Origin of the sequence: Pleomorphomonas sp. PLEO (assembly GCF_041320595.1) — a bacterium.
In the GTDB taxonomy this organism is placed as follows: domain Bacteria; phylum Pseudomonadota; class Alphaproteobacteria; order Rhizobiales; family Pleomorphomonadaceae; genus Pleomorphomonas.
This window is the reverse complement of record NZ_CP166625.1, coordinates 1,185,172-1,300,514: the sequence shown is the minus strand read 5'-3', so window position 1 is coordinate 1,300,514 and position 115,343 is coordinate 1,185,172. Positions and strand designations below refer to the sequence as shown.

97 protein-coding genes, 2 tRNA genes, 1 pseudogene, 1 CRISPR repeat array and 2 riboswitches (2 of these 103 only partly in view) are annotated in these 115,343 nt (G+C 63.5%); of the genes and pseudogenes, 49 read left to right on the top strand and 51 right to left on the bottom strand.

Annotation, left to right across the window (positions count from 1 at the left end):
• Positions 1-4,112 carry the 5' portion of a glutamate synthase large subunit gene (gene gltB, locus AB6N07_RS05710; RefSeq protein WP_370676842.1) on the bottom strand. 613 nt of this gene lie to the left of the window's left edge, so only the first 4,112 of its 4,725 coding nucleotides appear in the window; its start codon is at positions 4,110-4,112; its stop codon lies beyond the left edge, outside the window.
• A gap of 524 nt (positions 4,113-4,636) precedes the next feature.
• Here gltB and AB6N07_RS05705 point away from each other — a divergent pair.
• The gene (locus AB6N07_RS05705; RefSeq protein ID WP_370676841.1) at positions 4,637-5,749 is read left to right on the top strand and encodes a low specificity L-threonine aldolase; all 1,113 of its coding nucleotides are present in this window, start codon (positions 4,637-4,639) and stop codon (positions 5,747-5,749) included.
• Positions 5,750-5,864: 115 nt separating this feature from the next.
• Here AB6N07_RS05705 and AB6N07_RS05700 read toward each other — a convergent pair whose 3' ends face one another.
• The gene (locus AB6N07_RS05700; RefSeq protein WP_370676840.1) at positions 5,865-6,326 is read right to left on the bottom strand and encodes an Hsp20 family protein; all 462 of its coding nucleotides are present in this window, start codon (positions 6,324-6,326) and stop codon (positions 5,865-5,867) included.
• Between the two features lie 254 nt (positions 6,327-6,580).
• On the opposite strand from AB6N07_RS05700, the gene AB6N07_RS05695 reads away from it, so the two are divergent.
• Entirely contained in the window at positions 6,581-7,528 is a 948-nt protein-coding gene (locus AB6N07_RS05695; RefSeq protein WP_370676839.1) for an alpha/beta fold hydrolase, read from the top strand.
• 3 nt (positions 7,529-7,531) lie between these two features.
• On the opposite strand, the gene hisN is transcribed toward AB6N07_RS05695, so the two are convergent.
• Both hisN and AB6N07_RS05685 read right to left on the bottom strand, forming a co-directional pair.
• Positions 7,532-8,311, bottom strand: coding sequence for a histidinol-phosphatase (hisN, locus tag AB6N07_RS05690; RefSeq protein ID WP_370676838.1), 780 nt, complete (start codon positions 8,309-8,311; stop codon positions 7,532-7,534).
• A gap of 448 nt (positions 8,312-8,759) precedes the next feature.
• On the bottom strand, positions 8,760-9,656 hold the full coding sequence (locus AB6N07_RS05685; protein WP_370676837.1) for an N-formylglutamate amidohydrolase: 897 nt from the start codon (positions 9,654-9,656) through the stop codon (positions 8,760-8,762).
• A 370-nt stretch (positions 9,657-10,026) separates the two neighbouring features.
• Between AB6N07_RS05685 and cpdR the strand changes: the two genes are divergently transcribed.
• The 9 genes from cpdR (at position 10,027) to cas2 (ending at position 18,925) form a co-directional block, all read left to right on the top strand.
• Positions 10,027-10,389, top strand: a complete 363-nt coding sequence (cpdR, locus tag AB6N07_RS05680) for a cell cycle two-component system response regulator CpdR (protein ID WP_026783912.1) — start codon at positions 10,027-10,029, stop codon at positions 10,387-10,389.
• Between the two features lie 153 nt (positions 10,390-10,542).
• A tRNA-Val gene (locus AB6N07_RS05675) sits at positions 10,543-10,617 on the top strand.
• 399 nt (positions 10,618-11,016) lie between these two features.
• Positions 11,017-13,203: a CRISPR-associated helicase Cas3' gene (gene cas3, locus AB6N07_RS05670; RefSeq protein WP_370676836.1), complete on the top strand. Its 2,187-nt coding sequence runs from the start codon at positions 11,017-11,019 to the stop codon at positions 13,201-13,203.
• Positions 13,204-13,505: 302 nt separating this feature from the next.
• Positions 13,506-14,204 carry a type I-C CRISPR-associated protein Cas5c gene (gene cas5c / locus AB6N07_RS05665; protein WP_370676835.1) on the top strand — a complete coding sequence of 233 codons (699 nt, stop codon included), beginning with the start codon at positions 13,506-13,508 and terminating at the stop codon, positions 14,202-14,204.
• Positions 14,201-15,970 (top strand): type I-C CRISPR-associated protein Cas8c/Csd1, encoded by a 1,770-nt coding sequence (cas8c, locus tag AB6N07_RS05660; protein ID WP_370676834.1) that lies wholly within the window; start codon positions 14,201-14,203, stop codon positions 15,968-15,970. Before cas5c ends, cas8c begins: the two co-directional genes overlap by 4 nt.
• Positions 15,967-16,920 carry a type I-C CRISPR-associated protein Cas7/Csd2 gene (gene cas7c, locus AB6N07_RS05655; protein ID WP_370676833.1) on the top strand — a complete coding sequence of 318 codons (954 nt, stop codon included), beginning with the start codon at positions 15,967-15,969 and terminating at the stop codon, positions 16,918-16,920. The genes cas8c and cas7c overlap by 4 nt, the downstream gene beginning before the upstream one ends.
• Positions 16,920-17,594 carry a CRISPR-associated protein Cas4 gene (gene cas4, locus AB6N07_RS05650; protein ID WP_370676832.1) on the top strand — a complete coding sequence of 225 codons (675 nt, stop codon included), beginning with the start codon at positions 16,920-16,922 and terminating at the stop codon, positions 17,592-17,594. Before cas7c ends, cas4 begins: the two co-directional genes overlap by 1 nt.
• On the top strand, positions 17,591-18,625 hold the full coding sequence (gene cas1c, locus AB6N07_RS05645) for a type I-C CRISPR-associated endonuclease Cas1c (RefSeq protein WP_370676831.1): 1,035 nt from the start codon (positions 17,591-17,593) through the stop codon (positions 18,623-18,625). The genes cas4 and cas1c overlap by 4 nt, the downstream gene beginning before the upstream one ends.
• Positions 18,626-18,634: 9 nt before the next feature.
• A complete protein-coding gene (cas2, locus tag AB6N07_RS05640; protein WP_370676830.1) occupies positions 18,635-18,925 on the top strand; it encodes a CRISPR-associated endonuclease Cas2 in 291 nt (96 codons plus the stop codon).
• A gap of 191 nt (positions 18,926-19,116) precedes the next feature.
• A CRISPR array of direct repeats spans positions 19,117-25,644; the repeat unit is 32 nt; unit sequence GTCGCCCCTCACGCAGGGGCGCGGATCGAAAC.
• A 162-nt stretch (positions 25,645-25,806) separates the two neighbouring features.
• Here cas2 and AB6N07_RS05635 read toward each other — a convergent pair.
• The 21 genes and pseudogenes from AB6N07_RS05635 to AB6N07_RS05535 form a co-directional block, all read right to left on the bottom strand.
• A pseudogene (locus AB6N07_RS05635) lies at positions 25,807-26,322 on the bottom strand (recombinase family protein); the annotation flags it as partial.
• A gap of 141 nt (positions 26,323-26,463) precedes the next feature.
• Positions 26,464-27,462, bottom strand: a complete 999-nt coding sequence (gene moaA / locus AB6N07_RS05630; RefSeq protein WP_370676829.1) for a GTP 3',8-cyclase MoaA — start codon at positions 27,460-27,462, stop codon at positions 26,464-26,466.
• Between the two features lie 56 nt (positions 27,463-27,518).
• Entirely contained in the window at positions 27,519-29,543 is a 2,025-nt protein-coding gene (locus tag AB6N07_RS05625) for a molybdopterin biosynthesis protein (protein ID WP_370676828.1), read from the bottom strand.
• Positions 29,544-29,558: 15 nt separating this feature from the next.
• Positions 29,559-30,713: a hypothetical protein gene (locus AB6N07_RS05620; RefSeq protein ID WP_370676827.1), complete on the bottom strand. Its 1,155-nt coding sequence runs from the start codon at positions 30,711-30,713 to the stop codon at positions 29,559-29,561.
• A 48-nt stretch (positions 30,714-30,761) separates the two neighbouring features.
• Complete coding sequence (locus AB6N07_RS05615) at positions 30,762-31,598, bottom strand: substrate-binding domain-containing protein (RefSeq protein WP_370676826.1); 837 nt, start codon at positions 31,596-31,598, stop codon at positions 30,762-30,764.
• A gap of 38 nt (positions 31,599-31,636) precedes the next feature.
• Entirely contained in the window at positions 31,637-32,365 is a 729-nt protein-coding gene (locus AB6N07_RS05610; RefSeq protein ID WP_370676825.1) for an ATP-binding cassette domain-containing protein, read from the bottom strand.
• Complete coding sequence (locus AB6N07_RS05605; RefSeq protein WP_370676824.1) at positions 32,365-33,075, bottom strand: ABC transporter permease; 711 nt, start codon at positions 33,073-33,075, stop codon at positions 32,365-32,367. The genes AB6N07_RS05610 and AB6N07_RS05605 overlap by 1 nt, the downstream gene beginning before the upstream one ends.
• A gap of 528 nt (positions 33,076-33,603) precedes the next feature.
• On the bottom strand, positions 33,604-35,340 hold the full coding sequence (locus AB6N07_RS05600) for a GAF domain-containing protein (protein ID WP_370676823.1): 1,737 nt from the start codon (positions 35,338-35,340) through the stop codon (positions 33,604-33,606).
• A 71-nt stretch (positions 35,341-35,411) separates the two neighbouring features.
• Entirely contained in the window at positions 35,412-36,665 is a 1,254-nt protein-coding gene (gene glp / locus AB6N07_RS05595) for a gephyrin-like molybdotransferase Glp (RefSeq protein WP_370676822.1), read from the bottom strand.
• A gap of 18 nt (positions 36,666-36,683) precedes the next feature.
• The gene (locus AB6N07_RS05590) at positions 36,684-38,171 is read right to left on the bottom strand and encodes a heterodisulfide reductase-related iron-sulfur binding cluster (protein WP_370676821.1); all 1,488 of its coding nucleotides are present in this window, start codon (positions 38,169-38,171) and stop codon (positions 36,684-36,686) included.
• Positions 38,168-38,527 carry a hypothetical protein gene (locus tag AB6N07_RS05585; RefSeq protein ID WP_370676820.1) on the bottom strand — a complete coding sequence of 120 codons (360 nt, stop codon included), beginning with the start codon at positions 38,525-38,527 and terminating at the stop codon, positions 38,168-38,170. Before AB6N07_RS05585 ends, AB6N07_RS05590 begins: the two co-directional genes overlap by 4 nt.
• A 10-nt stretch (positions 38,528-38,537) precedes the next feature.
• Positions 38,538-39,308 (bottom strand): ThiF family adenylyltransferase, encoded by a 771-nt coding sequence (locus AB6N07_RS05580; protein ID WP_370678193.1) that lies wholly within the window; start codon positions 39,306-39,308, stop codon positions 38,538-38,540.
• A gap of 140 nt (positions 39,309-39,448) precedes the next feature.
• Positions 39,449-39,673 carry a MoaD/ThiS family protein gene (locus tag AB6N07_RS05575; RefSeq protein ID WP_370676819.1) on the bottom strand — a complete coding sequence of 75 codons (225 nt, stop codon included), beginning with the start codon at positions 39,671-39,673 and terminating at the stop codon, positions 39,449-39,451.
• A gap of 12 nt (positions 39,674-39,685) precedes the next feature.
• Positions 39,686-41,419, bottom strand: coding sequence for an aldehyde ferredoxin oxidoreductase C-terminal domain-containing protein (locus tag AB6N07_RS05570; protein ID WP_370676818.1), 1,734 nt, complete (start codon positions 41,417-41,419; stop codon positions 39,686-39,688).
• Positions 41,420-41,748: 329 nt separating this feature from the next.
• On the bottom strand, positions 41,749-42,117 hold the full coding sequence (locus AB6N07_RS05565; protein ID WP_370676817.1) for a winged helix-turn-helix domain-containing protein: 369 nt from the start codon (positions 42,115-42,117) through the stop codon (positions 41,749-41,751).
• Positions 42,118-42,379: 262 nt separating this feature from the next.
• On the bottom strand, positions 42,380-42,844 hold the full coding sequence (locus tag AB6N07_RS05560; RefSeq protein ID WP_370676816.1) for a hypothetical protein: 465 nt from the start codon (positions 42,842-42,844) through the stop codon (positions 42,380-42,382).
• 101 nt (positions 42,845-42,945) lie between these two features.
• Positions 42,946-43,179: a hypothetical protein gene (locus AB6N07_RS05555; protein WP_370676815.1), complete on the bottom strand. Its 234-nt coding sequence runs from the start codon at positions 43,177-43,179 to the stop codon at positions 42,946-42,948.
• 499 nt (positions 43,180-43,678) lie between these two features.
• Positions 43,679-44,614 (bottom strand): hypothetical protein, encoded by a 936-nt coding sequence (locus AB6N07_RS05550; protein WP_370676814.1) that lies wholly within the window; start codon positions 44,612-44,614, stop codon positions 43,679-43,681.
• 173 nt (positions 44,615-44,787) lie between these two features.
• Complete coding sequence (locus tag AB6N07_RS05545; RefSeq protein WP_370676813.1) at positions 44,788-45,033, bottom strand: hypothetical protein; 246 nt, start codon at positions 45,031-45,033, stop codon at positions 44,788-44,790.
• On the bottom strand, positions 45,030-45,317 hold the full coding sequence (locus AB6N07_RS05540; RefSeq protein WP_370676812.1) for a hypothetical protein: 288 nt from the start codon (positions 45,315-45,317) through the stop codon (positions 45,030-45,032). Before AB6N07_RS05540 ends, AB6N07_RS05545 begins: the two co-directional genes overlap by 4 nt.
• Positions 45,318-45,678: 361 nt before the next feature.
• The gene (locus tag AB6N07_RS05535) at positions 45,679-45,882 is read right to left on the bottom strand and encodes an Arc family DNA-binding protein (RefSeq protein ID WP_370676811.1); all 204 of its coding nucleotides are present in this window, start codon (positions 45,880-45,882) and stop codon (positions 45,679-45,681) included.
• A 113-nt stretch (positions 45,883-45,995) separates the two neighbouring features.
• Here AB6N07_RS05535 and AB6N07_RS05530 point away from each other — a divergent pair, with 113 nt between their 5' ends.
• Positions 45,996-46,370, top strand: coding sequence for an Arc family DNA-binding protein (locus AB6N07_RS05530; RefSeq protein WP_370676810.1), 375 nt, complete (start codon positions 45,996-45,998; stop codon positions 46,368-46,370).
• Positions 46,371-46,399: 29 nt separating this feature from the next.
• Here the strand turns inward: AB6N07_RS05530 and AB6N07_RS05525 are convergent, their stop codons facing one another.
• Positions 46,400-47,653, bottom strand: a complete 1,254-nt coding sequence (locus AB6N07_RS05525) for a tyrosine-type recombinase/integrase (RefSeq protein ID WP_370676809.1) — start codon at positions 47,651-47,653, stop codon at positions 46,400-46,402.
• A gap of 397 nt (positions 47,654-48,050) precedes the next feature.
• On the bottom strand, positions 48,051-48,659 hold the full coding sequence (locus AB6N07_RS05520; protein WP_370676808.1) for a trimeric intracellular cation channel family protein: 609 nt from the start codon (positions 48,657-48,659) through the stop codon (positions 48,051-48,053).
• Between the two features lie 183 nt (positions 48,660-48,842).
• On the opposite strand from AB6N07_RS05520, the gene AB6N07_RS05515 reads away from it, so the two are divergent.
• The gene (locus tag AB6N07_RS05515; RefSeq protein ID WP_370676807.1) at positions 48,843-50,105 is read left to right on the top strand and encodes a cellulase family glycosylhydrolase; all 1,263 of its coding nucleotides are present in this window, start codon (positions 48,843-48,845) and stop codon (positions 50,103-50,105) included.
• On the opposite strand, the gene AB6N07_RS05510 is transcribed toward AB6N07_RS05515, so the two are convergent.
• The 5 genes from AB6N07_RS05510 to AB6N07_RS05490 form a co-directional block, all read right to left on the bottom strand.
• A complete protein-coding gene (locus AB6N07_RS05510) occupies positions 50,106-51,290 on the bottom strand; it encodes a sugar MFS transporter (protein WP_370676806.1) in 1,185 nt (394 codons plus the stop codon).
• Positions 51,291-51,470: 180 nt separating this feature from the next.
• Positions 51,471-52,100, bottom strand: a complete 630-nt coding sequence (locus tag AB6N07_RS05505; protein WP_370676805.1) for an anaerobic ribonucleoside-triphosphate reductase activating protein — start codon at positions 52,098-52,100, stop codon at positions 51,471-51,473.
• Positions 52,087-52,284: an anaerobic ribonucleoside-triphosphate reductase gene (gene nrdD / locus AB6N07_RS05500; RefSeq protein ID WP_370676804.1), complete on the bottom strand. Its 198-nt coding sequence runs from the start codon at positions 52,282-52,284 to the stop codon at positions 52,087-52,089. The genes AB6N07_RS05505 and nrdD overlap by 14 nt, the downstream gene beginning before the upstream one ends.
• A gap of 23 nt (positions 52,285-52,307) precedes the next feature.
• Positions 52,308-54,326: a ribonucleoside triphosphate reductase gene (locus AB6N07_RS05495; protein ID WP_370676803.1), complete on the bottom strand. Its 2,019-nt coding sequence runs from the start codon at positions 54,324-54,326 to the stop codon at positions 52,308-52,310.
• A 112-nt stretch (positions 54,327-54,438) separates the two neighbouring features.
• A riboswitch (cobalamin riboswitch) is annotated at positions 54,439-54,641 on the bottom strand.
• A gap of 315 nt (positions 54,642-54,956) precedes the next feature.
• Positions 54,957-55,547 carry a TetR family transcriptional regulator C-terminal domain-containing protein gene (locus AB6N07_RS05490; RefSeq protein ID WP_370678192.1) on the bottom strand — a complete coding sequence of 197 codons (591 nt, stop codon included), beginning with the start codon at positions 55,545-55,547 and terminating at the stop codon, positions 54,957-54,959.
• Positions 55,548-55,755: 208 nt separating this feature from the next.
• On the opposite strand from AB6N07_RS05490, the gene AB6N07_RS05485 reads away from it, so the two are divergent.
• Positions 55,756-55,983: a hypothetical protein gene (locus AB6N07_RS05485; protein WP_370676802.1), complete on the top strand. Its 228-nt coding sequence runs from the start codon at positions 55,756-55,758 to the stop codon at positions 55,981-55,983.
• 161 nt (positions 55,984-56,144) lie between these two features.
• Here AB6N07_RS05485 and AB6N07_RS05480 read toward each other — a convergent pair whose 3' ends face one another.
• Positions 56,145-56,399 carry a DUF2312 domain-containing protein gene (locus AB6N07_RS05480; RefSeq protein WP_051228978.1) on the bottom strand — a complete coding sequence of 85 codons (255 nt, stop codon included), beginning with the start codon at positions 56,397-56,399 and terminating at the stop codon, positions 56,145-56,147.
• A 116-nt stretch (positions 56,400-56,515) separates the two neighbouring features.
• Positions 56,516-57,313, bottom strand: a complete 798-nt coding sequence (locus AB6N07_RS05475; protein WP_370676801.1) for an N-formylglutamate amidohydrolase — start codon at positions 57,311-57,313, stop codon at positions 56,516-56,518.
• A gap of 124 nt (positions 57,314-57,437) precedes the next feature.
• Here AB6N07_RS05475 and AB6N07_RS05470 point away from each other — a divergent pair, with 124 nt between their 5' ends.
• The 4 genes from AB6N07_RS05470 to AB6N07_RS05455 all read left to right on the top strand — a co-directional run bounded on the left by AB6N07_RS05470 (position 57,438) and on the right by AB6N07_RS05455 (position 61,930).
• Positions 57,438-58,331, top strand: a complete 894-nt coding sequence (locus AB6N07_RS05470) for a DMT family transporter (protein ID WP_370676800.1) — start codon at positions 57,438-57,440, stop codon at positions 58,329-58,331.
• Between the two features lie 197 nt (positions 58,332-58,528).
• Positions 58,529-58,990 carry a DUF1036 domain-containing protein gene (locus AB6N07_RS05465; RefSeq protein WP_370676799.1) on the top strand — a complete coding sequence of 154 codons (462 nt, stop codon included), beginning with the start codon at positions 58,529-58,531 and terminating at the stop codon, positions 58,988-58,990.
• Positions 58,987-60,423, top strand: a complete 1,437-nt coding sequence (pyk, locus tag AB6N07_RS05460) for a pyruvate kinase (protein WP_370676798.1) — start codon at positions 58,987-58,989, stop codon at positions 60,421-60,423. Before AB6N07_RS05465 ends, pyk begins: the two co-directional genes overlap by 4 nt.
• A 280-nt stretch (positions 60,424-60,703) precedes the next feature.
• Positions 60,704-61,930 (top strand): MFS transporter, encoded by a 1,227-nt coding sequence (locus tag AB6N07_RS05455; protein WP_370676797.1) that lies wholly within the window; start codon positions 60,704-60,706, stop codon positions 61,928-61,930.
• Positions 61,931-62,023: 93 nt separating this feature from the next.
• On the opposite strand, the gene AB6N07_RS05450 is transcribed toward AB6N07_RS05455, so the two are convergent.
• The 3 genes from AB6N07_RS05450 to AB6N07_RS05440 form a co-directional block, all read right to left on the bottom strand.
• Positions 62,024-62,695 carry a tetratricopeptide repeat protein gene (locus AB6N07_RS05450; protein WP_370676796.1) on the bottom strand — a complete coding sequence of 224 codons (672 nt, stop codon included), beginning with the start codon at positions 62,693-62,695 and terminating at the stop codon, positions 62,024-62,026.
• A 14-nt stretch (positions 62,696-62,709) separates the two neighbouring features.
• On the bottom strand, positions 62,710-62,835 hold the full coding sequence (gene ykgO / locus AB6N07_RS05445; RefSeq protein ID WP_026783921.1) for a type B 50S ribosomal protein L36: 126 nt from the start codon (positions 62,833-62,835) through the stop codon (positions 62,710-62,712).
• Positions 62,836-63,071: 236 nt separating this feature from the next.
• Positions 63,072-63,503 carry a low affinity iron permease family protein gene (locus AB6N07_RS05440; protein ID WP_370676795.1) on the bottom strand — a complete coding sequence of 144 codons (432 nt, stop codon included), beginning with the start codon at positions 63,501-63,503 and terminating at the stop codon, positions 63,072-63,074.
• A gap of 223 nt (positions 63,504-63,726) precedes the next feature.
• Here AB6N07_RS05440 and AB6N07_RS05435 point away from each other — a divergent pair, with 223 nt between their 5' ends.
• Positions 63,727-64,656 carry an endonuclease/exonuclease/phosphatase family protein gene (locus tag AB6N07_RS05435; protein ID WP_370676794.1) on the top strand — a complete coding sequence of 310 codons (930 nt, stop codon included), beginning with the start codon at positions 63,727-63,729 and terminating at the stop codon, positions 64,654-64,656.
• Here the strand turns inward: AB6N07_RS05435 and AB6N07_RS05430 are convergent.
• On the bottom strand, positions 64,561-65,499 hold the full coding sequence (locus tag AB6N07_RS05430) for an ornithine cyclodeaminase family protein (RefSeq protein WP_370676793.1): 939 nt from the start codon (positions 65,497-65,499) through the stop codon (positions 64,561-64,563). The two genes, AB6N07_RS05435 and AB6N07_RS05430, sit on opposite strands and share 96 nt — an antisense overlap.
• Before the next feature lie 374 nt (positions 65,500-65,873).
• On the opposite strand from AB6N07_RS05430, the gene AB6N07_RS05425 reads away from it, so the two are divergent.
• On the top strand, positions 65,874-66,914 hold the full coding sequence (locus AB6N07_RS05425; RefSeq protein ID WP_370676792.1) for a class 1 fructose-bisphosphatase: 1,041 nt from the start codon (positions 65,874-65,876) through the stop codon (positions 66,912-66,914).
• A gap of 6 nt (positions 66,915-66,920) precedes the next feature.
• On the opposite strand, the gene AB6N07_RS05420 is transcribed toward AB6N07_RS05425, so the two are convergent.
• Positions 66,921-68,051, bottom strand: coding sequence for a LysR family transcriptional regulator (locus AB6N07_RS05420; protein WP_370676791.1), 1,131 nt, complete (start codon positions 68,049-68,051; stop codon positions 66,921-66,923).
• 169 nt (positions 68,052-68,220) lie between these two features.
• Here AB6N07_RS05420 and AB6N07_RS05415 point away from each other — a divergent pair, with 169 nt between their 5' ends.
• The 9 genes from AB6N07_RS05415 (at position 68,221) to AB6N07_RS05375 (ending at position 79,146) form a co-directional block, all read left to right on the top strand.
• The gene (locus AB6N07_RS05415; protein ID WP_370676790.1) at positions 68,221-69,831 is read left to right on the top strand and encodes an aromatic amino acid lyase; all 1,611 of its coding nucleotides are present in this window, start codon (positions 68,221-68,223) and stop codon (positions 69,829-69,831) included.
• A gap of 78 nt (positions 69,832-69,909) precedes the next feature.
• A complete protein-coding gene (locus AB6N07_RS05410) occupies positions 69,910-70,818 on the top strand; it encodes an ABC transporter substrate-binding protein (protein ID WP_370676789.1) in 909 nt (302 codons plus the stop codon).
• 57 nt (positions 70,819-70,875) lie between these two features.
• A complete protein-coding gene (locus tag AB6N07_RS05405; protein WP_370676788.1) occupies positions 70,876-72,060 on the top strand; it encodes an ABC transporter permease in 1,185 nt (394 codons plus the stop codon).
• Positions 72,057-72,995, top strand: a complete 939-nt coding sequence (locus AB6N07_RS05400) for an ABC transporter ATP-binding protein (protein ID WP_370676787.1) — start codon at positions 72,057-72,059, stop codon at positions 72,993-72,995. The genes AB6N07_RS05405 and AB6N07_RS05400 overlap by 4 nt, the downstream gene beginning before the upstream one ends.
• Positions 72,992-73,759, top strand: a complete 768-nt coding sequence (locus AB6N07_RS05395) for an ABC transporter permease (RefSeq protein WP_370676786.1) — start codon at positions 72,992-72,994, stop codon at positions 73,757-73,759. The genes AB6N07_RS05400 and AB6N07_RS05395 overlap by 4 nt, the downstream gene beginning before the upstream one ends.
• A gap of 3 nt (positions 73,760-73,762) precedes the next feature.
• Positions 73,763-75,136, top strand: coding sequence for a dihydroorotase family protein (locus AB6N07_RS05390; RefSeq protein ID WP_370676785.1), 1,374 nt, complete (start codon positions 73,763-73,765; stop codon positions 75,134-75,136).
• The gene (locus AB6N07_RS05385) at positions 75,133-76,386 is read left to right on the top strand and encodes a Zn-dependent hydrolase (RefSeq protein WP_370676784.1); all 1,254 of its coding nucleotides are present in this window, start codon (positions 75,133-75,135) and stop codon (positions 76,384-76,386) included. The genes AB6N07_RS05390 and AB6N07_RS05385 overlap by 4 nt, the downstream gene beginning before the upstream one ends.
• A gap of 4 nt (positions 76,387-76,390) precedes the next feature.
• On the top strand, positions 76,391-77,488 hold the full coding sequence (locus AB6N07_RS05380; RefSeq protein ID WP_370676783.1) for a DUF917 domain-containing protein: 1,098 nt from the start codon (positions 76,391-76,393) through the stop codon (positions 77,486-77,488).
• Positions 77,489-77,502: 14 nt separating this feature from the next.
• On the top strand, positions 77,503-79,146 hold the full coding sequence (locus AB6N07_RS05375) for a urocanate hydratase (protein WP_370676782.1): 1,644 nt from the start codon (positions 77,503-77,505) through the stop codon (positions 79,144-79,146).
• Between the two features lie 9 nt (positions 79,147-79,155).
• Here AB6N07_RS05375 and AB6N07_RS05370 read toward each other — a convergent pair whose 3' ends face one another.
• Positions 79,156-79,893 (bottom strand): FadR/GntR family transcriptional regulator, encoded by a 738-nt coding sequence (locus AB6N07_RS05370; RefSeq protein WP_370676781.1) that lies wholly within the window; start codon positions 79,891-79,893, stop codon positions 79,156-79,158.
• A gap of 342 nt (positions 79,894-80,235) precedes the next feature.
• On the opposite strand from AB6N07_RS05370, the gene AB6N07_RS05365 reads away from it, so the two are divergent.
• The 5 genes from AB6N07_RS05365 (at position 80,236) to AB6N07_RS05345 (ending at position 86,259) form a co-directional block, all read left to right on the top strand.
• Complete coding sequence (locus AB6N07_RS05365) at positions 80,236-81,324, top strand: ABC transporter ATP-binding protein (RefSeq protein WP_370676780.1); 1,089 nt, start codon at positions 80,236-80,238, stop codon at positions 81,322-81,324.
• 11 nt (positions 81,325-81,335) lie between these two features.
• Positions 81,336-82,265, top strand: a complete 930-nt coding sequence (locus AB6N07_RS05360; protein WP_370676779.1) for a carbohydrate ABC transporter permease — start codon at positions 81,336-81,338, stop codon at positions 82,263-82,265.
• Positions 82,266-82,268: 3 nt separating this feature from the next.
• Complete coding sequence (locus AB6N07_RS05355; protein ID WP_370676778.1) at positions 82,269-83,114, top strand: carbohydrate ABC transporter permease; 846 nt, start codon at positions 82,269-82,271, stop codon at positions 83,112-83,114.
• Between the two features lie 97 nt (positions 83,115-83,211).
• Positions 83,212-84,531, top strand: a complete 1,320-nt coding sequence (locus AB6N07_RS05350) for an extracellular solute-binding protein (RefSeq protein WP_370676777.1) — start codon at positions 83,212-83,214, stop codon at positions 84,529-84,531.
• 213 nt (positions 84,532-84,744) lie between these two features.
• Positions 84,745-86,259, top strand: coding sequence for an alpha-N-arabinofuranosidase (locus AB6N07_RS05345; RefSeq protein ID WP_370676776.1), 1,515 nt, complete (start codon positions 84,745-84,747; stop codon positions 86,257-86,259).
• A gap of 383 nt (positions 86,260-86,642) precedes the next feature.
• Here the strand turns inward: AB6N07_RS05345 and AB6N07_RS05340 are convergent, their stop codons facing one another.
• The 3 genes from AB6N07_RS05340 to AB6N07_RS05330 form a co-directional block, all read right to left on the bottom strand.
• A complete protein-coding gene (locus AB6N07_RS05340) occupies positions 86,643-87,539 on the bottom strand; it encodes a hypothetical protein (RefSeq protein ID WP_370676775.1) in 897 nt (298 codons plus the stop codon).
• A gap of 754 nt (positions 87,540-88,293) precedes the next feature.
• Positions 88,294-88,989, bottom strand: coding sequence for a TIGR02281 family clan AA aspartic protease (locus tag AB6N07_RS05335; RefSeq protein WP_370676774.1), 696 nt, complete (start codon positions 88,987-88,989; stop codon positions 88,294-88,296).
• 565 nt (positions 88,990-89,554) lie between these two features.
• Positions 89,555-89,630, bottom strand: a tRNA-Glu gene (locus AB6N07_RS05330).
• Between the two features lie 202 nt (positions 89,631-89,832).
• Positions 89,833-89,947, top strand: a riboswitch (TPP riboswitch).
• Positions 89,948-90,039: 92 nt separating this feature from the next.
• Between AB6N07_RS05330 and AB6N07_RS05325 the strand changes: the two genes are divergently transcribed.
• Positions 90,040-90,813: an ABC transporter permease gene (locus tag AB6N07_RS05325; protein ID WP_370676773.1), complete on the top strand. Its 774-nt coding sequence runs from the start codon at positions 90,040-90,042 to the stop codon at positions 90,811-90,813.
• 20 nt (positions 90,814-90,833) lie between these two features.
• Positions 90,834-91,769, top strand: coding sequence for an ABC transporter substrate-binding protein (locus tag AB6N07_RS05320; RefSeq protein ID WP_370676772.1), 936 nt, complete (start codon positions 90,834-90,836; stop codon positions 91,767-91,769).
• Between the two features lie 76 nt (positions 91,770-91,845).
• On the opposite strand, the gene AB6N07_RS05315 is transcribed toward AB6N07_RS05320, so the two are convergent.
• Positions 91,846-92,448 carry a peroxiredoxin-like family protein gene (locus tag AB6N07_RS05315; protein ID WP_370676771.1) on the bottom strand — a complete coding sequence of 201 codons (603 nt, stop codon included), beginning with the start codon at positions 92,446-92,448 and terminating at the stop codon, positions 91,846-91,848.
• Positions 92,449-92,625: 177 nt separating this feature from the next.
• Positions 92,626-93,951, bottom strand: coding sequence for an Nramp family divalent metal transporter (locus AB6N07_RS05310; protein ID WP_370676770.1), 1,326 nt, complete (start codon positions 93,949-93,951; stop codon positions 92,626-92,628).
• A gap of 233 nt (positions 93,952-94,184) precedes the next feature.
• Here AB6N07_RS05310 and mntR point away from each other — a divergent pair, with 233 nt between their 5' ends.
• Both mntR and AB6N07_RS05300 read left to right on the top strand, forming a co-directional pair.
• The gene (gene mntR / locus AB6N07_RS05305; protein WP_370676769.1) at positions 94,185-94,640 is read left to right on the top strand and encodes a manganese-binding transcriptional regulator MntR; all 456 of its coding nucleotides are present in this window, start codon (positions 94,185-94,187) and stop codon (positions 94,638-94,640) included.
• A 279-nt stretch (positions 94,641-94,919) separates the two neighbouring features.
• Positions 94,920-96,308, top strand: a complete 1,389-nt coding sequence (locus tag AB6N07_RS05300; RefSeq protein WP_370676768.1) for an MATE family efflux transporter — start codon at positions 94,920-94,922, stop codon at positions 96,306-96,308.
• A gap of 63 nt (positions 96,309-96,371) precedes the next feature.
• Here AB6N07_RS05300 and AB6N07_RS05295 read toward each other — a convergent pair whose 3' ends face one another.
• From AB6N07_RS05295 to AB6N07_RS05280, 4 genes are all read right to left on the bottom strand, one after another.
• On the bottom strand, positions 96,372-97,766 hold the full coding sequence (locus tag AB6N07_RS05295) for an NAD(P)(+) transhydrogenase (Re/Si-specific) subunit beta (protein WP_370676767.1): 1,395 nt from the start codon (positions 97,764-97,766) through the stop codon (positions 96,372-96,374).
• Positions 97,767-97,776: 10 nt separating this feature from the next.
• Positions 97,777-98,256, bottom strand: coding sequence for a proton-translocating transhydrogenase family protein (locus AB6N07_RS05290; RefSeq protein WP_370676766.1), 480 nt, complete (start codon positions 98,254-98,256; stop codon positions 97,777-97,779).
• 16 nt (positions 98,257-98,272) lie between these two features.
• Positions 98,273-99,406: a Re/Si-specific NAD(P)(+) transhydrogenase subunit alpha gene (locus AB6N07_RS05285; RefSeq protein ID WP_370676765.1), complete on the bottom strand. Its 1,134-nt coding sequence runs from the start codon at positions 99,404-99,406 to the stop codon at positions 98,273-98,275.
• A 300-nt stretch (positions 99,407-99,706) separates the two neighbouring features.
• Positions 99,707-101,560 (bottom strand): M3 family oligoendopeptidase, encoded by a 1,854-nt coding sequence (locus AB6N07_RS05280; protein WP_370676764.1) that lies wholly within the window; start codon positions 101,558-101,560, stop codon positions 99,707-99,709.
• A gap of 182 nt (positions 101,561-101,742) precedes the next feature.
• Between AB6N07_RS05280 and AB6N07_RS05275 the strand changes: the two genes are divergently transcribed.
• The 3 genes from AB6N07_RS05275 (at position 101,743) to AB6N07_RS05265 (ending at position 107,262) form a co-directional block, all read left to right on the top strand.
• Positions 101,743-103,290 carry a sigma-54-dependent transcriptional regulator gene (locus AB6N07_RS05275; protein WP_370676763.1) on the top strand — a complete coding sequence of 516 codons (1,548 nt, stop codon included), beginning with the start codon at positions 101,743-101,745 and terminating at the stop codon, positions 103,288-103,290.
• A 114-nt stretch (positions 103,291-103,404) separates the two neighbouring features.
• Positions 103,405-105,237, top strand: a complete 1,833-nt coding sequence (locus AB6N07_RS05270) for a L,D-transpeptidase family protein (protein ID WP_370676762.1) — start codon at positions 103,405-103,407, stop codon at positions 105,235-105,237.
• Between the two features lie 306 nt (positions 105,238-105,543).
• Positions 105,544-107,262 (top strand): DUF882 domain-containing protein, encoded by a 1,719-nt coding sequence (locus AB6N07_RS05265; protein ID WP_370676761.1) that lies wholly within the window; start codon positions 105,544-105,546, stop codon positions 107,260-107,262.
• 93 nt (positions 107,263-107,355) lie between these two features.
• Here the strand turns inward: AB6N07_RS05265 and AB6N07_RS05260 are convergent, their stop codons facing one another.
• Entirely contained in the window at positions 107,356-108,117 is a 762-nt protein-coding gene (locus tag AB6N07_RS05260) for a metallophosphoesterase family protein (RefSeq protein WP_370676760.1), read from the bottom strand.
• A gap of 299 nt (positions 108,118-108,416) precedes the next feature.
• Here AB6N07_RS05260 and AB6N07_RS05255 point away from each other — a divergent pair, with 299 nt between their 5' ends.
• Entirely contained in the window at positions 108,417-109,085 is a 669-nt protein-coding gene (locus AB6N07_RS05255; RefSeq protein WP_370676759.1) for a hypothetical protein, read from the top strand.
• Positions 109,086-109,453: 368 nt separating this feature from the next.
• Here AB6N07_RS05255 and AB6N07_RS05250 read toward each other — a convergent pair whose 3' ends face one another.
• Positions 109,454-110,194 carry a DUF2927 domain-containing protein gene (locus AB6N07_RS05250; protein WP_370676758.1) on the bottom strand — a complete coding sequence of 247 codons (741 nt, stop codon included), beginning with the start codon at positions 110,192-110,194 and terminating at the stop codon, positions 109,454-109,456.
• A gap of 440 nt (positions 110,195-110,634) precedes the next feature.
• On the opposite strand from AB6N07_RS05250, the gene ruvB reads away from it, so the two are divergent.
• From ruvB to tolB, 7 genes are all read left to right on the top strand, one after another.
• A complete protein-coding gene (gene ruvB / locus AB6N07_RS05245) occupies positions 110,635-111,681 on the top strand; it encodes a Holliday junction branch migration DNA helicase RuvB (RefSeq protein ID WP_370676757.1) in 1,047 nt (348 codons plus the stop codon).
• A gap of 1 nt (position 111,682) precedes the next feature.
• Entirely contained in the window at positions 111,683-112,204 is a 522-nt protein-coding gene (locus AB6N07_RS05240; RefSeq protein ID WP_370676756.1) for an isochorismatase family protein, read from the top strand.
• On the top strand, positions 112,201-112,611 hold the full coding sequence (locus tag AB6N07_RS05235; RefSeq protein ID WP_370676755.1) for a YbgC/FadM family acyl-CoA thioesterase: 411 nt from the start codon (positions 112,201-112,203) through the stop codon (positions 112,609-112,611). The genes AB6N07_RS05240 and AB6N07_RS05235 overlap by 4 nt, the downstream gene beginning before the upstream one ends.
• A 262-nt stretch (positions 112,612-112,873) precedes the next feature.
• Complete coding sequence (tolQ, locus tag AB6N07_RS05230; protein WP_370676754.1) at positions 112,874-113,587, top strand: protein TolQ; 714 nt, start codon at positions 112,874-112,876, stop codon at positions 113,585-113,587.
• 3 nt (positions 113,588-113,590) lie between these two features.
• The gene (gene tolR, locus AB6N07_RS05225) at positions 113,591-114,064 is read left to right on the top strand and encodes a protein TolR (RefSeq protein ID WP_370676753.1); all 474 of its coding nucleotides are present in this window, start codon (positions 113,591-113,593) and stop codon (positions 114,062-114,064) included.
• Between the two features lie 3 nt (positions 114,065-114,067).
• Positions 114,068-115,108 (top strand): hypothetical protein, encoded by a 1,041-nt coding sequence (locus AB6N07_RS05220; protein WP_370676752.1) that lies wholly within the window; start codon positions 114,068-114,070, stop codon positions 115,106-115,108.
• 86 nt (positions 115,109-115,194) lie between these two features.
• Positions 115,195-115,343 carry the 5' end (the start) of a Tol-Pal system beta propeller repeat protein TolB gene (gene tolB, locus AB6N07_RS05215; RefSeq protein ID WP_370676751.1) on the top strand. The gene runs 1,168 nt beyond the window's last position, so only the first 149 of its 1,317 coding nucleotides appear in the window; the start codon lies at positions 115,195-115,197; the stop codon falls past the right edge of the window.

Below are 115,343 nucleotides of genomic sequence, written 5' to 3'. Positions count from 1 at the left end.
TCGTTGCCGTCGCCGATCAGGTCGAGCGTCAGGCCATGGGCACCCCAGGCGCCGAACGACTGGCCGGCGGTGCCGGTCAGCGTCACGCGGATGGTGTCGTCCGGCAGGCCGACGTGGCCATAGCGCTTGGCGATCTCGCCGGAGAGCATGGCGCCCACCGAGCGATTGACGTTGATGACCGCCGTCTCGATTTTCACCGGCTTGCCGCCTTCGAGCGCCGGCATCGCCTCGGCGATCAGCTTCCGGTCGAGGATGTCATCGATCGGATGCTTCTGCGAGGTGGTGTGACGCATCTCGGACGGATCCGCCTTCGGCAGGTAGAACAGGCGCGAGAAATCGAGGCCCTTGGCCTTCCAGTGCTCGATACCCGCCTGCTTGTCGAGAATGTCGGTGCGGCCGGTCAGCTCCTCGAGCTTGCGGAAGCCGAGCGCGGCGAGATAGCGGCGCACTTCCTCGGCGACGAAGAAGAAGTAGTTGATGACGTGTTCCGGCTGGCCGACGAAACGCTTCCTCAGCACCGGATCCTGGGTGGCGATGCCAACCGGGCAGGTGTTGAGATGGCACTTGCGCATCATCAGGCATCCGCTCGCGATCAGCGGCGCGGTGGCAAAGCCGAAGCCGTCGGCACCGAGCAGCGCGCCGACAATCACGTCACGGCCGGTGCGGACACCGCCATCGACCTGAAGTTCGACACGCGAACGAAGGCCGTTGATCACCAGCGTCTGCTGCGTCTCGGCAAGACCGATCTCCCACGGCGAACCCGCGTGCTTGATGGAGGTCAGCGGCGAAGCACCGGTGCCGCCTTCGAAGCCAGAGATGGTGATGTGATCGGCGCGTGCCTTGGCGACGCCGGCGGCAACTGTACCGACGCCGACTTCCGAGACCAGCTTCACCGACACTTCGCCGGTCGGGTTGACGTTCTTCAAGTCGAAGATCAGCTGCGCCAGATCCTCGATCGAGTAGATGTCATGGTGCGGCGGCGGCGAGATGAGCTGCACGCCGGGGGTCGCGTGGCGCACCTTGCCGATGACGGCGTCGACCTTGTGGCCGGGCAGCTGGCCGCCCTCGCCGGGCTTTGCACCCTGCGCCATCTTGATCTGCATCTGGTCGGAGTTGACCAGATATTCGGTGGTGACGCCGAACCGGCCCGAGGCGACCTGCTTGATCGCAGAACGCATGCTGTCGCCCGACGGCAGCGGCTGGAAGCGATCGGTTTCCTCGCCGCCCTCGCCGGTGTTCGAGCGTCCGCCGATCCGGTTCATGGCAATGGCGAGGTTGGTATGCGCCTCGCGGCTGATCGAACCGTAGCTCATGGCGCCGGTGGCGAACTTCCGGACGATATCCTTTGCCGGCTCAACTTCGTCGAGCGGCACCGGCGTCCGGCCGATCTCCTCGGCCGAGCGGATGCGGAACAGGCCGCGAATGGTCATTGCCTGCTCGGCCTGGGCGTTGATCGCCTCGGAGAATTCCTTCTGGAACTGCTCGAAGGAATTGGCGCGCACGGCGTGCTGCAGGCCGGCGATGACGCCCGCCGTCCAGACGTGCGCTTCGCCACGCATGCGCTGAGCATACTCGCCCCCCACTTCCAGCATGGTGGCGAGCGTCGGGTCGCCACCGAAGGCACGAGCGTGGCGGGCCACCGTTTCCTTGGCGATTTCATCGAGACCAACACCCTCGATGCGGGTCGCCGTGCCGAAGAAATACTTCTGCACGAAGCGCGACGACAGGCCGACGGCGTCGAAGATCTGGGCGCCGCAGTAGGACTGATAGGTCGAGATGCCCATCTTCGACATGATCTTCAGCAGACCCTTGCCGATCGACTTGGTGTAGCTATAGACGACCTTGTGCTCGTCCAGCCCCTTGGGCAGCTTGTCCTTCATGGCGATCAGCGTATCGAAGGCGAGATACGGGTTGATCGCCTCGGCGCCGTAGCCGGCAAGGCAGGCGAAGTGATGCACCTCGCGCGGCTCGCCCGATTCCACCACCAGACCGGCCTGGGTGCGGAGCCCCTTGCGGATGAGGTGATGGTGCACGGCCGCCGTGGCCAGCAGCGCCGGAATGCCGATGCGCTCGGCACCGACCATGCGGTCGGAGAGGATGATGATGTTGTAGACCTGACCAGCCGCCGACATGCGCACCGCCGCCTCGGCCTGGATGCAGATGGCCTCGAGGGCCGGCCGCATGCCGGAGGGACCGTTGGCCGCCGGATAGGTGATGTCGATGGTGATGGTCTTGAAGCCGGAGCCCTCGACGTTCTCGATCGACCGGATCTTCTCCAGGTCCTCGTTAGCCAGGATTGGCTGCCGCACCTCGAGGCGCTTCTGCGCGTCATCGCCGCCGCGATCGAACAAGTTCGGACGCGGGCCGATGAACGACACCAGGCTCATGACCAGCTCTTCGCGGATCGGGTCGATCGGCGGGTTGGTCACCTGGGCGAAGTTCTGCTTGAAGTAGGTGTAGAGCAGCTTCGACTTGGACGACAGCACCGAGATCGGCGTGTCGGTGCCCATCGAACCGGTTGCCTCCTGGCCGGTGATGGCCATTGGCGCCATCAGCACCTTGAGGTCTTCCTGGCTGTAGCCAAAGGCCTGCTGCAGGTCGAGGATGTTCTCGGCCGACTTGGGCGCACGGGCGCGCACCGCCGGCAGGTCCTCGAGAACCAGCTGGGTGTCGTGGATCAACTCGGCATAGGGCTGCGCCGTCGAGATCGTCTTCTTGATCTCGTCGTCGGAGATGATGCGGCCCTCGACAAGGTCGATCAGCAGCATCTTGCCCGGCTGCAGGCGCCACTTCTGGACAATCTTCTCTTCCGGAATCGGCAAGGTGCCACTCTCGGAGGCCAGGATCACCCGATCATCGTCGGTGACGACATAGCGAGCCGGACGCAGACCGTTGCGGTCGAGCGTCGCGCCGATCTGCCGACCGTCGGTGAAGGCAACGGCCGCCGGTCCGTCCCACGGCTCCATGATCGCAGCGTGATATTCATAGAAAGCCTTGCGCTCGGCATCCATGCTCTCGTTGCCGGCCCAAGCCTCGGGGATGAGCGTCATGACCGCGTGCGGCAGCGAGTAGCCGCCGCGCAGCAGGAACTCCAGCGCGTTGTCGAAGCAGGCGGTATCCGACTGGCCCTCGTAGGAGATCGGCCAGATCTTCTCGATATCCTCGCCGAACACCTTGGACGTGGTGGTCGCCTGGCGGGCGTACATCCAGTTGACGTTGCCGCGCAGCGTGTTGATCTCGCCGTTGTGGGCGACCATGCGGTAAGGATGGGCCAGCTTCCACGACGGGAAGGTGTTGGTGGAGAAGCGCTGGTGGACGAGCGCCAGCGCCGACTCAAACCGGACGTCCGACAGGTCGGGGTAGTAGCGCTTGACCTGATAGCTCAGGAACATACCCTTGTAGACGACGGTGCGCGAGGAGAACGACACCACATAGAAGGAATCCTGATCGCGCTTGGTGGCGCCATTCCAGTCGGCTTCGTAGACGTCGCCCGACAACACCTTGCGGGCGATGTAGAGCTTGCGCTCCAGCGCTTCCTGATCGGACGTTCCCGGCAGCATGACGAACAGCTGCCGATGCACCGGCTCGGTGGCCCTGACGCCATCGGACAAAGCTGAGTTATCGACCGGCACCGCGCGCCAGCCGAGGATGGCGAGTCCCTGGGCCTTGACCGACCGTTCGACGATCTCGAGGGCGCGGGTCCGCTCGGCCTCGTCCTGCGGCAGGAAGAACTGACCGACGCCATAGCGGCCGGCGTCCGGCAGCTCGAAGCCAAGCTTCGGACACTCTTCGGCGAAAAAGCGATGCGGGATCTGCACCAGAATGCCGGCGCCATCGCCCATCAACGGGTCGGCGCCGACGGCGCCGCGATGCTCGAGGTTCTCGAGCACGTAAAGGGCATCCGTCACGGTCTGGTGGCTCTTGCGGCCCTTGATGTCGGCGACGAAGCCGACGCCGCAGGCGTCATGCTCGTGCTGGGCGCTGTAGAGGCCCTCCGCCCCGGCTTTCGCACGAATAGCGGCGATATCATCGACCGGCGTGCGCGTGGCGCTCGTTGCGGCATTCGGCGCGGCAGGCACGAGGTGCGGCATCGATTCGTCGAGCGTCTTCATGGCGAAGTCCTCATCAGTATACCGGCGGACTATGGCCCGCCGAAGGGTGTCTCTTTCCGGACGCTTCCGCGCGAGGAGCGGGGTATTCCTTATATACCCGCTTATGACCCCGCTGTGGACCGTCCGTCCACTTAGGCGATGCCGTTCCAGCGCAGCGGCCGGACGACGCGACAGCGACAGCCGTCGTCCTCATCCCGTCAAACCGGAACAAGGAGACAGCTTCGATAGCCGTTTCGCCAGATGATCCCGAAGCTCACTCCTCCCCCGGAACCCTCCGTTTCGCGCTTTGCACTGGTTACCTCGGCGAGGCAAGCAAAAACCGCGACCCGTGGATCGGGAAAATGCACTGGTCGTCCTTTCCTCCGAAAAGCCGACCCGAGCCCCCGGATCTGCCCACTTGGAACCAAACTATCGCGGCCCCGAATGTGCGATGCGTTATTTGCATAACCTTGCGGTCCCGTCAACCATCCTGACCCATTATTTTGGGGGCGAAATCCGGATTGACGCCGGCATGAACGGCCTGCATGGGTGGTGCGCAAACTCGGCGGCTGTCGCCCGAGACTGAGAAGGCTAAACTCGGCTCCATGTACTTTGCCAGCGACAACTGGGCCGGCGCTTCGGCGCAAGTGGCCAATGCCCTCCTCAATGCCGGAAACGGCTCCGTTCCCGCCTATGGCGCCGACGACCAGACGCGCGTCGCCGTCGACTGGTTCTCGGAGGTGTTCGAGCACGACGTCTCCGTTTTCTTCGTCGCCACCGGCACGGCCGCCAATTCGCTGTCGCTCGCCTCGGTGATGAAGCCGGCCGGCATCGTGCTCTGCCATGACGTGGCGCATATCGCCTGCGACGAAGCCGGTGCGCCGGAGTTCCTATCGGGCGGCCGCCTCGTTACCATTCCCGGCGACCGCGGCAAATTGACGCCCGACGCGCTGGAAGCGGCGATCGGCCGCTATTTCCCCGCCGCCGTCCATCACGGTCGCCCGGTTGCCGTCTCCCTCAGCCAGTCGACCGAATGGGGCACCGTCTACACGGTGGAGGAAGTCACCGCGCTCGCCGCCGTCGCCCACGCCTATGGCCTGAAGGTCCATATGGATGGCGCCCGCCTTGCCAACGCGCTTGCCTTCCTCGGCTGCCAGCCGGCCGACATCACCTGGAAGGCCGGCGTCGACGTGTTGTCCTTCGGCGGCACCAAGAACGGCTGCTGGTGCGCCGAGGCCGTCGTCTTCTTCAACACCAAGAAGGCCGAGGATTTCGGCTATATCAGGAAGCGGGCCGGCCAGCTGTTTTCCAAGAGCCGTTTCGTCGCCGCCCAGTTCCAGGGCTATTTCGACCGTGGCCACTGGCTGGACAATGCCTTCCACGCCAACACCATGGCCAAGCGCCTCGCCACCGGCATCAGCCAACTCTCCACCGGTCGCATTCTCTGGGAGCCAGAAGCCAACGAAGTGTTCGCCATCTGGCCGAAGCCGGTCAGTGCCCGCCTCAAGGCGGCCGGCGCCCAGTTCTACGAGTGGAATCCCGAAGGCCTCGGCGACAGCGAGAAACCGGGCGCGGACGAGGATCTCGTCCGCCTCGTCACCTCGTTTGCCACCGCCGCGCACGAGGTCGACCACTTCCTGAAGGCGCTCGGCAAGTAGGACGGCCTGATTCGAAAAGCCAATATGCAAAAGGGCGTCCCTTACGGGGCGCCCTTCGTCATTGGATAGAGCGGCGAGCGAAGCGATCTCCGCTCGCCGGTGTCATCAGATCACATCAGTTGAGGGTCGTTTCAATCTGCGGGGCCTCGCCCTTGCCGATCGGAATCGTCCGCGCCCGCTTGCTCTCGGGAATATCGCGCACGAGATCGACGTGCAGGAGGCCGTGCTCCAGCGAGGCGCCCTTCACCTCGACATGATCGGCAAGCTGGAAGCGTCGCTCGAAGGCGCGGGCAGCGATGCCGCGATAAAGCATCTCATGGCCGCTGCCTTCGGTCTCGGGCTTCTTCTCGCCCTTGACCGTCAGGACGCCCTCGCGGGCCTCGATCGTCAGCTCGTCTTCGGAAAAGCCGGCGACGGCGATGGTGATGCGATAGTCATTCTCGCCGGTACGCTCGATGTTGTAGGGCGGATAGGACTGGGCCGACGCGTCGCTGGTCGACACCTGGTCGAGCAGCGTGAACAGGCGATCGAAGCCGATGGTCGAGCGATAGAGCGGGGAAAGGTCGAAATTACGCATGATGTCCTCCAGTTGAGCGACAGTCTTGGATTGGCCGACCGGCTTTCTGTTCCCCTCTGCGAGGCGAAACGTCCGGTCGCCGCGAACCCCATCAAGGGCGTCCGCGTTCCTTGATTTGGGGCGGCAAAAACGCTTTTCAAGAGGGGGACGACACCGCTTCAGCCCCTGCCGGCGATGGCGCGCGCCGCTTCCCTCGTGCTAGAAACGGCGCGGCGGCGACTGCCTGAATGGCAAGTGGCCGCCGGGGAGCGCTCATGGATCTTCTCGATCTCGCCGACAATCCGATCCCTGCCGGCTGCCGGCAGGAAATGATCTCCACCTCCGACGGCGTTCGCCTGCGCACCGCCCGCTGGCCGGCGCTGCCGGGCGGAGTGAAGGGCACCGTCTGCCTGTTCCCCGGCTGGTCCGAGACCATCGAGAAATATTTTCACGTCGTCGAGCGCCTGAGACAACGCGGTTTTGCCGTGGCGATCCTGGAGTGGCGCGGCCAGGGTGGATCGACCCGGCTTGCCGGTGACCCCGGCAAGGGCCATGTCCGATCGTTCCGGCACTACCTGCGCGATATCGAGGCCTTTCGCCGCCGCGTCGTCCTGCCAGACTGCCCGCCGCCCTATTTTGCCCTGGGACATTCGATGGGTGGCGGCATTCTGCTGTCGGCCGGCCGCTTTCTCGCTCCCACCTTCGACCGGCTGGTGCTGACGGCGCCGATGCTCGGCCTTACCAACAGGGCGACCGTGCCGGGCTTCCGCCGGCTGCTGCTGCGCTTCGCCGTCTATTGCGGCGCCGGCCCCAGCTACATTCCCGGCCAGCGCCGCCGTGCAAGCAAGGCGAGAACGTTCGAGCACAGCCCGCTGACATCCGATCCCGACCGCTACCGCGTCAACGAGGCGATCTACACCGCCCAGCCGATCTACCGGCTGGCCGCGCCGACGCTCGGCTGGGTATCGGCTGCGACACGCATGTTCGATCGTCTCGCCGCGCCGGATCTCGCCGACAACACGCCGGCGCCGGTGATGCTGGTCAATTCAGGTGCCGACACGGTAGTGAGTCGCCTCGCCATCGAGACCATGGCGCGCCGCCTGCGCAACCCGGCCTACGTGCTGATCCACGGCGCTCGCCATGAGGTGCTGATGGAACGCGAGGTCTACGCCGCCCAGTTCTGGGCGGCCTTTGACGCCTTCATTCCAGGCTCGTCGGAATAGACTTCAGCTCAGCAGTTTCAGCACCTGCTCGTGCAGGCGCGGGTCGCCGCTCGCGACCACGCGGCCACCGTCGATGGGGCTGCCACCGGTCCAGGATGTGACGACGCCGCCGGCGCCCTCGATCACCGGGATCAGTGCCGTGATGTCGTAAGGCTGAAGCCCCGCCTCGATGACGAGGTCGGCCTGCCCGGCCGCCACCATGCAATAGGCGTAACAATCGGCGCTGTAGCGGGCGAGCCTCGCCTGCCGCTCGACGGCCAGATAGGTCGCGCGATCGGAGTCGTTGAAGGCGTGGAGCGAAGTGGTGAACAGCGTTGCCTGTGAAATGTCGCCGCAAGGCCGCGTCCGAAGCGAGCGCTCGCCACCGGGGCCGCTATAGCTGGCCGAGGTACCGTCACCATAAAAGCGCTCGCCGGTGAAAGGCTGCGCCATCATGCCCTGAACCGCTCGGCCACCCGACCTCAGACCGATCAGCGTGCCCCACAGCGGAATGCCGGCGATGAACGAGCGCGTGCCATCAACCGGATCGAGCACCCAGACATTTTCCCGATCGAGCCCGGCATTACCGAATTCCTCGCCCAGAATGCCGTGGTCGGGATAAGCAGCGCCAATCAGCTCCCGCATCGCCATCTCGCCGGCCTTGTCGGCGATCGTTACCGGATCGAAGGCGCCCTCGAGCTTGTTCTCAACGGCGAGCGCGGTACGGAAATGCGGTATGATCGCCGCCGAGGCCGCATCGGCCAACCGGTCGAAGAAGGCTTTGGAGATGGGTGTGATCTGCATGTCTGATATGTTCCCACATAACATGAAGACAAAGCGCAACGTTGCAACTGTGCCTTGACGACTGGTTCATCCCGTTGTTTTTATTTTTGGATTCGAAGAAATCCAGATTTTCCTTCCATGACCGCGTCGATTGCTGGCGGCGTCATCCCCCACTAAAACGCGAACCAAGTGTTAACCTTCTACCGCGAGGGGTTGACCAATACGACGAAAGTCGGCATTTTAGTGGGGTACAGCGCAGGTTTCTGTGCTGTCCGCCCTCCTTGGGCGTTTCCTCCCTAAGACTTGGGCCGCCGCGTTCGCGACGGCCCCTTTTCTTTTGAAGCCTATCTCGGGCTGCAAGGCCGCGCCAGAGGCGCAATTTCCGAAACGTTTCAAAGACTGTTGGTTGTCACTGGGCGGCAAAGCGACCGGGAGCCCATCATTCAGTCGCGAAACGGCCGGGAGCCAATCACTCAGCCGCGAAGCGGCCAGGGGAAGGACAGACCACCTCGAGCGGCAGCCGCAACAAGCCGTCGATGAAGTCGGCGAGTTCGGCGGTAAGGCGGACAAAGCCGGAATGCGGATCGAGCGTTCGCTCGTCCATATACAGCGAGCGGTTGATCTCGATCTGCAGGGCGTGCAGCCCCTTGGCCGGCCGGCCATAATGTTCGGTGATGAAACCGCCGGCATAAGGCCGATTGATCGCCACCTTATAGCCGAGCGCGGTGAGCGCCCCGGCGGCGTGGTCGGTCAGCGCCCGCGATGCCGAGGTACCGTGACGATCGCCGAGCACGAAATCGGACCGCCCCTTGGCGTCCTGCCCCCTTACTGACGACGGCATCGAGTGGCAATCGATCAGCACGGCCCGGCCGAAGCGCACGTGTGTCTGGGCAAGGAGGCGCGTGAGCGCGGCATGGTAGGGCTTGTAGAGCGTCTCGATCCGGTCGAGCGCCGCCTCTATCGGCATCGGTCCGGCGTAGATTTCCTCGCTCTCGGAAATGACGCGCGGCACCGTGCCGAGACCGCCGGCAACCCGGATGGAGCGAACATTGGCAAAAGCCGGCAGTCGCCCATCGAACATGCGCGGATCGAGCTCGTAGGGTTCGCGATTGACGTCGAGATAGGCGCGCGGAAAATGCGCTCGCAACAGCGGTACGCCGGCCGTGACGACATGCATGAACAGCTTGTCCACATGCGCGTCTTCCGACAGACGGATGCGGCGCCGGTCGAGCCGGCTGGCGGCGAGGAAGTCTTCCGGATAGGCAGTGCCGGAATGCGGTGAGTTGAAGACGAAAGGATGAGTCTGCTCCACGGGGGACAGAATCTCGAAGGGCGGTTCCGAGAGGAAATCGGTGACGACGCGCATCCTTCTCCAGTCCGTAGAGCCTAGCTGCCAACCCGCTGATGGCCGGAAAACAGGGCTTCTGCACTCCTGATTCTGGAATCTGCCCTGTTTTGCCGAACCTGTCCATTGCTAAGGTGGCTGAGCCGCCTCGGCGCCCCTGTCCTCATCGCCCGCCAAGGGTGGGCAGGAAGCCCGCCGACGCCCTCTTGGACAATCCAAAAGTCAAATGCGCTCCACTACGGGGTTTGAACGCACCCCCGAAAAGTTCTACACAGGGGAAATAGCCCGAAAACCGGAGCCGCTAACCACAAGTTTACCCTGACGGTGCTCTTGTGAGATAGTTGGATTATCGTGCGGCCCGACGCCGCTTCTCATCTGACCGGAACCGCAAATGAACCGTATTCTCCTGGCCGAAGACGACAACGACATGCGCCGTTTCCTGGCCAAGGCGCTCGCCAATGCCGGCTACGACGTCGTCTCCTACGACAATGGCCGGAGCGCCTACGAGCGACTGCGCGAAGAACCCTTCACGCTGCTCTTGACCGATATCGTCATGCCGGAAATGGACGGCATCGAGCTGGCTCGCCGGGCGACCGAACTCGATCCCGACCTCAAGATCATGTTCATCACCGGCTTTGCCGCCGTGGCTCTCAATCCCGACAGTCAGGCCCCCAAGGATGCAAAGGTGCTGTCCAAGCCCTTCCATCTCAAGGATCTCGTGCGCGAGGTGGAGAAGATGCTGGCGGCCGCCTGAGGGCGAGCGCGGATTTTCAACGGGAATCGATTTCTAAATCAAGGGTTTGAAGGGGAATTCGGAAAAGCGTCTTTAGCCCCTTGCATGGGGAAGGAAAGGACGCTATATCCCCGCCCACGCCGCCGATAAGGCGGCCCCGCAAAAACGGAAAACGGGCGTGTAGCTCAGCGGGAGAGCACTACGTTGACATCGTAGGGGTCACAGGTTCGATCCCTGTCACGCCCACCATTCCTTCCAAGGGCTTAGCGAGAAATCGCTGAGCCCTTTGCTTTTTGGTGTCACCAAAGAGTCACCAGTGAACCAGCGATGGGTAAGCCTTGAGCCTTAGCTTCCGGCGAGGTTTCGGCGGCACTGGCAATTAGTACTTTTTACAGGGATTGTGGTCGGTTCGCTCGTAAGGGCTCCGACCGACTTGGAACTTGACGCTTGAGGTAAACCCAAGCGGCTCACTTCGGCCTTCCATATAGGCACGCACTCGAGTGCGTTTACCAAAAGTCTGGTGTGGAACCGACTGAATCAGTTTTAAGCTCGTTGACGGCAATTGAGGGCGCGCTCAGATTGCTCGCGGGGGTTTAAATGCATTACGCGCATTCCACCGGCGATTCGTGTCGCGGTGATTGGCAAACCTTGCCGGACCACCTCGAAGCTGTGGCCGGTCTGGCCGCACTGATGGCGGCGTCGTTCGGCATGCAGGGCGCCGCCCGCCTGTCCGGACACTACCACGATATTGGCAAGGCAACCGAGGGGTTCGATCGCAGGCTGAGGGGCGGGCCATCCGTCGAGCATTCGCTGGCCGGTGCCTATCTCGTCCGCAAGCGCAACTGGGTCGGCCCAGAGAAGCTGATGGCCGACCTCGTCGCCTACGCCGTCGCCGGACATCACGCCGGCCTTCCCGATTGGACCGGCGACGGTAGCTCGCTGCATGCGCGTCTGGCCGAGTTCGATCCCGATGGTCTCGATCCGGCGTGGACGAGCTATCTGCCCAACGATGTCGATACCGTCGGCCTCGTCAAGAAGCTGAAGCAGACCGACCAGCCCGGCTTCTCGTTTGCCATGCTTGGCCGCATGCTGTTCTCCTGCCTCGCCGACGCCGACTTCCAGGACACCGAGCAATTCTACGCCCGGGTCGAGGGGCTGACCATCGACCGCGCATGGCGGCGCCTTGCCGACCTGCTGCCCGGCTTCATCTCCGGTTTTGACGCCTACATGACGAACAAGACCACGGCCGCGGCCGACAACCCGGTCAATCGCCTGCGTGCCGAGGTGCTCGCCCATGTTCGCGCGAAGGCCAGCGATCCGCTGGGCCTGTTCACGCTGACGGTGCCAACCGGCGGCGGCAAGACGCTGACCTCGCTCGCCTTTGCGCTGGAGCACGCCCGCGCCCACGGGCTCGACCGCATCATCTACGCCATCCCCTTCACGTCGGTGATCGACCAAACAGCCGATATTTTCCGAGACGTGCTGGGCGACGAACATGTGCTCGAGCATCACTCGGCGCTCGACGAGGAGGAGCTTAGGTCGCGCGCCGACCGCGACAAGCTGAAGCTGGCGCGCGAGAACTGGGACGCGCCCGTCGTCGTCACCACCAACGTCCAGCTGTTTGAAAGCCTCTTTTCCCATCGACCCTCGCGCTGCCGCAAGCTGCACAACATCGCTCGCTCGGTGATCGTGCTTGACGAGGCACAGACACTGCCGCGCCCCTTCCTGATACCGATCATGCGGGCGATCAACGAACTGGCGAACAACTACGGCACCTCGGTGGTGCTCTGTACAGCGACGCAGCCGGCGCTTGGCAAGAAGCATTTCCCTAAGCACGGCCTGCCGCTCGCCGACCGCGAGCTGGCGCCAGATCCGGAGGGCCTCAGCCGTCAGCTGCGCCGCGTCCGCCTGGAACTTACCGGCGAGATGGACAATGACGCCCTCGTCTCAGCGCTCGCCGACCGACCGCAAGCGCTGGTGATCGCCAACAGCCGTGCTCACGTGCTCGATCTCTTCAAGCAGGCATGCGAAGCTGGTCTCGACGGCATTATCCACCTGACGACCCGGCAATACGCCGTACATCGTCGCCGCATCCTCGCCGATGTCCGGCATCGCTTGAAGCATGATCTGCCCTGTCGGCTGATCGCCACATCGTTGGTCGAGGCCGGCGTCGATCTCGATTTTCCCTGCGCCTTCCGCGCCGAAGCGGGGCTGGATCAGTTGGCGCAGGCGGCGGGGCGCGTCAACCGCGAAGGCCGGCGCGATCCTGACAAGAGTATAGTCACGGTTTTCAAACCGGTCGGCTACACGACGCCGCGGGAGATCGAGGGACTGATCGGCGATTTCGAGCGCATCAAGGGCAAGCATGGCGATCTGTTCTCGCCCGCAGCCATCACCGACTATTTCGAGGAGGTGTTCTGGCGAGTAGGGGATGACCTCGACCGCGAGTGCATCCTCGAAAAGCTCCGCCTCGATGGCGCCCTCGGCACGACTAGCTTTGCCTATCGCACTATCGGCGAGAATTTCCGGATGATCGACAGCGGTCTGTTGCCGGTAATCGTGGCAAGTGAGCCGGAAGCAGCGAAGGTCCTGGACAAGCTTGGCTTGAAGGACGTCCCGTCTGGCGCTCTCGCCCGTGCCTTACAGGGCTTCGTCGTTCAGGTGCCGCCCAAGGCGCGGGCGCGACTGATGGCCCTCGGCCACGTGCGGCTCGAACAGGAGGGGCTGCGTGGCGACCAGTTCGCCGTGCTGCAAACGCCCGATCTCTACACGGATGGCGTTGGACTGCTGTGGGACGACGCGGAGTATTTGGCGACAGAAAGCCAGATCTGGTAAAACTGTTTGTGAATCACATTACTATGAACCTTGACGAAGAAGGGATCTTATCCCATCTCTTGGTGGTGCCGAGGTGCACACCGGAGTTGAGCAATGAAGCCCTGGAAATCCGACGACTGGCGCTGGGATTTTGTGTCGAAGCTTCTGGCGCTAGCCATCAAGGTTGTTATTGATCTGTTGTCCTGATGGACACTTGTCGCCCCTCACGCAGGGGCGCGGATCGAAACATAGTTATGTGTTTCACGCTCTAGCTGAAAAACCTCCGGGGATTCTCCCCGGAGGCTATTTCGAGGAGTGAAAGCATGCCCTATGGCATCCGACTGAAGGTTTCTGGCGACCGGGCCTGCTTCACGCGCCCCGAGATGAAGGTGGAGCGCGTCTCTTATGACGTGATGACGCCGTCGGCGGCGCGCGGCATTCTCGAAGCCATCCATTGGAAGCCGGCAATCCGCTGGATCATCGACGAAATTCGCGTGCTGAAACCGATCCGTTTTCAGTCGATCCGCCGCAACGAGGTTGGCCACAAGGCGCCAGCCGGCAAGATCAAGACGGCGATGAACCGGGGTAGCCTCGAAGACTTCCAACTTCTGGTCGACGAGGACCGTCAGCAGCGGGCCGCCACAGTGCTGGTCGACGTCGCCTATGTCATCTCGGCCCATTTCGAACTGACGACGCGGGCTGGCGACGACGACAACGAAGGCAAGCACCTCGACACTTTCAACCGCCGCGCCGCCCGCGGCCAGTGCTTCCATCAACCCTGTCTCGGCACGCGCGAGTTCCCCGCCGCCTTCGATCTGCTGTCGCCGGATGGCCCGTTCCCCGACGTCGACCCGCCCGATCGGACGTCCGATCTCGGGTTCGGCCAACCGCGCGATCTCGGCTTCATGCTCTACGACATCGACCATGCCGCACCCGGCCGACCCTCGCTGTTCTTCCGCGCCGAGCTAAGGGATGGCGTCGTCAAAGTGCCACACCCGACATCGTCGGAGGTGAAGCGATGAGCATCCTCTCGTCTCTCGTCCACGCCTACAATGGACTGGAGGGCGCTCCGCCCTTTGGTTTTTCGTCGGAGAAGATCAGCTTCCTGATTGCGCTCGACGAAGCCGGTGTACCGGTCGGTTTGCCGCACGATCTGCGTGGCGAAGACAAGAAGCGCACGCCGCGACAGCTGTTCGTGCCGCAGGCGATCAAGCGTACGGCCGGCATTGCCCCCAACTTCCTTTGGGACAAAAGCTCTTATGTGCTCGGCGTCACAGCCGGTGAGGGCAAGCGAACCACCGACGAGCATGCGGCCTTCGTCGACCGCCACATAGTCGACCTCGGAGGGGCCGATGACCCCGGTCTTGTCGCTCTCGTCGGCTTCCTGAAGACATGGACGCCCGAGCGCTTCGTCGAACTCGGCTGGCCCCAGGAGATGAAGGATCAGAACGTCGTCTTCGCGCTCGAAAGCGAGCGACGCAGGGACATCCGCATCCATGACCGGCCGGCGGCGCGAGCGCTATGGGCGCGCCTGTCGGCCTCCGGCGACAAGTCGGAGGCGATCTGTCTGGTGTCAGGCGACCGGGCGCCGGTCGCGCGTCTCCATCCGGCTATCAAGGGCGTCTGGGGCGCGCAGTCGTCGGGAGCGTCTATCGTTTCCTTCAATCTCGACGCCTTCACGTCCTATGGTCACGAGCAGGGCGACAACGCACAGGTCTCGGAGGCCGCCGCCTTCGCCTACACCACCGTGCTCAACCGCTTCCTCGAAAGGGACAGCGGCCACCGCATCCAGATCGGCGACGCCTCTACTGTCTTCTGGGCCGACGCCTCCGAGGCCGACAAGGAGCGTGAAGCTGAAAACATATTTGCCGGCCTGTTCGAAGGCAGCGCCCCGGAAGAGGCGACGATCGACGAGAAGGCTCAGGCTGCCCTTGTCGGCACGAGGCTCGCCCAGATCAAGGCCGGCGAACCGTTGTCAAAGGTGGCGCCCGAACTTGCCGACGGCGTCCGTTTCTACGTGCTCGGCCTTGCACCCAACGCCGCCCGCCTGTCGATCCGCTTCTACTACGACAAGGACTTCGGAACGCTGGCCGAGAACTACCGCCGCTATGTCGAGGACATGCGGCTTGAGCCGCCGCCGCGTGATGGCTCGCCACCGCTCTGGCGCTATCTCGTTGAAACCGCCGTGCTCGGCAAGCGCGAGAACGTGCCGCCCAATCTTGCCGGCGAGTGGATGCGCTCGATCCTTGCCGGCACGCCCTATCCGCTGACGCTGCTGTCCAACGTGCTGATGCGGCTGAGGTCCGATCAGGACGTCAACACGCTGCGCGTCTCCATGCTCAAAGCCATCATCGTGAGAAATTTCTCCAGGGAGGATACACCTGTGGCCCTGCAACCCGACTACCCCAACAAGGGATACCGGCTCGGACGGCTGTTTGCTGTCTACGAACGCATCCAGACCGATGCCCTTGGCGGCAAGGTGAATGCCACCGTCAAGGACAAGTTCTACGGCGCCGCCTCTGCCCAGCCGCGCAAGGTGTTCTCGCTGTTGGAGCGTGGCTCGGCCAATCACCTCAGCAAACTTGGCAAGCAGTCGCCCGGCCGAAAGGTCAATCTCGAGAAGTTGGTCGGCGAGATCATGGGAGCGATGGACCCGGCAGCTGATCCATTCCCCGCTTCGCTGTCCGCCGAGGATCAGGCGCTGTTCGGCCTCGGCTACTACCACCAGCGCAACGACTTTTTCAAATCCCACAAGGACGACACCGCCTCGGAGGAAACCGCGAAATGACCGCCATCGCCAATCGCTATGATTTCGTTCTGCTGTTCGACGTCATTCGCGGCAACCCCAACGGTGACCCGGACGCCGGCAACATGCCGCGCATCGACCCGGAGACCAACCACGGCCTCGTTTCCGACGTCAGCCTGAAACGTAAAATCCGCAACTATGTCGACTTCGCGCACGCTGGCGAGGACGGGTTGCACATCTACGTCGAGGACGGCTCCATCCTCAACGACAAGCACCGACAGGCCTACCGCGCCCTGCGCCCGAGCGACGCCAAGGTCGACAAGGACGCCAAGCTAAACCCCAAGGACGACGCCGAGGCGAAGAAGCTGACCGACTTCATGTGCCGCAATTTCTTCGACGTGCGAACCTTCGGCGCCGTCATGAGCACCGGCGTCAACTGTGGCCAGGTGCGAGGCCCGGCGCAGCTCACCTTCGCCCAGTCAATCGAGCCGATCGTGCCGCAGGAAATCTCCATCACCCGGATGGCGGCCACCAACGAGGCCGAGAAGAAGCAGAAGGCCGAGGGCGACGACAGTGTCGACCGCACCGACAACCGCACCATGGGGCGCAAACATATCGTGCCCTACGGCCTTTATCGCGCCCATGGCTTCATTTCCGCCAAGCTCGCTGAGCGCACCGGCTTCGGCGAGGCCGATCTTGCTTTGTTGTTCAAAGCGCTCGAGGAGATGTTCGAGCACGACCACTCTGCGGCGCGCGGCGAGATGGCCAGCCGCAAGCTGATCGTGTTCAAGCATGCGCTGCCGCTCGGCAACGCGCCCGCCCACGCCCTGTTCGAGCGGGTAAAGGTCGGCCGCAACATCGACGGCGCCTCCCGTGATGTGAAGGACCCGCGGATCAACAACGCACCACCGGCCCGCGCCTTCTCCGACTACATCGTCGAGATCGATCGTGCCGGCCTGCCGGACGGCGTCGAGATCATCGAGCGGTTGTGATGGCACCGGCCCTGCCGGAGGTGGCGATTGCACCTGAGCGGGAGCCGATCCCGCTCTCGGCACTGCAGCACGCCGCCTATTGCCTCCGGCAGGCGGCGCTGATCCACCTCGAAAGGCTCTGGGAGGAGAACCGCTTCACGGCCGAGGGGCATGTGCTGCACGTCGCCGTCGACAAGCCCGGCAGCCGGCGGGTGAAGGGCCTCAGGCGCGTCACCAACCTGCAGCTTGCCTCGCCGCGGCTTGGCATTGCCGGTGTTGCCGATTTGGTGGAGTTCACGCCCGACGGTGCCGGCGGCGAGATTGCCTTCCCGGTCGAGCTCAAGCGCGGCAAACCCAAACTGCACCGGGCCGACGACATCCAGCTTTGTGCCCAGGGGCTCTGCCTTGAGGACATGCTGGGCCAGCCTGTACGGGCTGGTGCCCTTTTCTACGCCGAGACGCGTCGCCGAGTGGAGGTGCCTTTCGACGAGGGCCTGCGGTCGCTGACGCTCGCCACCATCGCCGAACTCTCCGCCGTCTTCGCCTCCGGCCGCACCCCACCACCGACGTCTCAACGCAGTCGCTGCAAGGCCTGTTCGCTCGCCGATCTCTGTCGTCCGGCCGCCGTGCGGCGTTCGGCGGCGGCCTTCCGGCGGCGCATGGTCGACGCCGACATTGCCGGGGATGCCCCATGAAGAAGCTGCTCAATTCCGTCTACGTCACCACCGAAGGGGCGAGCCTCCGCAAGGACGGCGAGAACGTTGTGGCTTTCGTCGACGGAGAAGAAAAAGCCAGGGTGCCCCTGCACATGCTGGCCTCGCTGGTGGTGTTCGGCGCCATCAGCGTCTCGCCTGCCCTGATCGGCGCCTGCGCCTCGGCCGGAATCGTCGTCGTGCTGCTTGATCGCAACGGCCGTTTCGAGGCGCGCATCGAGGGGCCGGTTTCCGGCAACGTGCTGCTGCGCCGAGCACAGTACCTTGCGTCCGACACCCCGACGGAAATCGTCCGCTCGCTGGTGGTCGGCAAGGTGGCCAATCAGCGAGCCGTGCTGCAGCGGGCTCTTCGGGACTATGGCGGGGAATATCCCGTCACCGACGCAGAAGCCATCGGCCGCGTCGTCGAGCGCCTCGCCCGTATTCTCGCCCGCGCTGAGCGATCCGACGGCGGCGTCGACGAACTGCGCGGCTCGGAAGGAGAGGCGGCCAACCTCTACTTCTCCGTCTTCGATCTTCTGATCCGCAGCCCCGACGCCGAGCTGCGCTGGTCCGGTCGCTCCCGCCGGCCACCGCTCGATCCGATCAACGCGCTGCTGTCCTTCCTCTACACGCTGCTCACCCACGATTGCCGGGCGGCGGCAGAGGCTGTCGGCCTCGACCCCGCCGTCGGATTTCTGCATCGCGACCGACCGGGCCGGCCATCGCTCGCCCTCGATCTCATGGAGGAACTCCGGCCGGTATTGGCCGACCGGCTGGCGCTGTCGCTCGTCAACCGCCGCCAGCTTCGGGCCGGCGACTTCGAGCGCCAGGATAGCGGCGCCGTGTTTCTCCGGGACGATGCGCGCAAAACCGTTCTGACCGCTTGGCAGGAACGCAAGAAAGACGAACGGCAGCACCCCTTCCTCGACGAGAAGGCGCCGCTCGGCCTTGTGCCTTACATCCAAGCCCAAATGCTGGCCCGTCACCTCCGTGGCGACCTTGATGCCTATCCGCCATGGTTCTGGAAATAGGAGGTGGCCGTGCTGGTTCTTGTCACCTACGATGTCAACACCATCGAGCCAGGAGGCAAGGCGCGTCTCCGCTCGGTCGCCAAGGCATGCCGCGACTATGGCCAGCGCGTGCAGTTTTCGGTCTTCGAGATCGAGGTTGATCCGGCACAGTGGACGCAGCTCAAGGCGAGGCTCGAGGCGATCATCAAGCCGGAGACCGACAGCCTGCGCTACTACTACCTCGGTGCCAACTGGCAGCGCCGGATCGAGCATGTCGGCGCAAAGCCGGCGGTGGACCTTGGCGGCACGCTGATTGTCTGACGGGGAAAAGCAGCGCGAACGTCAAGCGATGCAGAGAAGGCGGCGAGGTTCGCACCAAGGCCAGTTCATTGAAATCGTGAATATCTATGAGACCGGCAGAGTCTATGAGCGGCTCGACCGATGTTGGTCGCTCCCCTTTCGCGCAGCCGTCGGACTTCTCCTTTTCGAACCAATGCAGTAGGAGATAAGCAGTCGCCCCTCACGCAGGGGCGCGGATCGAAACTCCTGGCCAGAGGCCATGCTGCCGGATGCGCCGGAGTCGCCCCTCACGCAGGGGCGCGGATCGAAACCGGAGCACATTGAACGCGTTGCCGAGTGGGAAGGTCGCCCCTCACGCAGGGGCGCGGATCGAAACAGCGAGTATGAGGAGATCAGCTGAGATGACCGCGCGTCGCCCCTCACGCAGGGGCGCGGATCGAAACACCGCCGAGCAGGAAGCTGACGCGGCGATCGACGGTCGCCCCTCACGCAGGGGCGCGGATCGAAACTCGTGACAACAGATGTCCAGGATCTGGCGGCGTTGTCGCCCCTCACGCAGGGGCGCGGATCGAAACGCTACGAGCTGCGGCGCGAGGCCGATGGCCTTAAGTCGCCCCTCACGCAGGGGCGCGGATCGAAACTACAAATTCGACTTTGGCTCGGTGGCTGACCGCATGTCGCCCCTCACGCAGGGGCGCGGATCGAAACCAAGTTTGGGGCTTCAGCCGCCGGTCCATCGGGAGTCGCCCCTCACGCAGGGGCGCGGATCGAAACTCGCGTTGATCCATGACCTACCTCGTGAACACCGGTCGCCCCTCACGCAGGGGCGCGGATCGAAACTCGCATGCTTTGGCACGGTGGAAACTCCGCAAAGGTCGCCCCTCACGCAGGGGCGCGGATCGAAACCTCGAGTTGCAGCGCCGTGTGGAAGTGCCCCATCGTCGCCCCTCACGCAGGGGCGCGGATCGAAACCGGCTTATCGGCCAGCACGATCGCCCCGGCGCCGGTCGCCCCTCACGCAGGGGCGCGGATCGAAACACCAACTGAGAAGTCGGTTGCACCATCGGCGATGGTCGCCCCTCACGCAGGGGCGCGGATCGAAACTCCAGGAGGCCAGACCAATGAGCCGATGGAGTCCGGTCGCCCCTCACGCAGGGGCGCGGATCGAAACGCCATGTCGCCCGAAGTGCTGACCGAGGCGTTCGGTCGCCCCTCACGCAGGGGCGCGGATCGAAACATCGACCATAGTACCCAACCGCCCAAGGCGATCAAGTCGCCCCTCACGCAGGGGCGCGGATCGAAACCCTTATTCCCGCGTGCGCGCGAAATAGATTGGACAGTCGCCCCTCACGCAGGGGCGCGGATCGAAACCCCGATTACGGCAGGGCCATCCCCAAGGAATGGGCGTCGCCCCTCACGCAGGGGCGCGGATCGAAACCTGCCCACCACCCCGCCGGTCGGCGGCGCCGACAGGTCGCCCCTCACGCAGGGGCGCGGATCGAAACCGTTTTCGATGCCGAAAGCACTGCGCGACCTTGGAGGTCGCCCCTCACGCAGGGGCGCGGATCGAAACCTCAATATCACCCGCAAGCATGTTGCCGCCGGCCGCGTCGCCCCTCACGCAGGGGCGCGGATCGAAACCCGTACCAGCTCGGTCGGTGGGCCACCGGCTACGGTCGCCCCTCACGCAGGGGCGCGGATCGAAACGCTTTTTCCAGCGCCGTGTTGGCCTGATCCGTGCGTCGCCCCTCACGCAGGGGCGCGGATCGAAACGAGGAATTGCGCGACGCTCTGCCGAAACGCGAACAGTCGCCCCTCACGCAGGGGCGCGGATCGAAACTAGCCAGTCCATGCAGAAGCAGGTTGATCGGCTCGTCGCCCCTCACGCAGGGGCGCGGATCGAAACATGCAATCCGCAATGAGTTTGGCCCAACTTGGCTTGTCGCCCCTCACGCAGGGGCGCGGATCGAAACATGTTCTCGACTCCTGTTGATGACGCTTAGGGTTGTCGCCCCTCACGCAGGGGCGCGGATCGAAACAGACCCTCGATGCTTTGATGAATGCGGGCACGAGAGTCGCCCCTCACGCAGGGGCGCGGATCGAAACAGCCACTCGCCGATCCGCGCCACGTCATGCCCCAACGTCGCCCCTCACGCAGGGGCGCGGATCGAAACGCTGCTCGGCACGTCCCACAAGATCCGCATCGTCGGTCGCCCCTCACGCAGGGGCGCGGATCGAAACTTCAGCAGGAAGGCGACCCGGACGTGGTCACGCTCGTCGCCCCTCACGCAGGGGCGCGGATCGAAACCAGCCGATGCCCGTTCCACCGGCCCCGCCGGACGTCGCCCCTCACGCAGGGGCGCGGATCGAAACGGCCATAGCCGCGATGGCTGCGTCCGCCTCGGGGTCGCCCCTCACGCAGGGGCGCGGATCGAAACTTGCGAAATCCTCGCCGGCCGGAGCCGATGTCGAGTCGCCCCTCACGCAGGGGCGCGGATCGAAACCCTAGAGCAATAGCGCCATGCGTAGGGCAAGGGCGTCGCCCCTCACGCAGGGGCGCGGATCGAAACGTTATGTAAAAAGCGGTCAGTGTCGCTATTGCACTGTCGCCCCTCACGCAGGGGCGCGGATCGAAACACCAGCGCCCCGACAGTGGTCATTGTGCCGTCACGTCGCCCCTCACGCAGGGGCGCGGATCGAAACCATCCTTGGCGGCACGATGGCTTTCCTTCTGGGTCGCCCCTCACGCAGGGGCGCGGATCGAAACGTCCAACCGTCTACGTGACGGGCGAGCCTGACACGTCGCCCCTCACGCAGGGGCGCGGATCGAAACCAAGAAGACGGACCAATATCGCCGGGATTGAATAAGTCGCCCCTCACGCAGGGGCGCGGATCGAAACCATCGTTAAACCCATAGACCCGCCTCACAAGGGCGGTCGCCCCTCACGCAGGGGCGCGGATCGAAACTTCAGAAGCCGGTGGTCACCGACGACAATATGCCGTCGCCCCTCACGCAGGGGCGCGGATCGAAACGGTGATAAAGATGTCGAGCACGGCCACCGATACATGTCGCCCCTCACGCAGGGGCGCGGATCGAAACCGTCCAGTGGCCGGCACGTGCCCAAGAAGAGCGAGGTCGCCCCTCACGCAGGGGCGCGGATCGAAACCTCAATAGCAAAGACACCGACACGCTGACGGAGGTCGCCCCTCACGCAGGGGCGCGGATCGAAACTGATATTGGCCATCCAGTCGTTCCGATCCACGCCGTCGCCCCTCACGCAGGGGCGCGGATCGAAACATCCTTACCGTCATCGCCTGTCTCTAGAGGCCCGGTCGCCCCTCACGCAGGGGCGCGGATCGAAACATCAAGCTGGCGCAGTCCGATCATCAGATCGGTCGTCGCCCCTCACGCAGGGGCGCGGATCGAAACGATCAACCCGAACAGTGTCTCCGCTTCCGCGCCAGGTCGCCCCTCACGCAGGGGCGCGGATCGAAACATGTATGCCCACCCGACCGAGGACAACGCCCGCCGGTCGCCCCTCACGCAGGGGCGCGGATCGAAACCTTTGATTGGCGGCATCGAGCACAACGACTTGCGTCGCCCCTCACGCAGGGGCGCGGATCGAAACTGTGCCCGGCCGAGCAGCTTGCCGCCGAGGCACCGGGTCGCCCCTCACGCAGGGGCGCGGATCGAAACCCGGCATGGATAATGGCCCAGGCCCAAGGCTGGCGGTCGCCCCTCACGCAGGGGCGCGGATCGAAACTCCGCCGCGGCGCTCTCAAGGATCGCGTGCCACGCGTCGCCCCTCACGCAGGGGCGCGGATCGAAACGCTGACGTCGCGCCCCGTTGGGCTCGCGACCTTGTCGCCCCTCACGCAGGGGCGCGGATCGAAACGTCCATCACCTCGCCGCCATCCACCGTCGTGGTCGTCGCCCCTCACGCAGGGGCGCGGATCGAAACAGGTGCAGGATCTCGCGGACAGGCAGCGGCTTGAGTCGCCCCTCACGCAGGGGCGCGGATCGAAACATTTGTGGAGCAACGAAAATGCTGCCCTCGCAGTTGTCGCCCCTCACGCAGGGGCGCGGATCGAAACGAAGCAAACACCGGGTCGCCGGTGACAGTGCGCTTGTCGCCCCTCACGCAGGGGCGCGGATCGAAACTGGCCAGCAATAGAGGCGGCCATCGAAGCCGCTGTCGCCCCTCACGCAGGGGCGCGGATCGAAACAGCCACTCGCCGATCCGCGCCACGTCATGCCCCAGTCGCCCCTCACGCAGGGGCGCGGATCGAAACAACTTTGGCCTCATCGGCGTCAATGTCAGTTTAGGTCGCCCCTCACGCAGGGGCGCGGATCGAAACTCACTGCCGGCTGGTCGGTTTTGTCCAGCAAGCTGGTCGCCCCTCACGCAGGGGCGCGGATCGAAACTCTATCGCCGACGCGGCCACCGGCGGTGGCGCTGGTCGCCCCTCACGCAGGGGCGCGGATCGAAACCGATAAGGTCTTCGTCGTCGACCAGATGGACGCCAGTCGCCCCTCACGCAGGGGCGCGGATCGAAACGAGGTCGACCCGGCGATTTCCTTCAGCCCCATGAAGTCGCCCCTCACGCAGGGGCGCGGATCGAAACTCGTAGAGCTCGTGGCTGCCAGCGATATCGGCCTGTCGCCCCTCACGCAGGGGCGCGGATCGAAACAGCGCAAGACCGATCAGTTGTCGCCGGCCAACCTGTCGCCCCTCACGCAGGGGCGCGGATCGAAACACAAGATCGTCGAGGACCGTCTGGCCGAGCTTGGAGTCGCCCCTCACGCAGGGGCGCGGATCGAAACTGCCGACAGCCGCCGACCCGCTGGCTGGCTGGGAGGTCGCCCCTCACGCAGGGGCGCGGATCGAAACAAAGCAACCTTCTGGGATATGGAACACCCCAGGCTCGTCGCCCCTCACGCAGGGGCGCGGATCGAAACGTCAACCAACCCGGCCAGGAAATCTACATCTCGCCGTCGCCCCTCACGCAGGGGCGCGGATCGAAACGTCAAGGTCAACCCCGTCGCTGGCGTCAGACCGCCGTCGCCCCTCACGCAGGGGCGCGGATCGAAACATCGCCTCGACGGTGACATAGTCGAGCGACCGCAGGTCGCCCCTCACGCAGGGGCGCGGATCGAAACATCGCATCACCCCATCAGCTCGACAGTGACCTTGTCGCCCCTCACGCAGGGGCGCGGATCGAAACCACCACGGCGGCCATCCGATGCTTCGGCGCCATGGTCGCCCCTCACGCAGGGGCGCGGATCGAAACCAATCCGCGTTGGTTGGCAGCTTGTAATACCCGCAGTCGCCCCTCACGCAGGGGCGCGGATCGAAACAGTGACGGTGCTCGCCGTTGTCGCCCGGATGGCGGTCGCCCCTCACGCAGGGGCGCGGATCGAAACGGACATCAGCACCGCAACGGCTTTGGGCCGGCCTGTCGCCCCTCACGCAGGGGCGCGGATCGAAACACCTTTTGATCAAGCAGGAGAAACTCCGAGGAGAGTCGCCCCTCACGCAGGGGCGCGGATCGAAACCGTCGATCTCGACGACGACATGGAGCAATCCCGTGTCGCCCCTCACGCAGGGGCGCGGATCGAAACGCCGACAACGCAGCCGCCTATATGGAAGACTACCTGTCGCCCCTCACGCAGGGGCGCGGATCGAAACTGGTGCTACGCTTGCGCCTGATGATCCGGTAATGTCGCCCCTCACGCAGGGGCGCGGATCGAAACACCTACTCTATCGATGGCGGTAGTGCAGTGACGGGTCGCCCCTCACGCAGGGGCGCGGATCGAAACTTCTCCGACCAGTCGAGCGCCTCGCCGCGCGTCGTCGCCCCTCACGCAGGGGCGCGGATCGAAACTCGCGATAGTCGAGCATGGTGCGATAGGCGCAATGTCGCCCCTCACGCAGGGGCGCGGATCGAAACGACCTCGGCGCCGGCAAGACAGTCTATGGCCTCCGTCGCCCCTCACGCAGGGGCGCGGATCGAAACTTCTACCAGACCATCCGCGCCTTCCCCGGCGACCGTCGCCCCTCACGCAGGGGCGCGGATCGAAACGCCATTTCCAACGGAATTCCGTTCATCCGCGCCGTCGCCCCTCACGCAGGGGCGCGGATCGAAACAAGCGCCTTGGGGTCCGCCCCCGGCGAGGATTTGTCGCCCCTCACGCAGGGGCGCGGATCGAAACCCGTTCAGGCTACGCCCATAGCCCAAAAGCAGGCGTCGCCCCTCACGCAGGGGCGCGGATCGAAACTCTATCGTGTTCGGGGCATCGACGGCCTCCGGCGGTCGCCCCTCACGCAGGGGCGCGGATCGAAACAGCCACTTTGATCCGCGCTGGTCGATGATCGAGAGTCGCCCCTCACGCAGGGGCGCGGATCGAAACCATTGGCTGCGGAGGTCGAAGTGACCCGCGTCCTGTCGCCCCTCACGCAGGGGCGCGGATCGAAACTTCTCCGGCAGGCCTTGTTGCTTGGCGCCGAGCGTCGCCCCTCACGCAGGGGCGCGGATCGAAACTTCGGATCAGGCACGCAGCCGAAGCCGAACGGCGGTCGCCCCTCACGCAGGGGCGCGGATCGAAACGAACCAAACCCCATGAACGAGCGAACGACAAGCCGTCGCCCCTCACGCAGGGGCGCGGATCGAAACCTCTATTTCTCGCTTGGACAAGCGCATCTAATGGTCGCCCCTCACGGCGTATACCTGCCGGGCGTATCGAAGACTACCGGGCTGCCAATGCACTCCGTGGTGCATGAAATCCAGCGTCGGCATTTCCATGTTCGGACCACCGTCCCACCAAGGCCTGAAGATCACCGCGATTTCCCATAAGCGTACCCTTGCAGGGCGTAGCTTCGATCTCACCGGAAGGCGGTACACTATTTCTGCGAGGATGCAGAACAGTGTTGCAATAATCCTGCTTGAACCACTGTACGAACAACGGATGGCAAAAATGGAGATCCTTTCGCGCTGACATGGCGACGGCGAGGTAGTTCAGTCGACACATCACGAAGTGACATCCGCTTTCCCTTTCTGGGTTTGCGGTGCAAATTTTGGGCAAGAGTGACGACGTCTGGCTGCAATGCGCCTTGAGACTGCCGGCCGTCACACTTTTTGCCAGCGGCGTGTCTACGCTCACGCGCCACTTTGAGCCGTTTGCTGACAAGGCGAGATTTTTCCAGCGGTGCGACGGCGGCGGCAATCTGCCGCATCGCCACCTTGTACGGGTCTGTCGTGTTCGTCAGATCGTCTCCCGTAGCGGTCAGAACGGTTACGTCTCTACCAATCAGAAGCAGAATATCAAGATATTGAGTAAGCAGATCGCGTGCAAAACGCGACGCGTCCTCGACGAAGACCGCTCTCACTCCGTTGGTCTCGATGCGGTCGAGCAACGCGGCGAAGCCCGGTCAGCTTTCAATTGGATCGGCACTGGAAACAGCCGCGTCAAAATATAATCGTCGACGAGATCATACCCGTTACGCTCGGCAAAAGCACGAATGGCTTCACGTTAGAGTATCGCTGTAGGAGTTTAGGCCTCACCCTCCCAATGCTGACATCAGCCGCTTCAGGGCCGGCTCCCGGACGGGAGCAGAGCCGAATTCATGGGATCTCGGCTTGGCTGTGATAGCCAAGCGGATGGCGTCTTCCAGGTCGGCGGCTCGCCCTTCCTGGCGAATGATCGAACGCAGGTCGGTGAATTCGTCGTGGCCGAGACAGGTGTAGAGCGCTCCGGTCGCGCTCAGACGCAGGCGATTGCACCCCTCGCAGAAGCAGTTGCTGAGCGCGGTGATGAAGCCGATCCGCCCTCCGGTTTCCTCGATACGAGCATAATGGGCCGGACCGCCCGTCGTCTCCTCGGTATCCGCCAATGTCCAGCGGCGCGCGATCAGGCTTCGCAGGTCGCCGAGCGGCAGATAGTGGTCGGCGCAGTTGGACTTGACCTCACCGAGCGGCATGGTCTCGATGAACGAGATGTCCAGCCCGAGATCCTGGGCGAACTGGACGAGGGTTTCGGCATCGCGCTCGATGTAACCCTTCTGGGCCACAGCGTTGAGCTTGATGGACAGACCGGCGGCGCGGGCAGCTTCGATGCCCCTCAGCACCGCTTCGACATCGCCGCCGCTGGTGATCTCTGCGAACCGCACGGGATCGAGGGTGTCGAGCGAAACGTTCACCCGCCGAACACCGTAATCGGCGAGCCCCTGGGCGTATTTGGCCAGCAGAATGCCGTTGGTCGTCACGCAGAGCTCATCCAGCGCGCCACTCTTCAGATGCCGCGACAACCCCTCGAAAAGATGCATGAAGCCCTTGCGCACCAGCGGCTCACCGCCGGTAATCCTGACCTTCCTGATGCCACAGGCGACAAAAGCGGACGTCAGAAACTCCAACTCCTCGATGCTGAGGACATCCTGGCGCGGAGAGAACTGTACCTCACCCGCCATGCAGTAATTGCAGCGGAGGTTACAGCGATCCGTTACGGACACCCTGAGATAGGTGATTGCTCGTCCGAAGCCATCAACGAGTCTGGGCGACATGTTTCACTCTCTAAAAATCCCTTCTGAGCACAGCTTGCGCGACCGCAAGGCTTGGCTCAGCCGGGCTGGGATGGTTCGGCGGCGCCACTTCCAATACGGAAACCAAGGCGCTTCAGGTCCTCGATCACGCTTGGATCGGCGAGCAACTCTCTGAAGCGCCGCACGGCAGGCCGTTCGAAGCGCGCGGCCGGAATGACGAAGTCGTAGAGCTCTTCCTGAAGCGGCAGGAAACCAAGCCCGTAGAAGCTGGCCATGGTCTCGATGGCCACCCCCCAGTCGGCACGCTTCTGCGCCACAGCCACGGCAACCGCATTATGCGACCGTGTCTGGTGGCTGTGACCGGCGGGTTTGGCAGTCCCGAGCAGGCGATCGATCAGAACGCGCGTGCCGCTGCCCACGTTACGGTTGACCATCAGGCAGCTCGGATCTGCGAGTATTTCGGCCACTGCTGCATTCGGTGTCATGCCTTCGAAGCGCGGATCGCCCTTGCGGAACACAACACCCTGCAATCGGCCATAACCTTTGCAAAGACGGAGATCCGCAGTCAGATAGGGCTCGTTATAAACACCGCTGACCGGGTCCATGAGATGGACACCGGCGATATCGCACTCACCGCGCTTGGCCGCCGTAAGCCCGCCGTTGCTGCCGACGGACAGGACCTTGGCCGAAAATCCTTCCCGAGCCAGGCGACCGACCAGATAGTCGAGGCCGACACAGTGGCTGCCGATGATGGTGAGATCGGCGACCGATTTGCCCGAACCGACGAGCGCCACCTCGACAGACGTTCCGGCCTGCGCCATGTCGCTGTCGTCGGCAATGGAGAAGAAGCCGTCAGCCAGCGAGAACGAGGTGACCGCTCCCGAGCTCTTGCCCATCGGATAGGCGGCAAGCCCACCCCCAGGCTTTTCCGCCAGCGATACCAGGACGTAATCGGTGCGCCCCGGATCGGAGGCCGTGCGGACGGCAAGTTCCGCCTTCGCCGTCTCGCGCCGGAGCGCTGGCAAGCCTGAGAAGGCACGCAGCACCGGCGCGACGAACTCATGGAAGGTGAACGTCGCGGCAGTCGGAAAACCTGGCAGGATCACCACCGGCTTGCCAGCCGTCACGGCCAGGCACAGCGGTTTTCCCGGCTTGATCGACACACCGTGCACCACGATGCCGGGATCGCTGAAACGAGCCACGGCGTGGTAGCAAAAATCTCCCGCCCCCTTGGACGTGCCGCCGGAAAGAAGAATGACATCGGCATCGCGAACCGCTCTGTCGACGGCCGCTTCGATCAGGGATTGGTCGTCAACGATGATCCCGAGACTCATGGCCTCACAGCCAAGCTCCTCGACCGCCGCCGCGAGCATCGGACCGTTGCTGTCGTAGACCTTGCCGGGCAGCATCGGCTGACCGGGAGCGATCAGTTCGTCGCCCGTAGAGAGAATGGCCACCTTCGGGCGGCGGAAGACGGGTACTTCGGCAATGCCGATGGCCGCGAGCATGGCGATTTCGCGCGAGCCAAGCTCAAGGCCGCGCCGCAGAACCGTTTCGCCCGCGGCAATGTCGGAGCCAGCCACGGAGATCATCGAGCCGGGAACCAGGGCCTGCACTACTTCAACGAAGCTGTCGCCGCCGTCTTCGACCACCTCGGTATGCTCGACCATGACCACCGCATCGGCCCCGCGCGGAACCATGCCGCCCGTGGCGATAACGGTTGCCGTACCGGCCTCCACGGTCGTCGCAGGCGTGACCCCCGGCGTCAGCAGCTCGGCATTCAGTTTGAGACGCACCGGCGCATCGGCGGCCGCCCGTTCGAGATCGGAGGCGCGCACCGCGAAACCATCGACATTCGAACGGTCGAAGCAGGGAACATCGACAGCGGCGGCCAGGTCCTCGGCCAGGATGCGCCCCCGCGCGCTGCTGATCGCTACCGTTTCCAGGCCAAGCGGCCCAAGCTTGAGATGGGCGCGAAAACGCTCTTCAGCCTCGGCGCGGGAGGCAACCGCCAGAAACTGCCCCTGACGCGCCGCCTTGCCGATCTCAGCGGTCGTGGCGGCTTCGGAAGAGCTGGCTCGCGATTTGTTGGAGTCTGTCATGGCTCGGTCCTCAATTCAGCTCTTGAGAGGATGGATGGTGATGCTGTCGCCGGATGCGACCCCCTCTGATGCGGCCGGGATCAGCGCAAAGGCTTGCGCGCGACCCAGGACCGACACGGGGCATGCGGCGGGAATGGGAACCGGTGTTACCCTGCCATCGCCTTCGTAAAGAAGTGGCACCCAGTCCGCCGTACCGACCGGCGAGGCGATCTTGCGGCTCAGCGCGCGGGGCTCGCTACCATAGGCGAGCCGCGAAGGCAGGGAGCTCCATCGCCGCACCAAGCGCGCGACGAGGAGCTCATAAGCCACCCAGGCTGATAGCGGATCTCCGGGAAGCAGCAGGAGAGGAACGCCGCCGAGATGACCGAAACCGACACTGTTGCAGGGGCGAAGGGCTAGACCATGGTGATCGAGGGAGCCGTGTTGGCAGATCAGGCCTTCGGCAACGTCGTCATCACCCCAGCCGCTTCGGCCGACAACGACGACAAGGTCGGCATCGGAACACCGCTCCAAACACAGAGCCGTTGAAGAGCTCGCAATTTCCGAGGCGAGAGCACCGTCGCGCCCGATCAATTGAACGAGCGTGGCGCCGGACGTATCAGCTCCACCTTTGCTCCCAAAGGAAATCACCGCGATCTTGGACTGCCCTTTGAGCGTGACCGCGGCGCACCCAGCTTCGCGGAGCAGCATGATGTCGGCCGGTGTTATGCGCGCCCCAGCCGAAAGGAGGCGACTTCCAGAGGCCGCCGCTTGTCCGGCCCGGACGACGCCATTGCCGCGCGGCACTGCCGAAGCGACCTCGATCGCCCCCTCGCTCCGTTCAACGCAGTCGACGGGAAGAACGGTATCAAACCTAGCAGGGATCGGCCTCCCGGAAACAACCGCGACAGCTCGCCCGGCCTCATCCCCGTCACTGAGACCAAGAGAAAGGTGGATGAGGTTATAGTCGCTGGCACCGAGAATATCGTCGGCGCGAACGGCAAAGCCATCGACGACCGATATGGACGTTGCCGGAAGGTCGGCTTCGCTCTGGACATCGCACGCGAGGACGCGACCGACAACCTCGGGGCCGACAGCAGCCTTTTCCTGAGAAACCGCAAGGGCCTGACTATCAAGCCAAGCCCAAGCCGCTTCCAGGGCGACCCGGCGAACAGGCGATGTCCGACACATCACAAAGCCCTCTCACCCGATTGCCCTGGCCGTCCACGGAGACGCCTATCAGGCATTGGGATCACTGGCGTTCGGAAAGAACAGCTGCTTGTCACCGATGTGATATCCGGCGATCACGGCCTGCCCTTCGGGCGACACGAGCCAATCGACAAAGGCCTGGCCGTCATCCACCTTGACCGTTGGGATCTTCGCCGGGTTGACCAGCATGACGCCGTATTGGTTGAACAGCTTCTTGTCGCCCTCGACGACGACGCCGAGGTCACCCTTGTTGGCGAAGGCGATCCAGGTGCCGCGATCCGACAGCGTGTAGGCAGCCATGGCGTTCGCCGTATTGAGCGTGGCGCCCATGCCCTGTCCGATCTCGCGGTACCACTCGCCCCGGACAGCCTGCAGGTCGACACCTGCCGTCTTCCACAGGTTCAACTCGGCGGTATTGGTGCCGGACTTGTCTCCACGCGAGACGAAGGGCGCCTTCTTGTCGGCGATCGTCTTGAAGGCGGCGGCGACATCCTTGGTACCGTTGATGCCAGCCGGATCGCTCTTGGGGCCGACGACGACGAAGTCATTGTACATCACCGGGTAGCGCTTCACGCCAAAGCCATCGGCGAGGAACTTCAACTCCTGTGCCTTGGCATGCACGAACACCACATCGGCATCACCCCGGCGCCCGGTATCGAGCGCCTGGCCGGTACCCTGGGCAATCACCTTCACGGTGATCCCGGTCTTGGCCGTGAAGGCGGGCAGCAGAACGTTGAAGAGCCCTGAGTCCTGGGTCGAGGTTGTGGAGGCGACGGTGATGAACCGATCCTCGGCCTGAACCGATGACAACATGCCGATGGCGACCAGAGCGGACGCGGCAGCAGTGACGAAAGTACGACGTAGCATTTGAAATTCCTCCAGTTTCGAGGGGCCTTGCCGCGGCTTCACCAGAACAGGCGATGCTCAAGGAAAGCCTGCGCTTCAGCGCTTTTGGGTGAGGTGAAGAAGTGTTCGGCGTCGTTTTCTTCGACAATCCGACCGTTGTGAAAGAAGAAGATCACGTCGGCGAAGCGCCGCGCGAGGCCCAGGTCGTGGGTGGTCAGCACAAGCGTGACACCGCGTTCGTGCAGAACATCCAGCATGTCCTCGATTTGGCGACTGGCCGTCGGATCGAGCGACGATGTCGGCTCATCGAGATAAAGCAGATCGGGATTGAGGCTGGCGGCCCGGGCAATGGCAAGTCGCTGCTGCTCTCCGCCCGACAGCACGCGGGCCGGACTGTCGGCGAGATCGGAAAGCCCGAACTGCGCCATCGCCTCATCCGCGATGCGCCGCCGCACACGCCAACCGACGCCAGCCATGGCGAGCGCATGGGTGAAATTGGCGCGAACCGAACGGCGCAGCATCACAGGCTTTTGGAAGACCATCGCCTGTTTGCGCCGGATCTCGGCAGCAGACGCCGGGAATGTGAAGTCGACACTACCCGAAGTCGGCCGAATAAGTCCGTGGCAAACCTTGAGAAACAGCGACTTTCCGGCGCCGTTGGGGCCAAGAATGACGTTGCGTCGCCTGTTCTGAATGCGCGCACTAGGTATGTCGAGGAGAAGCCGCCCATCGATTTCCAGACGGAGATCCCGCACGATCAGGGGCAGCAGGGAAGTCGTATCGCGCATCAGCTTTTCCCGGAAAAGCGCGCGCCAACGCGCGATATGCCGAAGGCGAGGCCGTTGATTGCCAGCGTTAGGCTCATGAGGACGACACCGAGGGCCATGGCCAAGGGAAGATCGCCCTTCGATGTTTCAAGGGCGATCGAAGTCGTCATTGTGCGCGTAAAGCCGGCAATGTTGCCGCCAACGATCAGGATGGCGCCGACTTCGGCGCTGGCGCGTCCGAGCCCGGCCAGCATCGTGGTCACCAGCGAAAACCGGGCATCCCATAACAGAGTGGGGATGGAACTCAGACGCCCCGCTCCGAGCGAGGTCAGATGGTCCTGATATTCGACCCACAGGTCTTCGATCGTCTGTCGGGTGAGTGCCACGATGATCGGCAACACCAGAACGAACTGCGCGATCATCATCGCCTTCGGCGTGAACAGCAGGCCCAGGCCGCCAAGCGGACCGGAGCGCGACAATAACAGGAAGATCGCAAGACCCGCGACAACGGGTGGGAAACCCATCAGCGTATTGACCAGAACGATGACCACAGTCCGCCCACGAAAGCGCACCAAAGCCAAACCAGCGCCGAGAGGCAGCCCAACGAGCCCCGCGCAGATGACCGCGGTGATCGTGACCTCAAGCGAGAGGAGAATAATACTTAGAAAAGGCCCGCCATTTCCGGCGAGAAGCTGCAGAATCGAAGAAATAAGCGTCACGTCCTGCTGCATACCGCATTCCACGTAGTATTATGGTCGACCTATGGTTTTGAACCAGTGGCGATCCAATTATTCTTTCTGCGCATCGTCTGGGACTTTTGGAACATCGACCTTCGGACAGCTTATAGAGATCATGTTTAACTTGTTAATTTTGTCTTGAATTTCAAGGGCCTCAAGTTCGAAGCCGACCAAGTTCCAAGATGTCTTTCTTGCTGTCGCCGAACACCTCGTCGCCAAAGTCCTCATATTGTCAGTGCGGTTTCAGCGACGGTGGGGGCTTTCCCCGAGTCAAAGCGACTGGCAGTATTCCGCCCGATGAGCCACTGAAACGATTGACTCTGGCTACATTAACTTGGGCGAAAAGGCTGTCACTTAGGCGACAGGCGTCGGGCGGCAAGGTTTCTCCCTAGCCCAGTGGTCCAAATGGATAAGAAGCTTGGCTGGCGGCGACATGTCACGCGCCGTTCGCGCAACATGGATTACGCCAACGAAAGCGCTTGCCTGGTCGTCCCGGTTAGAAAGCGGCCGCAATGCTGGAAATCAAGCCGAGCTTTCCAGCTCCACGCGGAGACGGTCGATATTCGGTATTATTAGGGTACGGGGCGAAGGACGGTACACCTCACCGCAACGGATGAGTTCGGCCAGAACGGTTGAAACGGACTGACGGGCAGCGCCGATCGCCGTGGCGAGCTCTTCACCGCTCGGCGCCCCTTCGATGACAGTACCGGTTTGCGTCTCGCACCCTTCGTGATCGGCGAGCGTGCAAATATGGCGAATGACCCGGTGACGTACGCTACGGAAAGCCATATCGCCAACCATGGCCAACGACTGACCAAGCAGCCGCTCGATGACCGGCATCACGCAGCTACCGAATTCGGGATATTTCCGCAGGAGCTTTTGGAACAATGTTCGCGGAATAACGATGACGTCGCCATCCGCGCAAACTTCGACGGCGAGATCGGCACCCAGGGGTATGGCATCGCCGATCGCCAGTCTGAACAGGGTTAGTTCCCGACCCTCATGCGATGCAAAACAGCGATACCGGCCCGAAGCGAAGACCAGAATGGCCTCTCCGCACGCGTCCACTAGATTGGCGCCGTAAAGAAGCTGGCCGGCTTTCATTTTGCGGAATCTGAGCGTGCCTCGTTCCTGCATCTTCGAAATGATCAGATGCGGGCGCGTTTCCTGCTCGGGTTCATCCGCGTCGGCTCCGCGGTTCGAGCTGGCGAACGAAGACGAATGCGTGAGGGGCGCCGATTTCGCTGGTAGCTGCAGGCTCGCGAAAAACTCTCTGCCATCAGTCGAGCGAAGATTGCTTTTGCCGGACAGCGCCATCCGTTCAACGGTGTCGTATCCAGTGGTGAAAAGCTCTTCAAATCGCACCATCCCAACCATCGGCCAATCGTGCCCGATCAGCTCCAGCGCAGCGCGGTTGGCGCCGACCAAGCGATCGTCGTCGAAAGCGAGAAGACCGTCGCGAATACCACCGAAAAGGTGTTCGCTGGAATGGAACCGAAGTTTCAGGTGCCGCGGAAAGCGCTGCTCGAACAGGCGACGTTCGATTTCGAGCGCGGAACGCCTGAGCAGCAGTGGCAGATAGTCATGAGGTACCGACAGTGATGTCGAGACGTCCAGCACGCCAGCCAGCGCACCCGACGGATCGAGAATGGGCACCGCCGAGCAGCTAATGGACGTATTGAGGCAGAAAAGATGCTCGGCGCCAGTGATGGTGAGAGCTGTTCTTTCCAGCGCCACCGTCCCGATGGCGTTCGTCCCGATCGCCTCTTCCGACCAATCGAACCCCTCGTTGAGCCCTAGCCGATCCGCCTCAAGGGAAAACGACCCATTGCCCTGGCGGGCCAGCACAATACCGGAAGGATCGGTCAGAATGACCACACCCCATTGGGCGCTTAACTCCTCTCCGAGCGATGCCATCTCATCGAGAGCGGACATGATCAGGTCGTTGTTGCGCTCCTTCAGGGATTTGATCCCCGATTCTGCGAGCCGGTCACGCTGCTTGTTCAGCGTTGGAGAGGCAAAACCGAACTGACTGCTTCGCTGCCAGGATCGAACCAGGGGCGACGGCACCCCTTCAGGCACAGCCCCGGTTGTCAGGAAGTGTGATCGTACCGCAAGAATCTGGCCGTCGTGTGCCCCATGGCGCCGGCTGGCAGCCTGATGGTGCGGCCTGAATCGCGGATGACATGGCCCGCACTCGGTGGCGTCTTCGAAGGGAGACCCACACTCGCCGCCATAGTTTCTGATTGGCAGATTCATCTCGACCAACCTCTAAATCGCAACGTTTGCTTCGACGTCCGAACCAAACCAAAGGACTCTCATGGCAGCCATCAAATGAGTTGGCTGTAGGCGTAGAACGAAATTGGATCGCCGCGCCTGACTTCCGTACAGGACTCCGGCAACTCCACCATCCCGTCTGTCCGAGTCAGGGACGTGAGCACGCCCGCGCCATCGACAGGGTATTTTTGGGCGACGGTCCGGCCGTCGGACTGCTCCAACGACACCCGGACATACTCACGCCGGCCGGCTTTTTTCCGGTAGTCGAAGCCGGAGAAGACGGTCATGGCCGACAGAGGCGTCGGCTTGCCTCCCGAGAGCGCGACCACCAGTGGCCGAAGCACGTGGGCGAAGGTGACGAAAACGGCGACAGGGTTGCCCGGGAGGCCAATCAAGGGCGTTCCATTGATGATCCCCATGGCGAGCGGCCGCCCCGGCTTGATCCCGAGCCTCCAGAACACCATGGAACCGCCGGCCGCGATCGCCGCTCGGACATGGTCCTCCTCGCCGGTCGAAACGCCGCCCGAGGTAACGATGAGATCATGCGTATGGCTGGCAGCATCAAGACGCTGGACCGTGACGTCGCGGTTGTCGGGCAGGATGCCGAGATCGGACACTTCGCATCCGGCTCGCTTCAGCATCACCTGCAACGAAAATCGGTTTGAATCGTAGATCGCCGCCGCGCCGAGCGCCTGCCCTGGATCGCGTAACTCGTTGCCGGTCGAGAAGACCGCCACACGTGGACGCCTGCGAACCTTTAGGGACGTGACGCCAAGGGCTGCAAGAAGAGCTATGTCGCGCGGTTCCAGCCTCTTCCCGGCGGGGACGGCAACGCTGCCGGCAGCTATATCCTCACCCCGAGGGCGACGGTTTGCCCCCTTTCTGAGACCAGGCGGCAATTCGACGCGTCCATCATCGTCGAGAGCAACGTCTTCCTGCATGAATACCGTGTCGGTACCAGGCGGCATGGGAGCCCCCGTGAAGATCCGCACGGCCGTCTTGGCGGCGAGGGTCTCCGAGGCAGGTTCGCCTGCCGCAACCCTGGCGCTGATCGGCAGCACAGTTGGTCCACCTGCCAGCAAGTCGGCATAAGCCACGGCGTAGCCATCGACCGCGGAATTGTCGAAAGCCGGCAGATCGATCGGGGCCATCACGTCAGAAGCCGAAAAGCGTCCGTCGGCATCTATCAGCCCGACGCTTTCCGTCTCGCCGATCGGCGGAATCCTGGCGGCAACCAAATCGAGGGCCTCCTCGACCGGCATCAGATCACCTCCGAAGGCGAAGGCATCAGAACTCAACTGCACCATAAACTTGCCTCCAGCCTTTCACGGACTTCCGCGCTCTTGGCCAATCTCACTCAAAGGGAATCTGACCTTTTCGGCTCGATAGGCCTCGGCCAGCAACTCAACTGGATGCGAAACCGGCTTTTCCTGCATCTGCATGAATTGCAGCCGACAGGCCAGGCACTCGGTCACAATCCTGTCCGGGGCCGCTTCCCCAACCCTGTCGATCAAGCCGCGCCCCATCGCCAGGGAAGCGGCATGAAAGTCCTTTTTGAATCCCATGATGCCACCAAGCCCACAGCAATCCATCGGCTGCCCCACTGGCGAAACATCGGCCTTGGGCGCCTCGTTGAGCAGATCGAGCCATGGGCGTCCCATGTTCTGCTCCCTGAGGTGGCAGGGCGGGAAATAGGAGAGCTTTTCGGATGTTACCATGGGGGGAAGATGCAGTCCGCCCTCGCGATGAAGCACCCCGAGATATTCTCCGAGCTCGAAGACGTGAGCGGCGACCTTGATGCGCTGGTGGGCATCCCAAGCTGCGAAATAGCCGACGTCGCCCCGATCGGTCTCGGCATGCAGCCCGAGATTATAGTTGACCACCCAGGGGGCGAGAAACTCCCGAGCGACACTGCTCGTGCGTCCCGACGGAGCGGATACTTCGGCGGCAAGCTGCTTTGCGATCGCCCCGGTATCGCCTTCAAGATCGACTCCAAGAGCGCGGATGCGGTCGCGGAAGGCAGGCGAGAACTGGGCATCGCGGGCCAGCACCGACTTGAACATGAACGAACAGGTCGGACATGCCGTGACGATGTCATAGCCGTCTTCCACGCATTGCTGCAGCACCGGCAGATTGGCCGAGACGAGATCAAGCGTGAACGGCTTGTCGCCTTCGAGGTAGGTCGGCATGCCGCAGCACTTCTGCTCCGGCACATAGACGGAGATGCCGTTTCTCTCCAGGACCTCAATGGTCGCCTTGGCGACATCGGGGAACATGTAACGCGCCGTGCAGCCAACGAAGTAGGTAACCTTACGCCCTTCCGTTTGCTTCGGGCGATCGAGGCCGCGCCGGGCAATCCAGCGCCCCAGGCGATCGCGCGGGAACGACGGCATCTTCCGATCCGCGTGGACGCCGACCAGCCGACGGGCCAGCTTGCCCAGCCGCGGGCTTCTCATGACGGCGTTGACCAGCGAGGGAAAGGTGCCGCAGACCCGCCCGACCAATTGGACATTCTCGATGAAGCGACTGGCCAGCGGCAACCCATCGCGCTCGACGAAGGCATCCTTGGCCCGGCGAATATCGCTCTGAACCGGGCGGCAGGGGCATTGCCCGCAGGCATTGCAGAGGTCGATCAGCTCTGCCAGATCCAGACCTGATACTGGCTTGCCACCGGCCTTAGCGCGGTCGGCGAGGTTAAACAGCCTTGGGAAATACTGGCACGGCGCATCCTCCATCAACTCGCGACATTGCTCGCAGTTGACACAGATGGTCATGGCTGACCGCGCAAGGCTTTCCGGTCTGTCGAGGGTCATTGGCTGTTGCCCTCGTCGCCATCGTCTTTTTCCGCAACTGCCGGAAAAGAAAGGCCAAACGGTTGAGCAGGCTTGGTCTGACCATGAATGCCAAGCAAAAGGCGATGCGGCCCCGGTACTCCCGGGGGAACAAGGGTGACCCGATCGCCGGGATGGATGACGGCATCCTCCACGGCAATGGCCGACCGATTGACGATCAGGGCCTCCACCTTGGCACTTTCGATCGCGAGGAAATGGAGCAGTTCCTCACCCGTCATGTCCTCTGGCAGATCGACAAGCCTCGGGATGGGCCAGCCGCGTTCGCTGAACAGCGTCCGCAATCCCATGAAGGCGATGAGTTCGATTTGCCCGGTCATCCGCCGCCCCTCAAGTTTGCCCGAAGACAGGCGACATCGGATTTCGGTAGTAGTCGACGAGATCGAAGCCCATGTCGCGGATGTCGACCATCAGCAACCGGCCGATGAGCGGTTGGCCGACGCCGGTGATCAGCTTCAGCACCTCGCAAGCGGCAAGCGTGCCCAGCACACCGACGACGCTGCCGAGAATGCCAACCTCGGAGCAGGTCAGCGCGGCCGTGTCCGGCTCCCGGGGCATCAGGCAGCGCCAGCTCGGGTTGAGTTGCCCACTCGCATCGGTTTCGTAAGGAAGCAGCGTCGTCAGGGAGCCGTAGAATTCGAGCACCCCCGCCGTGACGAGCGGCTTGCGGCAGGCATAGGCCGTATCGGCCACCAGGAAGCGGGTCGGAAAGTTGTCGGTCCCGTCGACCACGATGTCATAGGCCTTCACCAGTTCCTGGATGTTATGGGCATCCAGACGGAACGGATGAAGTTCGACATTGACATGGGGATTGATGGCGGCAACGCGCTCGCTGGCGCTCTCGACCTTGAGTTTGCCGACGTTGGCCGTTGAATGCACCACCTGGCGCTGCAGGTTGGAGAGGCTGACCTTGTCGTCGTCGACGAGCCCGAGCGTGCCAACACCAGCAGCGGCCAGATACTCGATCACAGGCGAACCAAGCCCGCCCGCACCGACGCACAGAACCCGGGTAGCCTTCAGCTTGTTCTGACCAGGACCGCCGATGTCCCGAAGCAGGATGTGTCGGCTGTAGCGCTGGAGTTCCACATTCGAAAGCAAAATTCCCTCCGTCCTGCCGACTTCAAAAACGGCTGAGGAGGCCCGTGCGGATGGGCCTCCTCTACGTTGGTTCCGATGCTCGACAGCAAGGTCCGCGTTGGGGGCGCAGGCTTGCCGACTGACAGACCCCTAGGAGGCGAGGCCTATCCTCCTCCAAGGAGAGGAAAGAGCGCCAGAACGTCGCCCTCATCAAGCACGCGGTCGAGTTCGGCCGCGCGCCCATGAATGAAGATCATGCCGATCAGGCCATGCTCGATTTCAAGTTCCGTCGCCACGTCGGCAACGGTGGTTCCCGGCGGATACTGCCGCCGGGCCTCCTTGAAGCGGTTTTCGCGAAACGTCGCGAAGAGTTTGACCGTGACCCACATGATCATCTCGACTTAGAAGTTCCAGAAGCTCGCCAGTTCCTTCTGGTCCATGTCCCACTTGACGTTGTGCGGTGCGATGGCCTCCAGCTCGAAGAACTCGGGCAGGCGGTCCTGCTCCGGCCCGATGCCGGCCGCGAGGTTGAACTCATGCTCTAGCTTGAGCACGGTCTTGCCGAGCCCGACGACGTCGTCCATCGTCAGCCTGCCGCCAAACCGGGCGTTCAGCATATCCACCGCCGCCGGCAGACACTCGGCAATGTCGAGCGCCGGGAAGGCGATGAACAGGCAGAGGCCGGTCGAATCGATGGCCGCCGTGGCGATCTGAAGATTACGCGATAGCTCAACCTGCCCCTCGTTGGACAGCGGATCGACCTTGCCACCGACGTTGAGCACGTTGGCCGTCACCGCGTAGCCGGCGGTGTGGTCGGCCCCTTGCGTCGTCGTGGCATAGGTGACGCCGATGCCTTTGACCGCACGCGGATCGTAAGCAGGGATCGCCTGGTTTTTGACGACGGGAACGCGCGCAACGCCATAGGTCTTGCCAACATGCCCAGTACCACCGCCAAGGATGCGGCCGAGCGGCGTCGCCTTGCCGATCTCCTCGCGCAGCATGCGCAGCACTTCCGTGCCATCACCGAACTTGAGGACACCAGCCTCCATGGCAACGCCGAACATCACCGGGGTCTCGATGCTGTCGACGCCGAGATCATCCATGACGTTGTCGCACTCGGCGATCAGATCGAGGTTGTCGATCAGGCAGTCGGCGCCATAGGCCCAGATCGTCTCGTATTCGAAACCGGAGGTGAGGTACTTGCCATCCTTGTCGTTGTAGACCTGCGAACACTGGATCACGCAGCCGAGCGAGCAACCGTGCGTCGGTTCGCCGCCACGGGCGACGATGGTGTCGTACATGTGCTCGCCCGAGATCATGTCATGATGCTCGCACTGGCCCGACGTGAAGTTGCGGGTCGGCAGGCCGCCGATCTCGTGCAGGATGTTGACCAGCACGGCGGTGCCATAGGTCGGCAGACCCTGGCCGGAAACCGGATGATCCTTGAGGGCCTTGGTGAACACCATGTTGGCGGCCTTGAAGGCGGCCGAGTCGACCAACGAAACCGGGCGCGTGCCCTCCTGATCGATGGTGATGAACTTGATGCGTTTCGAACCCATGACCGCGCCGAGACCACCGCGGCCGAAGCTGCGCAGCTTGCCTTCGGGGTCACGGGTCGAGATGTTCGAGATCATCATCAGATTTTCACCGGCCGAGCCGATGGTGATGACGCCCTTGTCTTCTCCATAACGATTGGCGACCGACTCCAGCACGGCGAAATTGTTCATGCCGACCGTTTCGGCTTCCGGCTCGATCACCGCACCCGAAGAGCTGATGCGGATCTGGTACCACGTATTGGTCTGAGCGGGCTGACCCTCAATGATGATCGCCTTGATGTCGAGGCGACCGAGCATGCGGCCGCAGGTGCCACCGGCGTTGCTTTCCTTGATCGTGCCGGTCAGCGGGCTCTTGGCACCAGCCGACATGCGACCTGCGTTGCCAGCGGCCGTGCCGGACAGAAGTCCTGGAGCGAACACGAGCTTGTTGCTCGGGCCGAGCGGATGGCAGGTCGGCGGCACTTCGGCGGCAACGACCGTTGATGTCAACGCGCGACCGCCGAGACCAGCCCACGCGGCCGGCGCTTCATCGATGCGGACCGAAAGATCCGTCATGTTGATGCGAATGACTTTAGGCATGGCTCTTCCTCCAACTGCCGATCCGGAGGTCCCCAAATGCCTCGTGATTTCGGCCTTGCCAAAACGATGGTTGGCGGCGTGACGCTCACGCTCGCCTGAACCATCCATGCCGAAAGTCTTCGCTCCAAGCAAATCGGAGAAAATACGCACCTATACTATTATGTTTTGGCCGACATAATTGAATTCGTGACGGGCAGATAATATTTAATACAAATATTTCTACGTAATTTGCTTGGTAATCGGCCATCTGGACGCAATATAGGCCTAACGACGGAATTATAACCTCACAAACATAATTGAGAGCAACGCTTCAGGCGTCGATTTGATCTTTAGTCTAGATCGTTGTCGGGGTCGACTTCCAATGCCGGTACCAGGATGGCAACGTCGAGCGCGGCGAGATGAGGAGCGGCGGCTTCGTCGATCAAATGCCCGATGAGGCGATAGCGACGAACAATCTCCGCACCAAGCTCGGTCAGCGATGCGCCGCCCGTACTGCCGGTGTGCCCAACGACCACGGGCTGACCGAAAGCCTTGTTCATGTGGTCGATGAGCTCCCAGGCGCGGCGGTAGGTCATCTCCTGCTCGCGCGCGGCGGCTGATATCGAGCCGACGCGGGCAACCGCCTCCAGAAGCGAGACCTTGCCGGGGCCGATGCGCGTTTCGCTGTCCACCCGCAACTGGAACCGAAGCTCGATCATGACAACCTCTGCCATCGCGGCCGATTTGAACCCGACAGCAGCTTACGCCGCATCGGATAAGGAACCCTGAGCAGCCCGCCCTGACACCTGGGTGCTCGCCTCATCTGAACAGGCTTTTTGCCGGCTGCGATGTCAGATGCCTGACAGGCGGGTTCGTATCCTTTGCTAGCAAACCGAAAGGGTCTACGAAACGCTACGAAGGCTGCTCATGCCTTGGTGCCAAATCGGGGTCCAATCGGATCACAATCAGTCAACAACCCATTCACAAAACGACTCCGTACCCCCATTGAGAAAGAGGGCCCCCGCCGTCTCTCAAGCGTAAGTACCATTCTGGTTGGACGATGAAGAACAACAACAACATAAACCTGGCACCCGCCAAGAAGCACATAGCCCGATCAACTGGGGAGCGAATTACCCGCAAGCGGGATTCAGGCCAGAAGGACCCAATAACCTTGACTCCTCGCTTAAGCACCAGCGTAAAGACGTTGCGGACGCGCCAGGCGCCGTCTTCGTCCTCCGAACCGAAGATCGCCCCGACGATGTCATGGAACAGTTCACTAACCGCTTTCGCCATGGAGAGCGTGCTCGGTACGTCGAGCAGGCGGATCTTTTTGAAGACTGCACCGGCTCGCTCCGCCTCGGCATGGTCGATCGGCAAATCAGGTGTCAGGTAAACACCATGCCGAAGTCTTATCTCTCTGTCCGTACATAAGAAATTCCCCAGCATCAGTTGGCCAATTGCCCCCAGCTTGTGGTTTCGTGCACGGTTCTCGCGAGGGGGGGCGCCTCATCCTTCTTGCCGATCGGCTGTGCCTTCGGGGCCTTGCCTCACGCCGATTTCGGCACGCAGGCATCATGGCGCTCGAAGTGTTTGACGTATTTGTCGATGGTCGAGACGTTGCGGGCTTCGGTCTCGGTCATCAGTACCGTGAAGAGCTTTGCCTCTACCCGGAAGCGGACTTCCGCCCTCGGCTTCCGCTCCCGAAAATAATGTTTGTGCAAAGTCGGAGGAGTGATCGAAGGCGCCGCAGCGATCTGCTCGACCGACCAGTCGAACGCCATCAACTACATGACAAATCTACGCTTTTCGTCGGAGAGCATATGGACGGACCGGCCGCGCTTGCCGAACCCCTCGGGGATCGGGTCGCCAAGCAGGTCAAAATCCAGTGCCATGAGAAAAAAATCTCCGCGTGAGATCTATGCCGGTTGGGAGGGTGGAGACCCCTCAGAGTTTGACCCCGCCCCCATGCGTGTTCCGGCCGCGCCGTTCACCGAGGCGGTTCAGCGCAACACCGAGGCCGGTGGTGCCAGCGATGGCGCTGGTGAGGACGGCGGGTTCTTCGTCCGTGGGAGTGCCGACTGAGCGACGTTCGAAAGTCGTGAAGGGCCAAATCATGATGGCCTGATGTTACGATAAAATCGCCTGAACGGAAGTCAGTCGCGGCCAGCCTCCAGTTTCCGTTCACTTACTCCGGCTTTCTCGTCTTTTCTGGCATTGTATTGAGTTATCTTTGGCGACGAAAACCCGCCATTCTGCCGCGAACAAAGCTGTTGATAACCATCAGGTGACGTCGTCTGGTGGGAGTTCGCTCGGGAAATACCGCCCTCGCCGAAAGCCCTGACCCGGCATGCACTGCCAGGACGGACGCACGCGCCGCGTCTTCAACCAGTGCCTTTCCCAAGCCCTGCCGGCCTCGGTGCCGTACTCGACGAAGACCAGTTGTGAAACACTCGGTTCTCTCTGCCAGTCCCCACGGCGCAGCCAAAGATAGAGCCGGCTATCGTCCTGAAGTCCGGACTGGTCGAGCCGCCTTCGCCGACGCTCTGCCGCTTCGATGATGGCGACCGGGTCAACGCCGCCATCCAGCGTCTTGTTGAACCTTCGTCGCGCTCGGTCCTCGTAGGCACCGCCTCCCCAGAGGGACCACAGCCGATCGAATAGCACACCGCGTTTTCCGTCGTCAGCTGTGAGCGGACTATAGGTTATTCTTTCTTTTCCTCTTTTGGACTCGCAAAGCTCTGCAATGGTTGGGACCTCGTTTTGCAAGAGTTGACCTTTTGCATCCCTTGCACAGCTCTGCGAGGGTTCAACGACACTCAGCCCTTGCATAACTCTGCGAGGGTTTACATCCTCGCCTTCGACTTCAACCCTCGCATAGCTTCGCAAGGGTTCGCCCGCATCTGGCGAGGAATTCCTGACAGTCTGATAGGAGGCAAATTTGTCTCTTTTTGCATCGTCAACTTCCGCCGCTTGGCGGATATCTTCCGCTTCAGGAAAGCGAAGAGGCGGCGGCAAAACCAGGGTGAAGGTATTCGCCCGCCGGCCGCTAGAACGAATAATCTTCAGCCAACCGGCTGTCTCCAGGCGTTTGACGGACCGGATGGCGGTGGCTTCACTACAGGCCGACTTATCACCTATTAGGCGGTAGGAAATGAAGCATGCTGCTGCGCCGACGTGGACGGCAAATCCGATCGTCGTGGCGACATGGCGGTCCATTAGTGACAACGCTCGACATGTACGAACGGAATCGAACCAGAACTGGCGTTGTGGGGCGGTAACCAAGCCTACCCCCCTCAGGGTGCTGGTGATGATGGCGAACGAGCGCAAGCGAGCACACCGCCGGCAACGATGGCCGGCGGCATGATTTGGTCAGCTTGTGAAAGCGGGCGTCAGGAATCGCTAGCGGCAAGCGCCTTTCGCTCAGAGGTCGACCGGCAAGGCGGCGAGATGCGTTCCGCTGCCCAGGCGTCAAGGTCATCGGTGCCGTAGAACGGGAATCGCCCCATGTACGTCATGACCGGTCCCCCGCCGTTCGTCGCCAGTTTGGCAAGCGTCGCTGTGGCGATTACAACGCCATGCTTTTCCTTCAGGTAGATCGGCGCCTCAAAGCGCCTGAGCAAGGTGCGATCGCTCATCTCATGCGTTCCCCATACGGACGAAGGGCGCTTGCGAGGTGTTCGCGGGCACCGTCTATTTCACTGATGAAACCCTCGGCAATATTGATAACGTCAGCTATCGCCGCCCGGTCGGGACTTTCCCCGAACCGCTCGGCGAGCGCGCTCATTGCGCGCAGCATGCCGTCCATCCTGCATAGTGGAGTTTCCATGCCCTCGGCGACATGATGCAGTTCGCGCAGGGTGGTGACAGGGAGAAGGGGTAGGGAGTCGGTGGTTGGCGGAACCTGAGAAAGGGGCATCATCGGTTTCCCCCCAATTCACATGCGGCTTCATAAGAGCTGGACCAGCGAGACTTGAGCGCATCGAATATTTCGATGGCATCCTGAGCCAGATAGGAAAGCGCTGCGCATTGCTCTTCCGAAAGCGTCTCGCTTGGGCCGCGCGAGACCATCGCATCGAAGGTTACCAGGAACGCCTCTACTCGGTTCAGCGGGTTTTCCATCTGCGATAGATGTGATCGAAGGTTCGTCCACTCCCCGACGCAAGAGGCCCTATGGGTGCCTTCCTCTGTTATTCGCTTCAACTCGCGGAGACCCGCAAGTATGTCTTCCCAAGTTGGTTTCGTTGCGGTCGGATCGGCCACTGTGGTATCAGTCCGTGGGTTCACCGGCTTTCTCCCTGCAGGGAATTGCTGTGGCCAGGGCGCGGTGAGGTTGCAGCCTCTTCCGCGCCCAATTTTTTCATGGCCGATCGGATGCACCGAACGACTTCGGAGTTCTGCGAACTCACGTTTTTTTTCGCTTCGTCTTCGATGAAGGCTTTTAAGCCCTCAGGAATGCGAATTTTCATCTGAACGAGTTGGCTCATAATCTCCTCGATTAACCAACGATGAACCACCATGGTCCATTATTGGGTACCACCGTGGTTCATTGCGGTCAACACCACGGTGGTGCATAACCACAGCCAATCGGGAGTAACAAATGGCCCGCGATGACCCGCAACTGAAAATCAGACTTCCAATCGAAATGAAGGAGGCAATTGAGGAGGCTGCTACACGCAACGGGCGGTCTATCAATGCCGAAATCATTTCTCGACTAATGATCACCCTTGAAAAAGGCGACCCTTATGAGAAGCTCGATGGGTTCCAAGAGGAGATACTCGGGAAAATAAGTAAATATAACGAAATAATCGACGAGCAGTTTGAGGTAAGAAAGAAACTAGAGGATACTATTGACGCGATGACGGAGAAGATGGGCTATCTGACTAAAGTTGCAAACTCAGAAACCATGAAGGAGATTATTGATTTCATCGCAAAAAAAGAAAATATAGAGCCGAACAACGATGAAGAAAAGTAGGGCGCATTTCCGTAAATCGTATCAACAGATCATTCTTGCTGTCTCATCTGCTTGGAAATTTCCTCCGCCACCTTGTTTGCTGCTGCGATTAGCACCGAGTCGAGCCGATGCGTATATCGGCTGGTGATGCCGCTGCCGGCGTGCCCGAGCATGGCGCCGATGGTGCTGTCGGTGAAACCGAGGTCCGCGCCGACGCTGGCGAACGAATGCCGCAGAACATGCGGCGTCACGCCCACAAGACCGGCGTCGACGAACAACTTGCGATATGCGCGTTTCATGCCGGCGAACGGCCGACCCTGTAGCCGCTCCGCCGGGAACACATAGGGATGCCCTTCCTTCGGCTTGATCGAACGCAATACGTCCTTTGCCGCCTCGCTGAGCGGCCGGACGGAGCGGCCCGTCTTGGTATCCTCAAGGCGGAGCAACGAGTCCTCGAAATCGACCTCTGACCACTTGAGATTTTCGACCTCGCCGAGCCGGCACCCGGTGAGCGCCAGTAGCCGCAACTCGGCAACTGGTTGCCATGCCTCGAAAGGATTGGCCGTCGTCTCGTCGAACACCGTGCCAAGGGCTTTGAACTCGTCAGCCGTCAGGCGCCGCTCTCGCTTGTTGGTCGCAGGCTTCTTAACCCCGGCCGCTGGGCTAATCTCCATCACACCCTGAGAAACCGCCCATGACAGGATGGCGCCGAGGGTTTGCGTGCACCGTGAGGCGGCACCAGGTCCGCCCGGCCGGCGGATGCGTCCACGCAGGTTGCCAGACTTCTCCGGCTTGGCCTTAGCCGTCTTGCCGGCGGTCACCGAACCGACGAACTTCTGAATATCGGATCGCTTCAAGTCGATAATGAGCCGCTTGCCGAGCAGCGGCTTGATATGCGCCTCCACCATGGATCGGTCGAGCGTTAGCGTCGACGCCTTCTTAGGGCGCCCTGCCCGGCCGATGACAAGCCCCTTATCAGCCGCGACGAAGTAATCCTCGCAGAGCTGCGACACCGTCAGCGATGTTCGCCGGCTCCGACGCTCTTCAGCGGGGTCTTCACCCTTCACCACATCGCCCAGTGTCACCATAGCGAGTTTGCGGGCTTCCTCGCAGGTGATCTTGCCATGAGGGCCAATCGTCATCCGCTTTCGCGATCCATCGCGGTTGCGATAGTCGATGTAATAGACCCGCTTACCAGAGGGGAATACGCGGACACCAAAGCCGGGAAGGTCGCTGCACCACACGAAATATGGCTTGTCTTTTGGCTCGGCCTTCTCGACGATTGTCTTGGTCAATCTCGCCATCGGTGACCCCTACTGAGCGTTTAGTGTCACCATAGAGTCACCACAAAATCGGAAACGAGGGAATAGCCTCGAAATCGCCATCCAACGATTTCACCATCTTTCGTTAGCAAAATCATACACCTAGCCAACTTGCGGAAAGTTCGGCAAAAGTCGCGAAATGCCTAGTCCAAAATTTGACATCGTAGGGGTCACAGGTTCGATCCCTGTCACGCCCACCATCCGGTTTCCGGACGACTGAAAAAATGGCGCTTCGGCGCCTTTTTTTTTATTTTGAACTTGAAGCGAAGCGAGTGAAGCGCTGACCGCGCGGCAATGCCATATGGCATGAGCGCACCCGCCCCTCCCCGGCATCCATGCCAGATGAGGAGGCATTCCACCCTTATGGACGTGGCAGCGTTCAGGAGCCGCCGGCCGGCGGCGGCAGGTTCCAGTCCCAGCGCATGGCGGCGAGCCTCAACAGAATGGACAGCCCGCCGCCGGCGACGGCCACCAGCACGGATGGCAGGTGATAGTAGTCGCCGACCGACACCATCAGGGCGCCAATCAGCGCCGCCAGGGCGTAGATCTCCTTGTGCAGCACCATCGGCGTCTGCGCCGCCAGGATGTCGCGGCCAATGCCGCCGCCGATGGCGGTGATCATGCCGACGACCGCGGCCATCAGCGGCGACAGGCCGGCCTCCATCGCCTTGCGCGTGCCGACAACCACATAAAGCCCCAGGCCCAGCGCGTCGAACACGGCCACCGGCGCGGCAAGACGGGCGATCTGATTGTGGGCGAAGATGCAGCAGAAGCCGGCGGCGCAAGAGATTGCGAAATAATGCCAGGTAACGAAAGCCACTGGCGGCACGGCGCCGATCACCACGTCACGCATGATGCCGCCGAAGGTGGCGGCAACGAAAGCCAGGAAGACGATTCCGAACGGATCGAGCCGCCGCTCCACGGCGCGGGTTCCACCACTGAGGGCGAAGGCGAAACAGCCGACGAAGTCGACCAGGGTGAGGAACATGACGGGTCTACCGATATTGCCGGGCGAGCGAATGCTCGCGCCGGGATTTAATTCTGATTGCCTTCTCTCACGTTGGCACGCCTGACGGAAGACCGTCCCCTTCCGTACGGGTGCATTGCGCCAACGGCCCGAGCCCTGCATGATCGGGCACCGCCGGTTCGGTCCGGCCGGAGGAGACCGCCCATGCCCCGCCTCCATCGCGTCCTTAGCCTCGCGATGCTCTGCCTTGCCGCTTGCGTTTCCCTTGCCATGGCGGCGCCTCAACTCAAGCGCGGCATCAACTTCGAGGTCTGGCAAACCTGGATCGGACGCGACGGTTTCCTGGCGCCCGGCTTCGACCGGGAAAACTTCCCCGACTGGATGGCGCGCATCGATGACCGCCAGTTGGCTCGCCTGAAGGCCGAGGGCTTCGATTTCGTCCGTCTCGATATCGATTCCGCCGCCATGCTCTGGGCGGGCGATGACGGCGCCGGGCCGCTGATCGACCACGTCGTAACGGCAACGGCGCGTCTTCAGGCGCTGGGTTTCGCGGTGATCGTCGACCTGCACCTCCTGCCCGCCGACGAGGAGCGCCCCGAAGGCCTTGAAGACGTGCTCGGCACCAACGATCACCCGCCGGTGCTGTGGGACCGCTATCTCGGCCTCGTCACCCGCGTCGCCGCCCGCCTCGCCGTCTTGCCGCCGGACCTCACCCTCCTTGAGCCGATCAACGAACCCAACCAGGACTGGAACTCCCATTTCGCCCTGACAGATCGCTGGCCGGATCAGCTCGCCGCGCTGAGGGCCGCTGCCCGCGCCGCCGCGCCAACGCTGACCCTGGTGCTGACCGGTGGACGATCGGGCCTTATCGACGGGCTCATTCGCCTCGATCCAGCCCCCTTCGCTGACGACCCCAACATCGTCTGGACGTTCCACTATTACGAGCCGATGGCCGTCAGCCACGCCGGCCGGCCATGGCTCGACGATGCTTCGCGCTATCTGACGCATTTGCCCTACCCGGCCGCGCTCATTGACGATGCCACCGGCAAGGCACTGGCCCGCGACGCCCGGCAGCGCATCGCTAAAGCCGTCACCGCCCCCAAGCAGCGAAAGGCACTCAACGCGGCGGTTGGCAAGACACTTGCTGATTACCGAGCCTCCGATGCCGGCCCGGCGACCATCGCCACCGATTTCCAGCGGATAAGCGACTGGGCGGCTGAGAATAACATTCCGGCCGATCGCATCCTGCTCGGCGAGTTCGGTGTCTATCAGGACGGTGCCGACCCGGCTGCGCGGATCGCTCTCATCGAGGCGACGCGTGCCGCCGCCGAACGCCAGGGGTTCGCCTGGGCGATCTTCACCGCCGGCCTGACGAGCGCGGACAAGGCTTTTTCAGTGATGGGCGACGGCAAGGCCCTTACCCTCGAACCGAAGGTGAAGGCGGCGCTCGGCCTCGCCAACAGATAGTCAGCGGCGGACGACCCGCTCGCCGAGGAAAAGGAAGACCGCGGCCGCGACAGTCAGGATCGGCAGTGCCGACATCGCCATCCAGAGCCCGGCATGGTCGGCCAACGCACCGATCGCCCAGGGGATGACCAGGATGGAAAGGCCGCTGGCCAGCGAGGCGCGCGCCGTTGCCAGCTCACCGAACGGACCGGCGGTGACGATGGCCTTGGTCAGCGTCAGCGGATATTGCAGCGCGCAACCAAGGCCGACGGCGAACAGGCCAATCACCGAAAACGTCAGGCTCGGCGAGCCCCAGAACAGGAAAAAGGCCGGCACCGTGAGAACCGCCGACAGGTAGAGCGCCCGGGCCGCCGTTATCCGCGTCAGCACGAAAGCCGACGACAGCCGGCCGACCAGCATGCCGAGCGAGAAGGCGCCGGCGGTAATCGCTGCCGAAGCGATCGGCACGCCCTTGACGCGGGTGAGGAATTCCGTCGCCCACACCAGTACCGACTGCTCGACACCCACGAAGGCGATGATCGTCAGCCAATAGAACCAATAGGCCAAAGGCAGACGGCCGCCACGCGCTCCGTCCACGGCGGCCGGTGGTGTTTCCGCCGCCGGCATCGGCACGCCACGCATGAAGAGGAGCAGCAGGCCAGCCAGCACAACGCCGAACAGCAGCGCCGTCCGCCAGCCGAGGCCGATGGCGACGAACAGCCCCACCGCCATCGCCGCCGTCAGCGAGGCGACGTAGGAGACGCCGTTGGCCTCACCGATCGCCACCGAGCGATTGGCGCCGTGCCAATCGGCCAGCAGCGTCGGCACGACGATCAAGATAAGGCAGCCGACCGCCCCCATCACGAAGCAGCCGAGGATGCTGACCACCGGATTGGGCGCAAGGATGATGGCGAGCGCCCCGAGCGCCATACCAGCCAAGCCGACCATCACCGACCACAGTCGGCCGTACTTGCGCGTCAGTCGTTCACCGATGAGGCCCGAGACGATCAGCCCGGCCGCCACGGCGGCTGGATGCAGCGTCACCACCCGGTAGCTAAGGTTGAACTCGTCCTTCAGGAAGGGGATGATGTTGCCCTGAATATTCAGAAAAAAGGTGAACTGGGCGAGCGCCAGATAGGCGGCCCAAGTCAGCCGGTCGCGCCGAATGGGCGTCGGTACGGACGGGGTGCGCGAAGGGACGGTCATGGAGATCCACATGAAGAAGGCGCCCTCCGCCACCGGTGACCGGCGGTCGGCTTGACGCCTCCTTTGAAACGATACAGAAAACTAGGCTGGCGTTGGCGGGCTGTCAAGCGGACAGCGGCACGCCGCGCAGCCGTCCGCGCCACGCCGAGCCAGCTCGCTTCCAACTCGGCGCGCGCCCGATCAATAGGCGACCAGCAGTTCCGCGTCCTGGCAGCCCTTGCTCCGGAATGGCTGCCGCCGTGTCGGCGCCAGACCCAGCATGGCAAGATCAGCATCGAGGTGAGCGAGATCGGCTTCGGCAAGCAGCGACGGATGCACGGTGGTTCGAACCTCAAAGGCGACGCCGCTTCCCGCCAACGCAAGGAGGCTTTCGCGCGCCCGCGTCCCGCTTCCCACCACTCCCGTGACGCGCTCATAGTCGGCAAACGGCGCCTTGACGTCGAAACCGACCCAGTCGAGGTACGGCAAAAGGCGCGCAAAGCGATCGGGATAGGGGCCGGCCGTATGCAGGCCGACCCGGAAACCCAGCGCTCTCACGGCGGCGACGGCTTCCGGCAGCATCTTCTGCAAAGTTGGCTCGCCTCCCGAAAACACCACGGCGTCAAGGAGACCTCGCCGTTTCTCAAGAACCGACAAGACCGCCTGCCAGTCCGGCCCGGCACCACGGCCGGGCGGGATCAGGTCGACGTTGTGACAATAGCGGCAGGCGAGCGGACAGCCTTGGCAGAATACCGTGGCAACCAGTTCGCCCGGCCAGTCACAGGTCGACAGAGGCGAAAATCCGCCGACCGCCAGATTATCGACGGGCATCGGCAAGGCTCTTGCCTTCCGCGAACGCGGTCCGTTCGGCGAATTCGCTTTTCTTGCCCTTGTTGAAGGACGAGACGGGGCGGTGATAGCCCATCACTCGCGTCCAGATTTCGCAGGGCTGGCGCTCGTCGTTGGACAGAAGGGCGGCGGCATCGTTCTTGATGGCAGAAAGCGGCTTGTTCATCTGAAGTCTCCTTCGCAAATCGTTCACTCGGCAGCGGCCTGCTTCTGGGCAAGCCTCTCGGCATCGCAGATCGGACAGAATTCATGCTCTCCAGCGAGATAGCCGTGCTTTGGGCAGATGGAGAAAGTTGGCGTCACCGTGACGTAGGGCAGGCGGAAATTTTCGAGAGCTCGCCGGACGAGCTTCTTGCAGGCCTCGGCTGACGACACGCGCTCGCCGAGATAGAGATGGAGCACGGTGCCGCCGGTGTAGCGCATCTGAAGCGGCTCCTGGCGGCGCAGCGCCTCGAAGGCGTCGTCCGTAAAGCCGACCGGCAACTGGCTGGAATTGGTGTAGTAGGGCGCATCCGGCGTGCCTGCCTGTAGAATGCTCGGAAAGCGTTTCTTGTCCTCGCGGGCGAAGCGGTAGGTCGTGCCTTCCGCCGGTGTGGCTTCGAGATTGTAAAGGTGCCCCGTCTCCTCCTGAAAGGCGACGATGCGGCTGCGGACATGGTCGAGCAGACGGATGGCGAAGGCCTCGCCCCACTCCGTCGTGATGTCCTCGGTATCGCCGGTGAAGTTGCGGATCAGTTCGTTGACCCCGTTGACGCCAAGCGTCGAGAAATGATTCCGGAGCGTGCCGAGATAGCGCTTCGTATAGGGAAAGAGGCCGTCGTCCATCAGCCGCTCAATGGTCTTGCGCTTGATCTCCAGGCTGGTGCGGCCGATGGCCAGGAGTTCGTCCAGGTGGCGCAACAGTCCGGTCTCATCACCCTTATGGAGGTAGCCTAGACGGGCGCAGTTCACCGTGACGACGCCCAACGATCCCGTCTGCTCGGCCGAACCGAACAGACCATTGCCGCGCTTCAGAAGCTCCCGAAGATCGAGCCGCAACCGACAACACATCGAGCGGACCATGTTCGGCGTCAGCTCGGAATTGAGGAAGTTCTGGAAGTAGGGCAACCCATATTTGGCCGTCATCTCGAACAGGCGCGTGGCGTTGTCGCTCTCCCAGGGGAAGTCGGGCGTGATATTGTAGGTCGGAATCGGGAAGGTGAAGACGCGTCCCTTGGCATCGCCAGCCGTCATCACCTCCATGTAGGCGCGGTTGATGATGTCCATCTCCGCCTGCAGATCGCCATAGCGGAAGTCCATCTCGGCGCCGCCGATGACCGGCACCTGATCTTTCAGGTCATCCGGGCATACCCAATCGAATGTGAGGTTGGTGAACGGCGTCTGCGTACCCCAACGCGAGGGGACGTTGAGATTGTAGATCAGTTCCTGGATCGATTGCCGCACCTCTTCATAAGTCAGCTGATCCTTGCGGACGAAGGGAGCCATGTAGGTGTCGAACGAGGAGAAGGCTTGGGCGCCAGCCCACTCGTTTTGCAGCGTGCCGAGAAAATTGACGATCTGGCCGACGGCGCTCGAGAGATGCTTGGGCGGCCCCGCCTCCACCTTGCCCGGCACGCCATTGAGGCCTTCGGTGAGCAGCATGCGGAGCGACCAGCCGGCGCAATAACCCGAGAGCATGTCGAGGTCGTGGATGTGGATGTCGCCGTCGCGATGCGCCTTGCCGACTTCCGGCGGGTAGACGTGGCTGAGCCAGTAGTTGGCCGTCACCTTGCCGGAGACATTGAGGATGAGACCGCCCAGCGAATAGCCCTGGTTGGCATTGGCATTCACCCGCCAGTCGGCGCGTTCGAGATACTCGTCGATCGAGGACACCACGTCGACGACAGTGTTGGCGTCGCGGCGAAGGCGCGCCCGCTGCTCGCGATAGACGATGTAGGCGCGCGCCGTCGCAAAGTGGTTGGCCGAGATCAGTACCTGCTCGACGACGTCCTGGATCTCCTCGATCGACGGCATACGCTCGGCGAAGCGGTGGGCGATCACCTTCACTGCCTGCATCGCGAGGAGCTGGGCCTCGGCGCTGGAAAACTCGCCACTTGCGGCACCGGCGCGCTCGACGGCGGAACGAATCTTGTCGGCATCGAAGGGGGCGAGCGCGCCCGATCGCTTGAGGACGCTGAGAGGCGGCTTGACTGGAGATATTTCCGACATCGTTCCCTTGCACCGAATTCAGGGCAGAGAACGGAAGGAACGCAATCGACAACGGCGGAGACGGACTCCGGCCGTGCGTCGACGACGATCCACCGGTGCACCCCGCCCGAGGACAAATCAACTCGGCTGGGGCAGGTCTCCTGGCTCACGGGTCATCGCAACCGTTCCGTCTTCCCAGTACCCTAGGGCACCAGTGACTTCCGTGGAACGGGCACTCGCCGCTGACAGTTGCGGGGGCAGCGCCGGACTCGCACCGGCTTCCCTCTTGGCTCCAGATGTTGTGGCATCTGAAGAACCTCAGCTCAACAACTAGTATTTCGTGCCTCACGAGTCGGGTCAATGAAAGACGCTCGCGGTGAGCGGTTCTACCTATACGGCCTGTGAACGGATTGTGGATCGCTGGCCGAGCGCGCCCATTCGACGGGCTGACCCAGCCGGCCCCGCACATGCAAAAAGGCGCCTGCCACCCACCGATCATCGGTCGTTGGCGCGGCGCCTTCTTTGAAACGATACAGAAAACTAAGCTGGTCACACGTACAAGGGTACGGAACATATCTGCTCGCGCCCTAAGTCCGGATTTGCCCCCCAAAAAACACGAAGACTCCCGGCGAACACCATATCCGCAGCAGCCTATGGCTTGCCGCGGAAAACCGTGTCAAAGGCGATCCGTTTGAAGCGATCGAGCGGCTCCGGGCTGCGCTCGACTTTCATACGCAGGATCGCCCCTTCCCATGAGGTCAGCAGGAACTCGGCCAAGTCCTTGGCCGGGAACTGGGTGTCGATCTCTTTTGCTCTCTGCCCTTCTTCGATGCAGCGCTCGAACGGCTCCAGCCACTCCCGGTAAATCGCGGCCAGCCGCTCGCGCAGCACCTCGCTTGCCTGCGACACCTCGATGCTGAAATCACCGATCAGGCAGCCGCGCAGATAGCCGTCGGCGGCCAGGCGATCGGTAATGATATCGAGATAGCGGAACAATCGCTCGCGCGGCGTCAGTGTGTGGTCGTTGAGCGCCTCTCCGACCAGCTTTCGCGTGTGCGAGAAATAGTAGTCGAGCACCTCTCCGGCGAAGGCTTCCTTGGAGCGGAAGTGATTGGTGAAGGAGCCCTGGGGCACACCGGCGTCGGCGACCACGTCGCGCACGCCAGCCGCATGGTATCCCTTGCGGAACATCACCCGCAGACCCGCTTCAATGATGTCGTTCTTGTTCGATGGTCTCGGCATAGCTTGAAAATACGTACGTTCGTATTGATGGTCAAGTATACCAATTGAGCGTTGCGGGAGACTGCCCCGACACTCAGCGGCCGTGACGCCTGCTCCGCCCATGGCAGGGTCTCCACAAACAGAGCACGGCTTTTTGCCGGCGAGCCAGGCGACGTCTGGCAATTTAGGCAGAGCCCACGCGGCTCTGCGCGCGAGCCGCTATCCCAAGATGCTGTTCGTCGGCGATCCAGGAGCCCTCGTCTCGCCGGATTTCGCCAAACGCTTTGCAGCCAATCTCGAGAATTGCGAAGTCGTGCCGGTCGGCGCTGGCGCCCATTATCTCCAGGAAGATCATCCCGAAACGATCGCGTCCGGCGTGAGCCGCCTGATCGTCGCAACCACCCAACAGGCGTGCCGGGACCTAGAGAGTACCGGCCGAAACCTGAAACAGGCATAATTGGGCGATTGATTGAATTACGACCCCAAGCACGGTGGGCTTGCTGAGCCCACCGTATTCTCTGGAACCACGCGATGCCGGAATGGCCGGCCCTCGCTGCGCCGCATCTTCCACCACGAGACGACCCGCCGTAACGGACCATGTGGCGGCGCGGCCGCGCCTCAGACCATGCCGAGGGCGTTCATGTAGAGTTCGAGGATGGCTTCCGCCTCCTGGCGCTCATCCGGATCCTGCTTGCGCAGTTTTAGGATGGCCCTGACCGCTTTGACGTCGTAGCCGCGGCCCTTGAGCTCGGCCATCACGTCCTTGATGTCGTCCTGGAGCGCGGCCTTTTCTTCCTCGAGCCGCTCGACGCGTTCGATGAACTGCCGGAGTTCACCCGCCGCGACGCCGCCCTGCGATTCTGCCGATTCCATGCTCATGGGATATCTGTCCTGCCGATCTTGTCATTGGGTCCGGGCGGGGCTGCCGCCCGTGAGGCCGGCATGAAGTCCGAACTTCATGGGCCCGTCAACCATTTTCAAGCGTCCATTCACACGCCTGGCTCGTCGGCGCGCGATCGGTAAAAGACGGCGTCGCGCATCGCCGGCCGGCCCGCCAGCGGCGCGACCACCTCGAAAATCGTCTTCGCCCAGTGGTTTGCACCCGCCTCGTCGGCGATGTGATCCTGTCGCACCTCGATGAGAAGATGGGCAAGGCCGCGCGCCGTGCCGTGGTGATAGAGCGTATCATTCTTGAGCGCACCATCGTAGGGCTCGTTGTCGCCCACCTTGAGGCCGCGCGCCCGGAAGGCGTCGAGCGACGGAGTGACCATGCGGTCGTCGCTGTCCCAGAGAATCGCCATGTCCCAGGGGCGAGGAACGCCCTTCCAAGCCGGCGTGAAGGAATGGATGGACAGGATCACCGGCGGTACGCCAGTGCCGATCATCCGGTCGACCAGCTCGGCAATCGCCCGGTGATAAGGCCGGTGGAAGCGCTCGATACGTCGCTGCCGTTCGGCGGCGTCGACGCCGGCATTGCCTGGTACGATCGCCCCGTCGGAAAGCCGCATCACCAGCGTCGGGTCGTCCTCGCCGCGATTGGCGTCGATCAGCAGGCGCGAAAAGCGGGTCAAAAGGGCCGGCGCGCCGGTGAAGGCGGCGAGGCGACGGACAAGCCATTCGGTACCGATGTCATAGGCGATATGGCGCTCGAATTCTGCCGCCGGCAGGCCGAGATCGCCATAGGGCGGGGGGACCCGGTTGGACGCGTGGTCGGCGATGATCAGAAGGCCGCCAGCTTCGTTACCGGGCAGAAAAACGAAAGGGGAGTCGTCCGTCGGGTCCTGCATGGCTAACGATCCTAAATGCTGATATCGGTCGGATAAAGTCGAGATCCGTCCACTGGCCCACCGATCGTTCGACCGTTGCACATTCGCCGCGGTCCGCCCGGAGGCCGCCCCTCCAGGTCCGTTCATGTCCGCTGCCAGATCGCTGCCGCTATCCGCCCGCCCCGGTGAGGTTGTGGCCTTCCTCGCCCTCTGCCTGGGCGCCGTCGCCATGGGCATATCGCCGATCTTCGTCCGCATCGCCGACGTCGGCCCGTTCGCCAGCGCCTTCTGGCGCGTCGCCCTGGCAGTGCCGGTGCTGGCCATCTGGGCGGTGAGCGAGGGCGGCAGGGGCGCGCTTCTGGCCGCCTTCCGTTCGAGGGCCATCTGGCTCGCCGGTTTCTTCTTCGCCATCGACCTGTTCTTCTGGCACCTTTCGATCCTCCACACCTCGATCGCCAACGCCACCTTCCTGTCGTCGATGGCGCCGATCTGGGTGTTGCTGTTCTCCGGCCTGTTCATCGGCGAAAAGGTCGGCCGGCGCGAGGCCGGCGGCGTCATCGTCTGCATCCTCGGCGGCGCCGTGCTGCTCGGTGGCTCCTACACGCTCGATTCCACCAAGCTGATCGGCGATATCTACGGCATCGGCACCTCCTTCGGCTTCGGCACCTACTTCCTCGCCATCCGCGCCGCCCGCCGTGAGCACAGCACTGGCACCGTCACTTTCGGCGCCACCACGGTGACGGCGCTCTGCCTCGGCATCATCGCCTTTACCTTCGAGCAGAAGCTGCTGCCGTCCTCGCTGGCCGGCGCGGCGACGCTCGCCGCCCTCGCCTATGTCAGCCATATCGGAGGGCAAGGGTTGCTTGCTTTCGCCCTCGGCTATCTTTCCGCCGCCTTCTCGTCGTTGGTCATTTTCATGGAAGTGATCGCCGCCGCCCTCCTCGCCTTCCTGGTGTTCGGCGAGGCGATCGGCTGGAGCCAGGCGGCCGGCGGTCTGATGATCCTGGGGGGCATCTGGATCGCCCGGCCGCGATCGTGACAGACGCCCTCGGACACGACCAAAGACTGGAGCGTAAGCCCTTGAGGATGCGTGTTAATGCTGGAGCCAGACCGGACACGGCGGAACAGTGCGGGAGCTTGCGTAATTATACGTTGACATTTTGCCGTAGGTCACGCGATAAGGCGGGGCATTCTCCGATGAGCACCGGACAAGGATCGTTGGCGAGCGGAAAACCGATGGCGGCAGATAGGGGACCGGTACGACGGACGCGGCCGGCGATTTTTGCCGCGGCGCTGTCCTTTATCGCCCTCGCCGCGGCGACACCCGCCAAGGCCGATCTCAGGCTCTGCAACAAGACCGACGGTACCATTTCCGTGGCGATCGGCTACAAGGCCGCGGACGGCTGGCGCTCCGAAGGCTGGTGGAATATCGGCGGATCGAAATGCGGAACGCTGCTGACCGGTGCTCTCGCCTCGCGCTATTACTACCTCTACGCCGTCGACAGTCAGCATGGTGGCGAGTGGGGCGGCAAGGCGTTCATGTGCACGAGACGCAAGATGTTTACCATCGGTGGCGTCGAGAACTGTGTCGCCCGAGGCTATGAGCGGACGGGCTTTTTCGAGGTCGACACCGCCGAACAACGCAGCTGGACCGTACACCTCTACCAGCCGACCCAAAAAGGAAACGGGGCGAAATGAGACGAAACCGCAAGGTCAAGATTCTTGCAACTTTGGGCCCCTCCTCCTCCGACAAGGACATGATTGCCCGGCTGCATGAGGCGGGTGCGGATTGTTTCCGCATCAACATGAGCCACACCAATCACGAAAAGCTGCGCTACTACGTTTCGACCATCCGTGAGGTCGAGGCCGAAGCTGGGCGTCCTATCGGCATCCTCGCCGACCTGCAGGGCCCCAAGCTGCGCGTCGGCACCTTCGCCAACGGTCCCGTGTTCCTGGAGATCGGCGCGAAATTCGCCTTCCATCGCGAGAAGTTCGACGGCGACGTCACCGGCGTGACGCTGCCGCATCCGGAAATCATCGACGCCCTCGAGCCTGGCCATCGCTTGTTGATCGACGACGGCCGTCTCCGGCTGCGCATCGTCGAAAATGACCGCAAGCTGGCGATCGCCGTTGTGGAAGTCGGCGGCAAGATCTCCGACCGCAAGGGCGTCAGCCTGCCCGACACCGTTCTCACCTCGGGCGCCCTGACCGAGAAGGACCGCGCCGATCTCACCGCCGCGCTCGAAGCCGACGTCGACTGGATCGCGCTGTCCTTCGTGCAAGGGCCGGAAGACCTCATGGAAGTGCATGAGATCGTCGACGGCAAGTGCGGCGTCATGGCCAAGATCGAGAAGCCGCAGGCCGTCAAGCGCTTCAACGAGATCCTCGAACTGTCCGACGCCATCATGGTGGCGCGTGGCGATCTCGGCGTCGAGTTGCCGCTCGAGCAGGTACCGAGCGTGCAGAAGAGCATCACCCGCACCACGCGCAAGGCCGGCAAGCCGGTGGTCGTCGCCACCCAGATGCTGGAATCGATGATCCAGTCGCCGGTGCCAACCCGCGCCGAGGTGTCCGACATCGCCAACGCCGTCTTCGAAGGCGCCGACGCGGTGATGCTGTCCGCCGAATCGGCGGCCGGCGCCTACCCGGTCGAGGCGGTTCAGACCATGAGCCACGTCGCCGAGGAAGTGGAGAATTCCGAGCACTTCCATTCGATCCTGGCCGGTCAGCGCGGCGAGCCGGATGCAACGCCGGCCGACGCCATTTCCGCCTCCGCCCGCCAGATCGCCGAAACGCTGGGCATCGCCGCCCTCGTCTGCTTCACCGCCTCCGGCGCCACCGGCCTGCGCGCCGCTCGCGAGCGGCCGTCGACGCCGATCCTTGCGCTGTCGCCCAACCGCTCGATGGCCCGCCGTCTGGCACTGGTCTGGGGCATCCACTCGGTGGTGACCGACGACGCTCGCTCGCTCAACGATCTGGTGCAGCGTGCCAGCCGCATCTCGGCCGAGGAAGGCTTCACCAAGCCTGGCGATCGCATCATCATCACCGCCGGCGTGCCCTTCGGCACGGCGGGCGTGACCAACCTCCTGCGCATCGCCAGCATCGGCGCCGACGGCAAGTCGGGCATCTAGTGGCTCGACTCCGACGCTTGTGTTCGCTCGATGCCATCGAGCAAGTGTCGGAGTCAAAGCCATTGTTTCTATTGCAGCTTCTGAGTTTGACATTCGATCCGGAGAGTGATGCTCGACCGGATTCGAATGTCAAATTCGCGGCGCGAATGTCCTCGACATATTGTTGACGCTGCGACTGCCGTGACCAGATTGTCGGGCGGCAGATCCTTGCAAGCGGCGGATTTCGCCGACGGTTCACTCCGCGGATTTCCCTGAGCAGACTGGGATGGGAAACCTCTCTATGAACCTCTGGAAAATCCGCGATTATATTTTTCTGCTTTCGGCACAATCGACGTCGACATTGGTTGGCGCCGGCATGAATGTCGTCTTCCCGCTGGCAATCCTTGAATTCACGGGATCGTTGGCGACCGCCGGCATTGTCGGCGTGCTGAGATCCGCGCCTTACCTCGTCCTGAGCTTGCCATTGGGAGCGTTGGTTGATCGCTGGAACCGCCGTTACATTATGATGGCGTGTCAGCTCGGACGTTTGATCGCCTTTTTTGGTCTCGCCCTGACGGCCTATTACGGCGCCCTCAATCAGTGGCACATTTACTTTGTCTGCCAGATAGACGGCATCTTGTTCGTGTTCTTCAACATCGCGGAAGCTGCGGTTCTTTCATGTGTCGTGCCCAGTGCATTGTTACCTCACGCGTCCAGCACCAACGAAGCAGGCTTCGGCACCGCGATGATTCTGGGGCCTCCCGCTGCCACGATCGTCTACCAATTTTGGGGGATCGGCGGCACGCTCTTGGCAGGCGCTCTTTGCTACCTCGCGTCTTTCTTTCTGCTGACGATCATCAAGACGGGGCTGAACCCCGCCCGTCTGCCAACGCGTCAAACTCTGATCGAGGAAATAACGGAGGGCATTCGGTGGCTTATCGGTGCCCGCCTCGTTCTTCTGCTTGCCTGCATCATGGGAGGCCTCAACCTCATCAATGCCGCGATGCCGCTCATCGCGATCACGCTGGGGCAAACGCTGGGGGCCAGCAATGCGTCGATTGGAACAACGGTCGCTTGCGGAGGCGTTGGAAGCGTTCTGGGGTCGCTTTGCGGTCCGCGCTGGTTGCGCCTGCACGGATTCGGGCGAGGCGTGGCCTTCACCACTTGGCTGCACGCCGCGGCCTTCGGCGCGCTGATCTTCGTGCCGAGCTTGCCATTGCTCGGCTTGGTCTATGGTCTCATTATTGGCTTCTACTCCCTGTATGCGGTGATGCAGTTCGCCTACCGCATCAAGTCCGTGCCGGAGCGACTTCAAGGGCGTGTCAACAGTGCCTGTCGGTTGATAGCCTTTTCGCTTTATCCGCTCGGTTCGGCACTAGCCGGAGTTCTCTCCCAGTACTGGGGCGCGCAGGCTTCGGTCATGTCTTTCACGGCGGTCGCAGTCCTGCTGGCCTGCATACTCTCGCTGAGTCCATTTCTCATGCCGACGTGGCGTGAGGGCTGTGTTCGGGGAAGCTCTGCGAAGTGATCCCTGTTGGGAAGCGCGCCGAGAACGCACGGGCGACTCAAATTCCCCTCTAGACAAGGGCGGCCGGTTGAGACGGCGGCTTTTTTCCTAGCCTCAGATATCCCGGCCGTGGCTGCCGGCGACGATGGCCTCGATCGCCTCGTTGAGGCCGTCGAACTGTGGATCGACCACCTGCAGGCGTTTGAGCACCGAAAGCGCCCGATCGTGCTCATCGAGATCCTCGAGCAGCACAGCCAGCTCTTTCATTGCCAGGAAATGGCGCGGCTCGATGCGCAGCACGGTCTGGAAGTCGCCGAGCGCCTGCGACACCTGGCCGGACAGAAGATGCAAGGTGCCGCGCCGATAATAGGCTTCGGCGAAGGTCGGCCGCCGTACCGTCAGTTCGTCGAGAATGTCGAGCGCCGCGGCGGCATCGCCGCCGACCACCGCTTTTTCCGTCCAAGACAGGAGAAGATCGGCGGTGGCGCTGCCGCTCGCCGCCCAGCGCTGGCGAATCTCGCCTTCAAGGCTGGCCGCTTCGGTCCGGTCCTTGGCGGCGGAAAGGCGCGCAAACAGGCCATCGAGCTCACCGGCCTTATCGGCAGGGACGACCGTCATCAACCGCTCGCGCCCGCTTGAGACAGGCGGCGGCAAACCGTCACCGGCGGCAACCGGTCCAACGGCGATCAACAGCAACAATGCGAAGGGCACAAAAACACGCATACCCGGGAAGGTACCTTCCCGGGCAGCGATCGTCGAGTGCATCCTGACGCCAAGGCAGGCCATCGGCCCGCCCTTCCTCAGCCCTGACGGGCCTTGTAGCGCGGATTCTTCTTGTTGATGATGTAGATGCGGCCCTTGCGACGGACCATCCGATTGTTGCGGTCGCGGGTCATCAGGGCCCGGAGAGAGTTCTTGATCTTCATTTGGTCCATCCTTGCCGACATGCCACCACGGCGTCTGCGCCTCACGACGCGCCGCCGACGGGGCGAAGCCCGACGTCGTCAATCCCGATGCCAGAAGGGCCGAGGCCCCCTTGCCCGAATTCGGGCGGACCATACGTATCGACCTCGCCGATGTCAATTGCACGATGACCGACTTTTCGGGGAGAGACGGCTGATTCTGCGGCGGTGGGAAAGACGCCGGACCGATGGCATGCCGGCTAACGGGAATCCGTCTTCTGCTCGGTCATATTATCAAGCGCCTCCGCCCTGTTGGCGACGTCTTCCAGTGCCTCGGCTTTCTCGGCCAGGTTCTGGCTGACTTGGCGTATTTCGTCCTCGTCGAGCTTCTCGATACCGACGAACTTGTTCTGGGCCTCCGAGGTGAGGATCAGTTCGTCGATCTTCGCCTGCAGCGCCTTGCCGTCGCGGTTCTGGGAGTTCTGGAGGACGAACACCATCAGGAAGGTGATAATGGTGGTCGACGTGTTGATGACGAGCTGCCAAGTCTCGGAAAAGGCGAAGAACGGGCCGGAAATCGCCCAGACCGCGACCAAGCCCACGGCAATGGCGAAGGTTGCCGGCCGGCCAGACAGCTCCGAGATCGTGGAGGCAAATTTCGAGAACAGACGCGACGCAGCGGAACCGCTCATGGTCACCTCGTGTTGCGAACGTCGCGCTCCATTAAAGCGGAGGGACGGCACGGACGCCATGACAACCACCTCGACGGGTAGCGGTTCCGTGCACCGGCCAGCGGCATTATCGCAGCCCCTGCCCTTTTCTCGCCGCCATTCCGCTGTTATCGCATAGGGACCGGGGCCGGCGCCCAGATTCCCGAAGTCGATTCCCGAAGCCGGACGACGAGGCTCGAACACCATGCCTGGGCAGTTTGCCAGCCTTTCCCGACTGCTTGATGGCGTCGGCCGCTTCATACGGCTCGGCCAGCCTCCGGATGCCGCCGCCGCTTCGACAGCCTGCGATGGCTGCGATCTCGTGCGTGTCGCCAGCTACAACATCCATAAGGCCATCGGCAACGACGGTACCTACGATCCCGCCCGCACCATAGCGGTGATCGCCGAGATCGACGCCGACATCATCGCCCTGCAGGAAGCCGACCGCCGGTTGGGCGACCGCAAGGGCCGGCTCAACCTCGCCACACTGGAAAAGGAAACCGGCCTGACGCTGGTGCCGGTCGCCGCCCGACCGATGAGCCACGGCTGGCACGGCAACGCCCTGTTCTACCGGCGTGGCACCGTGCTCCGCGCCGAGCGCATTCACCTGCCGCATGCCGAACCGCGCGGCGCGGTGCTGGCCGAATTCGACATCGGCGGCCGCCACCTGCGCGTCGTCGCCGCCCATCTCGGCCTGTTGAGCCGTACCCGCCGCTTGCAGATGGAGCGCCTGCGCTCCCATCTCGAGGCGCGCGAGCCGATGCCGACGCTGCTCTGCGGAGATTTCAACGAATGGCGACCCGGCCGAACCAATTCGCCGCTCGAGCGGCTGTCGCCGCTGTTCCAGACGAGTAACGCCGTGCCGAGCTTTCCCTCGCGCCGGCCGGTGTTTCCGCTTGATCGCATCTTCGGCTGGCCCGACGGGCTGGTCGCCGATTTCGCCGTTCACGACAGCCCGGTCGCCCGCCGGGCGTCCGACCACCTGCCGGTCAAGGCAGTCATCGACCTAAAGTCGGCCGGCAGGCTGTTCGGCGAAACGTCAATCCTGCCGCCGCGCCGCCAGAGCGACACGAGCGGCGGCGAGATCCTCGACGGCGAGGCCGACCGACTTGAACACCGTTATATCGGCCGCTGAACGACGCCCTTCGACCCGGTCGCCGCAAAGATCATAGAGCGTGCCGGCGATTTCCTTCAGCGCCCCCGACGCCATCGCCCCCTTGATATCGCCCGATTCGATCACCGCCGCCGGCCCGTCGACAAACACCCGGCCGCGCGCCAGCGCCTGATCGTCCGCTTCGCGCATCTCAGGCGTGAACGAACCGACCAGATCGAGATGCTGGCCGGGTTTCAGCCAGTCGCCCTTGATCAGTGGCGCTGTCGAAAGCGTGGCGCAGGAGATGATATCCGCCTCGCCAACCGCCGCTTCGAGATCGGTCCGTGCTTCCGCGTCGATGCCCTGTCTCCCGAGATTGGCGACCAACCGCTCGGCCCGCGCTGGCGTCGGATTCCACACCAGAACCTTGTCGATCGGCAGCACGGCGCGATAGGCGGCCGGTATCTCCGAGCCGACATGCCCCGCCCCGACCACTAGGAGCGTGCGGGCATCGCTGCGCGCCAGATAGGAGGCGGCGAGCGCCGAGGCCGCCGCCGTGCGCCGGCCGGTCAGTGCCGCGCCATCAAACAGCGCCACATGGGCGCCGGTCGTCTCATCGAACAGCAGATAGCTCGCCGTCACCGCCGGCAGGCCGCGCTTGGCGTTGCCCGGCACGACATTGACGATCTTCACACCGCCGTGGCTGCCGTCGCCCATCCAGGCCGGCATCATCAACAACGTGGCATCCGGCTCACCCGCCCGCGGCAGGCCGTGAGCATGGCGAAGCGGCGCCGTGACGCCGGCGGCGAATATCCGCCGCAGTCCGGCGATCAGCGTCGGATAATCAAGGGCGGACGCGGTGGCGGTGGCGTCGAGTACGAGCATGGTCGGCTCCGAAAGTGGAATGCCGGGGAAGCATAGCGTCCCAACGGACGTTTGAAAGTCGTTCCTGCGTCGATTTCCTCATTATGGATGAGTTAAAGACAGTTACAAGCACGAGCCATCCATTTTTCGTATATGTGCCATGCATCACCCTGTTTCATGGCTATTTCGCCCAATGGATAGCTTGGTCTGAAATATAGCGAGGCTATTATCTCGGCTATGAGCTTTACCAACTAAGGAAACGCCGCCGAAAGACGGTTGGCTCGGATGATTTTATTTGAGGCACAAACCAACAGCAGATGCCTTCTTTCAGCCCATCCAGTTCCTGAAAACGATACACCGAGACGACCAGCCCTTTCCCGCCGACAGGAGAGACCATGACCTATAGACGCATTACCCTGCCGCTCTTCCTGGTGCAGGAGCAGCGCCGCCTTGGCGGCAGTGGCATCTTCACCGCGCTGATGACCGACATCTGCACCACCTGCAAAACGATCTCCAACGAGGTGAACCGCGGCGCCATGGCCGGCACCATGGGCTACGCCGGCTCGCGCAACGTGCAGGGCGAAGAGCAGAAGGAACTGGACGTTCTGGCCAACGACATCTTCCTTTACATGATCGACCAGAGCGGCAACTGGGCCGGCGTCGCCTCCGAGGAACTCGATAACGCCTACATGTCGCGCGGCTCCGACGGCCGTTATCTCCTGCTGTTCGACCCGATCGATGGCTCGTCCAACATCGGCGTCAACGTGGCGGTCGGCAGCATTTTCTCCATCCTGCGCCTGCCCGACGGCGTCGACCCCTCCGACGAGCGAGGCTACCTGCAGCCCGGCGTGAAACAGGTGGCGGCCGGCTACACCATCTATGGCTCATCGACCATGATGGTGTTGACCAGCGGCCACGGCGTCAACGGCTTCACGCTCGACCACAACATCGGCGTCTTCGTCCTCACCCATCCGAACATGCGCGTCCCCGACGATACGGCCGAATATGCGATCAACGCCTCGCGCGAGCGTTACTGGCCCGAGCCGATCCACCGCTATGTCCGCGAATGCGTCGCGGGGCCGGAAGGGCCGCGCGGCAAGCGGTTCAATACCCGCTGGATCGCCTCCATGGTGGCGGAAGTGCATCGCATCCTGATGCGCGGCGGCGTTTTCATGTATCCGGTGGATAGCGAGAATGCCCCGCGCGGTGGACATCTGCGCCTGCTTTACGAGGCCAACCCGATGGCTTTTATCATCGAGCAAGCCGGCGGCCTCGCCACAACCGGCCGCGAGCGAATCCTGGATATCATGCCCGAGCGGCTGCACCAGCGCACCAGCGTGATCCTCGGCTCGAAGAGCGAGGTCGAGCGCATCGGCCGCTATTACGCGGAGGCCGACGCGGCGGAGGTCGATGCGACGGACACATCCGCGGCCTGAGCAGGTTCAGCTCCTTATATCCCGGATGATCTCAGCGGCGATCTGTCCGAGGTCGCGGGCCTTCACCCAGGCAAGGCAGATGGGCAAGTCGAAGGCGGCGGACAGTTCCACCGCCTCGATGCCGCCGATGACGCCATCAACCGAGACCTTGGGCAGCACGGAGAGATAGCCATGCTCACGCACCAGGTTGATGATCACCGGGATCGAATCGATCTCGGTGAAGTTGGCGGGCGTCTGGTCACTGCGTTCGCCGCCGGCATCGAGCAGATCGTGGACGGCGCGGCGCAAACCTGACCGAGCGGTGGGTACCGCCACCGGCTCGCGGCGCAAAGCTTCCACCGGATCACGACAACGCTCCCGGAAGCCGACCGGCCCGACCACAGCCAGGCGGGAGCGATCGATCTCGATACCCTGGAGATCGTCGCTTGCGATCACCATGTCGACGAGAACGAAATCGAGCCGCCCCGCCTTCAGTTCGGAGATCAGCTCCTCGGCCGTCGAGCTCTTCAGCATCAGGTGGCTGCGCCGCCCCGGTTGCCGCCAGACTGCGACGAGGTCGGCCAGCATGCGGGCGATCTGGCTCTCGTGGCCGAGCGGCACGATGCTGCCCAGCCGGAGCGTGGTGATCTGTCGCCGGAAGTCACGCGCCGATGTGCTGGTGAGCAAGGTCCAACGCGCGAGGAGTTCGGACGCCAGCGCCGCCACCCTTTCCCCGTCCGCCGTTGGTCGGCATCCCTCGGCGCTCCGATCGAGCAGCCGTGTCCCGAGCTTGTCTTCCAGGTGGGCGAGTTGGCGCGACAACTGCGGCTGGCCAATGCCGAGGCGTCGAGCCGCCGTGCGGATACTGCCGGCGTCGAGCGTGTCGACGAGGTGCTGAAGCGCCAGAAGAGACAGCGGGCGAGCGGCGGCCAGCCGACGTCCCTCTTCCAGTTCGTCGCCGCGCGCGATCTTCATGGCGAGGCTAGCGATGTGAGAGAGATCCGTCCCGATGCGGCGTGCTTCGAATGTGAAGGTCAGACTGGAGCCGGCAGCGAAGGCTAGATCGACGGCGAGCGCCGCCTCCACCCGTCGGAAGGCTGCCGCCACACTTCCAATCGGTCGTTCGAGTGCCCGTGCCGCGCCTCTGAGCGATGCCATGCGCAAAACGCTATCGCAAATGATGAGGGCTGCTGTATCCATAAGCGGCAGATCCGAGCGAGTGACCAAGTCCGAGGCAGCGCCAGAAGCCAGACATAGGCTGTTCAGATATAGGGATATCCCTGCCCTCGCAACCTTGGCCTATCCTCGCCGGCGAAAGGTAACGAGCGTGTCCGAATTGTCTTCTTCCGAAATCCCCGAAGGTACATCGACGGGCCTTGCCGTGCTGGAAGCGGTGGCAGCGGGTGTCGGTGCCGTGGTGCTTGATGGCAAGCCGCTGCATTTCACGGCGATACGCCGTCTGTCGACCGGGGCCGACGCCGTGGTGATCGACGAAGGGGCGCTGGCCGCCGTCGCCGCCGCTCGGGCGGCCTTCGAGGAAGCCCTGGCTTCCGGCGCCATCGTCTACGGTGCCAACACCGGCGTTGGCGCCATGAAGGACTGGACGCCGTCGCCGCAAGATCTCGCCCGCTTCAACGCCGACCTCGTCATCGCCCATTCCTTCGGCGTCGGCACGCCGCTGCCGGTAACGGTCACTCGCCTTGCCATGGCGATCCGCGCCAACACCATGCTCGCCGGCCACACCGGCTCGACGCCCGGCCTCGTCCGTCAGCTGGTTGCCTGGCTGAATGCCGGATTGACCCCTCTGCTTCGGCCGATCGGCTCGCTTGGGACCGGCGACATTGGCTTGATGGGGCAGGTGGGCGCAGCGCTTGCCGGAGAGGGCGAGGCGATGCTCGCCGGTGTCCGGTTGCCGGCCTCCGAAGCCATCGCCAGGGCCGGCCTGACGATCCACGAATGCGGCGTCAAGGACAGTCTCGCGGCCTTGAGCTCCAATGCGGCTGGCGTGGCGCTCGCCGCGTCGGCCATCGGTCGCGCCGCCGGTACGCTGCGCACTTTGATGGCGACGGGACTTGCCGCGGCATCGGCAGCCGGCTCACTGCCGGCGCCTGCGCTGGCCGCCACCGTTCTCGGCACGCCTCGCCAGGCGGAAATCGGTCGCTGGCTCGATACCGCCCGAACCGAATCGGCCATTCCACCCGGCGATCGCATCCATGACCCGCTGAGCTTGCGCATGATGCCGCAGGTGTTCGCCGCTGCGATCGATGCCGTGGAAGCCGCCGGCCGTGTCGCTGTTGCCGATACGGCCCGCAACGACGACAACCCGGTGTTGATCGGCGGCACCATTCTGTCTTCGGGCGGATCGATGCCGCTCGACCTGACGCTCGCCATCGAAGGCGCGGCACTGGCCCTCGCTCATCTGGCGCGCAATGCCATGAACCGCTGCATCCTCCTCGTCAACGGCCGGCTCGTGAACCTGCCAGTAAACCTCGTGGCGCCGGGCGCAACGATGACCGGTTTTGGTCCAGTGCTGAAGCTGGCGGGCGAACTGTTCGCCCGTGTCCGCCACCTCACCATGCCGGTATCGACGGAACCGGTTGTGGTCGCCGATGGTTTGGAAGACGAGGCGACCTTCCTGCCGCTCGCCGTTGAAAACCTTTCCCGCGCGCTCGACGCGCTGGACCTGTTGGCGGCGCTCGAAGCGCTGATCGCCGCCGCCGCTCTCGACGTGGCCGGTCTTCGCCCCGAAGGCCTTGCCGGCCGCGTCTATACCGCTGTGCGTCGCCTTGCCGCACCGCATGATCGTGATCGGCAACTGTCGCAGGAGATCGAAGCGATTGCCGCCGATCTGGCCTCCCCGGCGCGGATCGCCGAGTTCGGGAAAACTTCACCACTGCCAGATTTCGACGGCTTTTTTGCTATTTTCGACAGCGCCTGAGAATGCCGTGCCTCTCAATGGCCGGTGAAGACTGAAAAAATAGAACGGGATTACCCGCTACCAGCCAGGAGAACAGTGATGACCCATTTGAAATACGCTGCCGCCGCGCTTGCCCTCGGCTTTTTCGCCGGCACAGCCGATGCAAAGGTCGTGGTGTCCTCGAAGATCGACACCGAAGGCGGCGTTATCGGCAATATTATTCTGCTTGCCCTTCAGAATTCCGGCATCGAGGTCGAGGATCGCATCCAGCTCGGCGGCACGCCGGTGGTGCGCAAGGCCATCACGGCCGGCGAGATCGACATTTATCCCGAGTACACGGGCAACGCCGCCTTCTTCTTCAACAAGGCCGACGACCCGCTGTGGAAGGATGCCGCCAAGGCCTTTGAGGAAGCCAAGAAGCTCGATTATGACGCCAACAAGATCGTCTGGCTGACGCCGTCGCCGGCCAACAACACCTGGGCTATCGCGCTGCGCAAGGACGTCGCCGACAAGGCCGGCGTCAAGTCGCTCAGCGACTTCGGCGCCTGGGTGACCAAGGGCGGCGAGGTCAAGCTGGCCGGCTCGGCCGAGTTCGTCAATTCGGCCTCGGCGCTGCCATCCTTCCAGACCACCTATGGCTTCAAGCTGACGCCCGAGCAGTTGATCGTGCTGTCCGGCGGTGACACGGCGGCCACCATCAAGGCGGCGGCCGACCAGACCAATGGTGCCAACGCCGCCATGGTCTACGGCACCGACGGCGCCATCGCCCCGTCCGGCCTCGTGGTACTCAATGACGACAAGGCCGTGCAGCCGGTCTACCAGCCGACCGCCATCGTCCGCGAAGAGGTGCTGAAGGCCAACCCGGCGATCGCCGACACGCTGAAGCCGATCTTCGAGAGCCTCGATCTCGTGACGCTGCAGACCCTCAACGCCCGCGTCCAGATCGGCGGCGAGCCGGCCAAGGCGGTCGCCGAGGACTATCTGAAGTCCAAGGGCTTCCTGAAGTAACAAAACCTCCGGCGGAGGAGCCTCGCCCCTCCGCTCTCCCCTTTTTCGAGGATTGCCATGACGACGCTCGCAGACGCCGAAATGGACGGGACCGCCACGCCGCGGGTCGACCGTCTCGGCGTCGTCATCGCCATCCTCGTCGCCGGGTCACTGGCGCTGCCTTTCGTCACCTTCCGGGCAAACCGCATCGCCTCGGGAAACGGGCTCAGACTGTTCGATGCGCTGCCTGTGCTCGTCGCCGTGTCGGTCGCCGTCGTGTTGGTCGCCGCCCTGGTGACGGCCGTGGCGAGCCGCTGGCCTACGTTCCGCCTCGCCCTGGGCGCGTTGGCCCTCGCCGCCCTGGCTCTCGGAGCCGGTGCCGCCGGTGCCCATCTGACGCCGGAGGGCGACACCTACGCCCGCATCGCACCGGCCAGCGGCTTCTGGCTCGCCCTGTTTGCCACCGCCATGCTGGTCACAGATGCCATGGTGCGGCTGAAGCTCGGTCCGGTCAGCCGGCTCATTGCCCTCGTCGTCACTGCGGGGCTGATTGCCGCCCTCCTCGCCTCGGGCGCCTGGAGCCACCTGTCACTGCTGGCCGAATATCGTAGCCGCGCCGACGTATTCTGGCGCGAAGCGGGCACGCACCTGATACTTGCCGCCGGATCGCTCGCCGCCGCCCTCGCCGTCGGCCTGCCACTCGGCGTCCTCGCCTATCAGGTTCGCGCCGTCCGCGACCCGTTGATCAACGTCCTCAACATCATCCAGACCATCCCGTCGATGGCGCTATTCGGCATCCTGATCGCTCCGCTCGGCTGGATCGCCGCCAACATACCGGGCGGGCATGCCCTCGGCATTCGCGGCATCGGCATGGCGCCGGCCTTCCTGGCACTGTTCCTCTATTCGTTGCTGCCGATGGTCGCCAACACCGTGGTCGGCCTTTCCGGCGTGTCGCGCGCCGTGGTCGACGCCGCGCGCGGCATGGGTCTCACCGAACGTCAGCGGCTCTTCCAGGTGGAAATACCGCTGGCCCTGCCGGTAGTTCTCACCGGCATCCGCATCGTCCTCGTCCAGAACATCGGCCTTGCCACGATAGCGGCGCTGATCGGCGGCGGCGGCTTCGGCGTTTTCCTGTTCCAGGGGCTCGGCCAGACGGCCACCGACCTCATCCTGCTCGGCGCACTGCCACCGGTGGCGTTGGCCTTCGCCGCCGCCGTCGTGCTTGACGCCGTTATCGAGATTTCCGGCGGAGGCAAGGCATGATCGAACTCAGCCATCTCACCAAGGTCTATGGCGACATCGCCGTCGTCAACGACGTCAACATGGTAATCGAGTCCGGCACCATCACCGTCATCGTCGGCACATCCGGCTCGGGCAAGTCGACGCTGTTGCGCATGGTCAACCGGCTGATCGAGCCGACCGAAGGCCGCGTCTTCATCGAAGGACGTGACGTGTCGGGGCTGCCGGCCTACGAACTTCGTCGCTCCATCGGCTATGCCATCCAGAACCACGGCCTGTTCCCGCACTGGACCGTCGCGCGCAACATTGCCACCGTGCCGATGCTGCTCGGCTGGGATCGGAAAAAGGTCGCAGCGCGGGTCGAAGAGTTGATGGAGCTGTTCCAGCTCGATCACGATCAGTTCGCCAACCGATATCCGCATGAACTGTCCGGCGGTCAACAGCAGCGCGTCGGCGTCGCCCGGGCGATGGCGGCCAAACCCGCCCTGCTCCTGATGGACGAACCGTTCGGCGCGCTCGACCCGATCATCCGCGCCAAGGCGCAAACCGACCTCAAGGCCATCCAGCGCCGCACTGGCACCACCATCCTGCTGGTCACCCACGACATGGCCGAGGCGGTCCACCTCGGCGACCGTATCGCCGTCATGGATGGCGGCCGCCTGAAGCAATACGCGCCGGCCGCCGACATTCTCGCCCGCCCGGCCGACGGTTTCGTCGACGACCTGATCGGCGCGCTCGATCGGCCGTTCCACTACCTGACGCTCGGCGCGGTGGGCTCGGCGGTCGAACCGGGCGAAGCCGATGGCGCGCCACTCAACGCCGACGCCAGCCTCTACGAAGGCCTCGGCGCACTGCTTTGGTCTGGCCGCAAGGCCGCGCCGGTGGTCGATGCCGCTGGCGCGCCGATCGGCCGCGTCAGCCTTGACAGCATCGCCGGACGGGCGGCGCGGCCGCAATGAACCGCGACCTGTTCCGTCTTGGCAACATCCTGCGACTGATCGTCTTTCTGGCGCTCATCACCTTCCTGCTGGCGCCGGATCGCTTCGCCGGACTGCTGGCACCGTTGACCGAAAATGGCGCGCCACCGATCTACAATCAGGGCAGCCTGATCGACCTGACGCTGTCGCACCTGTTCACCGTCGGCGTCTCGACGCTGGCCGCCGCCGTCGTGGCGGTCGGCCTCGCCATCTTCGTCACGAGGCCGGCCGGCATGGAGTTCCTCGCCCTGTCGCGCGCCGTGGTCAACATCGGCCAGACCTTCCCGCCGGTAGCCGTCCTGGCGCTGTCGGTGCCGGCCATGGGTTTTGGCGAAGCGCCAACGCGCATGGCGCTGTTCCTCTATGGCCTGTTGCCAATCTTCGAGAATACGCTCGTCGGCCTGTCGACGCTGCCGCCCGCCGTTGTCGAGGCCGCGTCGGCGATGGGCATGACCAACCGCCAGCGCCTCTTGAAGGTCGAACTGCCGCTCGCCATGCCATTGATCATCGAGGGTATCCGCCTGTCGGCCGTCATCGGCCTCGCCACGGCCACCATCGGCTCGACGGTGGCTGCCAAGGGGCTCGGCGAAGTGATCGTCGCCGGCCTCCTGTCCAACAATCTCGCCTTCATCGTCCAGGGTGGCGTCATCACCGGCATCCTGGCGGTGCTGATTTCCGACAGCTTCCAGGCCGTGGCGCGCAACGCGGCAAAACGGCGCGGCGCCCGCCCGCAGATGGAGACCTGAGCCATGTCCGATTTCGACCTCGTCCTCGCCGGCACGCTGGTTCTGCCGGGCGAGCTGGTGCCGCGCGGCTTCGTCGCCGTTTCAGCCGGCAAGATCATAATGGTCGGCCAGGGCGTCGCCCCGGCAGCCCACATCCGCCACGACCTCGGCGAGGCGCTGATCCTGCCCGGCGCCATCGACGCCCAAGTGCATTCGCTCAGCCAGAAGGGGCAGGAAGACTTCATCTGGTCGACACGAGCAGCGGCGGCCGGCGGCGTCACCACCATAGTCGACATGCCCTATGACGAAGGCGACGTCGTCAACTCGGCCGATGCCGTCAAACGCAAGGTCGCCCATGCGGAAAGTCAGGCACGCGTCGACTTCGCGCTGCACGGCACCATTGACCCCGCGGAGGGTACAAGCCGAATACCCGAGATGATCGAAGCCGGCGTCGCCGCCTTCAAGTTCTCGACCTTCGGCACCCACCCGACGCGCTTTCCCCGCATCCCGCCCGAAATGCTCTACGACGCCTTCGCAGCGATCGCCCCTTTCGGCCTCACCGCCGGCGTTCACAATGAGAACCACGAGGCTGTCGAAGCCTACATGGCCAAGGTGCTGGCGGCTGGCATCACCGACTGGCGTGCCCACGGCCTCTCCCGACCGCCGATCACCGAGACGCTGGCCATGGCCGAGATCTATGAGATCGGCGCCGCCACCGGCTGCGACGCCCACGTCGTCCATTGTTCGGTGGGGCGCGGCTATGAGCTTGCCGCCCGCTACCGCGCCGAAGGCCATAGGGCGACAGCCGAGGCCTGCATCCATTACCTGACGCTCGATGAAGAACACGACGTTGCCCGCCTTGGCGGCAAGGCCAAGATCAACCCACCGATCCGACCGCGTGCCGAGGTGGAGACGCTGTGGCGCCACGTCGCCGCCGGAAACGTCTGGCTGGTCTCCACCGACCATGTCGCCTGGTCGGAAGAGCGCAAGACCGATCCGGACATGCTGAAGAACGCCTCCGGCGCCCCCGGCCTCGAGGCGATGCTGCCGCTGTTCGTCAAGGGCGCACTGGAGCGCGGCATACCGCTCACCTGGGCGGCGCGGCTGATGGCACAAAACCCGGCCCGCCATTTCCACATTGATCACGTCAAGGGGGCGCTCGCCGTCGGCCGCGATGCCGATATCGTGGTGATGACGCCGGAACCCTATGTCTACGATGCCGAGAAGAGCGGCAACACCGTGGTCGGCTGGTCGCCCTATAACGGCATGACACTGCCCTGGCGCGTCGCTGCCACCTACAACCGGGGCGAAGGCGTGTTCGATGGAACGACGGTGGTCGCCGAGCCCGGTCGTGGTCGTTTCGTGCGACCGCCATTGACGCGGGTGATTTCGCAATGACCAACCGCCTCGCCCGCGCTGACCGCATCGCCGTCGATATCGACGCGCTGGCCGCGCTGACCGATCCCGATCGTCCCTGGACGCGCCGTGCGTTCACGCCACGCTTCCTCGACGGACGCGCGCATGTCGAAAAAGCGATGGTCGATGCCGGCCTGACAGTGCGTATCGACGCCGCCGGCAACATGATCGGTCGCCGGCCAGGACGCGTGCCTGGTAAAGGCGTGCTCGCCGTCGGCTCGCATTCGGACACGGTGCCGGACGGTGGCCGGTTCGACGGCATTGCCGGCGTCATCGCCGGGCTGGAAATCGTGCGCGTCCTCAACGAACGCGGTATTGAGCTCGACCATGATCTCGAGGTGATCGACTGCCTCGCCGAGGAAGTGTCGATCTTCGGCGTCTCCTGCATTGGCTCCCGGGCCATCGCCGGCGTTTTGCCGGAGGACTGGCTGGACCGCACCGCCGACGGTCTTGCCCTTTCCGAGGGCATCAAAGACGTGGGCGGCGACCCCGCCCACCTCAAGGACGCCAGGCGATCCGATATCGCCGCCTTCCTGGAGTTGCATATCGAGCAAGGACCAGTACTCGAGGCCGATCACTTGGACGTCGGCATCGTTACGGCCATTGCCGGCATCACCCGTGTCGAGATTATCGTCACCGGTAGAGCCGACCATGCCGGTACCACGCCGATGACGGCGCGGGCCGACGCGCTGGTCGCCGCCGCCGATCTGGTGACCGCCGTCGAGCAGCTGGCGCTGGAACGGTCGCGAGGCGATGCCCATTTCGCGGCCACCGTCGGCGAATTCTCCATCCTGCCCGGCGCCGCCAATGTCATACCGTCGTCGGCTCGCATGCTGATCGACGCCCGCGCCGAGCGTCGCGCCGATATGGACGCCTTCCTCACCGACCTCACGCGCGTCGTGGCCGAGGTAGCAGCCCGTCGCGCCATCACAATCGCCGAACCGCGCCTCGTGTCCGACAATCAACCGACGCCCTCAGATCCGGCACTGGTCTCGCTGTTGGAAACATCCGCCGAGGCGGCCGGTGCCACGCATCACCGCATGGCCTCCGGTGCCGGCCACGACATGGCGTTCTTCGCGCGCATCGCGCCGGCCGCCATGCTGTTCGTCCCCTGCCGGGGCGGCCGCAGCCATTCCCCCGACGAATGGGCGGAGCCCTCGGCGATTGCCCTCGGCACCGATGTGCTGATCGAAACCATCCGGCGCCTCGACGCGCGCCAAGATACGGAGTGAACCCATGGGCCGCATTCTCACGCTCAGCGACGTCGAGGCCGCCGTGCGCGGCGGCTCGGTCTACGCCGCCGGTGGCGGCGGCTGGGTCGACCACGGCTTGATGCTGGGGGGCGCCGCCGTCCGCATGGGCAAGCCGGAGCTGGTCTCGGTCAACGAACTCGACCCCGAGGCGATCGTCGCCACGGCGGCGGCCATCGGTGCGCCGGCCGGCACAACTCCCTGGGAGATGCAGGGCATCGACTACGTCAAGGCCGCCCAATTGCTGCAGGAAGCGCTGGGCAAGACAATCGCCGGCTTCATGGTCGGTCAGAACGGCCGCTCGTCGACGCTGAATGGCTGGCTGCCGGCCGTGGCGCTCGGCGCCAAGGTGGTCGACGCCGTCGGCGACATTCGTGCGCACCCCACCGGCGACATGGGCTCGATCGGCCTTGCCGGCTCGCCGACACCGACCATACAAACCGCCGTCGGCGGCAACCGCGCTGAGAACCGCTACATAGAACTCGTGGTGCGCGGCGCCACCGCCAAGGTGTCGCCAATCCTGCGCACCGCCTCCGACATGTCCGGCGGCTTCATCGCCTCCTGCCGCGCGCCCGTCACCGCCGCCTACGTTAAGGCCAACGCGGCGCTGGGCGGCATATCCATGGCGCTCGCCCTCGGCGAGGCTATCCTCGACGCCGAGGACAAGGGCGGCGCGGCGGTGATCGACGCCATCCTCAAGACCACCGGCGGCACGCTGCTCTCCGAGGGCCGCATCACCAGGAAGGCGGTCGTCTACACCAAGGAAGCCTTCGACATCGGCACGGTGACGCTCGAAAGCGGCAAGCGAGCGACGACGCTCCACGTCATGAATGAATACATGGCGGTCGACGACGCCGACGGACGACGCATCGCCACCTTCCCCGACGTCATCACCACGCTCAACACCGCCGGCGAGCCGCTGTCGGTCGGCCAGCTCGAAGAGGGCATGACCATCTTCGTGCTGCATGTGCCGAAAACGCTGATTCCGCTGGGCTCCTCGGTGCTCGACCCCACCGTCTACCCGCCGGTGGAAAAGGCGATGGGCATCGATATCGCCCGCTATGCGCTCGGCGCCACTGTCTGAGGGAGGGAACGATCATGGCCAATCCCCGCTTTCCGACGCCCGGCGGCTCCACCTTGCGCGCCAAGGGCTGGCGGCAGGAGGCGCTGCTGCGCCTTCTCGAAAACGTGCTGTCGGTGGGCGAAGACCCGGACAATCTGATCGTCTACGCCTCGCTCGGTCGCGCCGCCCGCAACTGGGCGGCACACGACAGGATCGTCGAGACACTGAAGACGATGGACGAGGATCAGACGCTGCTGATCCAGTCGGGCAAGCCGGTCGGCCTTCTCAGGACGCACGCTGAAGCGCCGCTGGTCATCATGGCCAACTGCAACATCGTCGGACAATGGGCCAAGGCCGAGGTGTTCTATGAGCTGCAGGAAAAGGGCCTGATCTGCTGGGGCGGACTGACGGCCGGCGCCTGGCAGTACATCGGCAGCCAGGGCGTCATCCAGGGCACCTACGAGATCTTCATGCGCATCGCCGAAAAACGCTTCGGTGGCACACTGAAGGGTCGCTTCGTGCTGACCGCCGGCCTCGGCGGCATGGGCGGTTCGCAGCCGCTGGCCGGCCGCATGGCCGGTGCGAGCATCCTTTGCGTCGACATCGATCCGGAAAGGGCGGAAAAGCGCAAGGCGATCGGCTATCTCGACGCCATCGCGCCCGACCTCGATGCCGCTCTTGCCATGGTGCTCGCTGCCAAGGCGGAAGGACGCGCTCTATCGGTCGGCCTCGTCGCCAACGCCGCTGACGTCTATCCGGAGATCTTTCGCCGCGGCATCATTCCCGACGTCGTCACCGACCAGACCGCCGCCCACGACCTTGTCTACGGCTACGTTCCCAACACCCGCACGCTCACCGAGGCGCGAGCCCTGCGCAAGACCGATCCGGCGACCTTGATGGCCGAAAGCCGCGCCGCCATTACCGTCCACGTCTCGGCCATGCTCGATTTTCAAAAGGCCGGCGCCGAGGTGTTCGACAACGGCAACCTTATCCGCACCCACGCCCGTGATGGCGGCGTTGCCAATGCCTTCGATATTCCGATCTTCACCGAGGCCTACCTACGACCGCTGTTCGCAAGAGCGATCGGCCCGTTCCGCTGGATGGCGCTTTCCGGCGACCCCCAGGATATCGCCAGGATCGACGACAAGGTGCTGGAGCTATTCCCCGACGACCGCATCGTCGGCAACTGGATCAAGCTGGCGCGGGAAAACGTCCCCTTCGAGGGATTACCGGCCCGCATCGCCTGGCTCGGCCACGGCGCACGTACCGAGCTGGCGCTCGCCGTCAATGCGATGGTGCGGGACGGCGCGCTGAAGGGGCCGGTCGCCTTCTCGCGCGATCACCTCGACGCCGGCGCCATGGCCCACCCCAACATCATGACCGAGAAGATGAAGGACGGCTCCGACGCCATCGCCGACTGGCCGCTGATCGACGCCATGCTGCTCTGTTCATCGATGGCCGACCTCGTGGTCGTCCATTCGGGCGGCGGCGGCTATGCCGGCTTCATGACCTCGGCCGGCGTGACGCTGGTTGCCGATGGCACCGCCGCGGCCGACCGTCGCCTCGAACTGTCGCTCACCAACGACACGTCGCTGGGCGTCATCCGCTACGCCGACGCCGGCTACGCCGAAGCAAAGGACGAGGCTGAGAAAAAGTCGGTCGGCTGGCTCGGGCTTTGACTTTACAAATCAGCGCCAGCCGCGGCTGCGCTCGCGATTATGGGCGACCGCCTTCAGGACACGTTGGCGCGACAGGTCCAAGAGCCGCCGCATCGCCGCCTCGGCGCGCTCGCCATCGCGCACCAGGATGGCCGACAGAACCTCCTCATAGGGGGCGAGGTCGATCGGCGTGCCGCTGGCATCCTTCTGCGTCAGGCTGAAGGATGCCTTGAGCGCCGTCTTGACGGCGCCCCCGATGGTGACGAACAGGCCGTTGTGCGTCGCCGCGATGATGGCGAGGTGGAACTCGCTTTCGGCACCGGCGGCGAGCGGCGCCTGATCCAGCATCGAAACCATGTCCGTATAGCGCCGGCTGATGCGATCGTGGTCCTCGGTGGTGGCGTAGCGGGCGGAGAGATAGCAGGCACGCGGCTCGAAGCACTGCCGCACCTCGTAGAGATCCTCGATGATCTGCTCGTCGAACTGGGCGCTGAGGCGCCAGGAGAGCACGTCGGGGTCAAGCAGGTTCCAGTCGGCGAAGGGCAGAACCCGCGTTCCGACTTTGGGCGCCACCTCGATCAGCCGTTTGGCCGCGAGATTCTTCACCGCCTCGCGCACCGTCGAGCGGCTGACCCCATACTCTTGGCAAAGCTCGGCTTCGATCGGCAGCGAGTCGCCGGGGCCGAATTCGCCTGAAACGATGCGGGTGCCGATGATTCGCGCGACCTGAGCACTCATGGTGCCGATGGTGGAGTCTCTTTCGAACATACTTCTCTTTCCCAGAGTCCCCGCCGATCAAGCCGCACCGGCCAGATTGAAGAGCGGCTGCCTAGCCAAACCAATTCGGAACCTTCATGGACCGGCCTGAGGCGTCCCCCAGTTCGGCGAACACTCGGGTCACCCGGCGGATGCACCGCCGCTTCCAACGGCGCTTCCGACGAAGGTCCGACAGCAAGATGGCGACCAGCCAATCCAGCTCTTCCGCCCAGAAGCGCCGTTTAGCTGTACCTATCTCACCAAAATTGTCCAAGGCGAGGATTGACAAGGCCCCTCCTCGCCGTACAATCTTATCATCATACCATAAGAAGAAAACTGGTTTTGTGGAGGAGAATGCAGGTGAGCAGCATCGAACTGGATTCGGTGTCCAAGCGGTTCGGCTCCGTCGAGGTGATCTCGGAGCTGTCGCTGACCATCCACTCCGGCGAGTTCGTCGCCTTCCTCGGACCGTCCGGCTGCGGCAAATCGACGCTTCTGCGCATGATCGCCGGGCTGGAAACGGTCAACGCTGGTGAGATCCGCATCGGCGGCGAGAGGGTGGATCATCTCCCTCCTGGGGCGCGCGGCGTCGCCATGGTGTTCCAGCACTATGCACTTTATCCGCACATGACCGTGTTCGATAACCTGGCTTTTGGTCTCAAGAACATCGGCACCGCCAAGGATGAGATCGCCCGCCGCATCGAGGAAGCCGCCCGCATCCTGGAGATCAGCCATCTCCTGCAACGCAAGCCCGGCCAGCTTTCCGGCGGTCAGCGCCAGCGCGTCGCCATCGGCCGCGCCCTGGTCAAGGACCCCAAGGCCTATCTGTTCGATGAGCCGCTCTCCAACCTCGACGCCGCCTTGCGCGTCCGTACCCGCGTCGAGTTGGCCCGCCTGCACCAGCAGACGCGTGCCACCACCATTTTCGTCACCCACGACCAGGTCGAGGCGATGACCCTGGCCAGCCGTATTGTGGTGATGAACGCTCGCAAGGTCGAGCAGGTCGGCGCGCCGATGGAAATCTATGGCCGCCCGGCCACCGAATTCGTCGCCCGTTTCGTTGGCTCCCCGGCCATGAACTTCCTGCCCGTTCAGGTCAGCGATCGTGGCGGCCTTGCCTCCGCCACGCTCAGCGACGGCTCGGTTATCGAAACCGACGTTCCTCTCGCCGCCCTGCCGGCTGGCGCCGACCTGCGCGTCGGCATCCGCGCCGAGGCGATCCGCGCTCGGCCGGACGGTGCCATTCCCGGCAAGGTGGAAGTGGTCGAGCGCCTCGGCGACCGCACGCATCTGCACGTTCGCCTGACCGACGGCAGTACGCTGGTGGCCGAGGACACCGGCATCAGCCAGGCCCAGTCCGGCGACAGCGTCCGCCTCGCGGTCGAAAGCGCCACCGCGCACCTGTTCGACGCCGCCGGCCTCGCCTATCACGCGCGCCATTGACGGAGGGTGAGATGACGGACGTCACGCTATCCCCCGGCAAGGCGGTCGCGGCGGTCAAGCGCCCGACGGGCGCCTCGATCGGGCCACGCTGGTCCAACGCATTGTTCGTGGCACCATACTTGGTGTTCTACCTCGTGCTGCTGGTCTATCCGCTTTTCAAGGGCATCTGGATGTCGATGCTCCAGTCCGACATGTTCGACGACACGTCGAAATTTGCCGGACTGGCCAACTACCACCGGCTGTTCAACGACAAGATCTTCATCGGCACCGTCTGGAACACCTTCCTGTTCGTTTTGATGACGGTCCCGGTGTTCGTGGCGATCGGCCTTCTCCTGGCGCTCGCCCTCAACCGCGGCGACCGCACGGCGGCGGCATTGCGCGCCATCTTCTTCGGCACCTCGGTGCTGTCGGTCACCATCGTCACCATCATCTGGAAGATGATGTACATGCCCGGCAATGGCGCCATTGCCAGCATCTTCAAGGTTCTCGGCCTCCAGCCGGTCGCCTTCATCACATCGTCTTCGCTGGCTCTGGTGGCGATCGCCATCTGTACCATCTGGTGGATCATCGGCCTGCCGATGATGCTGTTCCTCGCCGCGCTGCAGCAGATCCCCGGCGAACTCTATGAGGCCGCCGCCCTCGACAACGCCTCCCGCTGGCGCTCGTTCTGGTCGATCACCATGCCGTCGATCCGCCGCACCATGCTGGTCGTTGTCATCTACGAGATCGTCGCCCAGTTCCAGCTGTTCGGCCAGGCCCAGTTGCTCACCCAGGGCGGCCCCAACAATGCGTCTCGCCCGATCGTTCAGTTCATCTACGAGCAGGGCTTCCGCTCCTGGAACCTCGGCTACGCCGCCGCTGCCTCGGAAATCCTGTTCCTGATCATGGCGGTCGCCGCCCTCGCCCAGTTCTTCGTGTCCCGCAAGCGCGTGGAGGAATAAGCCATGGCTGCCAGTGAACACATCGTCGGCCGTGGTATCGGCAACAAGCTGATCCTCTTCACCGTCGTCCTCGTCGCCGCCATCTGGATGCTGCCGATCGCCTGGACTCTCATCCTGTCGTTCAAGCCGAACTCCGAGCTGATGATCTCGACGGCCTCGGCCTTCCACCCGCCCTACACGCTCAAGAACTACACCGACATCTTCCAGAGCTCGGGCGTATTCCGCTGGCTGTGGAACAGCGCGGTGGTGTCGATCGGCGTCACCGCCGGCATCCTGATCCTGTCCTCGCTGGCCGGCTACGGCTTTGCCCGTGCCGAGTTCAAGGGCCGCGACATCATCTTCGTTCTGGTTCTGCTCGGCCTTGCCGTGCCGGAACAGGCGGTGATCATCGCCCGCCATCAGATGTTCTCCGACCTGAAGATGCATAACACCTACCCGGCGATCATTCTGCCGGGCCTGTCGAGCGCCTTCGGCGTCTTCCTGATGACCCAGTATTTCAAGGCCATCCCCAAGGACATCGACGAGGCGGCGATGCTCGACAACGCCTCCCGCTTCAAGATCTTCTGGAAGGTTCTGTTGCCGCTGACCATCCCGGCTCAGGCGACGCTCGGCATCTTCTCTTTCCTCGGCGCCTGGAACGACTACCTCTGGCCGCTGATCTCGGCGACCAAGCCGGAAATGTTCACCATCACCGTCGGCATCGCCTCCACCCAGACCAACTTCGCCCAATCGGAAGGCCTAGGCTTCCTGATGGCGCAAGCGATCTTCGCGGGCCTGCCGGTCTTCATCGTCTACCTCTTCTTCCAGAAATACATCGTCCGGGCCGTCGCCGGCGCGGCGATCAGCTGATCCCCGGAGGAGGGGATTGGGAAAGCGGAATCCAACGCACGAGCGGCCGAGCGCGAGGGATTTTGGGAGTGAAATCGGCCGTTTTGGAGGAGGTCCAATGAGAAAGCTATCCACTGCCCTGCTGGCAGGTCTGGTCTTTACGGCCAGCGCTGGCGCCGCGCTCGCGGCCGACAAGACCGAGATCTCCGTTGCGCGCTTCTTCGGCGCCTGCGAAGCCGACTACGGCACCGTCACCGACGTGACCAAGGCCAACGGCGAGTGCGGCATCATCACCGCGCTGATCAACAAGTTCAACGCCGACAGCAAGACCACCGTCGTCAAGCCGGAGATCGTCGAGTGGCCGGGCTACGACCAGCTCACCGCCCGCATCCGTTCGGGCGAGCCGCCGGTCATCTCCGTCATGCATGAGGCGGTCATCTCCGACTATTCCTCGCGCGGCCTGCTCGAGCCGCTCGATGAGGACTTCGCCAAGGCCGGCATCGACGTCAACGACATGACCGGCGCCGCCCGCCAGGGTGTCACCAAGGACGGCAAGATCTACGCCATGCCGTTCGACACCCACACCTGGCTGTGGCACATCAACATGAACCTGTTCAAGCAGGCGGGCCTCGTCGACGCGGCGGGCAAGCCGATCCTGCCCAAGAGCACCGACGAGTTGATGAAGCAGGCCGAGCAGTTCAAGGAAAAGACCGGCAAGCCCTACTTCATCTCGACGCTTGCCAACGAGACGGCCTTCTACACCCGCACCTTCGACACGCTGCTCTACCAGCAGAATGCCGACTTCTTCGCCGATCCGAACAAGGTGAATTTCTCCTCGCCGGAAGCCAAGAATGCCGCCCAGCTGCTGGCTGACATCTTCTCCAAGGATCTGACCACCAAGAACCAGGATTACGCGGCGTCCGTGTCGAGCTTCGCGGCCGGCGAGGGTGGCGTGTTCATCTGCGGCACCTGGCTGATCGATACCTACGACCAGGAAGCCAAGAAGGACGGCCCGCTTGCCAACGGCTATGCCGTGACGGCCTTCCCGCAGATCTACCCCGGCAGCCCACGCGTCTGGGCCGACGGTCATAGCTGGGTTCTTCTGAAGCAGAATCTCTCCGAAGCGCAGCGCGCCTCGGCGATCGAATTCATGAAGTTCCTCTGGGACAATAACTACGAGTGGTCGCGTACCGGCCATCTGCCGGTCCGCAAGTCGATCATCGACAGCGACGCGTTCAAGAACCTGCCGCATCGTGGCGACATCGCCTCGCTGGCCGTCAACGGCACCGCCCTGCCGTCGGCCGTCAAGCGTCAGTTCTCGATCCAGGAGATCGAAGGTGAGGAAGTCGGCTCGGCCATGCGTGGCGACAAGCCGATCGATCAGGCTCTGACCGACGCCGAGACCCGCGTCAACGAGCTGCTCGCCAACGCCAAGTAATACGAAAAGCCCTGCCCGGCCGCGGTCGTCATGACCGGCCGGGCAGGACACCGCCACGGTTCGTGCGGCCGGACCCTCCCCCCGGTTGGAAACGAACGACAAGCGCCTTCCGGCCCCTTGGGACCGGAGACCGTACCGAGGATCGCGGCGCCCTCTCCCCAGCCGGGGCACCGCCACCCTCCGAGACCATCCAAACCCGAAAGCTGAAAGCTCATGACGTCCGCTCGTCTTATCGTCGACGCCGATTTTGCCATTTCCGATCTCGACCGCCGGGTGTTCGGCACCTTCGTCGAGCATATGGGACGCTGCGTCTATACCGGCATCTTCGAGCCGGGCCATTCCACCGCCGATGAGAACGGCTTCCGTCAGGACGTTGCCGAGCTCACCAAGGAACTCGGCGTCACCATCGTCCGCTATCCCGGCGGCAACTTCCTGTCCGGCTATAACTGGGAAGACGGCGTCGGCCCCAAGGAACAGCGGCCTCGCCGCCTGGACCTTGCCTGGTTCTCGACCGAGACCAACGCTTTCGGCACCAATGAATTCATCGACTGGAGCCGGCAGGTCGGCGTCGAGCCGATGTTCGGCGTCAACCTCGGCACGCGCGGCATCGACGATGCCCGCCGCTTCATCGAATACTGCAACCACCCCGGCGGCACCGAGCTTTCCGAGCTGCGCAAGAGCCACGGCTACGAGAAGCCGCACGACATCAAGTTCTGGTGCCTCGGCAACGAGATGGACGGCCCCTGGCAGATCGGCGCCAAGACGGCGACCGAATACGGCCGCGCCGCCCACGAAACGGCCAAGGTGATGCGCTGGGTCGACCCGTCGATCGAACTGGCCGCCTGCGGCTCGTCGAACCGCGACATGGCCACCTACGCCCGCTGGGAATACGAAGTGCTCGACCACTGCTTCGACCACGTCGACTTCATCTCGCTGCACACCTATTTCATGAACCCGCATGACTCGACCGAGGAGTTCCTCGGCAACGTCGAGCTCCTGGACTATTTCATCAAGGAAGTGGTGGCGATCGCAGACGCCGTGGCCGCCAACCGCCGTTCGCAGAAGCGCATCATGCTGTCGCTCGACGAATGGAACGTGTGGTACAAGGCGCGCGGTCACGACGATCTCAGGAAGCCCGGCTGGCCCGAGCATCCGCCGCTGATCGAGGAAGTCTACAACACCGAGGACGCCCTGCTCATCGGTGGCGCGCTGATCACGCTCCTCAACAACTCCGACCGCGTCAAATGCGCCTGCCTTGCCCAGTTGGTCAACATCATCGGCCCGATCATGACCGAGCAAGGTGGCCCGGCCTGGCGGCAGACCATTTTCCATCCCTTCGCGCTGACGGCGAAATACGCCCGTGGCCGCGTGCTCCGCACGCTTGCCACCTCCGCCAGCTATGCCGGCAAGACCGCCGAGGAGATGCCCTACCTCATCTCGGCCGTCACCCAGGACGAGAGCACCGGCGAAGTGGTGATCTTCGCGCTCAACCGTAACCTTGCCGAGCCGATGGACCTCAAGGTCGAACTGCGCGGCTTCGGCGGTGCGCGGGAAGTCAGCGAGGCCCAGCAGGTCTATCACCCCAACATGAAGGCGGTGAACACCAAGGACGCCCCCAACACGGTGGCGCCGGCGCCCATCAAGTCGGTCGCCATCGACAACGACACGCTGACCGCCAAGCTGATGCCCGGCTCCTGGAACGTCATCGTCACCAAGCCGAAGGCCTGAGTAGCCGTAAGCGGGAGTGCGGCGACCGCTTCCCCGGTCCCCGCATCCTCCGGCTGGACATAGCTCGCCAGCCGGCCGCATGAACGCCGCGACTCCCCCAGTCGCGGCGTTCGTCGTTTCTGGGCTCCCGTCTTTTGTCCCGAACAGGCGCGTGCCGCGATCACTCAGCCCCGGACGCCGCGGCTGATGCCAGCGAACGCCGCGACTGGCGGACCTACCCCGGTTATCTGGATGTCGGCGTTCACCACAAACTGCTGACCAAGATTCGCGGTCGCCTGCCTGACCTGACGAAACACCCGCGTCATGGAGGCCCTGCCCTCGATCTCGATCTCTTCAGCTACAACGGCAAGGCCATCGCCCCGCTCGGGCTTTGCAAATTGGCATCAGTCGATCAGATGGAAAATGACGAAGTGTTCGATCGGCTCGATGACCACCGTGATGTTCTTCGCCTTTTCCTTGTCTCTGAAACCGAGGATCGTCTTTCCCGAAGTGGTCTTGGGTTCGCCGACTTGCTCCCACTTCCTCACGTTTTGCACCCAGGCCCGAAGGTCGCGCACCGTGGACAGGGGCAGCATGTCGTCTTCGATCCCCAGCATGGAGCGGGCCCGATGGTTGACCAAGAGAACCGCCGCGTCTTCCAGCGTCTTTTCCTCGCCGATCGTCTTCGCGGCGGCGACCATCCCCACGGCCGACCTGTCGAAGGTGGCTTGCAAGATCTCCATCTTGTCGTCGAGCGGCACCGAATAGAGCAGAAGAAACTTGGTCGTCTGCTTTTCATCGGAAACGAGCGGCAGGGCGATACGCTCCCACCGGACGTGGCGAGCGGAAAAGTCAGTTCGGAACTGCATATAGCGCGGCCTCATGTCGCCGAGGGTCAAATTGTAGTGGCGCCGAAACGACTGGCTCATGGTGCCGGGGATCGTGGACAAAAGCACCCCGCGAAAAATCCGCCCATATTCATGAACAGATTTCGTGCCCTGATGAACGTAGAGGAAGTCGTCGCCCTGCTGCAAAAGCAACATGGCGTCATCGAGATGCGTTTCCTCCTCGAAGCCATAAAGTTCCTTCAGGAGGGGTGCCGCCCCCGCCAATCGGCTCGCCTTGATCCAGCTCTCGAGACGCGTGCGAAGAAAAATCGATCGACACACGCTGAAAACCCCGGTGCCCTCCCAGACCTGGATCTCGGAGCCGCCAAGCGGTGAAAGATCCGCCCTGGCCGGTTGGGGCGTGGCGGCGGCGGATACCGGGGCCTGTCGGCGATATAGTGCGGTATTGGGCATTTCGAACTCCGAGAGCATCGCCCACGCCGAAACAACCCGGTGGAGAGGAGGTCGTTCCAGCAAAAACATCAGGAGCTATCGCTGGGCCGCCAGAGGGTCCAACCTGATCGACTGATGCTCCATAAATCTAAATAACTTTGGCGACTTAAATTTTTGTAAACTAAAGATTGCATGAATAACCAAGGGAACTACTGAGCGGTGTTTTGCAGAGCCAAAATACGCGTCGAATAAAGGCCTTGGGCACTATCCTGATGAAGAAAGGTATATGATCCATTGGTTGTGACGCAGAACGCCGCGACATTTGAAAAGCGGACGGCCGCGAAGATTTAGAAATAGGCCACACGCTCATATCCGATCACTTGAGCCCGAGCCTTCAAGTCCACCTAATTTTTGAACGCTTCGGGCGCGGGTCAAGATACCAGCCCAGCTGTCGTTGCCTTACAGCCAATCCAAAGCGCGGCGCGAAGAGCATCCACAATTGTGTTGGAGCAAGACGGATCGAAACGCTCCGGTTAGCCTCGCCTTCTTATTTGTGATCGAGATCACCTCTGCCCAGGCGGGCTGCCAGACGGTAAACTGATTGGCCACTGTCCGGTGATAGCAGCGCGAACTCCTTGCTCGGGTAAAGCGCGAGATAGCTAGCGAGCTTTGATGACCTAACCTCATTATGTCGCGCAGCCGTTCGCGCCGCTCCTCGTCAGAAAAATCATGACTGCCGGGTATTTCGCAGTGAGACAGTTCGCTAAGGCAAAGGTTACTTCCTCATCGCACTCTGGCCACGAGACGGCCCTATGGGTGAAGGCCCCATTTCGGCTAAATCGGGACGGTCGAACTCAAATGCTCGAGTTTCGTTATTTATAGTCCATTTCGGCAAACGAGTGAGGAAGCTCTCTCCCAACAGCAGCGGTCCGGCCGCATTGGCTACGCTTGCAGTGACATTCCGTATGGTAATGCCACCAATAGAAAGCGAGCGAATATTTATGCGGCTGGCTGAGGACGTTCTTCCATCGGCAAGAGTGTAATCGCTAGCCCCCAGAAAATCATTATCAGCAATGGTGCCTGTCCGCACAAGCGTCAGCGCCACATCCGACGGGATGGATACGTCACTAGCACCACTATCGATAATGAAATCAAGGCTTAGTCTGTCATTTATCAGGACAGGAACCTGAGGGGTCCCGCCAGACATATTGAATTGAGCAGACAGACCCAGATCTGGGTGTCTTTGCGCAAAATCTTGCTGACGATCCGGATTGGGTCTGCTGACAGGCCTTTGTTCCGCAAGCGGCGAGTTGACTCTCACTGCGGTGTCAAGAAGTTCAAAATTGCCAGCAAGCGAAGACCGCTCAATACAGCGCGCGCTCACCTCGGCCAGAATTTTGCCCGTCGCAGTATCGGCAACCGTCTCGGCATAAACATAACCATCTCCAAGCTTGTAGGTTGCCGACACCATGCCAACGTTTTTCTTCCTTTTGTGAAAGCCAACCCATCCCCACGAGGTACCCTCTGCCGACGTGTCCTTGATGTCATATTGCTCTGAGCGAACATAGAATTTCCCCGAGGCAGCTGAGTGGACCACTGTCCACACCGCGTCCCGGTAAGTAACAGAGATTGTGTCGATTGGGTCCGGCACCGGCCCCAGGGGATCGGGCTTCGGAATGCAGAGTAGACCCAGTGTTGGCGCAGCCAAGGCAGTAAGAGGCCATCCGAGACACGCAGCGACGAGAAACACAACAGCCCTGTTCATCGGGGTCCCACCGAACGCAATAGCTTAGGTTGCTATGACCATACGATACAGCGCCTGCTCTTAAAAGGAACGGTCAAATCCAAAGAGTTCGCGGCCCGCAACAGCACAATCGTTGAGGAAAATCCCCAAAGGGCGATGGGAAGAGCGGAATGTAGTCTCCAATGACCGGAAGTCGGCAAAGTCCGGCGGCATCCTTCAAATACACACATACCACCATAATCCAACGACTAAGCCGCTAGACAGACATACCGTAATATACAATTTGAAAAATTGGCACTCCCAACCGGAATCGAACCGGTGTTTTCGCCGTGAGAGGGCGACGTCCTGGACCGCTAGACGATGGGAGCGCGGCACGCTTCTAAGAGCGTGGGGCGGATATAGCGAAGGCGTTTTGAGAGCGCAAGGGGAATTTCGTTTTCCGGCTCGGCTTTCCCGGCGCGCCTCGCCAAGCCGTTGTCAGTTCCCCGATTTCCCGCCCTCCGGCGAACGCCCGGCGTGGCGACCCGTCGTCTTGCCGCTGGACATCGCCGCCGCCGACGATCATAACAGGGGCGTTCCGAGGGGTGTCTTCCATCCGGGAAGGCTGAGATGATCCGCGTGGCGGGTCGAACCCTTCGAACCTGATCCGGGTCATGCCGGCGAAGGAACGGAACCTCATGGCCCCGCCGCGTTATTCGCGGTCCTTCGGCCATGTTTCCCCCAACGCTCGTGGCCCATCCGCCCTTTTTTAGGGCACGGCGAATGATGGGAACCGCGATGCGCCCGAAGACGATGCTTGCCGCCGGCCGTGGTGTCGCCATTCAGGCGCTCATCTCGTTCGCCGCCGTGCTGATCCTCTGGCAGGCGGCGGCGACCGGCCTCGCCCTGCCCGCCTTCCTGCTGCCGTCGCCGGCCGATGTCGTGGCAGCCTATGCCGCCTATGGCCCGCGCCTTCTGGCGGAAGCCGGCGTCACCCTGGCGGAAACCGTGCTCGGCCTTGCCGCCGGCATCGCCTTCGGCCTGTTGGCCGGCCTTGCCGTCTCCGCCTCGCCGCTGGCCAACCGGCTGCTGTCGCCGCTGTTGGTGGTCAGTCAGGCACTGCCGGTGTTCGCGCTGGCGCCGCTCCTGGTGCTGTGGTTCGGCTTCGGCCTCGCCTCCAAGGTGGTGATGACCACGCTGGTCATCTTCTTTCCCGTCGCCTCCTCCTTTGCCGACGGCCTTCGCCGCACACCGGCGCATTTCCTCGACCTCGCCCGCCTCACCGGCGCCGGCCGCTTTCGCACCATGAGACTGATCCGCGTGCCGGCCGCCCTGCCGGCGCTGGTCACCGGCATCCGCGTCGCCGCCGTCTACGCGCCGATCGGCGCGGTGATCGGCGAATGGGTCGGCGCCTCGCGCGGCCTCGGCCTGCTGATGGTGCAGGCCAACGCCCGCATGCAGACGCCGCTGCTGTTCGCCGCCCTAGGCGTGCTGGCCGCCGCGACGCTGCTCATCAAGATCGCCGTCGACCGGCTGACCCTCCGCCTCATTCCCTGGATCGAGAAAGACTGACCTCCCGAAAGGATCTATCGATGCGTCTTCTTCCCGCCCTTGCCACCGCCCTCATGCTCGCGGTCAGCCCAGCGGCCGCCGCCGACAAGCTCTCCGTGCTGCTCGAATGGTTCGTCAATCCCGACCACGCGCCGCTGGTGGTGGCGAAGGAAAAGGGTATCTTTGCCGCCCACGGCCTCGACGTCGACCTCATCGCCCCGGCCGATCCGTCAGCGCCGCCGCGTCTCGTCGCCGCCGGCCAGGCCGACGTGGCGCTGCACTACCAGCCCAGCCTCGACCTCGACGTCGATGCCGGCCTGCCGCTCGTCCGCTTCGGCACGCTGATCGAGACGCCGCTGAATACGCTGATCGCCCTCAAAGACGGGCCGGTGAAGACGCTGGCCGACCTCAAGGGCCGCAAAATCGGCTATTCGGTATCCGGTTTCGAGGATGCCATGCTGGGCCAGTTCCTGAAGACGGCCGGCCTCAAGACCGACGACGTCGAGCTGGTCAACGTCAATTTCTCGCTGTCGGCGTCGCTGCTGGCCGGCCAGGTCGACGCGGTGGTCGGCGGTTATCGCAACTTCGAACTCAACCAGATGAAGATCGAAGGGCATGAAGGCGTCGCCTTCTATCCGGAAGAAAACGGCATGCCGGCCTATGACGAACTGATCTACGTGACGCGCAAGGATCTCATCGGCGACAAGCGCCTGCCGGAATTCCTCGCCGCCGTCGAAGAGGCGACCATCTACCTCACCAACCACCCGGACGACGCCTGGGCGGTGTTCATCAAGGCCTATCCCGACCTCAACGACGACCTCAACCGCCGCGCCTGGGCCGACACGCTGCCGCGCTTTGCCAAGCGTCCCGCCGCGCTCGACGCCGGCCGCTACCAGCGCTTCTCTCAGTTCATGAAGGACGCCGGCCTGATCAAGACGGTGAAGCCGGTCGAGGACTACGCGGTCGAGCTGCGCTGAAAACAAAAAGATCCGCCCGGAAAGTCATCAACCTTCCGGGCGGAGCTTGAAAGAAACAGATCGGGCCTTTGCCCGGTCAAACGGCGTGCAGCTTGGCGGGCTCGCCACAGCCACAGTCTTCGCCACGACAGGCTTCGTCGTCAGCACTACCCGACGGCTCCATCGCCGTCTCGATGGCAAAGCGGATGCCGCCGAGCACGTCATCGATCCGAGGCTGGGCAACTGGCACCGTCTGCACGAAGCCGGCGTAGAGGCGACCATCGGGCTTGATGAAGAACAATCCCGGCTCGACATGCCAGCTGGGCTCCTCGATGCCATTAAACACCCTGCCATGCCCTTCGCTGAGATAGAGACCCCAGTCCTGCGCCTGGTCGACCGTCAATCCCCAGCAGACCGTCAGCTCGTCGAGATGCCAGTCGCGAACCGCCTGCTCGGCGCGCTCACGGCTGTCGGCGGAGACGGCGAGAACACGAACGCCGAGTTTGCGGAACTCTTCGTAACGCGCCTCGTACTCCTGGAGCTGCGCCTTGCAGAAAGGACACTGCAGGCCGCTGTAGAACAGGACAAGCGTGAAGTGCTGCGGCTTCTGGTCGCACAGCCGCCAGCAAGGACCACCGACGGTCTTCACCCGTAGCGGGGGAACCGGCTGGTTCGGTATGAGGCGGTTTGGCATGCTCATGGGAAACGCGGAACTCGCAGGGCTTGTCGCATGACTTATACGACAGGAATGACGACAATCGCCACTCTTGGCAACTGTCCTAATCTGCTTATTTCTCGTTCACAGGGTAAGAAGGCAGCAATCACGATTCGCGGAGCTAGCCGAAAGAGTCGTTGCAATGAGGCCTTCAGGCCCCTTTCAGCCGGAAAGGCCGGGGATTTTCAGCCCCAAGGCGCCATACACCAGCACGGCATTGAGCGACAGCACCGCGACGGTGGCGGCGATGGCGAGCGCGTCGGTCAGGCGGCCATTGGCGTAGGCGCCCATGATATCGGCGCGGCGGGTGAGCAGCACAAGGGCGATCATCGGCACCGGCAGCGCCAACGACAGCACCACCTGGCTGATGACCAGCGCGTCGGTGGCGTTGACGCCGGCGGCGACCACTGCGAACGCCGGCACCATGGTGATGAGACGGCGGAGGAAAACCGGGATCTCGAAGCGAACGAAGCCCTGCATGATCATCTGACCGGCCATGGTGCCGACCACCGACGAGGAGATGCCGGAGGCGATCAGCGACACCAGGAACACACCGGCGGCAGCGGCGCCGAGCAGCGGGGTCAGGGTGTGATAGGCGGTCTCGATCTCGGCGACGTCGCTATGGCCGGCGTGGAAGGCCGAGGCGGCCATCATGACCATGGCGATATTGACGAGGCCGGCAACGGCCAGCGCGGCCACCACTTCGATGTTGGAGAACTTCAGCACCTTGCGGCGCTCGCCCTCGTTGCGCACCTTCGCCCGATGCTGGGTGAGGCCGGAGTGCAGGTAGACGGCGTGCGGCATGACGGTGGCACCGATGATGCCGACGGCCAAGGTCAGCGCGCCAGCGTCCGGCAATACCGGGGTCACGGCGCCGGTGGCGGCGGCCATCCAGTCGATCGGAGCGATCAGCATCTCGATCAGATAGCTGACGCCAATCACGCCGACGAGACCACCGATGATCAGCTCCATCGGCCTGAAGCCACCGCGGTCGAACATCAGCAGGCCGTAGGTGACCAGAGCGGTAATGACCATGCCGGTGAACAGCGAGGTACCGAACAGCAGCGACAAGCCGATCGCTCCGCCAAGGAACTCGGCGAGGTCGGTGGCCATGGCGGCGATCTCGGAGATGATCCACATGACGATCACCACCGGGAAGGGAAAATGATCGCGGCTCATTTCGGCGAGGTTGCGGCCGGTGACGATGCCGAGCTTGGCCGACAGCGCCTGGAACAGCATGGCCACGAGATTGGCCATCACCACCACCCAGATCAGCGCGTAGCCATAGCCAGCGCCGGCACCGATGTTAGTGGCGTAGTTGCCGGGGTCCATGTAGGCGATCGAGGCGATCACCGCCGGGCCGACGAAGGCCAGCATCGCCCGTGGTCCCTTGAGCCGGCCCGCCAGCGCTTCCGAGATGGCGATCGACGTGCGACCGGTCATTCCGGAGGGGGTTACGCTGACGGCGGACTGGGAGACTGCGGACATCGGGATCACCAGGAGGTTTCCTATGCTTGGAAATATAGCATAGGCTACATTTCCGTCAAGCTTATTGCGACTAACTTGCAATTAAATCCGCGTGACCGTCATCGGTTCCGCCGAAACCCGCCAATCCTGATGGACGATTGCAAATCTTAGCCTGGGCTGCATAGTGTGCCGCGCCATCAAAGCAGCGCGTCGGCCCCTTGCTGCCGCCCAAAGGACCGTGAAGGACTGGACCCATGTCGAGGGATGATCTGCCGCCCGAGCCCGACGACGGCATCCCGCCGGAGGCGACCGACGCCGACCGCTTCACCAACGCCCGCGCCATCCGCTCAACGGCCCTCTTCGAGGACTATACCGAGCTGATCGCCGACCTCACCGAGGAGTTCGGCGAGGCGCGCATCACCGACATCGCCCGCCGGCTGGGCGTCACCCACCCCACCGCCAACAAGGCAGTGCTGCGGCTGAAGCGCGAAGGTCTGGTCATTTCGCGGCCTTATCGCGGCGTTTTCCTCACCGACACCGGCGCCGCCATGGCCCGCGAGGTGAAGGCCCGCCACCGCCTGGTGGTTCGCCTGCTGATCGCCGTCGGCGTACCGCCCGAGGCGGCCGAAATGGATGCCGAGGGCATCGAGCATTACGTCTCCGAGACGACGCTGAAGGCCTTCGAGGCCTATCTCGACAGCCGGCAATAGGCCGATATTGACAACCATTCCGTGACGTTCTACTTCGGCAGCCGGTCCCTGGCGCCGGCCGCCCGCATGCTTTTTCGAGCATTGGTGAAGCCAGTTTCCTTGTCTCATCCATTTTCGCGCTCCGACGTGCGGCAATGCGGGTTCCTCGTCTCGTTTCCAATGCGTCCGCGCGACCGGCTTGCGACAAGCCTGATCAAGCGGGCGCCTGACACAAAGCGTTAGAGCAAAGCCCTTGCAATGTCTGGGCTATGGCTCCGGAGTGCGCTGCGAGGCGAGGTCATGTCCGAACAAGAAAAAACCCAGAATCCCTATCTTCACGGCTCGCTGACGCGGGTGTTCGTGCGCACCGCCGCGCCGATCGTCCTGTTCATGACGGTGAGCGGTCTTTACACCGTGGTCGACGCGCTGCTGCTCGGCCGCCTCGCCGGACCGAAGGCGCTCACCGCAGTGACGCTGATGTTTCCGGTGATGATGCTGATCGTGGCATTGCAGAGCATGGTGTCCTCGGGCATGGCGTCCATCGTCGCCCGCGAGATCGGCGCCGGCGACATCCGCGCGGCCGAGGGCAGCGTCAATGCCGCCAACCTCCTGGCGCTCATCGTCTGCGGCGTCCTGATTCTGGTGCTGCTGTTCGTCGGCGGGCCGATGACGCGCGCGCTGTCGGAAGGCGATCCGGAGATCGCCCACATGGGTCTCGTGTTCACCACCATCATGGTGGTGTTCTCGCCCTTCAGCTTCTTCCTGTCGATCCAGGGCGACGCGCTGCGCTCGGAGGGCAAGGTCGGGATGATGGCAATCGTCGCCATCTCGGTGACGCTGCTCAACATCGTCTTCAACTACATCCTGATCGGCCCGTTCGGGCTCGGCGTCGCCGGCTCGGCCGCCGGCACCGTGCTGGCGCAGGTGGTGGCCATCGCCGCCGTATTCTTCCTCCGCCTCTCCGGCCGCACGCGGCTGCCGCTCTATGCGCGCGGCACAGGGTCGCTTCTTGCCAACTGGAAGGAAATGCTTGCCCTCGGCGCGCCGCCATCGCTGGGCCTGCTCGGCATCAGCCTGTCGAGCGCCACGGTGATCACTGACATCCAGGTGTGGTCGACCGCCAATCCGGCCGCCACCATCGCCGCTTACGGCGTCCTCAACCGCGTCATGACCTTCGCCTTCCTGCCGCTCCTCGGCGTCACCATGGCCTGCCAGTCGATTGCCGGAAATAACTTCGGCGCCGGTCTGCACGATCGTGTCAGGACGACGCTGAAGGTCGCCTTCAGCATCGCCGTGGTCTACGCGGTTCTGTTCGAAGCGATGTTCATGTTCCTCGCTCGGCCGGTCGGCTCGCTGTTCGTTGCCGATCTCCAGGTAATCGACGAGGTGGCGCGCATCATGCCGGTTACCAACGTCACCTATGTGCTGTCGGCACCGCTAATGATCCTCGGCGGCTACTATCAGGCGCTCGGCATGGCCGGCAGCGCGGCGATCCTCAATCTCGTCCGCACCTATGTCATCAGTCTGCCGGTGCTCGTCCTGCTGCCAATGGCGGTCGGCGAGATCGGCATCTGGATCGCCTATCCGGTCAGCGACGTGGTGATGCTCGGCGTGGTGGCCGCCCTGCTCATCTGGAACGCCCGCCGGCACCACCTATCCTGGGGCATCTTCCACCCCAGCTCGGCCTGAGTAAAACGAAGGGGCCGCCGCGTACCCCGCGACGGCCCCTGCTTTTTCAGCCCGTTTCGAACCTCATTCGAGGTTCTTGACGATCGTCTCCACCATCTTCTTGGCGTCGGCGAACAGCATCATGGTGTTGTCGCGGAAGAACAGCTCGTTCTCGACGCCGGCGTAGCCAGAGCCCATACCGCGCTTGACGAACAGCACCGTGCCGGCCTTCTCGACGTCGAGGATCGGCATGCCATAGATCGGCGAGGTCTTGTCGGTCTTGGCGGCGGGGTTGGTGACGTCGTTGGCGCCGATGACGAAGGCAACGTCGGCGGTGGCGAATTCCGAGTTGATGTCCTCGAGTTCGAACACCTCATCGTAAGGCACCGACGCCTCGGCGAGCAGCACGTTCATGTGGCCGGGCATACGGCCGGCCACCGGGTGGATGGCGTATTTCACCTCGACGCCTTCAGCCTTCAGCTTGTCGGCCATCTCGCGCAGCGCGTGCTGGGCCTGGGCCACCGCCATGCCGTAACCGGGCACGATGATCACCTTGGAGGCGTTCTTCATGATGAAGGCGGCGTCCTCGGCCGAGCCCTGCTTGACCGGCCGCTGTTCCACCGCGCCGCCGGCCACCGCCGTCTCGCCGCCGAACCCGCCGAGAATCACCGAGATGAACGAGCGGTTCATGCCCTTGCACATGATGTAGCTGAGGATGGCGCCCGACGAGCCGACCAGCGCGCCGGTGATGATCAGCGCCGTGTTGCCCAGCGTGAAGCCGATGCCGGCCGCCGCCCAGCCCGAGTAGCTGTTCAGCATGGAGACGACGACCGGCATGTCGGCGCCACCGATCGGCACGATGAGCAGGCCGCCGAAGGCCAGCGAGACCAGCACGATCAGCCAGAACACCAGGTGGCTTTCCGTGTTGACGAGCAGCACGATCAGCACCACCAGCAGCACGGCCAGCCCGCCGTTCACCCAGTGGCGGAACGGTAGGATGATCGGCTTGCCGCTCATCCGGCCATCGAGTTTGAGGAAGGCGATCACCGAGCCGGTGAAGGTGATGGCGCCGATGGCGACGCCGATGCTCATCTCGACCAGCGCCTGTGCATGGATCGAGCCGGGCAGACCGATGCCGAAGGCTTCCGGCGCATAGATCGCGGCGGCCGCCACCAGCACGGCGGCGAGGCCGACGAGCGAGTGGAAGGCCGCGACCAGCTGCGGCATGGCCGTCATGGGGATCTTGCGGGCAATGTAGGCGCCGATGCCGCCACCTATGGCGAGGCCGACGACGATCAGCGCATAGGCGCCGAAGGATGGCTTGATCGAGGCGAGCGTCGTGCAGATGGCGATCGCCATGCCGAGCATACCCAGAAGATTGCCGCGCCGGGCCGTCACCGGGCTGGAGAGTCCTTTGAGCGCCAGGATGAACAGGGCGCCCGAGACCAGGTAGAGGACGGCGGAGAAATTGGCTGTCATGTCCGTCCCCTCAATGCTTCTTTTTGTACATGGCGAGCATGCGACTGGTGACCAGGAAGCCACCGAAGATGTTCACCGATGCCAGGACCACGGCGACGAAGCCGAAGCCACGCGACACGCCGGTACCCGGCGCCAGAAATTCAACGCCGACGGCCAAGAGCGCGCCGACAATGATCACCGACGAGATGGCGTTGGTCACCGCCATCAGCGGCGTGTGCAGGGCTGGCGTCACCGACCACACCACGAAATAGCCAACGAAGATCGCCAGCACGAAGATGGACAGGCGGAACACGAAGGGATCGATCACCCCGCCCGACAACGCATGGGCGGCGGCGCCGGCCACATCAGTGGCCGCGCCCGCCTGGCCGGAAGCGACGGCATCGGCGGCGGCGTTGGCTGCGGCTTCGGCGGCGCGGGCCGCCTCGGCGGCGACGCGCGCGGCGAACCGCGCCTGTTCAAGGGCCTGATCGGCCGTGAGCGTAGAGGACATCGGATGGTTCTCCGCGTCAGTTCAGGAAAGCAGGATGGATGACGGCACCGTCGCGCGTCAGCGCGGTTGCCTTGACGAGTTCGTCGTCCCAATTGACGGCGAGAACCTTTTCCTTCTTGTCGACCAGTGTCTCGACGAAGGCGAACAGGTTCTTGGCGTAGAGCTGGGAGGCGGTGGCGGCGATTCGGCCGGGCACATTCTTGTGGCCGACGATGCGGATGCCTTCCGCCGTCGTCACGACCTCGCCGAGCCGGGCGCCTTCGACGTTGCCGCCGCGTTCTACGGCAAGGTCGATCAGCACCGAGCCCGGCTTCATCGACTTCACCATATCGGCGGAAACCAGGCGCGGCGCCGGCCGGCCGGGGATCAGCGCCGTGGTAATGACGATGTCCTGCTTCTTGATGTGCTCGGCGACCAGCGCCGCCTGCTTGGCCTGATATTCGGCCGACATCGGCTTGGCATAACCCGCCGCCGTCTCGGCCTGCTTGAATTCCTCGTCTTCGACGGCGACGAACTTGCCACCGAGGCTTTCCACCTGCTCCTTGGCAGCCGGCCGCACGTCGGTGGCCGTCACCACGGCACCAAGCCGGCGGGCGGTAGCGATCGCCTGCAGACCGGCGACACCGGCGCCCATCACGAAGACGCGCGCCGGCGGCACCGTGCCAGCCGCCGTCATCATCATCGGAAAGGCGCGGCCATATTCGGACGCGGCATCGATGACCGCCTGATAGCCGGCAAGGTTGGCCTGGCTCGACAACACGTCCATCACCTGGGCACGGGTGATGCGCGGCATGAACTCCATGGCGAAGGCGGTAACACCCGTATCGGCCATGGCCTTGATGGCGTCATTATCGCCGTAAGGGTCCATCATGGCGATGGCGAGCGCGCCCTTCTTGAGGTGCGACAGGATCTCCTGCGACGGGCGCCGTACCGTCAACACGATATCGGCCTCGCGCACCGCGTCGGCCGCCGTCTCGGTCAGCACCGCGCCAACCATCGAATAATCAAAGTCCAGAATGAGCGAGCGTATTCCCGCGCCAGCTTCCACCAGCACCGTGGCGCCAAGGCCGATGAAGCGCTTGGCCGTCTCGGGAGTGATGGCGACGCGCCCCTCCTCGGGATCGGGTTCCTTCAACACCGCAATCTTCATTGAGCTTCTCCAGGGTGTCTCGCATATGCCAGCATCGGAAGAGCCGCCCCAAGGCGCCCCCTTCCCGCCTCCCTCCCGGAAAGCGAGCCGAGGCCGGCCGGACCTCCGGAAAAACTCCTAGAGCCTTTTGCTTGCGTAATGCAACGTAACGTTCGGGTTGTGGGACGCGATGACAGCCCCTCTTGAGAAGCATTTTTCCCCATAGGTATTTGGCCTGAAAGGAAAAACCCGCCGGCGAACCGGCGGGTGTCTCGACTTTGCGCGCAAATACTTATCAACGATCGACGGTCTCTGAACCCATCACCCTTGCTTGGCGATGGCCGCGTCGAGCACTTCGAGTTCGCCGATCATGCGCTCGATCACCGACAGGCCCATCTGCCAGAAGGCCGGATCGCTGGCATCGAGGCCGAAAGGCGCCAACAGCTCCTTGTGGTGCTTGGTGCCGCCGGCCTCCAGCATGGCAAAATACTTGTCCTGGAAGCCGGTCTCGGCCGTTTCGAACACGGCGTAGAGCGAGTTCACCAGGCAATCGCCGAAGGCATAGGCGTAGACGTAGAACGGAGAGTGGATGAAGTGCGGGATATAGGCCCAGAAGGTCTCATAGCCCGATCCGAAGGTGATGGCCGGCCCAAGGCTCTCGCCCTGCACGGAAAGCCAGGCCTCGTTGATGCGGTCGGCCGTCAGTTCGCCCTCGCGACGGGCGGCATGCACCTTGCGCTCGAAGGAATAGAAGGCGATCTGCCGCACCACGGTGTTGAGCATGTCCTCGATCTTTGAAGCGAGGAGCGTCCGCTTTTCGGCCAGCGTCGCCGCGTTGCGCAGCAGCGACTGGAAGGTCAGCATCTCGCCGAACACCGAGGCCGTCTCCGCCAGCGTCAGCGGCGTCGGCGCCATCAGCGCGCCCTGCCGGCCGGCCAGCACCTGGTGCACGCCGTGGCCGAGTTCGTGGGCCAGCGTCATCACGTCTCGCGTGCGACCGAGATAGTTGAGCAGCACGTAAGGATGCGCCGACGGCACCGTCGGATGAGCGAAGGCACCGGGCGACTTGCCCGGCCGCACCGGCGCGTCGATCCAGCGCTCGTCGAAGAAGCGGCGGGCGATATTGGCCATCTCCGGCGAGAAGCGGCCATAAGCGTCGAGCACCATCGCCTTGGCCTCGCCCCACGGCACCTGCCGGGTGACGGCGCCGGGCAATGGTGCGTTGCGATCCCAGTAGGGCATGGTCTCGCTGCCCATCCAGCGCGCCTTGAGCTGGTAGTAGCGGTGGCTGAGGCGAGGATAGGCCGCCCGCACCGCCTCGACCAGCGCGTCGACCACCTCGCGCTCGACGCGGTTGGCGAGATGGCGCGAGTCGGCGATGTCCTTGAAGCCGCGCCAACGGTCGGAGATTTCCTTGTCTTTCGCCAGCGTGTTGGTGATGCGGGCGAAGATGCCGATGTTGTCGCCAAAAACCTTGCCGAGTGCCTCGGCTGCCGCCTTGCGCTTGGCCGGATCGACTTCCTGCAGGAGATGCAGCGTCGGCTCGATGGCTAGCTCCTCGCCATCGATAGGAAAGCGCAGGCCGGCGATGGTCTCGTCGAACAGCCGGTTCCAGGCCGAATAGGCGGTGATCGACTTCTCGTGGAACAGCTCCTCCACCCGATCCTCGAGCTGGTAGGGCTTGTCGAGACGGATGTCGGTGAGCCAGGGCTTGTAGTGGGCAAGCGCCGGCTCGGCAAAGCCGGCCTCGATCAGGCCGTCGTCGATCCGGTTGATTTCGAGCTCGAAGAACAGAAGACCCGAGGAGATGGCCGTGACCTTCTCCTGCACGTCGCCATAGAACTTCATGCGCTGGGGATCGGTGGTGTCGCCCGAATAGAGCAGGCCGGCATAAGACATCACCCGCCCCAGGAGATCCTGCAGCTTTTCATAGTCGGCGATCAGCGCGGCGAAGGCGGAAGCCCCGTCCGGCGCCTTGAGAAGCGCTTCGAGCCGGCCCTTTGCCCGGCCGGCGAGAGCGGCGGCGGCGTCGCCCGCCGCCTGAATGTCGCCTTCGATGGCCGGATCGTCGGGCGAGGCATACAGCGCCGAAAGATCCCACTCCGGCAGCACCTCGGCAACGGCACCGACGTCGGCGGGATGAAAAGCGGGACGGGGCAGACGGAAACGGCTCATCGAACTGCAACTCCAAATTCGGCGCAAGGCGCCATGCGCAAGACTACGTGTTCCAGCCACCGACGATCAACGGAAATGTCGGTGAAAAATGGGTGATCGATGGCCGTACCCTAACCTTCCCTTAACCCTTCGGTCGGCACAGTGCCCCGAATTGGCACAGACGCGGAAGGACGGACTAACGCATGGCCGCTCGCATCCTGATCGTTGACGACGATCCGATCCAGCGCCGCCTCCTCGAAGAGGCCGTCAAACGCTTCGGCCACGAGGCGGTCACCGCCGACGGTGGTGAAGCCGGCCTCGCCAGGCTGGCCGCGGCGCCGGGCGAATTCCAACTGATGATTCTCGACCTCGTCATGCCCGACCTCGACGGCATGGCGGTGCTCGAACGCCTCGCCAAGGCCGGCGAGACCATTCCCGTGATCGTCCAGACCTCGCGCGGTTCCATCGACACCGTGGTCGGCGCCATGCGGGCCGGCGCCTTCGACTTTATCGTCAAGCCGGTCAATCACGAGCGTCTCGCCGTCTCGATCCAGAATGCGTTGAAGGTCACCGCCCTTGAAGGCGAGATCCGCCGCACCCGCCGCTCGACGCCGGCCAGCCTCGGCTTTCGCGACATCATCACCAAGAGCCCGGAAATGGCCCGCGTCCTTCGCCTCGGCGAACGCGCCGCCACCTCCGGCATCCCCATCTTGATCGAGGGCGAGAGCGGCGTCGGCAAGGAACTGGTCGCCCGCGCCATTCAGGGCGCATCCGATCGCCGCACCAAGCCCTTCGTCACCGTCAATTGCGGTGCGATCCCCGAAAATCTCGTCCAGACAACCCTGTTCGGCCACGAGAAGGGCGCCTTCACCGGCGCCGTCGACCGCCACACCGGCAAGTTCCAGGAGGCGCACACCGGTACGCTGTTCCTCGATGAAGTGGGCGAACTGCCGCTCGAGGTGCAGGTGCAGCTGTTGCGCGCCATCCAGGAAGGCGAGATCGAGCCGGTCGGCGCCCGCCGGTCGCAGAAGGTCGACTTCCGCCTGATCTCGGCCACCAATCGGCGCCTGCTCGATATGGTGAAGGAGGGCCGCTTCCGCGAAGACCTCTATTACCGCCTCAACGTCTACCCGATCTTCGTACCGCCGCTCCGAGACCGGCGCGAGGACATCCCGCTCCTGGTCGAGCATTTCGTCTCCCGCTTCGCCGCCGAGGAAGGCAAGCGCCGCATCACCGGCATCCGGCCGGACGCCGTCGCCATGCTCAGCGCCTTCAGCTGGCCGGGGAATATCCGCCAGCTCGAAAATGCCGTTTTCCGTGCCGTCATTCTTTGCGACGGCGGCGACCTCACCGTCGACGAATTCCCGCAGATCGCCGCCCAGACCGGCCACGTTTCGGCCATCCGCCGCGTAGAGGGCACCGATGCTCCGCCGACGACAGAGCCGGTGGTCATCGAAAGTTCCCTGCCGCCGGTTGCCCATGAAGACGGCCTGATCGGCGTCGCCGTCAATTCCGGCCCCAACAGCGACCCGGCACCCTTCGGTTTCCTGCGTTCGCTGGCCGACGATGGCCATGTCCGCCCCCTTGTCGCCATTGAGGAAGAGATGATCCGCCTCGCCATCGACCACTACGGCGGGCGCATGGCCGAGGTGGCGCGTCGGCTCGGCATCGGCCGTTCGACGCTCTATCGCAAGCTCAAGGAATACGGCCTCGCCGACGGCGAAGACGACGCGGGTGTGGCCGCTGAGTAACAAGAAGCCCGTAATCGACCTTTGGCGGTGTGTCGGCCTTGTCGACGCGCTGCCGAAGCGCCAAACAAAACCCTTATGACATTTCCCGTCAGGCTCAAGCCCGCAGAAATGGCCGTGGTGAACGTTATGATCTCCTCGCTGTCCAGACTTCTTCTTTCTACCGCCGTGATCGGCCTCGGCCTGTCCGCCGTGCCGGCCGTCGCCGAGTCCGGCTTCGACCCGCTGGGAGCCAAAACCACCGACACCACGACGCCGGGAGCCGTCGAAACCAAAACGCTGCCGCCTGCCACTGCGACCACGACGCCATCCGCCGAAGTCGTCGCGCCAAAGGCCGAGCCCGCCGCCCCGACGACCGAGACCGCCGCGCCCGTCGTGGCGCCCACCGTCGATCCGGCACCGACACCTGTCGCGGTGACAACTTTGCCAGGAATGCCGACCGATCAGGCCATTGTCGCCGAGATCGGTAAGGTCGTCGCCTCGGCAACCGGCGATGCGCGCCGTCGGGCCGACGCTGTCGCCAAGGTCTATGCCGCCCGCGGCAACCAGCCGCTTTGGGTCGAAGGCGATCATTATTCGACCAAGGCCAAGGCGGTCATCGCCCGGCTCGCCGATGCCGTCGAAGACGGTCTCAACCCGATCGACTATGCCCTGCCCGAGGCCGGCCTGACCGCCGACACCACGGAACTGCTCGCCAACGCCGATCTCCGCGTTTCGATGGCCGTGGCCACCTTCGCCGAACAGGCGTCCGGCGGCCGCGTTGCTCCCCTGTCCATCTCCAAGGACATCACCCGTACGCCGGAGCGCATTTCGGCCGACAGGGCGCTCGCAAAGGTCTCAGGGGCCAGCGATGCCGCGGCCGCCCTGGATAGTTTCAATCCGCCGACCGAAGGTTTCCGCCGCCTCAGGGCCATGCTGGCCGAGGTACGAGCTGCCAACAGCAATGCCGGAACGGCTCCCGCCGAAACGGTCGCCCTGACGAAATCGCTGAAACCCGGCATGAGCGATGACGGCGTTCCCACGCTGCGCAAGCGGCTCGGCCTCGCCCTGCCCGACGCCGGCCTCGACCCTGCCCTCTATGACGAAGCGCTGGTTACCGCCGTCGAGGCCTTCCAGAAGGAAAACGGCCTTTCCGCCGATGGTGTCGTCGGCAGCCGAACGGTTTCCGTCCTCAACGGCGCCCATCGCGACGTCGAAGGCGAGATCATCGCCAACATGGAAATGTGGCGCTGGATGCCGCGCGATCTCAGCCAGGACTACGTCTTGGTCAACATCCCCGAATTCAAGGTGCGCGTCTTCCGCCATGGGCAGAAGGTGCACGAAGCGCGGGTCGTGGTTGGCAAGTCGACAAACCAGACGCCAATATTCTCCGGCGAAATGCAGTATCTGGTGGTCAACCCCTATTGGCACGTCCCCGAGTCCATCAAGGTCAAGGAGATGCTGCCGGAAATCAAGGCGGATCCGGCCGGCTACTTCTCGCGCCACGGCTACGAGGTCACCTGGGACGGCCAGTTGATCGATCCGACCCGCATCATCTGGGACGAGAACGCGGTAAAGGCCGTCGGTATCCGCCAGGTGCCGGGCGAGGCCAATGCGCTGGGCCACATCAAGTTCATGTTCCCGAACCAGCACGCCGTCTACCTGCACGATACGCCGCTGCGGAGCCTGTTCAACCGGGACGTCCGCGCCTTCAGTCATGGCTGCGTGCGCGTCGACGATCCGATGTCCTTCGCCGACGCCGTTCTGCAGGGTGACCCGCAGTGGACGGTACCCAAGCTTCAGGCGATGTTCGGCGGCGATGAGAAGCGCGTCGATATTGCCACTCACCTCAAAGTGCATCTCGCCTACTTCACCGCTTTCGTCGACGACGGCGGCAAGCTGCAGATCCGCGACGATATCTATGGCCACATCCAGGCCATCAAGAAGGCATTGGGCATGTCGCAGGTCTGATCTGCAAACGCACGATTTTCCCGGCTGAGAACCTGCTTCGCCTTTGGCGGAGCGGGTATTTTGGCGTTTATCCCATGCCATAAACTACCCACTTGGCCTTTCGGCCGGTGGCGGGTATTGTACGCCCCGTGAAATCCAGGGGAAGTTTCCACCATCGGAGCCTAAGCCGGCCTTCATTGGCTTACGGTAAACCGTTGCTTAATTCTATCCGCCAATAATCAGAGTTGGCTGGAGACGAGAGCAAGCGGACAGAGACGCGTGAAAACCCGGACAACGAACACATCATCAGGAAGTGGAATCGCTTCAATGAAAGCAGCCAAGGCTTTCGGCGTGACAGTGACCCCTTCCCGCTTCGCCCTCGCCGCCGGTCACGCGGCGCTGGGCACCTTCGTAGGCACGGTCGCGGCGTTGTCGCTTTTGGCCTCGGCGGCGAAAGCTGCCGATAACCGCACCCTCGACCTCTACAACATGCACACCAAGGAGCGGCTGACCATTACCTTCAAGAAGGATGGTCGTTACGTTCCCTCCGCCCTTGCCGAGCTCAATCGCTTCCTGCGCGACTGGCGACGCAACGAGGCGACGCGGATGGACCCGCGCCTGTTCGACACGGTATGGGAGCTCTATCAGAAGTCCGGTTCCCGCCAGCCGCTCCAGGTTGTCTGCGGCTACCGGTCGCTCGCCACCAATAATTTGCTGCGGTCCCGTTCGTCGGCCGTCGCCAAGCACAGCCAGCACACGCTCGGCAAGGCGATGGACATGAACATTCCCGACGTGTCCGTCGACAAGCTACGCATGATCGCCGTCCAGATGCAGAACGGCGGCGTCGGCTGGTATCCGTCGGCCAACAGCCCCTTCGTGCATATCGACGTCGGCTCGGTGCGCGCCTGGCCGCGCCTCAGCCGGACGCAGCTCGTCGGCCTGTTCCCCGACGGCAAGACCGCCCACATCCCAACCGATGGCAAGCCTCTGCCCGGCTACAGCCAGGCGCTCGCCGAGCTCCAACGCGACAAGGGCACCGCTCCGATCGCCATGGCTTCGGCCGGGTCTTCTTCCGGCAGCTCCGGCAAGGGCCTGCTGGCCATGCTGTTTTCGAACGACGAGGAAGACAACGCCGAGGAGATCGGCTCGGCCAGTGGGGAAGACGAGGCACCGGCCGTCGCCGCGAAGCCGGCTCCCCTCGTCCCCAAGGCAACCCCTCCGGCAGTCGTGACGGCGCCCCCCACCGCGCCCGTGTTGACCGCCGCTTTCACGCCGCCGCCGCCCGCCGCCGCCCCCGAGCGTCGGGTGACCAGCCTCGCCGAGGCGACGCTGCCGGCCAACCTCGAGCCCGGCGCCGTACCGCAGCTCACCGGTGCCGATCGGTTGGCGATGGATAGCGTGCCCTTGCCACAGGCCAAACCTTCGGAGATCGCCGCCGACTCGGTTGAGGTCGCCATGGCCGATACGCCGATGATGCTGCCGCCGGTGAAGCCGCCGGTGCCGGTCGAGGTGCCGCTGCCGGTGGCCGCCAGTCGCCAGGACGACGCCATCGCCGCCCAGCTTGCGCTGGCCGAGGTGGCCCAGGACCAGACACCGCAAGCCGCCACCGCGCTTTCCTTTGCACCGCCCGCCACCGAATCGCCCCTACCAGCGGCGGCTCCGGCACGTCAGCCGGTACAGATGGCATCCCTGTCGCCCACGCCTCGCAAGCCGGCGTCGCCGGCACCGGTGGCTGAACTTGCCCGGCCAGTGATCGACGGCGGCAAGAGCGACATGTTCGGCAACGTCGAGCTGCCCGAAGTCGCCTCCGAGGACGGGCCTATGCTTCTCGATGGCGGTCAGTCCGTCTATTGGGGTCACTTCCGGACGCTGACCCACCCCGACCAACTGCATCTCGCCACGATGTTCGAGGCGCCGGCCCAGGTGGTGAACGCCACCTTCTCCGCCCAACCCTATGGCGCGCTGGTATCGACCCATTTCGCCGGACCGGTGGCGGCGCCGACCGAGATCATCGACTTCACGCGGCGCCAGCTGGCGATGCGCTGAAAATAGTCCTGGCAGAACGAAAGACGCCGGTCCCTCGCGGGGCCGGCGTCAGCATTTTGTCGCAAGGCTGATTTACCGCGCGCCTCGGAAACCTTAGGTAATGACGGTCGCGCGATCGCCGAAAACGCGCAACACGGTAAGGCGGCCGGTCGCGAAGGCGCCGGTATCGATACCGATGCGCCCCGGCGCGAAAACCGGTTCGTTGGCCGGCGTATGGCCATGCACCACCGTGATGCCCAACCCGTTTGGGCGGCTGACGAAGGGCTCGCGAATCCACATGAAGTCGTTGTCGTCCTGCAGCTCAAGCGGTACGCCGGGACGAACGCCGGCATGGACGAACAACACACCGCCAAACAGCACCGACACCGGCAGGCTTCTCAGAAAGCTGATATGTGCCTCGGGAACAGTGCTGCGTGCTATATCGCCGACCCCGCTGAGGCCGCCACGATGGCGGGCCAATCGTGTCATGTCGATGCCGTAGGATGCGAGCGTCTGCTCGCCGCCGAATTCCAGCCATCCCATGTTGGCGTGAGGATCGTCGACGAAGTCGACGAACGATGCGTCATGATTGCCGCAGATCGTCAGACGTTCGAAGCCGGACGGTGGCGCGCTGATCAGATGATCGAGCACATCGGACGACTGTGGACCTCGGTCGACGAGATCGCCGAGGCAAAGAATAATCCGGCGCTTGGCCGGCAGGTCGTGAGCATCGGCGATGATCCGCCGCTCGGCAGCTCTCAGCTCGGCGAGGCAACCGTGGACGTCGCCAATGGCATAGACGACTGCCTCTGTCGGATCGATCTCGATGCGCTCGCGGCGGTTCGTGGGTGGAACCGGCTCAGACTTTGTTCCCATACCGAAAAGCGATCGAACAGCGGTGAGCAAATAAGGGACTCCAAACTGAGGCAGGCAGCAGCTTTGCACAGCACCCTCGGAAGCCTGCCGGCAATACTTCTTGTCTTTACGTATTTATCCGGTTTACGCTTACAAACGTCCAGCGATTTCTCCTGCGGTCGTTGAATTTTACCGAGACGGTTAAGACGGGCCGGGGTAGATAGAATGAAAACGGCGGCCGATCCCTTTGGTTCCGCGCCGGGGCCTTAGTCCGACAAGCTGTTCGTGTGGATGGACGTCTGATTTTGAGGAAGTTGTCGATGCAGTCACTGAAGCTGTCCGCGCCCTTCATTGGTGTGTTCTCGGCCGGATTGCTTTGTCTCGGCCTTTACGGAATGAGTCTGGAATCCGCGCCCTTCCTCAGCACGACCGGCACCACCGCCGACCGGTTGCAGTCTGTGGCGACCAACCCGGACGTACCCTTCCTTTCCGGCAAGCGAGCCCTCAGCGTTTACGACATCGATTGCCGCCGGCTCGCCTTCGATCCGACCGCCGAGCCGATCCCCTTTGAGGATCGCCCGCGCCTCAATCAAGCCTGCTACGAGCGGGCGAAATCACTGGTGGAAGCGGCACCGGGCAACGGCATTCTTTGGCTGACGCTGGCAAGGTTCGCCGCCACCGATGCCGATAAGCGCGACACCACCTTGCGCGCCATCGAACTCAGCCGAGCCTACGGCCCCTGGCAGTATGCCCTCGCCAGCGACCGGATACAGCTGATAAACCTGCTTCCGGACGCGCCTGCCGCGATCAAGGCCATCGCCGATGCCGACATCGAAACGCTGGCTGCCAGCAATCGCGGGCGTGAGGATCTGGCCAAAATATACATTGCAACGCCAGACCGGCGCGACCAGATCACAGCCGTCATCGAGAAGCGGCCCGCTGGCGAGCAAGCCAATTTCCTGAGCCGCATCCACCGCAACATTCAGTAAAACAGACCCGCCCATCCGTCGGCGAGCCTGTGAACTTCACTTCGATCATAGAACTTGCAGCAGAGCCTATCAGCAGGCCTGCCCCACTGTTGTGTGTGAGAGGTGGAGCATCCGCCGGGCTCCGGTTTGAGCCGGCCCAAAATCGGCCGGCGCTCCAGTGAGATTTAACTGGACGGGTCGCACTTGGCGATCAGAGAAGAATTCAATCTGATCGCCAAATCTCTTAGAGCCTGACTCGAAACTCGCTGGGGTCAGGCAGATAGCGATGAGTTCGAGAACCGGAGCGGAGCGAACTTCCTGTTCGTGAGCACCGGAAGCGCAGAACTCGAAGCTAGATGCCCACCCCAGTAGAGTTTCGGGTCGGGCTCTTAGCGGACGGAGCGCCGCACGTCGGCGAGTACCCTCGGCAACAGCGTGCCGACCTCGGAACGGCTCATGCCGGGGCGAATGCGCCGGTCATAGAGCATTGACACCACAGCCCGATCGAAGGGCATGAAGCTATCGTGGCGCGAACGATCGTTGAATACCGAGGCGTAGAGCGCGGCGTTGTCATTCATCGGGCCGAGGCCTTGCAGGATCTCCTCGACCATGCAGCGCCGGAACAGGCTGTCGCCCTCATCGGAAACGATCACCGCGGTGGACCGAACGATGCCAAGCGACCCTGGGTAAACGCGCACCAGACACTGACCCGGTGCCGCGCCGCGCGACGTACCGAGCACGTCGGTCCGCACGGTGTCGGTATAATCGGCGCGATCGACCACGTAGACGGTGAAATTGGGATTGTCACCAGGTCCCGCCATACGAATGTCGAGCCCCCGCACGAGACGCGGCAGCTGGGAGACGAAACCAGCGATCTGGCGCTGACGATCCTTGTCGGCGAGATTGATAACGCGAACGAGGACGGTACTTTCGAATTTCTTGACGCTGCTTCCCGCCGCCACGCTGCCGTATTCGACACCGAACACCGTTTTCTGGAAGCCGTCCATCAACTCATCGTCGGAAAAACCGCCGATGCTTTCAGCTCGCGCTGGATTGGCCAGAAAATTGCCAACCACCGCCAGCGCCGTCACGAGCAACATAAGCCCGAACACTGTCCTGAAAGCTGCCATAACCACCTCGTCGCGGAGGGATGGAAACGTCTCGAACCCAAGAGGAGAATTAACCAGACCTCAGCTCAGGTCAATCCAACTGATCACGGATGCGTGACGCAATTGTGATCATTGACGGCCAACAATCGAGCACAATAGCCCACGATCGGCTGCGGCAGTTTCTCACTGCCCCGCCGACTGCTTGGCAATCGCCTCCCTTTCGTGCAAAACGAAAGGCGAACAACCGGCACAACAGGTCGATTCGGCTAGATGGTCTGGCGCCCGCGGTGGGGCCCTCCATCGGGCAGGTCCCGACCATGGAGCCGAGCCACCAGAGCAATTCCAGAAAAAGCCTGTCGCGGCTTCGGTATGGAAGGGCGCCAAAGCAGGAAGATGGAGCTTTTTTTGGTGAACTGGCTTTCACCTGAAAGCTCCAGACCGCCGGAGACGATCGGATCACCATGAGCGAAGAGAGCCGGATCGTCACGGGCGAAAAACGCGCCGAGGATTTCGAGCAGTCGATCCGGCCGAGCGCGCTTTCCGAATTCGTCGGCCAAGCGTCGGCCCGCGCTAATCTCCAGGTGTTCATCGAAGCCGCCAAGACTCGCAAGGAAGCCCTCGATCACGTGCTGTTCGTCGGCCCGCCGGGCCTGGGGAAAACCACGCTGGCCCAGATCGTTTCCCGTGAGCTCGGCGTCAACTTCCGCGCCACCTCCGGTCCGGTCATCGCCAAGGCCGGCGATCTCGCCGCTCTCCTCACCAATCTCGAGGACCGCGACGTTCTGTTCATCGACGAAATCCACCGCATGAGCCCGGCGGTGGAGGAAATCCTCTATCCGGCCATGGAGGACTATCAGCTCGACCTGATCATCGGCGAGGGACCGGCGGCCCGTTCGGTCCGGATCGACCTCGCCAAGTTCACTCTGGTAGGAGCCACCACCCGGCTCGGGCTGTTGACGACACCGCTTCGGGACCGTTTCGGTATCCCGATCCGTCTCGAATTCTACACCACCGAGGAACTGGAAAAGATTGTCCGGCGCGGTGCTCGAATTTTCGGCATCGGCATCGCCGACGATGGCGCCACCGAGATCGCCAAGCGCTCGCGCGGCACGCCGCGCATCGCCGGCCGTCTGTTGCGCCGCGTGCGCGATTTCGCCATTGTCGCCGGGGAGGAGATGATCACCGCCGAGATTGCCGACCGGGCCCTGCTCCGGCTGGACGTCGACCCCATCGGTCTCGACGCGCTCGATCTGCGCTATCTCAACACCATCGCTCTCAGCTTCAACGGCGGGCCGGTCGGTATCGAGACCATCGCGGCGGCTATCGCCGAACCGCGCGATGCCATCGAAGACATCGTCGAGCCCTATCTCATCCAGAAGGGTTTCGTGCAGCGCACCCCGCGTGGCCGCCTGCTGACACCGCACGCATTCCGCCACATGGGCTTCGCCGTGCCGAAGACCGCCGAGGAGGCCCAGTTCACGCTGTTTTCCAGCGGCGAGGAGGAATGAGATGACCCGCGCCCTTGTCATCATCGACGTTCAAGCCAATCTGTTCGTTGCGCCGCGCGCCTTTCGGATCGGCGAAATAGCCGCCCTCCTCGACCGCAAGGCGACCGAAGCGCGAGCCGCCGGCGTTCCGGTGATCTTCATCCAGCATGAAGAAGCGGGCTGCGAATGGGAGCGCGGCACGCCCGGCTGGGAGTTTCATCCTTCTCTCGCCCCTAGGCACGGCGACACCGTCGTCGCCAAATCCTTCTGTGACGGCTTTCGGAACACCGACTTTGCCGCCACTCTCGACCGGCTCGGCGTCGACAGCATCGTGGTCGGCGGCTACGCATCCGATTTTTGCGTCGACACCACCGTCCGCGCCGCTGCCTCGCGCGGCCTTGCAACCACGGTGATCGCCAACGGCCATACGACCTCGGATCGGCCGCATCTTTCAGCCGCCGACGTCGTGCGCCATCACACCTGGGTGTGGTCGCGATTCGATGCGCCGGTTTCGGTCGTTCCCGCCGAGGATATCGCCTTTTGACCGTCCATCACCTCGCCGTCCGCGTCTATTTTGAGGATACCGACGCCGGCGGCATTCTCTACCACGGCAGCCACATGCGCTTCTTCGAGCGCGGCCGCACCGAATTCTTACGGGATCTCGGCATCAGCCAGAGCGCCACGGCCGATCGCAACGGGCCGGACGCGCTGCTGTTCGTCGTTCGGCGCTTCGCCATCGAATACAGCAAGCCCGGCTTTTTGGACGATCTGCTGACGGTGGAAACGGAAATCGGCAGCATTTCCGGCCCGCGTTTCACCGTCATCCAGCGCCTTCTGCGTGGCGACGACCTCATCGCCGCCGCCGAGGTAGAGGTGGTGGCAACCGGCGGCAACGGTCGACCGCGCCGCCTGCCGCCCGCCATGGCCGCTCTGATTGCTGGTGCGCGCTGAAAGCGGCCACTGTGGTAAACCTTCCTTAACCATACCATAGGATGACAGGAACGGGACACCGGCGCCGTCGGCGGCGGAACCCGTCCCGGCGGCAGGGGTTCGAAATCCCTTGGTTTTCCTGACCGTCAAGTCCCGTTTTCGCCAAATTTGGGCGCCATGTGGAAGTCAAGGCATCAATGCTTGCCGCCATAGCCCACCACGGTCAACGAGACTTGGCGTCGAGAAATCCCCGCCCCATTCTGCGGACAAACGGAAGACACTCATGAATGCGGTCGAACTGACCCAGAACGTGCTCGCAGCACCGGCCGCCGAGGTGTCCGTCTGGGCATTGTTCTGGCAGGCGAGTTTCGTCGTGAAGGCGGTAATGCTCGGCCTCCTGACGTCGTCAGTCTGGTGTTGGGCGATCATCGTCGACAAGATCATCGCTTATAATCGCGCCCGTCGCTCGATGGACCACTTCGAGAAGGTGTTCTGGTCCGGCCAGTCACTCGAAGAGCTCTATCGCTCGCTCACGTCCCGTTCCAACGAGGGGCTCGCCGCGATCTTCGTCGCCGCCATGCGCGAATGGAAGCGCAGCCACGAGGCCGGACGCGTGTCCTTCCAGGGGATCACCGATCGCATCGGCAAGGTGATCGACGTAACGATTTCCCGCGAGATGGAACGCCTCGAGGCTCGGCTGATCTTCCTGGCCACCATTGGTTCGGCCGGCCCGTTCATCGGCCTGTTCGGCACCGTCTGGGGTATCATGAGTTCGTTCCAGGCGATCGCCACGTCCAAGAACACCAGCCTCGTCGTCGTGGCGCCGGCCATCTCCGAGGCGCTGCTCGCCACCGCCATGGGCCTTGCCGCCGCCATTCCAGCGGTTCTCGCCTATAACAAACTCTCCGCCGACGCTGCCAAGCTCGGCTCGCGCATGGATGGCTTCGCCGACGAGTTCGCCGCCATCCTGTCACGTCAGATCGACGACAGGAGCTGAGCGATGGGCATGGGTGGCACCGGCGGAGGATCCACAGCGGGCAGTCGCCGCCGCAGGCGTCGTCATGCCCGTGGCGTGATGAGCGAGATCAACGTGACGCCAATGGTCGACGTCATGCTGGTGCTGCTGATCATCTTCATGGTGGCAGCGCCCCTGATGACCGTCGGTGTGCCGATCGATCTGCCGGAAACCGCCGCCAAGCCGATGGAGGGCCAGACCGATCCGATCAACATCTCGATCGACCCCACCGGCAAGGTATTCATTCAGGACAGCGAAATTTCCTTCGAGGAACTGGTTCCCAAGCTGATGGCCGTCGCCAAGAATGGCGTCGAGGAACGCATCTACGTGCGCGGCGACAAAGCCGCCGACTACGGCATGGTGATGCGTGTCATGTCCCGCATTTCGGCGGCCGGCTTCAAGAAGATCGGTCTGATCACGCAAGAGGAAACGGGGACGGCTGCGGCGCCGTCCAACTGATACATGCGCATAGGTCTTACGACATCGATCATCGGTCACGTGCTGCTTTTCGCCTGGGGATTTGCATCCTTTTCCGGCGCGAAGCCGTTTGACGCCGCGCCGGTGGATGCGCTGCCGGTCGACCTCGTGCCGATCGCCGACGTGTCGAAGATCGCCGAAGGCACCAAGAACGCTCCGAAATCCGAGAATGCGTCTCAGGCCAAGGTGAAGCCGCCGATACCGAGGCCTGATTCGCAGCGGGCCGGCGCCGCCAAGAACGACCAGTCGACGCCGATCACCGAAAAGGCCACCGATACCGCCGCCGCCAAGACGGCCGAGGCGCCGCCACCACCACCGAAGGCAGCGCCGCCCAAGCCGGCCGAAACGCCGCCGCCGATCGAAAAGCCCGCCGAGGAGAAGGTGGCAACGGCGGAAGACACGCCCAAGGCCGATACCGGCGAGATTGCCGAGAAGATCAAGGAAGCCGACAAGCCGGCTCCTACACCACCCAAGCTGCCGCCGGTGAAGCCGAAGCCGCCGGCCCCGACACCGACCGAGGATACGGCCGATCAGCCGGACAAGGCCGATGCCAAGCCGGTCAAGGAAAAGCCCAAGCAGACACAGAAAGATTCCAAGAGCGAGAACTTCGACCCCAACGAGATGGCGGCACTCCTCAACAAGGTCGACCCATCTGGCGGCGGTGGCAAGCAATCCGACAAGGAAGCCTCGCTCGGCTCTGAGAACCGTACCGGCCCGGTGGCCGAGATGAGCCAGAGCGAACTGGAAGCGCTCACCGCCGCGGTAACCGCTTGCTTCAATCCGCCGGTTGGCGCCGACGGCGTCGACCAAATGGTCGTGCCGTTGCGCGTGACCTTCACCATCGATGGCGACCTCGCCTCGCCGCCCGAGATCAAATCCGTTCCCCCCGGCCCGGCCGGCCAAGCCGTCGCCGAGGCAGCCGTGCGCGCCGTCCAGCGTTGCGCGCCCTACCCGTTCCTGCCAAAGGACAAGTTCGACACATGGCAGGTCGTGAACATGAATTTCACCCCGCCGTCGTCCTACTGACGAGGCGAGCCAAGCAAATCGAGCCGGACCGCGCCGCATCGCTCGATCGGAGCACGTCCGGACCATCCGTTTGGGAGTACCTTAGGATGCGAAAACTGGTCCGCACTCTCTTTGCCGCGTTGACGGCCATTACGGTCGTCGCCGCGGCGGCGCCATCCAGCGCCGAAATTACCATCAACATCAACGGCGGCAACGTTCAGCCGTTGCCCATCGCTGTCCCGAGCTTCGTCGGCAG

Bases quoted from the DNA above. Each gene is read 5' to 3' on its own strand.
- AB6N07_RS05705 (WP_370676841.1), top strand. From the start codon at position 4,637: ATGGGTGGTGCGCAAACTCGGCGGCTGTCGCCCGAGACTGAGAAGGCT.
- AB6N07_RS05700 (WP_370676840.1), bottom strand. From the start codon at position 6,326: ATGCGTAATTTCGACCTTTCCCCGCTCTATCGCTCGACCATCGGCTTC.
- AB6N07_RS05695 (WP_370676839.1), top strand. From the start codon at position 6,581: ATGGATCTTCTCGATCTCGCCGACAATCCGATCCCTGCCGGCTGCCGG.
- hisN (WP_370676838.1), bottom strand. From the start codon at position 8,311: ATGCAGATCACACCCATCTCCAAAGCCTTCTTCGACCGGTTGGCCGAT.
- AB6N07_RS05685 (WP_370676837.1), bottom strand. From the start codon at position 9,656: ATGCGCGTCGTCACCGATTTCCTCTCGGAACCGCCCTTCGAGATTCTG.
- cpdR (WP_026783912.1), top strand. From the start codon at position 10,027: ATGAACCGTATTCTCCTGGCCGAAGACGACAACGACATGCGCCGTTTC.
- cas5c (WP_370676835.1), top strand. From the start codon at position 13,506: ATGCCCTATGGCATCCGACTGAAGGTTTCTGGCGACCGGGCCTGCTTC.
- cas8c (WP_370676834.1), top strand. From the start codon at position 14,201: ATGAGCATCCTCTCGTCTCTCGTCCACGCCTACAATGGACTGGAGGGC.
- cas7c (WP_370676833.1), top strand. From the start codon at position 15,967: ATGACCGCCATCGCCAATCGCTATGATTTCGTTCTGCTGTTCGACGTC.
- cas4 (WP_370676832.1), top strand. From the start codon at position 16,920: ATGGCACCGGCCCTGCCGGAGGTGGCGATTGCACCTGAGCGGGAGCCG.
- cas1c (WP_370676831.1), top strand. From the start codon at position 17,591: ATGAAGAAGCTGCTCAATTCCGTCTACGTCACCACCGAAGGGGCGAGC.
- moaA (WP_370676829.1), bottom strand. From the start codon at position 27,462: ATGTCGCCCAGACTCGTTGATGGCTTCGGACGAGCAATCACCTATCTC.
- AB6N07_RS05625 (WP_370676828.1), bottom strand. From the start codon at position 29,543: ATGACAGACTCCAACAAATCGCGAGCCAGCTCTTCCGAAGCCGCCACG.
- AB6N07_RS05620 (WP_370676827.1), bottom strand. From the start codon at position 30,713: ATGTGTCGGACATCGCCTGTTCGCCGGGTCGCCCTGGAAGCGGCTTGG.
- AB6N07_RS05615 (WP_370676826.1), bottom strand. From the start codon at position 31,598: ATGCTACGTCGTACTTTCGTCACTGCTGCCGCGTCCGCTCTGGTCGCC.
- AB6N07_RS05610 (WP_370676825.1), bottom strand. From the start codon at position 32,365: ATGCGCGATACGACTTCCCTGCTGCCCCTGATCGTGCGGGATCTCCGT.
- AB6N07_RS05605 (WP_370676824.1), bottom strand. From the start codon at position 33,075: ATGCAGCAGGACGTGACGCTTATTTCTTCGATTCTGCAGCTTCTCGCC.
- AB6N07_RS05600 (WP_370676823.1), bottom strand. From the start codon at position 35,340: ATGAATCTGCCAATCAGAAACTATGGCGGCGAGTGTGGGTCTCCCTTC.
- glp (WP_370676822.1), bottom strand. From the start codon at position 36,665: ATGGTGCAGTTGAGTTCTGATGCCTTCGCCTTCGGAGGTGATCTGATG.
- AB6N07_RS05590 (WP_370676821.1), bottom strand. From the start codon at position 38,171: ATGACCCTCGACAGACCGGAAAGCCTTGCGCGGTCAGCCATGACCATC.
- AB6N07_RS05585 (WP_370676820.1), bottom strand. From the start codon at position 38,527: ATGACCGGGCAAATCGAACTCATCGCCTTCATGGGATTGCGGACGCTG.
- AB6N07_RS05575 (WP_370676819.1), bottom strand. From the start codon at position 39,673: ATGTGGGTCACGGTCAAACTCTTCGCGACGTTTCGCGAAAACCGCTTC.
- AB6N07_RS05570 (WP_370676818.1), bottom strand. From the start codon at position 41,419: ATGCCTAAAGTCATTCGCATCAACATGACGGATCTTTCGGTCCGCATC.
- AB6N07_RS05565 (WP_370676817.1), bottom strand. From the start codon at position 42,117: ATGATCGAGCTTCGGTTCCAGTTGCGGGTGGACAGCGAAACGCGCATC.
- AB6N07_RS05560 (WP_370676816.1), bottom strand. From the start codon at position 42,844: ATGCTGGGGAATTTCTTATGTACGGACAGAGAGATAAGACTTCGGCAT.
- AB6N07_RS05555 (WP_370676815.1), bottom strand. From the start codon at position 43,179: ATGGCGTTCGACTGGTCGGTCGAGCAGATCGCTGCGGCGCCTTCGATC.
- AB6N07_RS05550 (WP_370676814.1), bottom strand. From the start codon at position 44,614: ATGGACCGCCATGTCGCCACGACGATCGGATTTGCCGTCCACGTCGGC.
- AB6N07_RS05545 (WP_370676813.1), bottom strand. From the start codon at position 45,033: ATGAGCGATCGCACCTTGCTCAGGCGCTTTGAGGCGCCGATCTACCTG.
- AB6N07_RS05540 (WP_370676812.1), bottom strand. From the start codon at position 45,317: ATGATGCCCCTTTCTCAGGTTCCGCCAACCACCGACTCCCTACCCCTT.
- AB6N07_RS05535 (WP_370676811.1), bottom strand. From the start codon at position 45,882: ATGAGCCAACTCGTTCAGATGAAAATTCGCATTCCTGAGGGCTTAAAA.
- AB6N07_RS05530 (WP_370676810.1), top strand. From the start codon at position 45,996: ATGGCCCGCGATGACCCGCAACTGAAAATCAGACTTCCAATCGAAATG.
- AB6N07_RS05525 (WP_370676809.1), bottom strand. From the start codon at position 47,653: ATGGCGAGATTGACCAAGACAATCGTCGAGAAGGCCGAGCCAAAAGAC.
- AB6N07_RS05520 (WP_370676808.1), bottom strand. From the start codon at position 48,659: ATGTTCCTCACCCTGGTCGACTTCGTCGGCTGTTTCGCCTTCGCCCTC.
- AB6N07_RS05515 (WP_370676807.1), top strand. From the start codon at position 48,843: ATGCCCCGCCTCCATCGCGTCCTTAGCCTCGCGATGCTCTGCCTTGCC.
- AB6N07_RS05510 (WP_370676806.1), bottom strand. From the start codon at position 51,290: ATGACCGTCCCTTCGCGCACCCCGTCCGTACCGACGCCCATTCGGCGC.
- AB6N07_RS05505 (WP_370676805.1), bottom strand. From the start codon at position 52,100: ATGCCCGTCGATAATCTGGCGGTCGGCGGATTTTCGCCTCTGTCGACC.
- nrdD (WP_370676804.1), bottom strand. From the start codon at position 52,284: ATGAACAAGCCGCTTTCTGCCATCAAGAACGATGCCGCCGCCCTTCTG.
- AB6N07_RS05495 (WP_370676803.1), bottom strand. From the start codon at position 54,326: ATGTCGGAAATATCTCCAGTCAAGCCGCCTCTCAGCGTCCTCAAGCGA.
- AB6N07_RS05490 (WP_370678192.1), bottom strand. From the start codon at position 55,547: ATGCCGAGACCATCGAACAAGAACGACATCATTGAAGCGGGTCTGCGG.
- AB6N07_RS05485 (WP_370676802.1), top strand. From the start codon at position 55,756: ATGCTGTTCGTCGGCGATCCAGGAGCCCTCGTCTCGCCGGATTTCGCC.
- AB6N07_RS05480 (WP_051228978.1), bottom strand. From the start codon at position 56,399: ATGGAATCGGCAGAATCGCAGGGCGGCGTCGCGGCGGGTGAACTCCGG.
- AB6N07_RS05475 (WP_370676801.1), bottom strand. From the start codon at position 57,313: ATGCAGGACCCGACGGACGACTCCCCTTTCGTTTTTCTGCCCGGTAAC.
- AB6N07_RS05470 (WP_370676800.1), top strand. From the start codon at position 57,438: ATGTCCGCTGCCAGATCGCTGCCGCTATCCGCCCGCCCCGGTGAGGTT.
- AB6N07_RS05465 (WP_370676799.1), top strand. From the start codon at position 58,529: ATGGCGGCAGATAGGGGACCGGTACGACGGACGCGGCCGGCGATTTTT.
- pyk (WP_370676798.1), top strand. From the start codon at position 58,987: ATGAGACGAAACCGCAAGGTCAAGATTCTTGCAACTTTGGGCCCCTCC.
- AB6N07_RS05455 (WP_370676797.1), top strand. From the start codon at position 60,704: ATGAACCTCTGGAAAATCCGCGATTATATTTTTCTGCTTTCGGCACAA.
- AB6N07_RS05450 (WP_370676796.1), bottom strand. From the start codon at position 62,695: ATGGCCTGCCTTGGCGTCAGGATGCACTCGACGATCGCTGCCCGGGAA.
- ykgO (WP_026783921.1), bottom strand. From the start codon at position 62,835: ATGAAGATCAAGAACTCTCTCCGGGCCCTGATGACCCGCGACCGCAAC.
- AB6N07_RS05440 (WP_370676795.1), bottom strand. From the start codon at position 63,503: ATGAGCGGTTCCGCTGCGTCGCGTCTGTTCTCGAAATTTGCCTCCACG.
- AB6N07_RS05435 (WP_370676794.1), top strand. From the start codon at position 63,727: ATGCCTGGGCAGTTTGCCAGCCTTTCCCGACTGCTTGATGGCGTCGGC.
- AB6N07_RS05430 (WP_370676793.1), bottom strand. From the start codon at position 65,499: ATGCTCGTACTCGACGCCACCGCCACCGCGTCCGCCCTTGATTATCCG.
- AB6N07_RS05425 (WP_370676792.1), top strand. From the start codon at position 65,874: ATGACCTATAGACGCATTACCCTGCCGCTCTTCCTGGTGCAGGAGCAG.
- AB6N07_RS05420 (WP_370676791.1), bottom strand. From the start codon at position 68,051: ATGGCATCGCTCAGAGGCGCGGCACGGGCACTCGAACGACCGATTGGA.
- AB6N07_RS05410 (WP_370676789.1), top strand. From the start codon at position 69,910: ATGACCCATTTGAAATACGCTGCCGCCGCGCTTGCCCTCGGCTTTTTC.
- AB6N07_RS05405 (WP_370676788.1), top strand. From the start codon at position 70,876: ATGACGACGCTCGCAGACGCCGAAATGGACGGGACCGCCACGCCGCGG.
- AB6N07_RS05400 (WP_370676787.1), top strand. From the start codon at position 72,057: ATGATCGAACTCAGCCATCTCACCAAGGTCTATGGCGACATCGCCGTC.
- AB6N07_RS05395 (WP_370676786.1), top strand. From the start codon at position 72,992: ATGAACCGCGACCTGTTCCGTCTTGGCAACATCCTGCGACTGATCGTC.
- AB6N07_RS05390 (WP_370676785.1), top strand. From the start codon at position 73,763: ATGTCCGATTTCGACCTCGTCCTCGCCGGCACGCTGGTTCTGCCGGGC.
- AB6N07_RS05385 (WP_370676784.1), top strand. From the start codon at position 75,133: ATGACCAACCGCCTCGCCCGCGCTGACCGCATCGCCGTCGATATCGAC.
- AB6N07_RS05380 (WP_370676783.1), top strand. From the start codon at position 76,391: ATGGGCCGCATTCTCACGCTCAGCGACGTCGAGGCCGCCGTGCGCGGC.
- AB6N07_RS05375 (WP_370676782.1), top strand. From the start codon at position 77,503: ATGGCCAATCCCCGCTTTCCGACGCCCGGCGGCTCCACCTTGCGCGCC.
- AB6N07_RS05370 (WP_370676781.1), bottom strand. From the start codon at position 79,893: ATGTTCGAAAGAGACTCCACCATCGGCACCATGAGTGCTCAGGTCGCG.
- AB6N07_RS05365 (WP_370676780.1), top strand. From the start codon at position 80,236: ATGCAGGTGAGCAGCATCGAACTGGATTCGGTGTCCAAGCGGTTCGGC.
- AB6N07_RS05360 (WP_370676779.1), top strand. From the start codon at position 81,336: ATGACGGACGTCACGCTATCCCCCGGCAAGGCGGTCGCGGCGGTCAAG.
- AB6N07_RS05355 (WP_370676778.1), top strand. From the start codon at position 82,269: ATGGCTGCCAGTGAACACATCGTCGGCCGTGGTATCGGCAACAAGCTG.
- AB6N07_RS05350 (WP_370676777.1), top strand. From the start codon at position 83,212: ATGAGAAAGCTATCCACTGCCCTGCTGGCAGGTCTGGTCTTTACGGCC.
- AB6N07_RS05345 (WP_370676776.1), top strand. From the start codon at position 84,745: ATGACGTCCGCTCGTCTTATCGTCGACGCCGATTTTGCCATTTCCGAT.
- AB6N07_RS05340 (WP_370676775.1), bottom strand. From the start codon at position 87,539: ATGCCCAATACCGCACTATATCGCCGACAGGCCCCGGTATCCGCCGCC.
- AB6N07_RS05335 (WP_370676774.1), bottom strand. From the start codon at position 88,989: ATGGTGTCGGCAACCTACAAGCTTGGAGATGGTTATGTTTATGCCGAG.
- AB6N07_RS05325 (WP_370676773.1), top strand. From the start codon at position 90,040: ATGCGCCCGAAGACGATGCTTGCCGCCGGCCGTGGTGTCGCCATTCAG.
- AB6N07_RS05320 (WP_370676772.1), top strand. From the start codon at position 90,834: ATGCGTCTTCTTCCCGCCCTTGCCACCGCCCTCATGCTCGCGGTCAGC.
- AB6N07_RS05315 (WP_370676771.1), bottom strand. From the start codon at position 92,448: ATGAGCATGCCAAACCGCCTCATACCGAACCAGCCGGTTCCCCCGCTA.
- AB6N07_RS05310 (WP_370676770.1), bottom strand. From the start codon at position 93,951: ATGTCCGCAGTCTCCCAGTCCGCCGTCAGCGTAACCCCCTCCGGAATG.
- mntR (WP_370676769.1), top strand. From the start codon at position 94,185: ATGTCGAGGGATGATCTGCCGCCCGAGCCCGACGACGGCATCCCGCCG.
- AB6N07_RS05300 (WP_370676768.1), top strand. From the start codon at position 94,920: ATGTCCGAACAAGAAAAAACCCAGAATCCCTATCTTCACGGCTCGCTG.
- AB6N07_RS05295 (WP_370676767.1), bottom strand. From the start codon at position 97,766: ATGACAGCCAATTTCTCCGCCGTCCTCTACCTGGTCTCGGGCGCCCTG.
- AB6N07_RS05290 (WP_370676766.1), bottom strand. From the start codon at position 98,256: ATGTCCTCTACGCTCACGGCCGATCAGGCCCTTGAACAGGCGCGGTTC.
- AB6N07_RS05285 (WP_370676765.1), bottom strand. From the start codon at position 99,406: ATGAAGATTGCGGTGTTGAAGGAACCCGATCCCGAGGAGGGGCGCGTC.
- AB6N07_RS05280 (WP_370676764.1), bottom strand. From the start codon at position 101,560: ATGAGCCGTTTCCGTCTGCCCCGTCCCGCTTTTCATCCCGCCGACGTC.
- AB6N07_RS05275 (WP_370676763.1), top strand. From the start codon at position 101,743: ATGGCCGCTCGCATCCTGATCGTTGACGACGATCCGATCCAGCGCCGC.
- AB6N07_RS05265 (WP_370676761.1), top strand. From the start codon at position 105,544: ATGAAAGCAGCCAAGGCTTTCGGCGTGACAGTGACCCCTTCCCGCTTC.
- AB6N07_RS05260 (WP_370676760.1), bottom strand. From the start codon at position 108,117: ATGGGAACAAAGTCTGAGCCGGTTCCACCCACGAACCGCCGCGAGCGC.
- AB6N07_RS05255 (WP_370676759.1), top strand. From the start codon at position 108,417: ATGCAGTCACTGAAGCTGTCCGCGCCCTTCATTGGTGTGTTCTCGGCC.
- AB6N07_RS05250 (WP_370676758.1), bottom strand. From the start codon at position 110,194: ATGGCAGCTTTCAGGACAGTGTTCGGGCTTATGTTGCTCGTGACGGCG.
- ruvB (WP_370676757.1), top strand. From the start codon at position 110,635: ATGAGCGAAGAGAGCCGGATCGTCACGGGCGAAAAACGCGCCGAGGAT.
- AB6N07_RS05240 (WP_370676756.1), top strand. From the start codon at position 111,683: ATGACCCGCGCCCTTGTCATCATCGACGTTCAAGCCAATCTGTTCGTT.
- tolQ (WP_370676754.1), top strand. From the start codon at position 112,874: ATGAATGCGGTCGAACTGACCCAGAACGTGCTCGCAGCACCGGCCGCC.
- tolR (WP_370676753.1), top strand. From the start codon at position 113,591: ATGGGCATGGGTGGCACCGGCGGAGGATCCACAGCGGGCAGTCGCCGC.
- AB6N07_RS05220 (WP_370676752.1), top strand. From the start codon at position 114,068: ATGCGCATAGGTCTTACGACATCGATCATCGGTCACGTGCTGCTTTTC.